The organism is Microbacterium sp. KNMS, assembly GCF_053851835.1.
On the sequence record NZ_JBSQBP010000003.1, the window covers coordinates 1 to 114366 of the forward strand.

Genomic DNA, 114366 nt, shown 5'->3' on the forward strand with positions numbered 1-114366 from the left:
CGTCCGTGATGACATCTCGCGACACGACTCAAGAATCACCCAAAGGCTCCACACCCACATTCAGCAACACGGCCTAGCGGGTCTCACCTTTCGGCTCGTCTCAGCACGGGAGGCGATCTTCGCCTCCGAACGTGCCCGCGTTGTGAGAGATCTCGAGACGCTGGCGCGGGAGGAGCAGGAGCGGATCGCCGATGAGCTGCACGACGGGATCGCGCACGATCTCACGCTCGTGCTGTTCCACGCCCGCGCACTGCCGCGCCAGCCAGACGAGGCAGCACGGCAGGTGTCCCTCTCGACGATCGAAGACTCCGCCGAGAAGGCGCTTGAGAGAATCCAGTCCCTGCTGTCTCTGATCCGCGACACCAGTGCTGGCGGCGCGGGTTCATGCCCGACACGGTATGAGGGCGACGTCGTCGACGTCGTGACATCCCTCGGAGCCTTGTTGAAAGATGCCCACATCCCCACGCGTGTCTCCACGCCTCGCACTCCGCTCGGTGCGACGCCGGCTGCGGATCGGGCGCTCACGGAGACCGCGATAGAGGCCGTCACCAACATCCTCAAGCACGCCCCGAACCCACGCTCCGCGAGCGTGGAGATCCTTCGTCAGCCCGAAACCGTCGAGCTCGTCGTGAAGAACGTCTCGACGCCGTTGGCGAGCGGAGCGGTCTGCGGCAGCGGGGGAGGCCGTGGCCTCGTGCGCGCCCGCCAGCGCCTCATCCACCACGGAGGGCAGCTGCAATCAGAAGCTACCGCGGATGGGTGGGTCCTCCGTGCCACCGTTCCTGCCTCTGGTGCGGAGTCGGAGCGAATAGTCGCGACGGAGAGCCGCGCAGCACACTAACTCGGGGTGCTGGCTTCCTCGGAGAACTCGATCGCACCGAGAAAGTTGTTGCTAGGGTCATAGAACTTCACGAACCGGGCGAAACCGAGATCCTCGATGCTGGCGATTCGTGCCTGCTTCTGCTCCTATTACCGCACTGCGGAAGTGGACGCGCGTGCCGTTCGTCGAATCGCCGACGACCCGATCCGCACGCCGGTGCTCGCGCTCGGCGGGGAGTTCGGCATGGACAGCGCCGTCGAGGAGGGGATGAGGGACCTCGCGAACGACGTCACCGGCCGTGTCCTCCCGGGAGCGGGCCACTATCCGGCCGAGCAGAATCCCGCCGCCGTCATCGACGCGGTCATCCCGTTCCTGAGCGCCCACGCGGACTGATCTGCGGGGCACGCGCCCAGCGAGACTCACACCAGCAGCAGGCGCCTCCAGCTATCCGCGAGCCAGGCGCGGAAGCGCTCGGGGGGCCATCCGCGTGCCCCCACCAGCAGATTCCAGTACTCGGGGGCGTTCATGCTCCAGACGACATCCGCTACCGCCTCGTCGTCGAGGTCGTCCCGCAGTTCGCCCGTCGCGCGCAGGTCGGCGGCGAAGTCGCGCATGTTCCGCGCGCGGCGCTCCGAGATCTCATCCCACAGCCGCCGACACGAGTCGTCGGTGCGAGCGGCGTCGCTGAGCGCAGCGAAGACGGGTGCGAGTCGCTTCTGGATGGCGGTGACGGCTCCGGCGTAGAGGTCGAGCTTCTCGCCCGCCGTCGCCGCGGCCCTGATCCGCAGGACGTAGTCGCGCTCATGAGCCGGCACCGCCTCCGCCGTGCCGGACAGGGCGGACTCCACGACGGCGCGGATCACGTCGGGCTTCCGTCCTACCGCCCGATACATCGTGTCGACGTTCACGCCGGCGCGCGCGGCGATCTTGTGCACCGTCGTTCGGTCGAATCCCTCGGTCACGAGGAGATGGCGTGCCGCCTCGATCACCGCCGCGCGGGTGCGGCCGGCGCGCTCGGCCCGGACGGGGGAGCGGTATGCACGCGGCGTCACGTCGTGCTCATCCCGCCGGTCATCCCGCGATCTCCGCGGCGACGTGCGCGGCGTCCCGAGCGGCTCCGCCGATGAGCGTCGACGTGAGCCCGAACTGGAAGGGCAGCCCGAGGAACGCGAGGCCGGGGATGACCGTCGAGATGCCCCGACGATGCTCCGGCAGCCCGAGCTCGTCGAGGGGCAGGCCCTCGATCCAGTCCAGTGCCGGGCGGTATCCGGTCGCCCAGAGCACCGTGTCCACCGCGACGACGCGTCCGTCGGCGAGCGCCGGCTGACCGTCCACCGCGGCGACGAACCGCGGCGCTCGAGTGGCGCCGGCCTCATCAAGCGCCCGCGCGCTGAGGCCGATGAGCGGCGCGCCCGCCCGGAGCGCACGCGGCGCCGCCTTGCGCCCGATCGGCGTCGCACGCGTCAGGAGGTGGTGAAGGAACGCGAACCAGAGCGCGCCCGCGACCTTGAGCAGAGGCTTCGGGATGGCGGGGGTCGGGCGCCCGGCGACCGTCACCTCACGCCCGCTGCGCGCGAGCTCGATGCCGAGCTGCACGCCCGACGCTCCGCACCCCACGACAAGCACGCGCTCGCCGGGCAGATCCTCTGGGCGGCGGTAGTCACCGGAATGCACCTGCACGATCCCGGCGTCGAGGTCGGCCGCCTCGGCGGGAACCCGAGGCTCGGCATGACCGCCGGTCGCGATCACGACGCGCCGCGCGCCGATCTCCGCCGCGCCGCGAGCGGTCTCGAGGCCCACGATGAATCCGCCGGCCGGCGCGGCGACGACGCGCGTCGCGCGCACGCCCATCCGCAGGGGAGAGCGGATGGCCTCGGCATAGTCGTCGAGGTAGTCGGCGAACTCGCGTCCGCGAGGGCAGTACCATGCCGAGTCGGCCGGGAACGGGCGGTCGGGAAGGGCATCGAATCGCGCGGGAGTGAACAGCCGCAGGGAGTCCCAGCGGTCGCGCCACACGTCGCCGGGTGCCTCGCGGGCATCGACGACCTCGTGAGCCACATGTCGTCGCGTCAACTCGCGACTGAGGGCGAGGCCGCACTGCCCCGCGCCGATGATGAGGACGTCGGTGTCCATGGCGCGCTCCCTATTCGTACGAACATGCTTCGTATGAATTCGACGCTACGCCGCGAGAGGTCCGGCGTCAACGGGGCTCTCCTGACCGCCATCGGCGCCCGGCCCGGATAGGGTGACCACGTGCCAGCCCCCGTCTCGCCGACTCCCGCTGCGGCGCCGGTTCCGCGCCCCGGCGCCGTGTACTTCATCGGCCGCGTCATCCTTCGTCCCCTGTTCTGGCTGCTCTACCGCCCGCGCGTCGTCGGCCGAGAGAATGTGCCCGCGAGCGGCCCCGTGCTCCTCGCGAGCAACCACCTCGCGTCGCTCGACACGGTCATCATCCCGACCTCCGCGACGCGGCCCGTGCAGTTCCTCATCAAGTCGGCGTACTTCACCGGCCCCGGTGCTCTCGGCCGCGCCAAGCGCTGGTTCTTCACCTCGATCGGCGGGGTTCCCGTCCAGCGCGCCACCGGACGCGACGCCCGCGCCGCGCTCGACGCGGGAAGCAGCATCCTCCGGGCAGGCAGCGTCTTCGCCGTCTTCCCCGAGGGCAGCCGCTCGCGAGACGGCAAGCTGCACGACGGCCACGGCGGAGCGGCATGGATGGCCCGCGACACCGGCGCCGCCGTCGTGCCCGTCGGCCTCATCGGAACCGGGACCGTCGCGCCGTTCAGCCATCTCCTCCCCGGGAGGCCGCGACTCGAGGTGCGCTTCGGCGAGCCGCTTGACCTCACCGACCTCGAAGGCATGCCTGACGGCAAGGCGCGCCGTGAGATCACCGAGCGCATGATGGCTGCCATCGCCGCACTCAGCGGACAGGAGCGCTCGGGAAGCGTCAACGCGTCGTCGCGGGACTGACGCGCGCCGCGAGGCGGCGTGCGCAGCGACCTCGAGGCCGCAGCGCGGCTCAGCTCACGAGCTCCAGGAGCGAAGAGATCGTGTAGTCGTACGCGTCCGACGCCGCGGGCGCGTCGGCACGCGGGCGTGGGTAGTACGCGGTCTGGAACCCGAACCCCTTCGCTGCGTCGAGATCCCACGGATGCGCAGCCACGAAGACGCACTCCTCGGGGATGAGCCCGAGGGCGTCGATCGCGAAGCGATACGCCTCGGGCTGCGGCTTGAACGCCCGGACGAGGTCGGCCGAGAGCAGAGCGTGCCACCGCAGCCCTGCCGCTGCCGAGAACGCGGATGCCGCCGGGAGCGTGCTGTTCGTCAGCCCGACGACGCGTGCGGACTCCGCGAGCGCGGTGAGCTCGTCGGCGGCACCCGGGAAAGCGGCCAGAGAGCATCCGACCCGCCTCAGCGCCTTGAGCTGTGCGCGCCCCGGCCGATACCGCCGCTCCTGCAGCACGCCGCTCAGGGCCTCCGACCTCAGCGACTCGTAGTCGGCCCAGTCGCGCTCGCCGCGAACTACGGCGTCGACCTCGGACTCGAGCCCCGCCTGCCATTCACGTGCGAAGGCGAGCGACTCGGCGTCGGAGAGGCGGAGCACCTCCGCGACGACCCTCTGCACCGTGCCCACTTCGTCGGTCAGCGTCCCGACGATGTCGAACACGAAGGTGCGGGGGCGTGCGGACGGGCCGTCAGGGATCCTCTGCGCACGCTCCACACCGCCACGCTAACGGCGCACGCGACAGCGCATCCGGCTCGCCGGGATTCGCGCAGGGTCTTCGGAGCTTCACGAGCCCGACGGGGGAACGAGCGCTCGGGGATGCGCGTCTGCGTCGATGACCTCGCCGTTCGCGGGGAGCATGCCGTTGAAGGTGATGCCGACGGCACCGGCTCGCTCGATGTCGCGGCTGTCGAGCGCCTGCACATGGACGTGGGGCTCGGTGCTGTTTCCCGAGTTCCCGCATTCGCCGAGCACGTCACCGATCCGCAGCTCCTGCCGCGGGCGCACGGCGACACTGCCCTGACGCAGGTGGCACAGCGCGACGATGACGCCGCGCTTCTCGATCAGGACGTGGTTTCCGGCCAAGGCGATCCAGCCGGCCCTGGCGCGACGCCGCTGGGTCAGCGCGTAGCGGAGCGAGGGCAGCCCGCGATAGGCAGGGTGATCCGGCTCGCCGTCGTGCACCGCCACGACGACGCCATCGACAGGCGCCAGGATGGGGCGCCCGAATCCGGGGAACCTGTCGACGGGTTCCGGCTTCACGAGAGAGCCGAGGGTGATCGGGGCGGTGCGCCCGGTCTCGTCGACGGGAACGAAGTCGATGGCGTAGTCCGTCGCGAACAGCCGCGTCCCGTGGCTGGGAACCCGGTTCGCCGGACTGTTCCGCACGAGCCAACGACCTGCGAAGGGATATCTCAGGTCGATCGAAGTGCTCATGTCGCTGTCACCTCACGTCCGCGATGACCCCGGGGAACCGTGGCGCGAGCTCTCCGGCGAGGAAGCCCACGCCATCCGTGCCGCGTGCGAGCTCGTCGCCCGCGGTCGCGTGCACGTACGTGGCCCACACGGCGGCGCGAGCGGGGGAGACCCCGCGGGCGGCGAACCCCGCGACGGCGCCCGCGAGGACGTCGCCGCTTCCCGAGGTGCCCAGGCCCGCTCCGCCCGCGCGGATGGCCCAGGCGCTGCCATCCGCATCGGCCACGAGCGACTGCGTCGCGACCGCCGCTCCGTATCGGCGGGCCGCCTCGCGGGCCGCTCGCCGGATCTCGCGCGCATCCCCGGCATCCACCTCGTCTTCGTCGAGCAGCACGCCGAGCTCGGTCGGGCTCGGCGTGAGGATGAGGCGCCCGCGAACGGCGGAGGCGAGGTCGGGATCGGCCGCGAGCGCACCGAGAGCGAACGCGTCGACGACGAACACGACCGACTCCGGCGCCTCGGCCGCGAGCGACGCGAGCAGGCGCCCCGCGACCTCGATGTCGTCGAGTCCCGACCCGACGAGCACGGCCTGCACGCGGTCGAGCTCCGGAACGAGAACGGCGCTCGCCTCCGCGCGGACGGAACCCCGATCGGTCTCCGGCAGCGCGACGATGCCCGACTCGGGAACCGCTGCGCCCACGGACGGTGCGACGGAGCGCGCCACGGCGAGCGTGATCCGACCGGCGCCGACCCGGAGGGCGGCCGTTCCGGCCAGGATGGCGGCGCCTGGGCTGCGCAGCGCCCCGCCGACCACGAGCACGGTGCCGCGCGAGTACTTCGAGTCGCCAGGGTCGGGAAGCCGCCAGCCGCGCAGCAGCCGGGGCGTGACCCGCTCACTCCGCAGAGACACGCGATTCCTCCTCCGCGTCGTCGGGATGCCCGGGGTCGATCTCGCCCCCGCTGGGCAGCGCGTCCCGGCGCCCGGTGTGGAGCGTCGCCTCGACGCCCGCCTCGATCAGGTGGCCGACGTCGCCGATGCGTGCAGCGCGCCAGCGTCCGTCCGCCCGCTCGAGCACCGTCGCCGATGCGTTCGGCACGGGCTCCTCGACCGCCGCGGCGAGGACGCGGCGCTCATCCCACCCCTCGAGCACGTACCGGATCAGGTGGACGACCGCCTCGTGCACGAACACGACGCCGGTCGCGGCTGCCGCCCCGGTTGCGTCGGAGAGGAACGAGCGTAGTCGCAGTGCGACGTCCGCCCACGACTCGCCGCCCGGCGGACGATAGAAGAACTTTCCCAGATGGTCGCGTCGCTCGGCCTCCGACGGATACCGCGCGACGACGCCGTGCGAGGTCAGGTGATCGAGCACGCCCAGCTCGCGGTCGCGGAGGCGCTCGTCGGCGACCGCGGGCGTGCCGAGCTCCGCGAGAGCGCGCTCGGCCGTCTGCGCTGCGCGTCGATACGGAGACGTCCAGGCGATCGCATCCCCCGCGCCGAGCGCGCGCAGCGCCGAGCGGAGCGCGGCCGCCTGCGCCTCGCCGGTCGGGGAGAGCGGTGTGTCTGCGTCGCGGTACGGAAGGTCGATGACCTCCTCGCCCGCACGCTCGGCGGCGCTCGCCGCCTCGTTGCCGACGCTCTCGCCGTGGCGGATGAGGATGAGCCGCTGGAGTGCCATCGTCCGAGGCTAGCGAGCGGCCCCCGCCGGTCGGCAACCCCTTGCGCGCCTACGCGCTGCGGGTGTGATCCTCGACGTCGGGCTCGGCCCGCAGCACGTCGGCGATCTCCTCCTCGGGCCGGGGCGCGACGGTCTCGTCGTCCTCCAGCTCGGGCACGCTCGGCTCGCCCGGCGCGGGGACGTGATGCTCTTCCTGTCGAGACATGGCGGCTCCTTCGCTCGCGTCGTGCACAGCGTAACGCGGTCGTCCGCGACACTGGGGGCATGGCACTTCTCGACCATCTCGGAATCACCGTGGAAGACCTCGCGCGGGCCAAGGAGCAGTACCACCCCATCCTCGAGGCGCTCGGCTACACGTGCGGATTCGACGACGGCAGCTCCGTCTCCTGGCAGCGCGGCGACGACACGGAGTTCATCATCTATCCGCCCCGCGAGCCCGACAGCGGGCCCCACCGTCACGGGCGGGTCGGATGGCAGCACCTCGCGTTCGCGGTCGACTCGCGCGAGGAGGTGGACCGGATGCACGCGATCGCGCTCGCCGCGGGGTGGACCCCCGTGCGGGACCCCAAGGAGTACCCGCGCTACACCGACCGGTACTACGCGTCGTTCGTCGAGGATGACAGCGGCATCCGTCTCGAGTTCATGCACAATCCGCCGGCCGACGCGTCCTGACGAGGGCACGGCCCCCGCGATCCGGTGGATCAGCGCCGCCGCTGCGCGCGGGCTGCGCACACGACGCACGTGCGTGAAGCGGGCCGGGCGAGCAGTCGTTCGCGGGCGATCGGCTGACCGCAGCTCTCGCAGACGCCGTACGCTCCTTCGTCGATGCGCGTGAGGGCGAGGTCGACGTCGGCGAGGTGAGCGCGCGTCGAGACGAGCAGGGCGCTCGTCTGCGAGCGCTCGAGTGCGATCGTCGATCCCTCGGGGTCGTGCTCGTCGTCGGTCGCCGTGTGGTCGGCGGCGCCCACGATGTCGTCGAACGCGCCCGTGAGGGACGCGATCTGCGCGCGTGCGCGCCGGCTCTCGGCGACGAGCAGCTCGCGGAGCTCCGCGAGGTCGCCCGGCGTGAGCGCCGCCGCCTCCTCTGGACCTGCCATGCCCTCTCCTCCCGTCGTTCTCGCCAGCCTTCCACGCAGCACCGACATCGAGCATCCGCGGCCGCATGCCGACATCGGCGAGAACGCGCAACCCCGTGACATGCCGGGGCCGACGCGCTATACCGAAGTGACCCGCAACGAGAAGGAGCGTGTCATGACCCATCGGATCGGCTACCTCGTCGGCAGCCTCTCGCAGGACTCCATCAACCGCGTGCTCGCGAAGGCGCTCATCCGCCTCGCGCCCGACAGCCTCGAGCTCACCGAGATCCCCATCCGAGACCTCCCGCTGTACAACCGCGACGACGAGATGGACCCGGTGCCCGCGGTGACCGAGTTCAAGGCCGCCGTCGAGGGGTCGGATGGGCTGCTGTTCGTGTCGCCCGAGTACAACCGCTCGATCCCCGCGCCGCTGAAGAACGCGATCGACTGGGGATCGCGGCCGTGGGGTCAGAACTCCTTCGCCCGCAAGCCCACCGGCATCATCGGCGCATCGGTCGGAGCGATCGGCACCGCCGTCATGCAGTCGTCGATGCGCAGCGTGCTGAGCTTCCTCGACGCACCGCAGCTGAACGCGCCCGAGGCCTACATCACGTTCAAGCCCGAGGTCTACGGCGACGACGGCGAGGTCGCCGACGAGGGCACGGAGAAGTTCCTCCGCCACTACATGGACGAGTACGCGGCGTTCGTCGAGCGCGTGCTCTCGGTGACGCTGCCGGGCCACATGGGCGACTCCGACCCCGACACGATGCACTGACGCGCGAGACGAAGGAGGGAACGACATGCAGGCACCCAAGATCGTGAACGACCTCGTCGAGCGCATCGGGAAGGCGAAGGAGCTCGACGGCATCGTCGAGAAGGTGAGCGGATGGGTCGCGGCCGTCACGAAGGCCGCTCCCGTCAAGAACGCGCTGTCGGGCTCGTGGCTCGGCCACCAGCTGCATCCCGTCCTGACAGACCTGCCGATCGGCGCATGGGGCGCGGCGACGGCCCTCGACCTCCTCGGGGGCGAGGACAGCGCGGAGGCCTCGCGCAAGCTCGTCGGACTCGGCCTCGTCGCCTCGGCGCCGACGGCGCTCGCCGGCGCTGCGGACTGGTCCGACACGTACGGACCCGACAAGCGGGTCGGCCTCGTGCACGCGGCCACGAACGGCACGGCCTCCGTGCTGCAGGCGGCATCGTGGTTGGCGCGCCGACGCGGCCACCGGGGGGTCGGCGTCGCGCTGAGTCTCGTCGCGGTGAGCGTCACGCTGGCGTCGGCCTACCTCGGTGGGCACCTGTCCTACGTCAAGGGCATCGGCGTCAACCACACCGCGTTCCAGAAGACGACCCGGAAGTGGAACGACGTCGCGGCCGACGACGAGATCCGCGAGGGTGAGCTCAACAGGGTGACGGTCGGCGACACGCCGCTTCTGCTCGTGCGCCAGCGCGGTGAGCTCCACGCGCTCTCGGCCACGTGCACGCACGCGGGCGGGCCCCTCGACGAGGGCGAGCTCGACCCGAGCGGCTGCGTCACGTGCCCCTGGCACGGAAGCCGCTTCCGCCTCGACGACGGCAGCGTCGATCGCGGCCCCGCGAGCGTGCCGCAGCCGCGCTGGGAGGTGAGGGTCGACGACGACCGCGTGCTCGTGCGCGCGGCCTGATCGGACGGATGGCGATGGCCGACATCGATCGCCCGGGCGCCGGGGAGTGGGTTCCCGAGGGGGCAGATCTGGACGGCCTTCGGCAGGCTGCCGAGACGTGCCGCGGCTGCGAGCTGTGGGAGGACGCGACGCAGGTCGTGTTCTCGCGCGGCTCGTCCGCGGCGCGTCTCATGCTCGTGGGGGAGCAGCCGGGTGACCGCGAGGACCTCGAGGGGGAGCCCTTCGTCGGCCCGGCGGGCCGCGTCCTCGCGGACGCCCTCGACGCCGCGAGCGTGCCGGATGAGGATGTCTACCGCACGAACGCGGTCAAGCACTTCCGCTTCGAGCGACGCGGCAAGCGGCGCATCCACGAGAAGCCCGCCGTCGGCCATCTCACCGCCTGCCGACCGTGGCTCGAGGCCGAGATCGCCCTCGTGCGGCCATCCGCCATCGTGGCGCTCGGCGCAACCGCCGCGCGGTCGGTTCTCGGCGCCCCCGTGAAGATCGGCGAGGCGCGCGGCACGGTGCTCGAGTCGGCGGACGCCTCGGCGACGCCGACGATCGTGACCGCGCACCCGTCGAGCCTGCTGCGCATCCGCGAGGCGACGGATCGGCAGACGGCCTTCGACCGCCTCGTCGACGATCTGCGGACCGCTGCCCGGATCGCTCACGGATGACCCTTCCCCGATCGCTCTCGACGACATATCGTTGAGTATCGTTCGAGATGAAGGAGACGATCATGAGCGGTTCGTTCCCGGCCGGCGGCTTCGGCGGCGGCAACCCCCTCGAGGGCATGTGGCAGATGATGGAGCAGCTGCGCTCGTCGTTCGACAAGCGCGGCGGCACGCGGATGGGGCGCGGCGACGTGCGCGCGGCCGTGCTCGTGCTCCTCGCCGAGCAGCCGATGCACGGCTACCAGATCATCCGCGAGATCGAGGAGCGCACGGGCGGCAGCTGGAAGCCCAGCGCCGGCTCGGTGTATCCCACCCTGCAGCTCCTCGCCGACGAGGGACTCGTGCGCGCCGAGGAGTCGGGCGGCCGCAAGACGTACGTGATGACCGACGCCGGCCGCGAGGAGGCCGCGCGCGCCTCCGTCCCGTGGGGGTCGCCGTCCGAGGGCGCTGAGCGCCCGGCGTTCACGGCGCTGCCGAAGGCGGGTCTCGAGCTCGCGCAGGCAGCGGCCCAGGTCGGCCGCACCGGCACGCCTGAACAGGTGCAGCAGGCGGTGGACGTGCTCGACGAGGCACGGCGCCGGCTGTACGCGATCCTGGCGCAGGACTGAGCGGGGTGGCGGCCGCCGGCGCGTCGGGCGCGCCCGTCGACGACGTCTCCCGCGCGCGCTACCGTCGCATCCTCCGCTTCGCGGCGCGGAACCTCGCGATCGAGTGGTGGTACGAGCTCGTGCTGCCGCGCATCGGCCTCGCGGGCGTTGCCGAGCGCACGAGGACGCAGCGACTCACGCGCTTCGCGCGGCGCTTCCACGCGCTCGCCGTCGAGCTCGGCGGGCTCATGATCAAGGTGGGGCAGTTCATGTCGTCGCGCCTCGATGTGCTCCCGCCCGAGATCACCTCCGAGCTCGAGGGCCTGCAGGACGAGGTGCCGCCCGTGGCCTTCGCCGACGTCCGCGCGCTCGCGGAAGCCGAGCTGGGCATCCCGCTCGACCGTGCGTTCGCGGCTGTCGACGAGGCCCCGATCGCGGCCGCGTCGCTCGGACAGGCGCACCGCGCGCGCCCCGCCGCGGCCGACGCGGCCGAGACGGGCATCCACGGCGTCGTCCTGAAGGTGCAGCGCCCCGGCATCGATGCGGTCGTCGACACCGACCTCGCGGCGCTCCGGCGGGTCGCGGGATGGCTGCGCCGCGTCCGCGTCGTCCGCGAGCGGGTCGACATGCCCGCGCTCATCGAGGAATTCGCCCAGACATGCCGCGAGGAGATCGACTATCTCCACGAGGCCGCCGCCTCCGAGCGCTTCGCCGAGGACTTCGCGGGCGACGCCCGCGTCGCGGTGCCGGCCGTGCTCTGGGAGCGCACGACGCGCCGCGTCCTCGCCCTGGAGGACGTCACCGCGATCAAGATCACCGACGCCGACGGGCTGCGCGCGGCGGGCATCGACCCGGCCGAGGTCGCGCCCGTGTTCGCCTCGGTCATGTTCGACCAGCTCTTCGTGCACGGGTACTTCCACGCCGATCCGCACCCCGGCAACATCTTCGTGACCCCGACGGGCGGCGGCTCGTGGCGGCTCACCTTCATCGACTTCGGGATGATGGGCGAGGTCCCGCCGAGCACCCGCGCGGGGCTGCGCAAGGCGCTCATCGCCGCGGCGGCCCGCGACGGCCGGGGTCTCGTCGACGCGATCCGGTCGGTCGGCGCCCTCCTGCCCTCCGCGGATGTCGCCGAGCTCGAGCGCGCGCTCGCTGCGCTCTTCGCCCGCTTCGGCGGGATGGGGTTCGCCGAGCTCCGCGAGGTGGATCCGCGTGAGTTCCGCGACTTCGCGGCGGAGTTCGGCGATCTCGCCCGTGCGATTCCGTTCCAGCTGCCAGAGAACTTCCTGCTCGTCGTGCGCGCCATGTCGCTGACCTCCGGGGTGTGCAGCGCGCTCGACCCGCGCTTCAACCTGTGGGACTCGGTCGAGCCGTACGCCGCGCAGCTGCTGCGCGACGAGGGCGGCAACGTCGTGCAGGATGTCGCCAAGGAGGCGCTCGACGCCGCAGGCCTCGCGCTGCGCCTGCCGAAGCGGCTCGACGGCCTCATCGGGAGGATCGAGGACGGCTCCGTCGAGGTGTCGACCCCGCGGCTGGATCGGCGCCTGTCGCGGCTCGAGAACCTCGCGCGGCGGCTGGGCTCCGCGATCGTGTTCAGCGCGCTTCTCATCGCCGGGGCGATCCTGCACGCGGGCGACGCGGCGTTCGGCGGCTGGCTCATGGCGGCCTCCGCGCTCCCGCTCCTGCACGCCGTGTTCGCGCGCGGGCGCTGAGTCGGCATCCAGACGGGTTCCTAGACTGGGTCCGTGCCGATCACCTCGACGATCCTCGATGTCGCGTCGCGGCATCCCGACCGGACGGCGATCGCGGGGGAGGGCGAGCGGCTCTCGTACGCCGAGCTCGTCGAGGACTCGCGGCGCGTGTTCGCGGTCGTCGACGCGCTCCACGGCGCCCAGGACCATCCGCCCGCCCCGGCGCGCGCGACGGAGGGCATCCCGATCACGGCCGTCAGCGTCACCTCGGCCTTCCACACGGCGCGCCTCGTCGCGGGGCTCGCGGGGCACCGATCCGTCTCCGCCGTCATCGACCCGCGCTGGCCGCTCGCGCATCGCGTGCGCGTCGTCGTCGCGACCGGGATCGGCGTCGTCGTGAGCGACGATCCCGCGCTCGCCGCCGCGCTCGCGGAGGCCGGCTGGAGAGGCGTCGTCCTCTCGCTCGAGGATGTCCGGCGCCGGGAGGCCGAGACGCGGCCGGCCGCGCCGCCCGCCGTGCGCGACGGCGACGAGCCGTTCCTCATGCTCTTCTCCTCGGGGACGACGAGCGACCCGAAGGCCTTCCTCAAGACCCGGCGGCAGTATCGCGAGAACGTCGCCGTGTCGGGCGCCCATCTCGAGCCGCTGCCCGGCGTCGCGACGCTCGCGCCGGGCCCCGTCTCGTACAGCCTCACGCTCTACGCCGTGATCGAGTGCCTGGCGACGGGCGGCAGCGTGCACCTCGCCGACGTGTTCGACCCCCTCGACGCGACCCGGCGCATCCGCGACGAGCACATCACGCGCGTCGTCGCGGTCCCTGCGGTCGTCGAGGCGCTCACCGCCGCGGCTCGGCGGGATCCCGACCGGCTCGCGTCGCTCGACCTCGTCGTGACCGGGGGCGCGAACCTGCCGGCGCGCATCCGCGCGGGCCTCGCCTCGGCGCTCCCGCACGTGCGCCTGATCAGCTACTACGGCGCGGCGGAGATCGGCTTCATCGGCGACAGCCGCGGCGGCGACGGCACGCTCATCGACGTCTACGACGGGATCGCCGTGCGTGTCCGCGACGCCGACGGCGTCGACCTGCCCGACGGCGAGCCCGGCACCCTGTGGGTGCGCGCCGCCGCATGCTCCGACGGCTACGTCTCGGGCACGACCGTCGCCGTGCTGCGCGATGCGTCGGGGTGGGCCACGGTCCACGATCAGGCGCGGATCATCGGCGGCCGTCTCGAGCTCATCGGGCGCGCCGGGGACATCGCGGTGACCGGGGGCCACAAGGTCGCGCTGCCCGACGTCGAGCGGGCGTTCGACGGGATGGCCGGGGTCGGGGCGACCTGTGCGGTCGCCCTGCCCGACGGGCGCCTCGGGACGGCCGTCGCCCTCATCCTCGAGGGCGACGCACCCGACAAGGCGGCGCTCCTGGCGCACGCGCGCTCGCACCTCGCCCCCCAGTTCGTGCCGCGCCGCTGGTACCGGGTCGCTCGCCTGCCGCGGACCGTCGGCGGCAAGATCCGGCGTGCCGAGGCGACGGAGCTCGTCGTGCGCGGAGAGGCGGAGCGCCTGTGAGCCGCCGCGTCGTGATCACGGGAGCCGGCGCGGTCACGCCGAGCGGCATCGGCGTCCCCGCGATGTGGCGCGCCGTAGCCGACGGCCGCAGCGCCATCCGCGTGCTGGACGGGCCGGAGTTCGCCGAGCTCCCCGTCCGCATCGGGGGCCAGGTGCGCGACTTCGATGCATCCGACCTCCTCGAGCCCGGCCTCGCGCGGCGCCTCAGCGCCGTGCTCCAGTGGGCTGTCGCCGCAGGAGACGAGGCGATCGACGACGCGAATGCGCGCGGCATCCTCGGCGGCCGCGTCGGTGTCATCGCCGCGACCGGCTCGGGGCCGGTCGACGCCATGCAGCGCGCGACGAGAGCGCTGGATGCCCGCGGGCCGCGGGCAGTCCCGCTCGCTCTCGCGATGCACGGCGCGCCCGACGCGGCGGCCGCTCTGCTCAGCCAGAGGCACGGCCTCACCGGAGCCGCCTCGGGGGTCTCGGCCACGTGCGCGAGCGGCGCCGTCGCGATCGGCGAGGGCATGCGCCGCATCCGGCACGGGTACGCCGACGCCGTGCTCGTCGTGGGGATGGAGGACTGCCTCGGACCCGTGAACCTCGCCTCCAACGCCAACCTGCGCGCGCTCGCGACGGGATACGAAGACGACCCGTCGGCGGCATCGCGGCCGTTCGACCGCGGGCGAACGGGCTTCGTCATGTCGCAGGGTGCCGCGGCCGTGCTGCTCGAGTCGGTCGACGGCGCGCGGGCTCGCGGTGCCCGTGCGATCGCCGAGGTCGCGGGATTCGGCGCATCGAGCGATGCGCACCATCCCACCGCCCCGCGCCCCGACGGCGCGGGCGCGGCGGCCGCGATCCGCGCCTGCCTCGATGACGCAGGCGTGACGGCCGAGCGGGTGCAGCACGTGAACGCGCACGGCACGGGCACGCCCGCGGGCGACGCGGCCGAGCTCGCGGCGCTCGAGGCCGCCCTCGGCGATCGCGCCCGCGCCATCCCCCTCAGCGCGACGAAGTCGTCGACCGGCCATCTGCTCGGCGCGTCGGGCGTCGTGGAGGCGATCATCGCGGCGCTGAGCATCCGCGACGGCATCCTGCCGCCCACGCTCAATCTCGACGACCCCGAGCCCGGATGGGACGTGGTCGCCGGCGCGGCGCGGCGCGCTGACGTCGCCGCCGTGCTGTCGACGTCGTTCGGCTTCGGCGGGCACAACGGCGCGCTGCTCATCGCGCGCGGAGAGGAGACACATGGACCGGGAACGCAGGCATGCTGAGCTCGCCGAGCGGTACCTCCCCGACGATCTGCTCGAGCGGTTCCGGGAGCGCGCCGCCGTGTACGACCGGGAGAACCGCTTCTTCGACGAGGACCTCGAGGAGCTGCGCGCAGTCGGCTATCTGACGCTGTTCGTCCCCGAGGAGCTCGGCGGGGCCGGCCTCGGCCTCGGCGACGTCTCCCGGCTGCAGCAGCGTCTTGCCGGGGCGGCTCCGGCCACGGCGCTCGCGATCAACATGCACCTCATGTGCACGGGCGTCGTCCAGGCGATGCTCGCGCGCGGCGACCGGTCGCTGGCGTGGGTGCTCGAGGAGGCCATGGCGGGCGAGATCTTCGCGTTCGGCATCAGCGAGCCGTCGAACGACTGGGTGCTTCAGGGGTCGAACACCGTCGCGGAGCCCGATGGCGACGGCGGGTACCGCCTCACGGGCGTCAAGATCTTCACGTCGCTCTCGCCCGTGTGGACGCGTCTCATCGTGCACGGACGCGACGGCTCCGTTCCCGACGACCCCGTGCTCGTGTACGGCTTCGTCGACCGGGACGCGCCCGGCATCACGGTCTCCGACCAGTGGGACGTGCTCGGCATGCGCGCGTCGCAGAGCCGTGCGACGATCCTCGACGGCGTGCCGCTCCGCGCCGACCGGGTCGCTCGCCGGATCCCGGCGGGACGCCATCCCGACCTCCTCGTGTTCGCGATCACGAGCACGTTCCAGCTGCTCGTCGGGTCGGTCTACGCGGGCATCGCACGCCGCGCGCTCGATCTGGGGGCCGAAGCGCTGAAGCGGCGGCGGTCGGCGAAGACCGGCACGACGTTCGCCGAGGTGCCCGAGGCGCGGGTGCGCCTCGCCGATGCGCACCTGGCGTACCTCGCGGTGCCCGCGCAGCTCGAGGCCTACACGCGCGACTTCGACGAGCTCGTCGAGCACGGCGCCGGATGGCCGCTGCGGCTCGTGAGCGCGCGGCTCAACGCGTCGCACGCGGCGCGCAGGGCCGCGGAGACCGCCCTCCTGTGCGCGGGCGGCAGCGGCTTCGACAACGGCAGCGAGCTCAGCCGCCTGTACCGCGACGCGACGGCGGGCCTCTTCCATCCGCCGAGCGCGGATGCCGCGCGGCCCATGTACGCGGCCGCCCTCCTCGACGACGACTGAGCATCACGCGCGCCTATGATCGGCAGAGGAACGGCATCGAGCGCGGGGGAGACAGCCATGCGGCGGACGACGGTCGAGAGCGAGCCCCGTGGGCCGATCGAGGCGAGGCTCGTGGGCTGGCGCATCCGCCCGTTCACCTTCGGCCTCTTCGGGGCGCTCGGCGTGCTCGTCGCGCTGCTCATCGGGTCGCTCGTGGGCAAGCTCGCCACGGTCCTCGTGTACATCGGGATCGCGCTGTTCCTCGCGCTCGGTCTCGATCCGGTCGTCCGCGCGATCGAGCGGCGGCTCCCGCGCCCTGCCGCGGTCGCGATCGTCGTGGCCGGCGTGCTTCTCGCGTTCGCCGGCATCGTGCTCGCGATCGTCCCCGTGCTCGTGCAGCAGGTGACGAACCTCATCGACAACGGGCCGCAGATGGTGAGCGAGGTCATGGCCAGCGACTGGTATCGGCAGCTGAGCGCGCAGTTCGGGTCGTCGTTCGAGGACGCGGCAGGGCAGGCGCTGAGCTTCCTCCAGGATCCGGCCAACCTCACCCAGATCGGCGGAGGCATCGTCGCGGTCGGAGCCGGCATCGCGGGCGGCGTCACGGGCATGACGATCGTGCTCATCCTCACGCTCTACTTCATGGCATCGCTGCGCGGCATGAAGCGCCTTGCGGCGCGCTTCGTTCCCGCCTACCAGCGGGCGCGCTTCACCGAGGTGCTCGAGGAGATCTCGAGTGCGGTCGGCCGCTACGTGATCGGCCAGGCGAGCCTCGCGCTCATCAACGGCGTGCTCAGCCTCATCGTGCTGAGCATCATCGGGGCGCCCATGCCGGCGCTCCTCGCGCTCATCGCGTTCATCGGCTCGCTCATCCCGCTCGTCGGAACGCTCAGCGCGTCGATCATCAACTCGCTCATCTGCCTGATCGCCTCGCCGGTGACGGCGCTCATCGCGTTCGGGTACTACCTCGTCTACATGCAGATCGAGGCGTACGTGCTGAGTCCGCGCATCATGAGCAAGGCTGTCGCCGTGCCGGGCGCGATCGTCGTCATCGCCGCCGTCGCGGGCGGTGCCCTCGGCGGCGTGCTGGGCGCGCTCGTCGCGATCCCGGTGGCGGCGAGCATCATCATCATCGTGCAGAAGGTGATCTTCCCGTCGCAGGACGCCAAGCGGCTCCCGCCGGCGAAGGTCTGACGAGGGCCGGCGATAACGCGCGCGGTCGCGGATCAAGCCCCTCGGCGCGGACCGCGCCGTCGCGCAGAGTGGACGGGTACCGACACCCGGCTCCGACAGGAGGACCCCATGGACGCGAACGACAGCCGCCTGACCGACGACCCCGACGCCATCCGCCCTGTCCGGGATGCGGAGGCGACCGCGTACGCGGACCCGTCCGCAGATCCTGCGCAGGCGGAGTGGGAGCAGACCGAGGCGCGCGATGCGGGGGAGGGGGCGAGCGAGGAGACGGCGACCGGCCGTGACCCCGACGAGATCCCGGCGGACGACGACGAGATCCCGGCGGCCGACCTCCCCGTGAGCGACGTGCAGCCCGAGACGCAGGACGAGGATCCGGTCGTCGCCGAGCTCGGCGAGGACGGGGAGGGCGACCTCGCCCCCGAAGACCTCTGAATCGGCGCGCCGTCTCCGCTCCCGAGAATCGGGGGAATGGCGATCGGCGGGTGCAGAACTCCAGCGTCCCGTGCGCTGAACATGACACTCGTGCGGATATCGCCGGAGCTGCCCGAGATTCCTTCTCCTGAGGCCCGCAAGTGCTGGATTTCCGCGCTTGCGGGCCCCTCCTCTGCGTGCGTAGGATCCAGGCGATCCCGCACAGGAGGACCCGCCATGACCGAACCCATCGGACCCGTCGACGCATCCGTCGTCCCCCGCTTCGCGGGCATCGCGACCTTCGCGCGCCTCCCGCGCATCGACGAGGTGGACCGAGCCGACATCGCCGTCGTGGGCGTTCCGTTCGACAGCGGTGTGAGCTACCGCCCCGGCGCCCGGTTCGGTCCCGCTCACGTCCGCGAGGCGTCCCGTCTGCTGCGGCCGTTCAATCCCGCGCAGGGCGTCTCGCCGTTCGCCGCTCAGCAGGTCGCCGACGCGGGCGACATCGCGGCGAACCCGTTCGACATCGACGACGCGGTCCGCGCGATCGACGAAGCAGCGACGGCGCTGCGCGCAGGAGGAACGCGCCTCGTGACGATCGGCGGCGACCACACGATCGCGCTTCCGCTTCTGCGTTCCGTCGCGCGCGACCACGGACCGGTCGCGGTGCTGCACTTCGACGCCCACCTCGACACGTGGGACACCTACTTCGGCGCGCCCGTCACGCACGGCACGCCCTTCCGTCGCGCGAGCGAGGAGGGGCTCATCGACCAGACCGCGAGCATGCACGTCGGAACGCGCGGCCCCCTGTACGGGCAGTCCGACCTCGTCGACGACGAGCGCCTCGGCTTCGCGATCGTGACGAGCGAGCAGATCGAGGAGGACGGCGTCGAGCGCGCGATCGAGCGGATCCGCACCCGGATCGGCGACGCGCCGCTCTACATCTCGATCGACATCGACGTGCTCGATCCCGCGCATGCCCCGGGCACGGGGACGCCCGAGGCGGGCGGCCTCACCTCGCGCGAGCTCCTGCGCATCCTGCGCGCCCTCGCCGACAAGCGCATCGTCGGAGCCGACGTCGTCGAGGTCGCGCCGGCCTACGACCACGCGCAGCTCACGGCCGTCGCGGCGTCGCACGTCGCGTACGAGCTCATCAGCGCGATGGCGCCCCGGGTCGAGCGATGAGCGTCCGCACGCCCGGCGAGGACGAGGTCGCGGCGGCGGCCGCCGCCATCGTCGACGCGTTCGCCGCGACCGACACCCGGCGCTACTTCGCGCGCTTCGCACCCGACGCCTCGTTCGTGTTCCACACCGAGGCCGCGCGGCTCGACGACCGGGCGTCGTACGAGATCCTGTGGAGGTCGTGGACCGAATCGGGATGGCGCGTGCTGTCCTGCACGTCGTCGGACGCGCTCGTGCAGACCTACCCCGGCGGTGCGGTCTTCAGCCACACGGTGGCGACCCGGGTCGACACCGGCGTCGGCGAGGAGGCGTACCGCGAGCGCGAGAGCATCGTCTTCCGCGTCGACGGCGATCGCCTCGTCGCGATCCACGAGCACCTGTCACCCCTTCCTCCCGGCCACTGAGCCGCACCCCGAGGAGACGCCGATGTCATCCGAACGCCGTCGAGAGACCCCCGCCGACGCGACCGGCCCCGTCACGGGCACCCTCGCGGTCCGGCGTGTCGGGATGATCTGGCTCGCCGCCAACCTCGTCGTGACGACTCTTCTGACAGGCACGCTGTTCGTGCCAGGGATCGACTACGGCGGCGCGCTTCTCATGATCGTGATCGGCACGCTCTCGGGCGTGGCCGTGCTCGCGGCCGTCGGCAACATCGGCACACGCACCGGCCTGCCCACGATGGCGCTGACACGCGGCGCGTTCGGCACCCGCGGCAGCCTGCTGCCGCTCGCGGCGAACGTGTTCGTGCTCATGGGATGGAGCTGGGTGCAGGCCATGCTCGCGGGGGTGACGGTCGACGCGCTCGTCGCGCAGCTCACGGGCTTCTCGAACCCGGTCCTGTTCTCGGTGCTGTGCCAGGCGATCGTGGTCGTCCTCGCGATCTTCGGCCACGAGGGCATCGCCCGGGTCGAGCCGTGGCTCGCGGTGCTCATGCTCATCGTCATCGGGTGGATGTTCGCGCAGGCGTTCACGGCGTTCCCTCCGGCGGACTACTTCGCGCTCGAGCCGACCGGTGAGCTCACGCACGTGTTCGTGCTCGACATGGTCATCGCGACGGCGATCTCGTGGACCGTGCTGTCGGCCGATGTGAACCGGCTCGCGCGGACCTCGCGCGCGGGCGTCGTCGGCTCGGTCGCGGGCTACGCGACCTCGACGATCGTTTCGATGTCGCTCGGAGCGACCGCATTCGCGTACATCCTGCTGTCGGGTGCCGACGGGGCGCCGTTCGACCCGACCGCGCTCGTGACGGCGTTCGGCGCGCCGATCGCGGTGGTGATCTTCGTCTCGGTCATGGCGACGAACACGATGGTCGTGTACGGGATGACGACGTCGGTCATGAACTCCCTGCCCGGCTGGCGGCCGCGCTTCCTCCCCACCGCGCTCATCCTCGGCGCGATCTCGATCGCGGGCTCGACGTGGCTCGCGCTGCTCGACCGGTTCACGACGTTCCTCACGGTCATCGGCGCGTTCTTCGTGCCGGTGTTCGCGATCATGATCGTGGACTACTACGTCATCCGGCGCGGGTCGTACAACGCCGACATCCTCCGCAGCTCGGGGGGCCGCTACTGGTTCGCGAAGGGGGTGAACCCGATCGCGATCATCGCCTGGGTCGTCGGCGCGCTCGTGTCCTATCTCCTCACCTATGTCTGGCCGAGTCCGATCGGCGCGACCGCCGCCGCGTTCGCCGTGACATTCGCGGTGTACCTCGTCCCGATGCTCCCCGTCCGGCGTCGCGCGCGCGCCGAGCGCAGCGTGCACCTCGCCGAGCAGCCGCTGGAGGGCTGAGGCCTCAGCGCGCGGCGGGCCGCAGCGTCCGCGCGTAGTCCTCCTTGAGCACCGCGAGGTGCAGCCACGACTCCATCCGCGCGACGCCAGGGAGCGTGCGGAGCCGTTCGAGGCTCGCGTACAGCGCGCCCGCCGTCGGCTCCACGAGCGTCGCGACCGCGTCGAAGCGGCCCAGCGTGCGAGCGGCGAAGTCGACGCCGCGCCACTCGCGCAGCGCGTCGATCACGGCGTCGTCCTCCCCGGAGAGGTTGAGCCCGACCCCCATCGACAGCTGCCGGTGCGCAAGGCCCCGCGCCTCGACGGCGCTGATCTTGATGACACCGCCCGCGATGAGGCGCTGCACGCGCGTCGTGACTGCGGAGGGGGAGAGGCGGACCGCCTCGCCGAGTGCGCGGTAGCTCATGCGGCCGTCGCGCTGCAGCATCTCGATCAGCGACATGTCGATGTCGTCGATCACGAGGTCGCCCTGATAGTCCGAGACGAAGAAGCCCTTCACGACCGTCGAGTAGATCAGGGTGCTGATGTCCACGACGCCGCTGAGCCCGCGGATGCGCGCGAGCAGCTCGTGGAGGGTCGCCATGGAGCCGACCCGCACCTCGGTGACGAGATCGTGCGAGCCGCCCACGGCTGAGACGAGCACGGTCTCGGGGAGCCCGCGCAGATGCTCCGCGATGGGCTGCACGGAGCCATCGGCCCGCACCGAGACGTGCGCGAGCACGTGCTGACCGAGGAAGGCGGGATCGACCGCGGCGACGACGCGCACGGTGCCGTCGGCGAGCATCGCGCGGAGCCGTGTCGAGACGGCCGCGCGGGACTGCCCGAGCCTCAGCGCGAGGGAGTGGATGCTCGCACGCCCGTCCTCCTGCAGTGCCCGAACGAGGTCGGCTTCGAAGTCCATCCCGTCTCCGATCCGCGAGATTCCGTGGAACGCGCGTCGACGCGCGCAGAAGTGAAGTCTACTCGCGATTCAAGGAGACACCGCGAGCGGATCTGCGCGTTCTTCGAATCGGAACATCGGCGACAGCGAGATTCTCCTGGAGTTCTGGCCTTGCTCCGCCTTCCGGCCGCTCGTAGCATCCGATGCAACCCGATACCCCCGCAAAGGAGCGGCCACCATGACTTCCACGCACAGCAGAGCGCGGCGCGCCGGCTTCGCCGCGTTCGTCGGCACCACGATCGAGTGGTACGACTTCTACGTCTACGCGACCGCCGCCGCCCTCGTCTTCGGACCGCTGTTCTTCCCGAGCGACGACCCGCTTGCCGAGACAGCGGCCGCCTTCGCGACGTTCGCCGTCGCCTTCCTCGTCCGTCCGCTGGGCGGCATCGTCTTCGGCCACATCGGAGACAAGCTGGGCCGCCGTGTCTCCCTCGTGATCACCCTCCTCCTCATGGGCGTCGCGACCGTGCTCGTCGGCTGCCTGCCGACGTACGCCGACATCGGCATCGCCGCGCCGATCCTCCTCATCGCCCTGCGCGCGCTGCAGGGGCTGGCCGTCGGCGGCGAGTGGGGCGGCGCCGTCCTGATGAGCGTCGAGCACGCGCCCGAGAAGTCGAAGACCTTCTACGGGGGCTTCACGCAGCTCGGCAACCCCGCCGGTGCGCTGCTCGCGTCCGGCGTCTTCGCGATCATGTCGCGCGGCGGCGAGACCTTCATCATCGACGGCGGATGGCGCATCCCGTTCATCGCGTCGATCGTGCTCATCGGGGTGGGGCTGTGGGTCCGCTACCGCGTCGAGGAGTCGCCGGTCTTCGCCTCGAAGGTCGAGGGGCGCAAGCAGTCCATGCCGCTCGCGTTCGCGCTGCGTGCCAACTGGCTGCCGATCCTCCTCGGCATCGGCCTGCTGCCGATCTCGACCGGCGGCTACTACCTCGCGACGACGTTCGCCACGGCATACGCGACCGGCGAGACGGTCGCGCTCAGCGAGCAGCTGATCCTCGACGCGATGACCGTGGCGTCGTTCGTCGAGTTCCTCGTGACGCTCCCCATCGCGTGGCTGGGCGACCGCTGGGGGCGCAAGAACATCATGTACATCGGCCTGGTCACCTCCGTGCTCACGTTCGCGCCCTTCCTGCTCGTCATGCCGGGGCGGATCGAGCCGGCCGTCTTCCTCCTGGCCTCGCTCGTGCGCGTCGCGATGAGCGCGACGTACGCTCCGATCGCCGCGATCCTCGCGCAGATGTTCCGCCCTCAGGCGCGCTACACGTCGATCGCGCTCGCCTATGGCGTGGGCGCGGCGGTCTGGGCAGGGTTCTCGCCCTGGTTCGCGACGCAGCTCATCGCGTGGACCGGCAGCGTCTGGTCGGTGATCGCGATGTTCACTGGGATGGCCGTGCTCGCGGGCATCTGCACGCGGCTCGCTCCCCAGCACTCCGACGAGGCGCCGGTCACGGCGTCCTTCACGCCCCGCACCGACACGAGGACGAACCGACTCCCATGAGGAAGCTGACCCCCTTCGACCGACCCGCTCAGACCGCGCCGCGGATGATCGTCGCGCGTGCGATCCACACGGTCGACGCCCGCGACACGACCGCGACGGCGATGCTCATCGATCGCGGCCGGATCCTCGCCGTCGGCGACCGCGAGACTTGCGCGGCGGCCGCGCACGCGCTCGGCCTCGATCCGGAGACCGTCGACCTCGGCGACGGCGTCGTCGTGCCGGGCTTCGTCGACGCGCACGCGCATCCGCTCATGTACGGGCAGATGATGACGTGGGTGGACTGCGGGCCCGAGAAGGCGGGCAGCATCCCCGAGATCGTCGCGCTGCTCCGCGCCGCGGCGGAGGGCCTCCCCGAGGGGCGTCCCGTCCGCGGCTACGGGTACGAGCACCGCAACCTCGCCGAGCGCCGTCACCCGACCCGCTTCGAGCTCGACGAGGTGTCGACCGAGCGCGAGGTCTACCTCATGAACGCCTCGGGCCACGGCGGCGTCGTCAACAGCGTGACGCTCGAGCGCGCGGGCGTCGACCGCGGCACGCCCGACCCCGAGGGCGGCGTGTTCTTCCGCGACGCAGACGGCGAGCTCACGGGCGAGCTGTCCGACGCGGCCTGCAACATCCTCACCGGGGTGCACGGCGTGAAGATCGGCCATCACGGACCGAACTTCCACCTCGCCGACGAGCCGGAGGAGCACCTGCGCCAGCTCGATGTCGCGACCCGCCGGTTCCTCGAGGGCGGTGTGACCGCGATCGGCGACGCCCAGGTCTCGCGTCGCGAGTTCGACATGTACCTGCGCCTCGCCGAGGCCGGGCGGCTCGAGCTGCGCGTGTCGATGTACCTGCTCTCGCACCTCCTCGACGAGGCACTCGAGATGGGGCTCGTCGGCGCGTTCGGCAACGCGCACCTGAGCTTCGCCGGCATCAAGCTCTACGCCGACGGCACGCTCGGCGGATGGACGGCGTACTTCCCCGACGGGTACGTGGGCGACCCGTGCCGCACGGGCCAGCTCTACCACGAGCCCGCCGAGTACGCAGAGCTCATCCGCCGCGCACACGCCGCGGGCCTGCAGACCGCCACGCATGCGCAGTCGCCGACCGCGATCGAGATGGTCGTGTCGGCGATCGAGGCGGCGCTCGCCGAGCGCCCCGATCCCGACGCCCGCCATCGGATCGAGCACTGCGGCCTGCCGACGGCCGACCAGATCCGCCGGATGGCTGCAGCGGGCATCCGGCCGGTGAACCAGACGCAGCACTACTATAACTGGGGCGAGGGCGTCGAGGAGGCCATCGGAACCCCGGGGGAGCGGTTCAACCCGCTGGGCGAGTTCGAGGCCGCCGGCGTGCCGATCACGATCTCGTCGGATGCGCCGGTCGCCGAGCCGATCCCGCTCGAGGCGATCCAGACGGCCGTGACGCGGGTGACGCGGCGCGGGCGCCGTCTCGGCCCCGACGACCTGTGCGTGTCCGCGCGCGCGGCGCTGCGCGCCCACACCTACGAAGGTGCGGTGTCGCTCGGGCGGGAGGACGATCTCGGCTCGCTCGAGGTCGGGAAGTGCGCGGACTTCGCCGTGCTGAGCGACGACCCGCTCGCGGTCGAGCCCGAGCGCATCGCCGCCATCCGGGTCAGGGAGACGTGGATCGGCGGCGAGCGCCGTCACCGCGCGGAGGTCGGCTCGTGACCGGGGCGCACGGCGCGGACACCGCGGGGCGTGCGGTGCTCGAGACGATCCGCGCCTACGGCGTCACGGCCGTCTTCGGCATCCCCGGCACGCACAACCTCGAGCTCTACCGGCCGCTGGCCGATCTCGGCATCCGCGCAGTCACGAATCGCCATGAGCAGGGCTCGGGCTACGGGGCGGACGGCTGGACGCAGCTGACGGGGACGCCGGGTGTCGTCATCACGACCTCGGGGCCGGGTCTGCAGAACGCCATGAGCGCGATCGGCACGGCGTTCTGCGAGTCCCGCCCGCTGCTCGTGCTGTCGCCCGGGGTCGCGCGCGGAGACGAGTTCCGCGACGTCGGCACGCTCCACGAGACCAAGGATGCGAGCGCCATGGTCGGTGCGATCGCGGAGTGGTCGCGCCGCGTCGAGAGCGCGGCTGAGGCCGTGGACGCCGTGCACGACGCCTTCGCGCTCTTCCGCACGGGGCGGCCGCGCCCCGTGCACATCGAGATCCCGCTCGACGTGCTCGAGGCGCCGGCCGAGGTGCCGGTCGCCGCACGGGCGCCGCGCGAGCTCCGCCCGGCGGCAGGGCCGGACGCGACCGCCGTCGCCCGTGCTGTCGCGCTTCTCGAGGGCGCCCGGCGCCCCGTGATCGTCGCCGGCGGGGGCGCCACGCGCGCCGCGACGCAGGTGACGGCGCTCGCCGAGCGCCTCGGCGCTCCGGTGCTGACGACCCTCAACGGCAAGGGGACGGTCGACGAACACCACCCCCTGTCGCTCGGCTCGAACCTGCGACTCGCGTCGGCGCGCGGGGTCGCGGAGGACGCAGACGTGCTCGTCGTGCTCGGCTCGAAGCTCGGCGAGGCCGAGCTGTGGGCTCCCGCACTCGCCGCACGCGGCCGGGTCATCCGCATCGACATCTCGGCCGCGCAGGTGCACAAGAACCTCGAGGCGACGGTCGGGATCGTGGGCGACTGCCGGGCCGTCCTCGACGCGCTGCTCGCCGAGCTCGCGATCCGGACGCGCCCCGCGCCGGACCTCGCCGACGCGCGCGCGGCCATCCTCGCGGAGACCCGTGAGGCCCTCCCGGAGACCGTCGCGCTCGCCGAGGCCATCGCGCGAGCCCTGCCCCACGACGCGGTCGTCGCAGGCGACTCGTCGCAGATCGTCTACATGGCGCTCGCGAACGTGCTCCGCCAGGCGCGCCCGCATTCGCTGCTCTACACGCCGACCTACGCGACGCTCGGATACGGACTACCCGCCGCGATCGGCGCCCGGGTCGCCCAGACCGAGCGGCCCGTCGTCGCCGTCCTGGGCGACGGCGCGCTCATGTTCTGCGTCAACGAGCTCATGACCGCGGTCGAGCAGCGGCTCGACCTCGTCGTCGTGTGCGTCGACAACGGCGGCTACGCGGAGATCCGGCAGAACGAGATCGACCGGGGCATCGCGCCGATCGGCGTCGATCTCGTCCAGCCGGACTGGGCTGCGCTCGCGGATGCCTTCGGCGCGCGGGGCGTGCGCGTCGAGCGACGGGGCGACATCGGCACCGCGATCGGCGAGGCGGTCGAGGCCGGAGGCGTCCGGCTCGTCCACATCCCGCAGGGCGCACTCGCGGACGGGTGACCGCGTGTACCGTCGGCGCATGCGCGATCTCAGCCGTCCCATCCGCACCGGCATGACCGTGTACCCCGGCGACCCCGCGGTGCGCATCGAGTCGGCTCTCGAGATCGCGCGCGACGGCGTCGAGGTCGCCGCCCTGCACCTCGGCTCGCACACGGGAACGCACCTCGACGCGCCGTCCCACGTCATCGCGGGCGGGCGCACGACCGGCGCGATCCCGCTCGACGAGCTCGTGGGCGAGGCAATCGTCCTGCACCTCGGCGAGGTCGCCGCCGGCGCGGTCATCACGCTCGACGACCTGCGTCGGGCGTCGGCCGACCTCGAAGCCGATCTACGGCCGATCGTCGTGCTGGACACCGGATGGGCGGAGCGCTTCGGGTCGGCGGACGCGACCGCGCATCCGCACCTCGACCCGGTGGCGGCCGCCTGGCTCGTCGCGCACGGGATGCGCGTGCTCGCGGTCGACCTGCTGAGCCCCGACCCGACGGGCGGGGAGGGCTTCCCCGTGCACGAGATCGTGCTCGGCGCCGACGCGCTCATCGTCGAGAACCTGCGCGGCCTGGCGGGCCTCGAGCGGCATCCGCGGATCGGCGTCTTCCCGCTCGCGATCGATGCGGATGGAGCGCCGGCGCGCGTCGTCGCCCTCTGATCTCCCCGCGGTTCCAGTGTACGGCCGGGGTGGGGGCTTGCCGCAAGGCCCCCGGTACGGGGCAGAATCGTCTCCTTCCCTCCGGCCGGCACCCGCGCGCAGCGGGTGTCCGCCGTGCTGTCGCGATCGTCGGAGCCGCCCGCATGACCACCACCCTCAGCCCGTTCGCCCTTCCCGACAGCCGCGCCGCCAAGGCCGACGCCGCGCTCATCGCACGCGACGAGGCGCAGTTCGCCGCGATCGCCGCGAGCCTCGCTCGCCAGATCGCCGACGCATCCGACCGCCTCGAGGCGCAGCGCCGCGCGCCGGCCGGCCAGGGGCAGAAGGCCCTCGACCGCGACCTCGAGATCCACCGCCTGACGGCCCGCCTGCGCCTGCTGCGGCGCTTCGGCCTCGATCTCTGCCTCGGCCGCATGGTGCCCGCCGAGGGCGGCGACCCCGTCTACATCGGCCGCATCGGCCTCTCCGATGCCGATGGCGAGCCGCTCCTCGTCGACTGGAGGGCGCGCGCGGCCGAGCCCTTCTTCGGCGCGACGCACGCCGATCCGATGGGGCTGAGCAGCCGACGGCGCTACCGGTGGAGCGGCGGCCGCATCGTGGACTACTGGGACGAGGTGTTCACGGCCGACGCCCTCGAGAGCGGCGCGGCGCTCGACGACCAGTCCGCCTTCATCGCGAGTCTCGGCGCGAGCCGCTCTCCGCACATGCGCGATGTGCTCGCGACCATCCAGGCCGATCAGGACGCGATCATCCGCGCGCCCTCGGCCGGCGCGCTCGTCGTCGACGGCGGCCCGGGAACGGGCAAGACGGTCGTCGCGCTCCATCGCGCGGCGTACCTGCTGCACGCCGAGCCGCGGATGGCACGCGGTGGCGGCGGCGTGCTCGTCGTCGGGCCGTCGCGCGCGTATCTCGACCACGTGTCGGACGTGCTGCCGAGTCTTGGAGAGGAGGGCGTGCGCGTGTGCACGGTCGACGACCTCGTGGTCGAGGGCGCCATCGCCCGCGCGGAACCCGACCCCCGGGTCGCGTCTCTCAAGGCGGACGGGCGGATGGTGCAGGCGATCGAACCGGCCGTGCGCCTCTACGAGGAGCCGCCCGTCGACGAGGTGCTCGTCGAGACGCCATGGACGGCCGTCGTCGTGACGGCGGATGACTGGGCCGACGCGTTCGCGTCTCCCGAGCCGGGGACGCCGCACAACGAGGCGCGCGACCAGGTCTGGGAGACGCTGCTCGAGCTCATCGCCGACCGGCACGACGATGAGGAGGTGCCGGCGGACCTCCTGCGCCGCGCGCTCGCGCAGGACAGGGACCTCGCGACGGCCTTCACGCGCGCGTGGCCGCGGCTCGAGGCAGCGGATCTCGTGAGCGACCTGTGGACCGTGCCGGCGTACCTGCGGCGCTGCGCGCCATGGCTCGCGGACGACGAGGTGCGGCTGCTGACGCGGGCGGATGGCGCGGCCTGGACGAGCGCGGATCTCCCGCTTCTCGATGCAGCCCGGATGCGACTGGGCGATCCCGGGACGGCGCGCCGCGCGCGGGAGCGCGAGGCGGCGCTGTCCGCGCAGCGGGCCTACCGGGAGGACATCGCCGACTACCTCATCGCGAACGACGACAGCGAGATGGGCGTCGCGATGATCCTGCGCGGGGACGACGCGCGGGAGAGCCTCGTCGACGAAGCGGACGTGCCGGCGCCCGAACCCGACGCGCTGATCGGACCGTTCGCCCACATCGTCGTCGACGAGGCGCAGGAGCTCACCGACGCGCAGTGGCAGATGCTGCTGCGCCGCTGTCCCTCCCGCAGCCTGACGGTCGTCGGCGACCGAGCGCAGGCACGGCACGGCTTCCTCGGCTCGTGGGAGGAGCGGCTCGCGCGCGCGGGTCTGCGCGACGTGCGCGTCGCCTCGCTCGCGGTCAACTACCGGACGCCGTCGGAGATCATGGCGGTCGCCGAGCCGGTCATCCGCGCCGCCCTGCCCGATGCGAACGTCCCGGTGTCCGTACGCAGCTCCGGCATCCCCGTGCGGCGCGCCCGAGCAGGCGAGCGCGACGCGATTCTCGAGCGGTGGCTCGACGAGCACGGCGAGGGCACGGCATGCGTGATCGGAGACCCCGGCTTCCGCCCGCACGGGCGCGTCCGCTCGGCGACGCCGGAGGACGCGAAGGGGCTCGAGTTCGACCTCGTGCTCCTCGCCGACGCAGACGCGCCGGGCGGCGGGATCGAGGCCGCGGTCGACCGCTACGTCGCGATGACGCGTGCGACGCGCGAGCTCATCCTCCTCGATGCGGGGCCGGGGGAGACGGATGTCCGACGACCTCGCTAGCGTGTGGGTCATGTCCGCTCTCGATGCGCTCCGAGGCCGCCTCTCCGGCCCCCTCCGCCTGCCCGACGATGCCGCCTTCGACGAGGCGCGCCGACCGTGGAACCTCTCCGTCGAGCAGCGGCCCGCGGCGGTCGCTGAGCCGGCCGGTGTCGACGACCTCGTCGCCCTCGTCGCCTTCGCGCGCGAGGAGGGCGTCATGCTCGCTGTCCAGCCGTGCGGGCACGGCGCGGCCTCGGCTCTCGAGGGCGCCGTGCTCGTTCGGCCCCGCGCCTTCGATGCGCTCGAGATCGACCAGGAGGCCCGCATCGCGCGCATCGGCGCCGGCGTCGCCTGGGGCGCGGTCATCGACGCCCTCGACGGCACGGGACTGGTCGCGCCCGCCGGCACGAGCCGCGTCGTGAGCGCGACGGGCTACACCCTCGGCGGGGGACACTCGTGGTTCAGCCGATCGGCGGGCCTCGGGTCCGACGCGCTGCGCGCGGCCTGGATCGTCCGGCCCGACGGGACGCACGAGCGTGTGGATGACGCGAGCGACCCCGAGACCATGTGGGCGCTGCGCGGCGCGGGCGGCATCGCGGGGATCGTGACCGAGATCGAGATCGACCTCGTCGCGGCCCCCGTGCTCGTGGGCGGCAGCATCGTCTTCGGCTCGGCGCACTCGGCCGACGCGCTGCGGGCCGTGCGCGACCTCGCCGCTGTCGCCCCGCCGTCGCTCAATCTCTTCGCGACGTCGATGCGCATGCCCGACGTCCCTCAGCTGCCCGAGGCGATCAGGGCGCGCAGCTTCCTCACGGTCGATGTGCTCGCGATCGACGAGGCCGCGGCGGAGTTCCTCGAGCCGATTCGCGCGGCGGCCCCCGTCGAGCGCGAGGACTTCGGTCACACGACACCGGCGCTCATGGCCTCCCGATCGGCGGAGCCCACCGATCCCACGCCCACACGCGGTGTGTCCTCCGCACTGCGGTCTCTCGACGACGCCCTGCTCGACGACCTCCTCACGTTCCGCGCGCTTCCCGAGCAGGCGCCCCTCGTCGGACTCGGGCTCCGCATGCTCGGCGGCGCACTCGACTCGCCACGCCGCGAGGGGTTCGCGTCCCTGTCCGACGCCGCATGGCTCGTGCACGGGCTCGCCCCGATCACGCCCGGTGCGCCGCGCGAGCCGGGTGACGCGAGCCTCGCTGGCCTGCGCGAGATCCTCGGTCGCGCGGACGAGGCGCCGCTCGTGCCGACGTTCCTCGCGCCCGAGGAGACGCTCGAGCGCGCGGGGACCCGCGCCGATCTCGATCGACTCCGCGCCATCCGCGAGCGGGTCGATCCCGACGCCGTCCTGCACGAGGGGCGCCTGCCGCGATGACGGCCGCGCGGCGGACCGAGGAGCGCGCCGGGTGACGACGCGCCTGGTTCTGCTCGCCGACACCCATGTGCCCGCGCGCGCCCGGCGGCTGCCGGATGACGCGTGGCGCGCGATCGACGCCGCCGACGTGGTCGTGCACGCGGGCGACTGGGTCGACGTCGAGACGCTCGACGCTCTCGAGACGCGCTCCCGGCGCCTCATCGGCGTGCACGGCAACAACGACGGGCCCGCGCTGCGTGCGCGTCTGCCCGAGCTCGCACGGGTGCGCATCGAGGGCATCGACCTCGCCGTGATCCACGAGACAGGGGCGGCCCGAGGTCGCGAGGAGCGTGTCGACGGTCTGCTGGCCGAGGAGCGGCCCGACGTGCTCGTCTTCGGGCACAGCCACATCCCCTGGGACTCGACGACGCCCGCGGGCACCCGGCTGCTGAACCCGGGCTCGCCCACCGACCGTCGACGCCAGCCCGCGTGCACGCTCATGACGTGTTCCATCGACGGCGACGTGCTCCGCGACGTCGCGCTCGTGCCGGTCGTCCGCAGCTGACGACGCCGAACGGCCCGGCCGCGCGAACGCAGCCGGGCCGTCGGGGATCTCGCGTCAGCTCGAGCGGTGCGCGCGGTAGTACGCGAGCAGCGCCTTCGTCGACGGGTCCTGGGCCTCGAGTGCGGCCTCGTCGCCCTCGATGGCGGGCGCGATCTGGAGGGCGAGCTGCTTGCCGAGCTCGACGCCCCACTGGTCGAAGGAGTTGATGCCCCACACGACGCCCTGCGTGAAGACGATGTGCTCGTACAGCGCGATCAGCTGGCCGAGCACCGCCGGCGTGAGGGCGGGAGCGAAGATCGACGTCGTCGGGCGGTTGCCCGCGAACGTGCGCGCCGCGACGAGCGGACCCGTCGTGCCCTCGGCCTCCACCTCATCCGCGGTCTTGCCGAACGCGAGCGCCTTCGTCTGCGCGAGGAAGTTCGCGAGGAACAGCCCGTGCACGTCCCGGCCGCCGTCCTGGAGCGGGTATGCGGGGTTCGCGAACGCGATGAAGTCGGCGGGGATGAGCCGCGTGCCCTGGTGGATCAGCTGGTAGAACGCGTGCTGGCCGTTCGTGCCCGGCTCGCCCCAGAACACCTCGCCCGTGTCGGTCGTCACGGGCGTGCCGTCCCAGCGCACCGACTTGCCGTTGGACTCCATGGTGAGCTGCTGGAGGTAGGCCGCGAAGCGGTGCAGCTGCTGCGCGTAGGGGAGCACCGCGTGCGACTGGGCGCCGAGGAAGTTCGTGTACCAGACGTTGAGGAGCCCCATGAGCACGGGCACGTTGCGCGCGAGCGGCGTCGTGCGCACGTGCTCGTCCACCGCGTGGAATCCCTCGAGCAGCTCGCGGAAGACCGCCGGTCCGAGCACGATCGCGAGCGACGTGCCGATCGCCGAGTCCACCGAGTAGCGGCCGCCGACCCAGTCCCAGAACCCGAAGGCGTTCTCGGGGTCGATGCCGAAGTCGGCGACCTTGTCGAGAGCCGTCGACACGGCGACGAAGTGGTGCGCGACGGCGTCGGTGCGCGCCGCGTCGTCGTCAGCGATCGCGCCCTTGCCGGCGAGCTGCGACCACAGCCAGTCGCGTGCGAGGCGCGCGTTCGTGAGCGTCTCGAGCGTCGTGAACGTCTTCGACGCGACGATGAAAAGGGTCGTCTCGGCATCGAGGTCGGCGACCTTCTGCGCGAGGTCCGTGGGGTCGATGTTCGAGATGAAGCGCGCCTCGATGCCCGCGTCCGCGTAGGGCTTGAGCGCCTCGTACACCATCACCGGCCCGAGGTCGGATCCGCCGATGCCGATGTTCACGACGTGCGTCACGCGCTTGCCGGTGACGCCCCGCCAGTCGCCGCCGCGCACGCGCTCCGCGAAGGCGGAGACCTTGGCCAGCACGGCGTGCACGTCGACGTCGACATCCTGCCCGTCGACCGCGAGCGCGGGCGTCGCGCCGGCCGGGCGACGCAGCGCGGTGTGCAGGACCGCGCGGTCCTCGGTCGTGTTGATGTGCGTGCCCTCGAGCATCGCCGCGAAGCGCTCGGCGACGCCGGTCTGCTCGGCGAGTCGCACGAGCGAGGCGAGGATGTCGTCGGTCACGAGGTTCTTCGAGAGGTCCACGTGGAGGTCGGCGAGCGGAAGGCTGAGACGCTCGGCCCGATCGGGGTCGGCGGCGAACCAGCCGCGCAGGTCGGGGGAGAAGCTCGCGCGGTGCGCCTCGAGCTCCGCCCAGGCCGAGGTGGACGTGGGGTCGACGGGAGCGGTCATGCTGCAACCGTACCGAGTGCCGCCCTCACGCGCCCACCGGGCGTCATGTGAGGGCAGGCTCCGCGTGTCAAGCCCGTGCCGCGGTCAGGGGCTGCGTCTAGCGTGAGCACCAGGCACCGAGAGCCGGAGGCGACCATGTCGATCAACGTCCGCGAGATCCGCTGCACCCCCGAGGAGATCTTCCGCGTCCTCGGCGACGGATGGCTCTACCCGGTCTGGGTCGTGGGGGCGTCGCGCATGCGCGAGGTCGACGACGACTGGCCGCGCCCCGGCGCCGAGCTCCACCACTCGGTGGGCAGCTGGCCGCTGCTCCTCGACGACACGACCGAGTGCGTCGAATGGGATCCGCCGCGCCGGATGGTGCTGCAGGCGCGCGGATGGCCGATCGGCGAGGCGCGCGTGACGATCGAGGTCAAGCCGCGCGGCGCCGGATCGCTCGTGAGGATCTCGGAGGCGGCCGTCGAGGGTCCCGGGTCGCTCGTTCCCCGGTTCCTCGTCGATCCGCCGCTGCATGCGCGCAACGCCGAGACGCTGCGGCGTCTGGCGTTCCTCGCCGAGGGACACGCGGCCCGCGACCGCGCGGCGGGCTCCTGAGCGTCAGTCCGTCGGCTCGCCCGATGCGACGCGCTCTCGCGGCATCGCGATCGCGGCCACGAGCATGAGCGCCGCCGTGACGGCGACGCCGACGAAGACCCAGGTGGAGGCCGCGACGATCGTGTCGTAGTCGTGCTCGCCCTCGCCTGCGGCGATGATGCCGTTCGCGACGGCGCCGAAGATCGCGACGCCGACGGCGGATCCCACCGAGCGCGAGAAGGCGTTGAGTCCCGTGACGACCCCGCGCTCGCCCCACCCGACCGACGCCTGCGCGGCGATCAGGGTCGGCGCGGCCGTCCAGCCGAGGCCGAAGCCGACGACGAACGCGGTGAGGGCGACGAGGAACGGGTTGGGCCAGGGCGCGACGGCCACGAGCCCAGCAGCGCCCGCGAGCGAGATCGCCGCGCCGATCACGGTCGTCGTGCGGAAGCCCCAGCGCAGATACAGGCGCCCCGAGTTCGACGCCGCGAGCGGCCATCCGAGCGTGAGCGCGGCCACCGCGAGCCCCGAGAGGAGCGGCACGGTGCCGATCGAGTTCTCGAGGTAGGTGGGCGCGAAGCTCGTGATGCCCGTCAGCAGCGCACCGACTGCGAGCGCCACGAGGGTGGTCGTGAGGATGAGCCGGCGCCCGAGCAGCGACAGGTCGATGATCGGCTCGGCTGCGCGCCGCTCGACGAGGGCGAACGCGACGAGGGCGACCCCGGCGATCGAGAAGGCCGCGATGCTCGGCGGAGCCGTCCATGCCCAGGCGCTCCCGCCCTCGAGGACCGCGAGGATGAGGGCCGACATCCCGACCGTCAGGAGCGCGGCTCCCGCGTAGTCGATGCGGTGACGGCGCCGCTCGACCTGCTCGTGATACGCGCGCACGAGCATCCAGCCCGCGGCGATGCAGAGCGGGATGTTGATGAGGAAGATGCCGCGCCACGACGCGAACTGAGAGAAGACCCCGCCGAGGGCAGGGCCGAGGACCGATGAGACCGCCCAGACGCTCGCGATGTAGCCCTGCACCTTCGCGCGCTCCTCGACCGTGTAGATGTCGCCGACGATCGTCATGGCCATGGGCGTCGCCGCGCCGGCGCCGAGACCCTGGACGAGGCGGAAGAGGATGAGCGACGTCATGCTCCAGGCGACGCCGCACAGAAGGGAGCCGAGGAGGAACAGCCCGATGCCGATGAGGATGATGGGCTTGCGCCCGATCGTGTCCGAGAGCTTCGAGTAGATCGGGACGCTCACGGCCTGCGCGAGCAGGTAGACCGAGAACAGCCACGGGAACTGGTCGAACTGCCCGAGATCGGCCACGACGCTCGGGACGGCCGTCGCGAGGATGGTCGCGTCGATCGCGATGAGCCCGGTCGCCAGCATGAGCGCTCCGAGCACAGGCCCGCGCTCGGATCGAAGGCCGACGGTCCTGCTGCGACTGCTCGTGGTGCTCACCTCACAACCCAAGTCGCGGGGCGCCCCGGGCATTCCCGATCAGGCGAGACGACGGACGAGGGTCCAGACGTTCCCGTGGTCGACATGGTGATCGAGCACGTCGAGCGCTTCTCGGGCGAGCGCGAGACCGCGCCCCGATTCCGCGTCTGGGCCGGGCATCGACACGTCCGCCCACGCGATGTCGACCGGCCACGCGGTGTCGCGGATGATCGCCGTGAGGGCGGTCCGCCCCACCTCGAGCTCGGCTGTGACACGGACCTCCGCGTCGCCGGGGGAATGCGTCACCACGTTCGTGGCGATCTCGGACACGGCGAGCCCGAAGAGCATCCGGTCCGCGTCGGCGACTTCGGCCCGCGACCAGATCCTCTCCAGCGCGTCGAGCACGGCGTCGACGAAGGCGACCTCCGCGCGTCCCTCGACACGGGCACGCAGGACGGGCTCGTCACCGTTCATCGAACGCGGTCTCCGGCGACGCGTGCTCGCGCAGCACGCGATCGAGGTTCGTCAGGCGCATCACCGTCCGCACGGCATCCGGGACGGCGGCGATGCGCAGGTCCCCGCCAGCCACGCGCGCGGCCTTGAGGCCGCCGATGAGGGCGCCGAGGCCCGACGAGTCCACGAACTCGGTGCCGCCGAGGTCCACGACGATCCGCGTGCGGCCGGCCTCGACGAGATCCTTCACCGCGTCGCGCAGGCGCGGTGCGCCCGAGGCGGTCAGGCGTCCGTCGATCGTGATGACGGAGAACCCGTCGCGGTGAGTGCTCGTGAGGTTCATGCGGTTGCCTCTCTGTCTGCGGCCGCCGGCCCTCGATAGAGGGCGGCCTGGATGATCACGCTGAGGACGACGATGTCGTAGGCGACCCAGAGGGTGTTCACGAGGGTCCCCGTGCCGTCCGCCGTTCCGACCGCGACGCGGACGACGCCGATCGCGAGCGACGCGACGAGCACCGCCATCGCGGTGAGCTGCGGCCAGATCTCGCGCCAGGGCACTCCTCCGGGTGCTCGCCCGTCCTTCCTGGTCACCGCGAAGCCGAGGGGGCGGCCCAGCACCACATTGGCGAAGGCCGTCCAGCACGCCCGGATCCAGACCGGGAAGAGCGCGAGCGAGTACTGCTGCCCGCGCCACGTGCGCACGCCCTTGGCGACGACGAGGAAGAGCAGCTGGTTCACCGCGAAGGCGGGGAGGAAGCGCGCGAAGAAGTCCACGGACCACGCTGTGACCGGCATGACGCCGAAGACGAGGTAGAACACGGGAGCGGCGAGGTACACGATCGCGGCGAAGCCCGACAGGTACGTCCACATCGTCGCGAAGTACATGAGCCGCTGGCCGGCGGAGAGCCCGCGCTTCACGAGCGGGTTGTCGCGCAGCATGACCTGCAGCGTGCCCTGCGCCCACCGCAGGCGCTGCGTGAGCATCGTGCGGAGATCCTCCGGGGCGAGTCCGCGGGCGAGGATCTCGTGGTGGTAGACGCTGCGCCACCCGAGGGCGTGCAGCTGCATCGCGGTGGCCATGTCCTCGGTGACCGAGATCGTCGCGAGCGGCAGGAGCGGCTGGGCCTCACCCGGCCGGTCCACGCGCAGCGCGTCGAGCAGCGATCGGACGGCCTCGATCGCGCCGAGCGGGGAGAGGTCGCGGGTCGCCAGCTCGTCGAGCGCGACCTCGTCGACGACCATGACGTCGAGCTGCGCGTCGTGCGCGATGGGCAGCTCGCCGATCTCCTCGAGGTCGGCGCGGATGGCGGCGAGGTCGTTCTCGACGAGACGCCGCCCTGCGTCGTCGACCAGCGCACGCACGCGGTACGTCGTCTCGGCCACCGGCTCGCCCGCGGCGATCTCGACGCGCGCGGCGGCGACCTCGGCGCGCAGGGCCATCAGCTCCTCGCGGAGCGCTCCGTCGGCGCGCTTCGCCTCGCGCGCGAGCAGCGACTCCGACGCGCGGAGCGCGCGCTGCGTCGATTCGGCGAGGTCGCGCACGTAGCCGACGATGCCGAGCTGCATGAGTGCCTCGCGGCGCAGCACCGCGTTCGACCCGCAGAAGAACGCGGCGTTCCAGCCGTCCTTGCCCTGCTGGATCGGGCCGTAGAACAGCGGCGCCTGGCTCCCGAGCGGGTCGGCCTCGTCGACGTTCGAGAACCACTGCGGCGTCTGGACGAGCGCGACCTGCGGGTCGTCGGCGAAGTAGCCGAGCGTGCGGTGGAGGATCAGGGGATCCGGCACCTGGTCGGCGTCGAGGATCAGCAGGAACTCGCCGTCGGTCTGGAACAGGGCGTTGTTGAGGTTCCCCGCCTTGGCGTGGCGCGGTTTGCCGTCCCAGTCGTCCGAGCGCCGGATGTAGCCGATCCCGGCCTCGGCGGCGGCGAGCTCGAGATCCGCGCGTGCACCGTCGTCGAGGATCCAGGTCGAGTGCGGATAGGCGATCCGCTTCGCGGCCAGTGCGGTGCCCATCACGAGGTCGAGCGGCTCGTCGTACGCCGTGATGAGCACGTCGACCGTGCCCTGCGGCTCCGAGCGCGGGCCGGGGCGGTCTCGTGCGCGCCACATCGTGAGGCAGAAGAGGATCGTGTCGATGAGGCTGTACGTCTCGGCGAGCACGAGCGGCACCGCGATCCACCACGCCGACCAGTTGACGGACTCGAGCCAGCGCCAGGCGACGTAGTTCACGCCGAGGATCACCGACAGGACGGCGAGGATGCGGATCGCCGCGAAGCGCGCGCTCATGTGCGGACCATCCCGTCGTCGCTCCTGCCCATCCGCGCCATCCTATGGCCGCGTCGGATCTGCGCGGTCGGCGTTGACATCGGCCCTGCCGGCCGGTACGCCGATCAGGCGCGTGGGCGCGACAGGAGAACGTTCGCGACCGCCGCGATGAGGACGAGGGCGGCCGCCGCGATCGGCAGCAGGAGCGCAGCCGGCGTGCCGAACGTCTCGGACACGGACCCGGTGAGGGCCGAGGCCATCGCCTGCCCGACGACGACGGCCGAGCCGACCATCGTCATGACTGTGGCAGAGCGGCCCTCGGGGCTGCGGGCCGCGGCGAGGCTGTACTGCGTCACGAGGGTCGGCCCGATGCCGATGCCGATGACCGCGAGCGAGCACGCCATGGCGGCAGGGCTGGCGGCGAGCAGGAGCGAGAGGGAGCCCGCGAGGAGCACCGAGGCGAACGCGATCCATCGTGCGGCGAGCGAGAACCGGGCCGGAAGATATGCGATGCCGAGCGCGAACAGGGCCGAGCCGATGCCCATCACGCCGTACATGAGCCCCGCCTCGTCGGCGCGGCCGCGGTCGGCCATGAACGAGGTCAGGGAGGTGAGCATCGAGCCGAAGAAGAGGCCCACGCCGAGCGTGCCTCCCACGACCACGAGGACGCGCGGCCGGAAGAGATCGCGCATGTCGGAGGAGGGCGCCGCTCCGTCCTCGCGACCGGGTGCGACCAGGCGCCCCGTGGGATGCAGTGCGAAGGCGCCGACGAAGACCGCGGTCAGCACGGCGGCGCCGACGAGCGGCGCCCACGGCGCGATCGCCGCAGCGAGCAGCCCCACGATGAAGGGGCCGATCACGAAGACGGTCTCGTCGGCCGCGGACTCGTACGCCATCGTCGACGAGAGGGTGCGCGGTGCGCGCTCGGGGGCGATCCGGTGTCGGATGAGCGTCACGAGCCGGGCGCGCGAGAGCGGCGCGACCTGGGGAGCCGTCGCGCCGATCCCGAAGGCCGCCGCGAGCACGAGTCCGTCGGGGGTGTCGCCGTAGACGACCGCGGCGAACAGCGCGAGCGCCACCGCGTTCGCCGCCGCGAGCACGAGGAGCACGCGGCGCTGCCCGAACGCATCGGCGGCGGCGCCGAGCAGCGCGCCGAAGCACGCCGTGCCGAGTCCGACGGCCGCGGACGTGAGCCCGCCGAGCGCGAGCGAGCCCCGGACGGACACGACCGCCGTGAGCACGCCGACCACCATCATGGCGAACGGCAGCCGCGCCACGAGCGCGATGAGGAAGTAGGGGAGTCCTGCGATGCGCAGCAGGCTGCGGCTCTCTCGGACGTCGCTGATCGTCATGGGCACCTCCGGTTCGCGGGGTTCGGGTGCCGCCGCTGTCCGCCGGAGTCTCCGGCGGCCGGTAGATGCACTGCTCTCGGACGACGAGCGTCCGACAGAGGAGACTCTACCCGGCCGACCTCGGCGTCAGCTGACCACGTCGTCGGAGGCGATCTCGCTCCACACCGTCATCATGTGCGACCGCGAGTGCCGTTCGGCGGCGTCCCGGTCGCCCTCGGCGATCGCGCGGGCGGTGAGCAGATGATCCTCGAGCGTGCCCTCGGCGGGGATGCTCGGAGTGAGGCCGAGCTTCGCGCGTCCGCTCAGGACCTCGTGGACGGGCGTCTCGAGCGCCGTGAGGAGCGGGTTCCCGGAGGCCGCGAGGAGCGTGCCGTGGAAGGCGAGGTCGGCCGCGAGGTACTCCTCCGAGTCGCCCTTGCCGGTCTGCCCGAGCGTGTTGAGCCGCTCGGCGAGCCGCAGGAGCTCGGCGCGCTGAGCCGAGGTCGCCCGGGCGGCGGCGAGGCGCGCGGCCATGGGCTCGACCGTGACGCGCAGCTCCATGAGGGCCTCGAGCTGCTGCTGGCGGAAGCGGCCGCGCAGGTTCCACTGGATGAGGTGCGGATCGAAGGCGTCCCACTGCTCGCGGGGGAGGACCGTGATGCCGACCTTGCGGCGGGACGCGACCATTCGGATGCTCTCGAGCACGCGCACCGCCTCGCGGACGACCGTGCGGGAGGCGCCGTAGTCGCGCTCCAGCTGGGCGAGCGTGAAGACGGCTCCCGGCTGGGGGTCGCCCGACGCGATCCGGCTCCCGAGATCGTCGAGCACATCGCCGTGGACTCCGATGGCCATGTCGCTCCCTTGCTCGCGGTTACGTAGTATCTTATCCGTTGTTTAAGTAGTACCTTTGATGCACGGCACGCGACAGTGCGCGCCCTCGATTTCAATGGAGAAACCATGGAAGACTGGACCCAGACGATGGGCACCGGGCCTCTGCTCGGCATCGCGGCCGTCGCCGTCGCGCTCATCCTCTTCCTCGTGATCAAGGTGAGGCTGCACGCCTTCCTCGTCCTCATCGTCGTCTCGCTGCTCACCGCGATCGCGACCGGCCTGCCGCTGAACGCGCTCGTCAACGAGGTGCTCGTGTCGAGCTTCGGCGGGACGCTCGGCTCCGTCGCCCTGCTCATCGGGCTCGGCGCGATCATCGGCCGCCTCATCGAGTCGTCGGGCGGAGCCCGCGTCATCGCGGAGAAGATGGTCGCCATCTTCGGCGAGAAGCGCGCCGCCTTCGCACTCGGCCTCACCTCGCTCATCCTCGGCTTCCCGATCTTCTTCGACGCGGGCCTCATTGTCATGCTGCCGATCATCTTCGCGGTCGCGCGCCGCATCGGCGGCCGGAACCTCCTGCTCTACGGCTTCAGCGGAGCCGCGGCCTTCTCGGTCATGCACGTCTTCCTGCCCCCGCACCCGGGGCCTGTCGCCGCATCGGACTTCTTCGGCGCGAACCTCGGCGTGGTCATGCTGCTCGGCCTCGTCATCGCGTTCCCGGCCTGGTACCTCTCGGGCTACCTGTGGGGCAAGTTCGTCAACTCGCGCTACCCGATGATCGTGCCCGATCTCTTCGGCGCGCAGGACGACGACCAGCCGGCCAACCCGCCGAAGGCGAGCACGGTCATCATGATCCTCCTGCTCCCGCTCGTGCTCATCTTCCTCAACACCGGCCTCAGCACCCTGTCGACCGCGGGCGTCGTCGACGGCGACGCCGTGTGGGTCCAGGCGCTCATCCTCATCGGCACGTCGCCGGTCGCCCTCCTTATCACGGCGCTCGTCGCCCTGCTCGTCCTCGGCAAGTTCCGCGGCGAGAACGGGTCGGCGCTCGAGAAGCTCGTCGAGGGCACGCTCGGCACGGTGGCCTCCGTGATCCTCATCACGGGCGCCGGCGGCATGTTCGGCGGCGTCCTGCGCGCATCCGGCATCGGCGACGCCCTCTCCGGCACCCTCGCCGACCTCGGCATGCCCGTGATCTTCGCCGCGTACGTCATCGCCGTCGCGCTGCGCGTCGCGCAGGGCTCGGCGACGGTCGCCCTCGTCACGACCGCGGGCCTTCTCGCGCCGGCCGTCACATCGGGCGGCTACAGCGTCATCGACACGGCCGCCATCACGCTCGCCGCGGCGGCGGGCTCGGTGTTCGCCAGCCACGTGAACGACTCGGGCTTCTGGCTGGTCGGCCGGCTCATGGGCATGGACGTCAAGACCACCCTCAAGACCTGGACCGTGCAACAGGCGATCGAGTCGGTCGTCGGCTTCGCGATCGTGCTCATCGTCTTCGCGATCTTCTGAGCATGGCGGGGATCTTCGACATCACGGGCCGGCTCGCGCTCGTCACCGGCTCGTCTCGCGGTCTCGGCGCGTCTCTCGCCCTCGCGCTCGCGGAGGCGGGGGCCGAGGTCGTCCTGCACGGACGCGACGCCGCGGCGCTCGCGTCCGCGCAGGACGCGATCGCCGAAGCGACGGGCCGCCGACCGCACGCGGCGACGTTCGACGTCACCGACGCCGAGGCCGTCGAGCACGGCGTGGCCGACATCGTCGCCGCGCACGGCGTGCCCGACATCCTCGTGAACAACGCGGGCGTGCAGCGGCGCGCTCCGTTCACCGAGTTCCCGGTCGCGGACTGGGATGCCGTCGTGAGCGCGAACCTCTCGAGCGTGTTCTACGTGTCGCGGTTCGTCACCCCCGGGATGGCCGAGCGCCGCTCCGGCAAGGTGATCAACATCGGATCGGTGCAGTCGCAGCTGGCCCGGCAGACGATCGCGCCCTACTCGGCGTCGAAGGGCGGCGTCGCGATGCTCACGAAGGGGATGGCCGCCGACCTCGCGCGCTACGACGTGCAGGTCAACGCGATCTCGCCCGGGTACTTCGCGACCGAGATGAACCGGGCCCTCGTCGAGGACGAGGCGTTCAACTCCTGGCTCGTGAACCGGACGCCCGCGCGGCGCTGGGGGGACTTCCGCGAGCTGTGGGGCACGTTGCTCTACCTCGCGTCCGATGCGTCGAGCTTCGTCTCGGGGCAGAACATCTTCGTCGACGGCGGCATGACCGCCGTCGTGTGAGCGAGAGGGAGAAGAGCATGCGCGCCGCATTCATCGACGGCAAGGAGCGGATCGAGGTCCGCGAGGCCCCGACGCCCGAGCCGGGGGAGGGCGAGGTGCGGATCCGCGTCGACAGCGTCGGCATCTGCGGCTCCGACCTGCACTACTACTTCGAGGGTGCGAACGGCGAGTACGTGGTGCGGGAGCCCCTCGTCCCGGGGCACGAGCTGTCCGGACGGGTCGATCTCGACCCGTCGGGCCGGCTCGCCCCCGGGACGCCGGTGACGGTCCATCCCGCGCGCTTCGGGACCCCGGAGCGCGGCATCGAGGACGACCCGCACCTGTGGCCGGGCGGGTCGTACCTCGGCAGCGCGTCCACGTGGCCGCACACCCAGGGCGGCATGAGCGAGCAGCTCGTCGTGCGGGCCGACATGATCCGCGTCCTGCCCGACGCGCTGCCTGTTCGTCGCGCCGTGCTCGCGGAGCCGCTGGGCGTCGCCCTGCACGCCGCCACGCGGGCCGGCGACCTCGCCGGCGCCCGGGTGCTCGTGTCGGGTGCCGGGCCGATCGGCCTGCTCGCGGTCGCCGCGGCCCGCGCACGGGGTGCCGCGCACATCACCGTCAGCGACGTGCTCGAGGCCCCGCTCGCGCGGGCCGAGGAACTCGGGGCCGACGCGCTCGTTCGCGTGGGCACCGAGGAGCTCCCGCAGAGCGCGTTCGACGTCGTCTTCGAGTGCTCGGGGGCGCCCGTCGCGATCTCGTCGGCCGGCACGGCGGTGCGCCGCAAGGGCGTCGTCGTGCAGGTCGGGATGGTCCCGAACGAGCCGCGTCCGGTGAACCTCGCGCCGTACATCTCGAAGGAGGTGCACCTCGTGGGCACCTTCCGGTTCCATGACGAGATCGACGAGGCCGTCGCGCTGCTGGCGGCCGACCCCGGCATCGAGAGGGTCGTCACGCACGCGCTTCCCCTCGCCGAGGTCGCCGAGGCCTTCCGGATCGCGCGCGATGCGCAGGTTTCCGGCAAGGTGGTCGTGACGCTGCAGAGCGACGCTGGCTGACGAGGAGGTCGGAGCATGACGAACCCGCGCGACATCGTGATCGGCGTCGACATGGGGACGACCGCCACGAAGGCGGTCGCCTACACGGTCGACGGCGAGCTCGTCGCCTCGGCCTCGCAGGGCTACCCGCTCGAGGAGCCGCATCCCGGTCACGCCGTCCAGGATCCCGAGCTCATCCTGGGCGCGGTCTACGCATCGGTGCGCGAGGTCGTCGCCGAGGTCGGCGCGGAGCGCGTCGCGGGGCTGTCGTTCTCGTCGGCGATGCACTCGCTGCTGGCGCTCGACGCGCAGCTGCAGCCGATCACGCCCGTCGTCACGTGGGCCGACACGCGCGCGGCGGTGCAGGCGGAGCGGCTGCGCGCGTCCGCGAGCGGGCTCGCGCTCCATCGGCGCACGGGAACGCCCATCCACCCCATGTCGCCGCTCACCAAGCTCATCTGGTTCCGCGAGCAGGAGCCGCGGATCCGCCAGCAGGCGGCCATCTGGGCGGGGATCAAGGACTGGGTGCTGCTGCGGATGTGCGGCGCGCTCGTCATCGACCACTCGCTCGCGTCGTGCTCGGGGCTCATGGACATCCACCGCCTCGACTGGGACGAGGAGGCGCTCTCGCTCGCGGGCATCCGCGCCGAGCAGCTCCCCGAGCTCGTCCCGACGACCACGGTGCTCGACGCGCTCACGGAGGAGGGGGCGTCCGCCACGGGCCTCCCGCTCGCGACCCCCGTGGTCGTCGGCGCAGGAGACGGCCCCCTCGCCAATCTCGGCGTGGGCGCCGTGCGGCCCGGGGTCGCCGCCTGCTCGATCGGCACGAGCGGGGCGCTGCGCGTCGCCGTCCGCCGTCCCGCGGTCGATCCTCGCGGCGGCGTCTTCTGCTACGCCCTCACGGAGGACCGCTGGGTCATCGGCGGGGCGATCAACAACGGCGGCGTGACCCTCGAGTGGGTGCGGTCCGAGATCGCCGGCGGTCACGAGTTGTCGACCGCCGAGCTGCTCGATGCGGCGGCGACCGTGCCGGCCGGCTCGGGCGGCCTGATCATGCTGCCCTACCTCCTCAGCGAGCGCGCACCGCACTGGAGCAGCATCGCGCGCGGCGCCTACATCGGGCTCACCCGCGCACATCGCACGGAGCACCTCGTGCGCGCGGCGGTCGAGGGCGTCGCCCTGCAGCTGGCCCTCGTCCTGCAGTCGATGCGCGCGGCCGACCTCGAGGTCGAGGAGATCCGCGCGACGGGCGGCGTCATGAAGCACCCGCTGTGGCAGCAGACCCTCGCGGATGCGTTCGGCGCTCCGGTCGGCCTGCTCGAGGGGCAGGAGGGCTCCAGCTACGGCGCGGCCCTCCTCGGCATGCAGGCGCTCGGGCTCATCGAGTCGATCGACGTCGCGGCCGAGCGCCTGCCCGTGCACGAGACCATCCGCCCGCATCCCGGCGACGCCGCCGTCTACGGAGCGCTCCTGCCCGTCTTCGACGAGCTGTACGACGCCCTCCTGCCGACGTACACGCGGCTTCGGCGGCTCGCGCCCTCGCTTCCGATCGCGTTCTGAGGCGGATGGCCGGGGAGCGTCCCCGGGTGCTTCCGGCCGTTCACCTCGGCGTCGCCGCGCAGCCGCATGCGCGACACCGTCGTGCTCGCGCGGTTCGGTTCGCTGGCGGCATGAAGCGAATCCTCTCCCGGAGGCCCCAGCGCCTGGCCGCGGCCGCCGCGGCGGCCGCCGTGGCCGTCTCCCTCGTCCCCGCTCCGGCCCTGGCCGCGAACGAGAAGGGCGGCGCGCCCGTCGACGAGCCCACGCTCGTCGCGCGCGCGACCCTCTCCGCCGACCACCTCGAGGAGGGGCCGCCGTCGGGCGCCCTCGCGACCCCCGCGAACGGCCGCACGGGCCCGTGGGAGGGCCAGGTCATCCCCGGGTTCTCCGCCATGATCGACAACGGCGACGGGACGTTCTGGGCTCAGCCCGACAACGGGTTCGGCTCCAAGGCGAACTCCGCCGACTTCCTCCTGCGCAGCTACCTCGTCCGTCCCGACTGGCAGACGGCGGAGGGCGGCTCCGGCGAGATCGCGGTCGAGCGGTTCATCTCGTACAACGACCGCGACAACCTCCTGGACTTCCCGATCGTGAACGAGGGCACGGCGGAGCGGCTGCTCACGGGCGCCGACTTCGACATCGAGTCGGTCGTGCGCGCGAAGGACGGCACGTTCTGGGTCGGCGAGGAGTTCGGGCCGTTCCTGCTCCACTTCGACGCGGAGGGCACGCTCCTCGAGAAGCCCTACGCGCTCGAGGGCGCGAAGTCGCCGCAGAACCCCTACCTCTCGGCCGGAGAGACGCCGCGCGTGCGCTCGAGCCGCGGCTTCGAGGCGCTCGCGATCTCGACGAACGGCCACTACCTGTACCCGGTGGTCGAGGGCGCGTACGCCGACGACGCCGACCAGCGTCGCCGGGAGATCCTGGAGTTCGACATCCGCGCCGGCGCGTACACGGGGCGCACCTGGAGCTACCAGGCCGACCAAGAGGCCAACGTCATCGGCGACGCCTTCGCCGTCCGCGGCGGCGATCTGCTGCTCGTCGAGCGCGACGACTTCGAGGGCGAGCAGGCCGTGACCAAGCGCGTGTACCGCGTCGCCCTGGACAGCGTGGACGACGACGGGTACGTCGAGAAGACCCTCGCGCTCGACGCGCTGCGCATCGCGAACCCGAGCGGGATCGGCGCGGGCGACGGCTACGGGACGGGCGAGGTCTTCTCCCTCCCCGTGCAGTCGTTCGAGACGGTCGTGCAGCTGCGCGGCGGCGACCTTCTCATCGGCAACGACAACAACTACCCCGGCAACGACGCGCGCGTGCCGGGCACGCCCGACGACACCGAGTTCGCGGTCGTGTCGTTCGAGAAGACGCGCCCGCAGGTCTCGGCGGTCGACGTCATCGGCCACCGCGGCGCGAGCGGGTACCGTCCCGAGCACACGCTCGCGGCGTACGAGACGGCCATCCTGCAGTGCGCCGACTACATCGAGCCGGATGTCGTGTCGACGAAGGACGGCGTCCTCGTGGCCCGGCACGAGAACGAGATCGGCGGGACGACCGATGTCGCCGCCCATCCGGAGTTCGCCGATCGCCGGACGACGAAGGTCATCGACGGCGCGAGCGTGACGGGCTGGTTCACGGAGGACTTCACGCTCGCCGAGCTGCGCACGCTGCGCGCCAAGGAGCGCGTCCCGCACGTCCGCCCTGGCAGCGCGGCCTATGACGGGCTGTACCTGATCCCCACCCTCGACGAGGTGATCGACCTCGCCCGCCACTCCACGACGTGCGACGGGGAGCCCGTCGGGATCGCGCCCGAGACGAAGCACCCCACCTACTTCGACGGGATCGGCCTCTCGCTCGAGGAGCCGCTCGTCGCGGCGCTCGAGGCCGACGGGATGAATCGCGCGGACGCGCCCGTCGTCATCCAGAGCTTCGAGACCGGCAACCTGCGCGATCTCGACGCGATGACGGATGTCCGGATCGCCCAGCTCGCGAACTCGTCGGGCGCACCGTTCGACCTGCGCGCCGCGGGCGACCCGCGCACGTACGCCGACCTCGTCACGCCCGAGGGGCTCGCGGAGATCGCGACGTACGCCGACATCCTCGGCGCCGAGAAGTCGGTCGTCATCCCGCGCGCGGCCGATGGCACGCTCGCCGAGCCGACCGCGGTCGTCGCCGACGCGCACGCCGCCGGACTCGAGGTGCACGGGTGGACGTTCCGGCTCGAGAACCAGTTCCTGCCCGCCGAGTTCCGGTCGAGCGCCGACCCGAATGCGGCCGGCGATCTCGCCGGGGAGCTGCGCGCGTTCGTCGATGCTGGCCTCGACGGCGTCTTCAGCGACCATCCCGACGTCGCCGTCGCGGCCGTGGCCGACGCGCGCTGACCGGCCGGCGCCATCCGCTCGGCCGCCGCGTGACACGCGGTGTCATCCGCCCGGCTCCCCTCTTCGCGCGGGGAGCCGGGCGGCTTACCATGTCGGGATGTCCTCCGGGAAGAAGAAGAGCAAGCGGGTCAAGCCGAAGAAGACCTGCTGCAAGTCGAAGCCACGCTGCAAGCGGTGCCCCATCCGCCTGCTCGCCGAGGGCAGACTGGACCCAGCGGACGCGAAGAAGATCTTCGCGAAGGACCGCAACCGCAAGCAGGCGAAGAAGGCCAAGCTCGCACTCCCCGAGGGCTGAGGAGGCGAGTCGGCCGCAGGACACAGGGGGAAGCATGGCACTCGAGCGGATCGCGATCGTCTGGAACCCGTCGAAGACCGAGCGCGAGGTGCTCGAGACCGGGCTCGCCGCCGCGCTCGGCGACGACGAGCGGGAGATCTCGTGGTGGGAGACCACTGTCGAGGATCCCGGTCAGAAGGCGACGGAGGATGCGCTCGAGTGGGGCGCCGACGTGATCGTCGCGGCGGGTGGCGACGGCACGGTGCGCGCGGTCGCGGAGCGCCTCGCGGAGCCGGGCGCGGGCGCGGAGCTCGCGATCGTGCCGCTGGGAACCGGCAACCTGCTCGCGCGCAACCTCGACATCCCGCTCAACAACCCGCAGGCGGCGTTCGCCCGCGCGCTCGCCGACGAAGCGCGCGTGATCGACATCGGATGGATCGAGACGGCCGTCGACGGGGCGCCCACTCGACAGGCCTTCGCCGTCATGGCCGGCTTCGGCATCGACGCCCACATGATCGTGGAGACCGACGACGACCTCAAGAGCAAGGTCGGATGGCTCGCCTACGTGGAGTCCCTCGGGCGCGCGGTCAACGCGAGCGAGGTCATCGAGCTGCGGATCGCGGTCGACGGGGGAGAGGCCGTGACGGCGCCGGGCCACACCCTGATGGTCGGCAACTGCGGCATGCTGCAGGGCGGCATCACGCTTCTGCCCGACGCGGACCCGTCGGACGGCGAGCTCGACCTGCTGCTGCTGAGCGCGGAGGGCATCGCCGGCTGGCTGGACACCCTGCGCTCGTTCGTGTGGGACAACGGCATCCGCCGTCTCATGGGTGCGACCGACCGCGCCGAGAGCGGCGAGACGGCGGCCCACGCGCGAGCGACGTCGGTCGCGGTCGAGCTGCCGCAGCCGCGTGTGCTCGAGGTCGACGGCGACGACCTCGGCGAGGTGACGCAGTTCGCGGTCGAGATCCAGCCCGGCGCGCTGCGCGTGCGCTGACGGCGGGCGGTGCGCGTCCTCTGCAGCTTGGTCGGCGGCTCGGCCTGCTCTGAGATCCGAGGCGGGCCCGCCGCGTCGGCGGCTATGCCTGCGGCAGGCGGATGGTCCCGGTCGCGGAGTGCTCGGTCGGCATGCGATCGCGCTGGTAGGTGATCGAGTCGTAGCCGTGCGGGGCGGGGTTGCCGTCCTCGCCGAGGTTCACGAAGACGATCTTCTCGATCGTGAGGATCGTCCGCCGCGTGATCATGTTGCGCACGACAGCGCGCATCGTGAGCGACGTGCGGCCGAAGTGCGTCGCGATGAGGCCCATCTCGATGAGATCGCCCTGCACAGCCGACGCCTCGAAGTTGATCTCCGAGATGAACTTCGTCACGACGCGGTAATTGCCGAGCTGGATGATCGCGTAGATCGCGGCTTCCTCGTCGATCCACTTGAGCAGGCTCCCGCCGAACAGGGTGCCGTTCGCGTTGAGGTCCTCGGGGCGGACCCACTTGCGCGTGTGGAAGTTCATGCGGCCGTCGTCTGCGGAAGTGCTCATCGCGGCCAGCCTACGCGCGGGGCCGCTCCGCGGCGACGGCTCCGCGCCGTGAAAGCATGGACCGGTGAACAGCGCCAACCTCAGCCGTGAAGCAGCGGCCGCGCGATCCGCGGCCATCACCGTCCACGCCATCCGCGTCGAGCTCGATCTCACGGGAGCACCCGATACGCAGCGCAGCGGATTCCCGACGACGAGCGTCCTCGAGTTCGACGCGACGGCCGAGGAGACGTGGATCGACTTCATCGGAGAGGCCGTCGAGTCCGTCGAGGTGAACGGCGTCGCGCACGATGTCGAGTGGGATGGCGCGCGCATCCGCGTCGCGGGCCTCGCCGACCGCAACACCGTGCGCATCGCGGCACGCGGCGCGTACAGCCGATCGGGCGAGGGCCTGCACCGGTTCGTCGACCCCGTCGACGGCGAGACCTATCTGTACACGCAGTACGAGCCCGCCGATTCCCGCCGGGTGATGGCCTGCTTCGAGCAGCCCGACATGAAGGCCCGGTACACGTTCCGCGTCTCCGCGCCGAGCGGATGGCACGTGCTCTCGAATCAGAGCGCGGTCGCGTCGGAGGAGGCGGATGGCGCGCAGCACATCGAGTTCGCGCCGACTCTGCCGATCTCGAGCTACATCACGTCGGTCGCCGCGGGCCCGTACCACCGCGTCGACGGCGTCTGGCGCCGCGACGAGCAGGAGGTCGCGCTCGGCGTCCTCTGCCGCGCGTCGCTCGCGGAGCACCTCGACGCGGACGAGGTGCTCGAGGTCACGCGCCAGGGCCTCGACTTCTTCACGGACGCGTTCGCGTTCCCGTACCCGTGGGGCAAGTACGACCAGGTGTTCGTTCCCGAGTACAACCTCGGGGCGATGGAGAATCCCGGTCTCGTGACCTTCACGGAGGCCTACGTGTACCGGGGCGCGTCGACGACGGCGCAGCACGAGGCGCGCGCCAACACGATCCTCCACGAGATGGCGCACATGTGGTTCGGCGATCTCGTCACGATGCGCTGGTGGGATGACCTCTGGCTCAAGGAGTCGTTCGCCGACTACATGGGCTCGCACGCGGCCGCCGCGGCGACCCGGTTCACAGACGCCTGGGTGACGTTCGCGAATCGACGCAAGGCGTGGGCGTATCAGCAGGACCAGCTGCCGACGACCCATCCGATCGTCGCCGACATCCCCGATCTCGAGGCAGCCAAGCTCAACTTCGACGGGATCACCTACGCGAAGGGCGCATCGGTCCTCAAGCAGCTCGTCGCGTTCGTCGGCGAGGAGGCGTTCTTCGAGGGGTCCCGACGCTACTTCGCCGCGCACGCGTACGGGAACACGACCCTCGAGGATCTGCTCGCGCAGCTCGAGGCCGTGTCCGGCCGCGACGTCCGCGCGTGGTCGCGCGCGTGGCTCGAGACGACCGGCATGTCGACGATCTCGGTCGAGCGCGGGCAGGGCCTCACCGTCGTGCAGACCGATCCGCGTCCGCACCGGCTCTCGCTCGGCCTGTACGCGCTCGACGCGGGCCGCCTCGTCCGCCGCGCATCGCTCGACCTCGACATCCGCGCGGAGCGCACGACCGTGGATCTCCCGGTCGCCCCCGACGTCGATCTGATCCTCCCGAACGACGGCGACCGCACATACGCCAAGGTCCGCCTCGACGCGCGCTCGCTCGACGCCGTGCACGAGGCGCTCTCGACCATCGACGATGCGCTCGCGCGGGGGCTCGTGTGGTCGGCGCTCTGGAACGCGGCCCGCGACGGGGAGCTCCCCACGGGGCGGTACCTCGAGATCGTCCGGCGTCACGCACCGGCCGAGTCGAACGTCGCGCTGCTCGGCGGCGTGCTCGCGAACTCCGCCTACGCGGTCGGGCACTACACGCCGGAGTCGTCGCGCGCGACCGAGCGTGCGGCATGGCTCGAGACGACGTGGCAGGGGATGACCGCGGCGGCACCGGGGTCGGACGGCCAGCTCGCCTGGGCGCGTGCGGTCGCGTCGGCGGCGGCCTTCCACGACGGGCGCGCCGCCGACCTCCGTGCGATCCTCGCGGGCGAGCGGCCAGCGCCGGATGGTCTCGCTCTCGACCCCGACCTCCGCTGGGCGTGGCTCGCGGCGCTCGCCGCAACCGGGCATGCGACGACTGCCGACGCCGACGCCGAGCTCGCGCGCGACGACACCGCGAGCGGCCGGACGGAGCACCTCCGGGTGCTCGCGTCGCGCCCTGACGCCGTGGTCCGCCGGGACGCGTGGAACGCCGCGTGGGAGGACCGGACGCTCACGAACGACCACCTCTCGGCGACCATCTCGGGCTTCCGCGCCGGCGGCCGGCGCGACCTCGTGGCCGAGTTCGACGACGCCTACTTCGCGCGGATCCGCGCCGCGTGGGAGGAGCGCAGCATCGAGATCGCGGGGCGCCTCGTGCGAGGGCTGTTCCCCGAGGCCGATTCGCTCGATCGCGTCGACGCGTGGCTCGCCGCGAACGGCGACGCCCCGGCCGCACTGCGCCGGATCGTCATCGAGGAGCGCGACCACCTCGCGCGCGCCCTGCGGGTCCGCGCGGCTCAGCCGGCCTGATCGCCGTCGTCCGCCTCGCGGCCGAGCATGCGCGCGTGCAGGGCGCGGATCTCGGCCGCGAGCTCGGGCGCGGGGCCGGCGACGCGGACGCCGGGCGCGACCGCCGTGATCGGCAGCGCGGCGACGGGGCCAGGGGCGACGCCCCACGCGCGATGCCACGCGCCCAGCTGCTCGGTGCTCGACGCGTACACGATGCGCCCGAGCCCGACCCAGGCGTGCGCAGCGGCGCACATCGGGCAGTGCTCGCCCGAGGTGTACACGGTGCACGTCCGCCGCTCGGCGGGCGACAGGTGCGCGGCTGCCCAGCGTGCGATCTCGAACTCCGGGTGGCGGGTGGCGTCGCCGTCCTTCACGCGGTTGCGGTCCTCGAAGCGCACGAGGCCCTCGGCGTCGACGAGGACGGAGCCGAACGGCTCATCCCCGTCGTCGAGGGCCTCGCGCGCGAGGTCGACGCAGCGGCGCAGGTGCGCCAGATCGGTGTCGCTCAGGGTGGTGCTCATGTCGCGACGATAGCGCGGCCCTGGCCTCAGATCCGGACGAGCATCTTCCCGGTGTTCGCGCCGCGCATCATGTCGAGGAACGCGTCGACCGCGTGGTCGATGCCGTCGACGATCGTCTCGTCGTAGGCGATGCGTCCCTCCGCGAGCCAGCCGCCCATCCGCTCCTGGAACTCCGGCGCCGCCGACAGATGCTTGCCGACCGTGAAGCCCTCGAGGCGCAGACCGCGCGTGACGAGGTTCGACAGGTTGTCGGGGCCCGGCACGGGGCCGTCGGCGTTGTACGTGGCGATCGCCCCGCACAGGGCCGCGCGGCCGCCGTCGTTGAAGGCGTCGAGGGCGGCCTCGAGGTGGTCGCCGCCCACGTTGTCGAAGTAGACGTCGATGCCCTCGGGCGCGACGTCGGCCAGCTGCTGACGGATGGGGGCGACCTTGTAGTCCACCGCCGCGTCGTAGCCGTACTTCTCGGTGATCAGGGCGACCTTCTCGGGCGAGCCCGCCGAGCCGATCACGCGCTTCGCGCCGAGGAGCCGCGCGATCTGGCCCGCGGCCGTGCCCACTGCTCCGGCCGCGCCCGAGATGAAGACCGTGTCGCCCTCCTTCATCTCCGCGATGCGAGTGAGCCCGACGTACGCCGTGAGCCCGGTCATCCCGAGGATGTGGAGCCGCAGCGAGAGGGGCACGCCGGGCAGGTCGGGGACGACTCGGAACGCCGACGCGTCAGCCTGCGCGATGTCGCGCCATCCGAGCTGGTGCACGACGACGCTGCCCACCGGCACGTCGTCCGACGCCGACGCCACGACCCGTCCGACCGCTCCGCCCTCCATGGTCTCGCCGAGCGCGTACGGCGCGACGTAGCTGCGCGCGTCGTTCATGCGCCCGCGCATGTACGGGTCCACGGAGACGAACGCGTTCTCCACACGGACCTCCCCGGGAGCGAGGTCGCCGTAGGTCACCTGGACCGTGCGGAAGTCCTCGTGGGTCGGCCAGCCCTGAGGGCGGGACACGAGCTGGATCTGAGTGCTGACGGCGGATGGCATGGACCGGGTTCTCTCCTTCGCTGCGGTTTCGCGGGGTGCGTCGATCACAGGGCGAGGCCGATCGCGAGCGCGATCACAGACAGGGCAGGGACCAGGCCCTGCTTCAGCGCGGCCGCGGCCTTGTCGGGGCTCGAGATCAGGAGCACGAGGCTCGCGGCCAGCATCGAGCCCACTCCGGTGAAGACGAGGGTCGCCCCGACGACGGCCGCGCCCGTGGCGAACAGCACGACGCCGAGTGCCGCGACGATCGCGAGGAACAGGTTGTAGAAGCCCTGGTTGAAGGCGAGCTCCTTCTGCGCCTCGGCCGCCTCGCGCGTCTGGCCGAACGTCCTGAGGGCGCGCGGGCTCGTCCAGGCGATCGACTCGAGGAAGAAGATGTAGACGTGGACGAGTGCCGCGACGGCGGCGAGCACGAGACCTGCGATGATCATGATCGACCTTTCTGTAATGACCGTTACAATATAGTCCGGGGAACGGGTGACGGGAGCGGACATGGGGCGGATTCCGAGCTTCGACCGCGCGGAGGTCGTGCGCGCGGCGCGCGGCGTGTTCTGGCACGAGGGCTATGAGGGCGCGTCGGTGCCGGCGCTCGAGGAGGCGACGGGGCTGCGGCGGTCGAGCCTCTATCACGCGTTCGGATCCAAGCGCGGTCTCTTCGACGCCGCCGTCGAGAGCTACCTCGACGAGGTCGTGCGCCCGCGCCTGCGGCCGCTGCAGGGCGCGGACGTGGCGGTGACCGCGGCACGCGACTACCTCGTGGGCCTGCGCGATGCGCTCGCGCGGGCGCGCACGCTCCCGGCCACGAGCGGGTGCCTCCTCATCAACGCCGCGTCGGCGCCGATCGGCGACGACCACGCGGTCGCCGAGACGGTCGCGGCCTACCGTGCCGAGCTGCGCGACGCGCTCGCCGCAGGCGTCGCGGCACGGCATCCGGAGCGGTCGGAGGGCGAGCGGCTGCGACTCGCGGAAGCGCTCACGGGGCTCGTCGTCGCGGCGCTCGCCACCGTGCGGGTCGACGCGCAGGCGGCGGCGCGCACGCTCGACACCGCGGTCGACCTGCTGGAGGGCTGAGCTCCGCGGGATCAGCGCGCGTCCGCGGCGTCGCGGTACGCGACGGCGTACCGGATGTGGGTCACGCCCGTGCCCTCGACGACCTGGAGCTGCGTGAGCTCGATGTCCCGGCGGGCGATCCCGTCGAGGTACCGCGTGCCGGCGTGCAGCAGCACGGGCGCGAGGTCGATGCGGATCTCCTCGAGGATGCCGCGGTCGAGGCACTGGCGCACGATGTCGGCGCGCGCGACGTTGATGTCGCCGTCGCCGGCGAGCTCGCGCGCGATCCGCAGTCCCTCGTCGAGGTCGCCGACGAAGGTGAAGGGCGCGTCCGGCACGGGCGGCCAGCCTTCCGGAGGCGGTCGATGCGTGACCACGACGGTCGGCGAGTCGCCGGGCGGCCTCCCGCCCCAGCCCCGCGCGTCGTCGAAGATCCCGCGTCCGGCCACGAACGCGCCCTCGGTGTCGTTCTGCCGCCAGTAGTCGGCGCTCGCCTGCGACATGTGGAACACCAGGCCGTAGCCGCGCAGCGGCACCTCGACGTCGCCGTTCTCGTACCAGTCGAAGAGCGCGCCGACCCGGCCGTGCTCGTCGGCGATGAATCCGTCGAGAGTCGTCGTGAAGCTCGAGAACACCACTCCCATGCGCCTGCCTCCTCGGGGCCGCCTGCGACTGACGCTAGGCACCCGCGGCGGCGCCGTCAACGCCGGTCGTCGCGTCAGCGCCGGTTCATGTCGCGTTCACGGCCGGGGAGAACGATCGAGCGTCACCGTTCCCCGAACCGAGGAGAGACCTTGCTGCCCCGACTGCTCACCGTCACCGCGATCGGCACGGCCGCCGTGCTCGTCGGCGCCTCCGCCGCGCAGGCGCGCCCTCACCACGACGAGCCCGATGAGCTCACGGCCGTGCTCGAGACCCCCGCGCTGTGGGACGAGGACGACGCCGACGCCGATGACCCCGCGATCTGGATCGACGAGGACGACCCAGAGGACAGCGTGGTCATCGCGACCGCGAAGGAGGCCGGCATCTACGTGTACGACCTCGACGGCGAGGAGCTCCAGCACATCGCCCCGAAGCCGGCACCCGGCGACGACCACGCGCCCGGCCGCTACAACAACGTCGACATCGTCGAGGACTTCGAGCTCGACGGCGACGAGGTCGACCTCGCGGTCGCGTCCGACAAGGGCATGGACGACTTGGGCATCTTCGTCATCGACGACGGCGAGCTGACCGAGGTCACCGACCCCGACGCCGGCTGGATCTTCAGCGCCTCTCAGGAGGAGATCGACGGCGAGCACACCGCGTACGGCCTCACGACGTGGCAGGACGACGACGGCGCGTACGCGCTCGTCAGCCGCAACTCCGAGACGGAGGTGGCCCTCCTCGAGCTGAAGGCGCGCGAGGACGGCACGGTCGGCTGGGAGCGCATCCGCGAGCTCGCCCTGCCGGCCGCGTTCACGCTGCCCGACGGCTCCACCTGGACGACGTGCGACGACCCCGGCGAGTACGCGCAGGTCGAGGGGATGGTCGTGGATGAGCGGACGGGGACGGCCTACCTCGGCCAGGAGCTCGTGGGCATCTGGAAGGTCGATGCCGACCTCACCGGAGAGCCCGAGCTCGTCGACACCGCGGTCGAGTTCGGCCAGCCCGCCGTGTACGACCCGGAGACCGACGAGTGCGTCGCGGGGGAGAACCCCGGCTTCGGCGGCGATGCGCTGCGCACCGACATCGAGGGGCTCACGATCTACCGCACGAAGGGGAAGAAGGGCTACCTCCTGGCCTCGAGCCAGGGCGACGACACCTTCGCCGTCTACGAGCTGCAGGGCGGGAACGACTACGTCGGCTCCTTCGCGATCGGCGACGGTGCGGTCGACGGCACGCAGCACAGCGACGGTGCGGACGCGGTGAGCGCGAGCCTGCCCGGGTTCGACGGGGGACTGCTCGTCGTGCAGGACGGCGACAACACGCCGGAGGGCTCCGACGAGGCGAGCACGAACTTCAAGTTCCTCGCCTGGGAGGACGTCGCGGAGCGCAGCGGCCTCGACCTCGACGCACGCCGGTGACGGGTCGGAGGGGAGCCGCCGGCGGGGCGGCTCCCCTCCGCGACCGAGACGGGATACATCGCGAGGATGACCGGATGGGGCCGCCCGGCGGACGACGCCGCGGGAGGCCATCCGATGTCATGGAGGCATGCACACTCCAGACCCTCGACCCGATGCCTCCGCCCATGCCCCGTCCGCCCCGCTGCTCAGCGGACGCGGCCTGACGAAGGCCTACGGGCCGACCTACGCGCTCGCGGGCGTCGACATCGACGTGCGCCCGGGCGAGGCCGTCGCGATCATGGGCGCCTCGGGGTCGGGCAAGACCACCCTGCTGCACGTGCTCGCGGGCATCATCACCCCCGATGCCGGGACGGTGACCCTCCAGACGCGCGCGGGCGCCAGGCTCGTGAACGACCTGCGCGAGTCCGAGCGCTCGAAGCTGCGTCGCGAGGAGCTCGGCTTCGTGTTCCAGCAGGGCCTCCTCCTGCCTGAGCTCACGGCCGTCGAGAACGTCGCGCTCCCGCTCATGCTCGCCGGCCATCCGCGGGAGGCGGCGCAGGCGCACGCCGGGCAGTGGCTCGCGGCGCTGGGCCTCGCCGGCATGGAGGACCGTCGCATCGGCCAGCTCTCCGGCGGTCAGGCGCAGCGCGTCGCGATCGCGCGCGCCCAGGCGACCGGAGCGCGCGTCGTGTTCGCCGACGAGCCGACCGGCGCGCTCGACTCGGCCACGTCGGCCGACGTGATGACCGCCCTGCTCGACGCGACCCTGCGTCAGGGGCACGCGCTCGTCGTGGTCACGCACGATCCGCAGGTCGCGGCGCGCTGCACGCGGACCATCCGCCTGAGCGACGGACGGATCGTCCAGGGCGAGCGGACGACGGCGGTGGCGCGATGACCGCGCTGGCGGCCGAGCGCACGGCGCCTCCCGCGCCGCTCGGGCAGGGGAGCGGCCGCGCCCCGGTGCTGCGCCTGACCTGGCACCTCTCGCGACCGAGCGCGCAGAGCGCGGCTGCGTTCGCGCTGCCCGCCGTCGCGTTCGCCGTGACGACCGCTCTCCTCCTCACCGTGCTCGGGGGCGTGCTCATGTTCTGGGCCTGGCCGGTCGACGACGCCGGCATCGTCCCGCTCTACCAGGTGCTGAGCATCGTGGCGCTCGCGATCCTCGCGGTGCCGCTCATGGCTCTCGGCGGCGCTGCGGCCCGGCTCTCGGCGCGCCGTCGTGACGACCGGCTCGCGACGCTCCGCCTCCTCGGGGCCACGCCCCGCCTCGTCACGATCATGACCGTGCTCGAGTCGACGGCGGTCGCCGTGGCCGGGGCGCTCGTCGGCATCGTGCTCTACCTCGGTCTCATGCCGTTCGTCGGCCTCATCCCGTTCCTCGGACGGCCGATCGGCGCGGCGTCGCTCTGGGTCGGAGTCGGGCCGCTTCTCGGCGTCGTCGCCGCGGTCGGCGCGGTCGCCGCCCTCAGCGCGGGGCTCGGACTGCGCCGCGTCAACATCTCTCCGCTGGGTGTGCGGACGAAGCAGGAGGCGCCGCGGCTGCACTGGCTGCGGGCGGTCATCGCCGTCGCGGTCGTCGCGGGTGCGTACGCGGTGCTCAGCGCCCTGGGAGCTCTGCCGGGATACGCCGCCGTCGTCATCGCGGTCGGCGGCTGCTTCGCCGCGGGCGTGGGCGTGCTCGGGCTCATCGGGCCGTGGGCGATCGGCGTGCACGCGCGGCTCCGCGTGAAGCGCGCGACGACCCCCGAGCGGCTCGTCGCGGCGCGCGCCGTCCTCGAATCCCCCAAGGCCGCATGGCGGCAGGTCGGCGGGATGGCCATGACGACGTTCGTCGCGGTGGTCGGCGGCTCGGGCATGGCCTTCGCCGAGGCGACCCCGGCCGGCGAGGGAGCGGAGGCCTACCTCATGGTCGACGTGCGCACGGGCATCCTCATCACGCTCGTCGTCTCGTTCCTCATGGTCGCGTGCTCGGTGGGCGTCAATCAGGCGGCGGCCATCCTCGACCGGCGCGGGCTCTACGTCGCGCTCGATCGCATCGGCATGCCGCGGGCGACGATGGAGGCCGCCCGCACGCGCGCGACGATGGGGCCGCTGCTCTTCACAGTCATCGTCTCGGCGCTCGCCGGGGGCGCGCTCGTCTTCCCGCTCCTCGGCATGTCGCTCATCCTCGCGCCCATCTCGATCGTCGTCATGGTCGCGTGCTTCGCGCTCGGCATCCTGCTCGTGTGGCTCGCCCTGCGGGCGACGCGCCCCGTGCTCACCCGCGTGCTGCGGGACCCCGAGCGGACCGAGTAGCCGTCAGCCGCGCGCCGCGATGAGCGCAGCCGCCTCGTCGACGTCGTCCACGAGGTGCACGTGCCCCGCCATGGACCGCCCCTCCGCGAGAGCGCGCAGGAGCGGCCAGGCGGGGTACGTCTCCGTCCAGTGCCGCCGGCCGACGAGCACCATCTCGCCCACGGCCTCCGGCGTCGCGTAGTAGTTCTCGCACGCGTCCTGGAAGATCTCCTGCACGGTTCCGCCGGCGCCGGGCAGGAAGACGATGCCGCGGTCGCAGAGCTGCAGGAGGATCGACTCTCGCAGCGCGTTCCGGAAGTACTTCGCGATGGCCGTCGCGAAGAGGTTCGGCGGCTCGTGCCCGTAGTGCCAGGTGGGCACGCCGAGCGTGTCGACAGGCGACGCGAGGTCGGCGAGGACGGCGCGCGCCGATGAGGCCCATCTGTCGACTGACGGATGGAAGGACGGATGCACGGCGAGGGTCGCGAGCGCCGCATCGAGCGCGTCCTCGGGGAGATCGGCGAAGCGCGCGCCCAGATTCGCGGCCTCCATCGCGCCGGGACCCCCTCCGGTCGCGACGACGAGGCGGCCGTCGGGGCGCTGCGCCGCGAGGAGGCGCCCCAGCCGCGCGGCTTCGCGGTAGTCGGGCTCGCCGCGCCGGAGGGCGTGGCCGCCCATCACGCCGACGAGGTGCCGCCCCGCGACCCAGCGCTCGAGCGCCGCGTCGACCCCTGCGTCATGCAGCACGCGGGCGAGGACGGCGTCGGGGTCGCGCGCTTCCTGCGACCAGGCGTACGCGCGTCCGTCGAGGGATGCGCCCCACACGGGCGCGTCGTAGAGCTCGTCGGCCGTGTAGAGCGCGTCGCGATGAGGGTCGACGGGGGCGAAGGCGACGTCGGGGAGCACGAGCGCGCCCCGACCGGCGTGGAGCTCGGCGTCCCCCGGGGCGAGCGCGCATCCTGCGAAGGTCGCGCGCGACGTGTCGCAGTCCGCGAGCTGCCCGGACCGCTCGCGGAGGTCGAGGCCGAGCAGGCGCCATCCGCGCAGGCTCCGCGCGCCCTGCGCGAGTCGGGCGTCGAACTCGGCGAGGGACTCCACCACGACGATCCGCCCGCGCCTGTGCCTCATCCGTCCGAGGTTAGCGCGGTGCCGCGCAGCGTCAGGCCGGGCGCGGCCACCATGCGGGAAGGTGCTGGAAGATCGCGCGCGTGTACGACTCCTCGTCGGCTTCGTCGCTCGTCGCCCAGCGCAGGGCGGCGCCCACGAACCCGCCCGCGACATACGCGGCAGCGACCGCGTCGTCGAAGACCACATCGAAGCCGCGTTCGCGGAACCGCGACAGCGCCGTGGCGCATCGCTCGTCGAAGAGGGCCTGCAGCCGTCGGCGGAAGTCGAGGGAGAACTCCGAAGCGAGGAGCGCGCGCAGGGCGGGGCGCTCCGCGGTGATGCCGCGCAGGACGGCCGTGGTCGCCTCCTCGTACCGCGCCGCGAGGTCGGCGAGCGAGTCTCCCGGCTGCACGGAGATCTCGGCGGCGGCGTCGAGCCAGCTCGCGTGCATGTCGGACGCGACGTCGCCCACGTTCGTGTAGTGCCCGTAGAACGTCGTCCGGTGCACACCGGCCGCACGACACAGCTCGGCGACGCCGATGTCGGTCAGCGCCTCGCGCGTGAGCAGGTCGTGCAGCGCCTCCTGCAGCCGCCTGCGGCTGCGCAGCGCTCGGGGGTCCTCCGCCATCCCTCCAGTGTGCCCGATCGCGGCATCCCGCACATCCCACCCTGCAAGCGCTTGCGCGGAAGGGGCCAAGTCGGCGGTGACGCTTCATGTTTCTGGCTGCAAGCGCTTGCAGAATCGCCGCCGAGGTTGCTATCTTCGGCGGGACGCCTGGCGTCATCACCCGAGCACCCCGGAGAAGACGTGTCGAAGACGACCGCTGCGCGACGTCGCGCGCTTGCCCTCATGACCATCCCCGCCCTCGCGCTCTCGGGCGCGGTCGGCTCCGCCGTGTCCGCGAGCGCCGCCGATCGGTCGCCTGCGCTGGTGGGCAGCCTGCAGAGCGAGCTCGGCTGCGCCGACGACTGGCTGCCGGACTGCTCGGAGACCGAGCTCGCGCCGACCGGCGTCGAGGGCGTGTACGCCGCCGAATTCGAGGTGCCGGCGGGCAGCTACCACTACAAGGTCGCGCTGAACGACACATGGGACGAGGCGTACGGGCTCGACGGGGGAGCCGACGACATCCCGCTCGCCGTCGCGGGGCCTGCGACGCTGCGGTTCGTCTTCGACGACAACCGCAAGCGCGTCGGCGTCGAGGTCGTGGATCTCACGGGCGGGTACACGGCGGAGGACGACGCGCTCGTCGCGGCGCCCGTGCGACAGCCCGGCTCCGACGAGCGGTTCTACTTCGTGATGACCGACCGGTTCGCCAACGGCGACCCCGCGAACGACACGGGCGGCATCGAGGGCGACCGGCTCGCGCACGGCTTCGATCCGACCGACCGCGGGTTCTACCAGGGCGGCGACATCGCGGGCCTGCGCGACAGCCTCGACTACATCGAGGGTCTGGGCACGACGGCGATCTGGCTGACGCCGAGCTTCGCCAACAAGCCCGTGCAGGGCGAGGGCGCGAATGCGAGCGCCGGGTACCACGGGTACTGGGTCACCGACTTCACCCGCATCGATCCGCACCTCGGCACGAACGCCGAGCTCGAGGCGCTCATCGCCGACGCCCACGCGCGCGGCATCAAGGTGTACTTCGACATCATCACGAACCACACCGCCGACGTCATCGACTACGCCGAGGGCCAGTACGGGTACATCGACCAGGCGACGAGCCCGTATCGCGACGCGGACGGCAGCGCCTTCGACCCGGCGGACTACTCCGGAACGGGATCGTTCCCGGCTCTCGACGCGGAGTCCTCGTTCCCGTACACGCCCGTGACGAGCGACCCCGAGGCCAAGACTCCCGCGTGGCTCAACGACCCGACGCTGTACCACAACCGCGGCAACTCGACCTGGTCGGGGGAGTCCGTGACCTACGGCGACTTCGACGGTCTCGACGACCTCATGACCGAGCACCCGACCGTCGTGAACGGCTTCGTCGAGGTGTACCGCGACTGGGTCGACCTCGGCATCGACGGCTTCCGCATCGACACCGTCAAGCACGTCGACTTCCCGTTCTGGGAGACCTGGACGAAGGAGGTCCTCGACTACGCGCACGCGCAGGGCAAGGACGACTTCTTCATGTTCGGCGAGGTCTACGACGCCGACCCGGTCAAGCTCGCGCCGTACGTGCGCGACACCGACATGAACTCGGTCCTCGACTTCGCCTTCCAGTCCTCGGCGGCGGGCTTCGCGGCGGGCAACTCCGCGAAGGGCCTCCAGGGCCTCTTCGACGGCGACGACCGCTACACGACGCCCGACTCGTCGGCGACGGCGCTGCCGACGTTCCTCGGGAACCACGACATGGGGCGCATCGGCTACCTCCTCCAGAACACGGGCGAGGCCCTCGAGCGGGATGAGCTCGCACACGAGCTGCTGTTCCTCACGCGCGGGCAGCCGGTCGTCTACTACGGCGACGAGCAGGGCTTCGCAGGCACGGGCGGCGACAAGGGCGCACGCCAGACGCTCTTCGCCTCGCAGGTCGCGGAGTACGTCGAGCAGCCCCTCGTGACGGGGGAGACCGCGGGATCGGTCGACCGCTACGACACGTCGGCGCCGCTCTACACGCACATCGCCGAGCTCGCCGCGCTGCGCGAGGCGCACCCCGCGCTGTCGACCGGCGCCCAGATCGAGCTCTACGCCGAGAACGGCGCGGGCGTGTACGCCTTCTCGCGCGTCGATCGCGATGAGAAGGTCGAGTACGTCGTCGCCCTCAACAACGCCGAGGAGGCGCGCACGGTCGAGCTCACCACGCTCACCTCGGATGCGTCCTACGCTCCCGTGTACGGCGCGGACGCGCCCATCGCGAGCGACGCGTCCGGCACCGCATCGGTCACCGTCCCCGCACTCGGCGCGGTCGTCTACCGCGCCGACGCCACGGTGTCGGCGGGCGACGCCGCGCCCGCCGTGCAGATCGCGGCCCCGACACCCGGCGCAGGCCTCGAGGGCCTCGCACCGGTCTCGGCGGAGGTCGAGGGCGACGGATGGATCGAGACGAGCTTCTCGTGGCGCACCGTCGGAGAGGATGCCTGGCACGCGCTCGGCACCGCCGAGGACACCGAGCCGCGCGTGTTCCACGACGTCTCGGAGCTGCCAGCGGGAACGCTCGTCGAGTACCGCGCCGTGGTGACCGATGCCGCGGGCAACCGCTCGGCGGCCTCGACCTACGCATCGGCCGGCAATGCGGTCGACCTCGTCGAGAGGGAGGAGCCGGAGACGCCGATCGAGCTCGTCACGGTGCCTGGAAGCCACAACTCCGAGCTCGGCTGCGCGGGGGACTGGGACCCGGCGTGCGAGGCGGCGAAGCTCGAGCTGCAGGCGGGCGGTGTCTACGCCGGCACGTTCGACCTGCCCGCGGGCGACTACGAGTACAAGGTGGCGCTGAACGGCAGCTGGACCGTGAACTACGGCCAGGGCGGCGTCCAGGACGGCGCGAACTTCTCGTTCTCGCACGACGGCGGCCCGATCACCTTCCTCTTCGACCCGCGCTCGAACGTGGTGCAGTCGACGGCGGAGGGCCCCATCGTCACGGTGTCCGGGAGCTTCCAGAGCGAGCTCGGGTGCGCGGGCGACTGGGCCCCCGACTGCCTCGGCTCACTTCTCTCCGACGGCGATCGCGACGGCGTGTACGAGCTCACGACCGACGCCATCCCCGACGGCGGCTACGAGGCCAAGGTCGCGCACGGGCGCAGCTGGGACGAGAACTACGGCGTCGACGGCGTGCGCGACGGGGCTAACTACTCCTTCAGCGTGGCCGACGGCACGCCCGTGACCTTCCGCTACTCGATCGCCGACCACCGGCTCGAGATCGCCGCGGCCGAGCCGCCGCTCGCCGGGACGGGGGAGCAGCGCGCGCACTGGATCGATGAGGAGACGCTCGTCTGGCCCGCCGACCTCGGGCAGCCCGACGGGGCGTCGTACGAGCTCTACGCCTCGCCGGACGCGAGCCTCGAGCTCGTCGACGGCGCCGTCGAAGGCGCCGACCCCATCGCCCTGACGGTCGTCGACGGGGGCCTCACCGAGGAGCAGCGCGAGCGCTTCCCGGCGCTCGCGGACGGGATCGCGCTGCGGGTCGAAGGGCAGGACGCCGCGGAGCTCGCTCGCGGCGAGCTGGCTGTCGCGCAGCGCGGCGGAGACGGCGTCATCACCGGCTACACCGGCGTCCAGATCCCCGGGCTGCTCGACGCGCTCTACGCTGACGCGCTCGAGCGGGTCGAGCTCGGCGTCACGTTCCAGGGGAGCAAGCCGACCTTCCGCCTGTGGGCCCCCACGGCGCAGTCGGCGACCCTGCTGACGTGGGACGAGGGCGCCGACGGCGATCCGCTCCGCCACGAGGCGCGCTACGACGAGGCCTCCGGAGTGTGGGAGGTCCGCGGGAAGAAGGATCTCAAGGGCGATGAGTTCGCCTGGGAGGTGACCGTCTTCGCGCCGACGACGGGCGCCATCGAGACGAACGTCGTCACGGACCCGTACTCCGTCGCGCTCACGCCGAACTCCGAGCGCTCGGTTGCGATCGATCTCGAAGACAGGGCCTGGCAGCCGAAGCAGTGGACGAAGGCGAAGGCGCCCGAGGTCGAGCAGGCCGTGGACCGTGCGATCTACGAGCTGCACATCCGCGACTTCTCGATCACGGATGAGTCCGTGCCCGCGGAGGAGCGGGGCACGTACCGCGCGTTCACGCGGGACAGCGACGGCACGCGGCAGCTGCGTCAGCTCGCCGACGCCGGCATCACGACCGTGCACCTCCTGCCGTCCTTCGACATCGCCACGATCGAGGAGGACCGGGCCGCGCAGCTCGAGCCCGACTGCGACCTCGCCTCCATGGGGCCGGCGTCGCCCGACCAGCAGGAGTGCGTGTCGGCGGTCGCCGCTCAGGACGGCTTCAACTGGGGGTACGACCCGTACCACTACTCGGTGCCCGAGGGCTCCTACGCGGTCGACGCCCACGGAGGGGCTCGCGTCGCGGAGTTCCGCTCGATGGTGGGAGCGCTGCACGGCATGGGGCTCGAGGTGGTGCTCGACGAGGTGTTCAACCACACCGCGGAGTCCGGTCAGGGGGAGCGCTCGGTGCTCGACCGCGTCGTGCCGGGCTACTACCACCGCCTCGACGCCGCGGGAGATGTGGAGACGTCGACGTGCTGCCAGAACGTCGCGACCGAGCACGCCGCGGCGCAGAAGCTCATGGTCGACTCGGTGGTGACCTGGGCGCGGGACTACCACGTCGATGGATTCCGCTTCGACCTCATGGGCCACCACTCCGTCGAGAACATGACCGCCATCCGCGCGGCGCTCGACGAGCTCACCCTGCGCCGCGACGGCGTCGACGGATCGTCCATCTACCTCTACGGCGAGGGCTGGGACTTCGGCGAGGTCGCGGGGAACCGGCTCTTCACCCAGGCGAAGCAGGGCCAGCTCGGCGGCACCGGGATCGGCACGTTCAACGACCGGCTCCGCGACGCCGTGCACGGCGGCAGCCCGGTCGACGGATCGTCGACGTTCCGCCAGGGCTTCGGCACGGGCCTCGGCACCGACCCGAACGGCGACCCGATCAACGGCACCAACGAGCAGGCGCTCGCAGACCTCGGCCACGAGACCGACCTCGTGAAGCTCGGCCTCGCGGGCAACCTCCGCGACTACGAGCTGCTCACGTCGGACGGCGAGATCCGCCGGGGCGATGAGATCGACTATCGCGGCGCGCCCGCCGGCTACGCCGACGAGCCATCCGAGGTCGTGAACTACGTCGATGCGCACGACAACGAGACGCTCTACGACCTCTCCGTGTTCAAGCTCCCGGCCGACACCCCGATGGCCGAGCGCGTGCGCATGAACACGCTTTCCCTCGCGACCGCCACGCTGTCGCAGTCGGTGTCGTTCTGGCACGCGGGCACCGAGCTGCTCCGCTCGAAGTCGCTCGACCGCAACAGCTACGACTCGGGCGACTGGTTCAACCGGATCGACTGGTCGGGGCAGGAGTCCACCTTCGGATCGGGTCTGCCTCCCGAGGCCGACAACGGCGGCAAGTGGAGCATCATGGCGCCCCTCCTCGAGGACCCTGCGCTGAAGCCGACGGCCGACGACATCGCGACGGCCGAGGCCGCGGCGCTCGACCTGCTCGAGGTGCGCTCGGAGGTGGGCCTGCTCACGCTCGGCTCGTCGGAGCTCATCCACGAGAAGGTGTCGTTCCCCGCGACCGACGCGCCGGGCACGATCGCGATGTGGATCGACGATCTGCGCGGCGCCGACGCCGACCCCGAGCTCGACGGCGCGCTCGTGTTCTTCAACGCCTCGGATGAGCCGGTCACGCAATCGCTCGCGGGGCTCGAGGGACGCGCCCTCGCGCTCACGCCCGCGCAGGCCGACGGCTCCGACCCGGTCGTCCAGGAGACCTCCTGGAGCGCGGACACGGCGACCATCGAGATCCCGGCGCGGACGGTCGCGGTGCTCGTCGACTGAGCTCGGACCACGCGGGAGAGGAGGGGCGCGATGCGCCCCTCCTCTCCCGCGTTTCCTAGGATGGATCGAGTCCCTCGACCCCGAAGGCCTCATCTCCCATGCGCACCACCCCTCGGCGCCCGCTCGGCGTGCTCGCGGACGTCCCGCCCGCCGGCTGGGCCGTGGTCGCGCTCGGGGTCCTGAGGGCGGTCGCCCTCACGGGGGCCGCGCTCGCCGCGGGCGCGGGCGTCGACGCGCTCCTCCAGGGCGCGAGCGCCGCCCCCGCACTCGGCATCGCGCTCGCCGCCACGGCGGCCGCGGCGCTTCTCGCAGGAGCCGAGGCGCTCCTTCCTCCGCTCGCGCAGGCCGGTGAGGAGCGCGCCTGGCGTCGCGCCGTCGTCGCGGCGCAGCTGACGGCGCCGCTCGATGACGGCACGCCGTCGGGCGACCGCGTCGCGCGCGCGACCGACGACGTCGAGCGGGCCGCGCACTACCGCAGCGTCTTCCTGGGGCCGCTCATCGCCGCGTTCACCGTGCCCGTGGTCGTGATCGTCGCGATCGCGGTGCTCGTCTCGACCGGCATCGCGCTGCCGATCGCGGTCTGCGCGGCGGCGATCCCGCCCGTGATCGCCTGGTTCCTGTCGCGCTTCCGCGCGGGGTCCGGCCGCTTCCGGATGATCTCCGCGCGTCTGGCCGCGTCCTTCCTCGAGACGCTGCGCGCTCTCGGCACGATCCGCCTGCTGGGTGCCGAGGGGCAGCGCCGCGCGCAGCTCGCCGTCCAGGCCGAGAGGATGCGCGTGGAGGCCATGCGCCTTCTCCGGCGCAATCAGGTCGTGCTGCTCGTCACCGATGCGATCTTCGGGGTCGTGATGCTGTCGCTCGTCGGCGCGCTCGCGGTGTCCGGCGTCGCGGACGGCTCCGTCTCGCCGGGGGCCGCATTCGCCCTGCTCCTCCTGACCGTGCCTCTGCGCGAGCCGGTCGACCGCCTCGGCCGCTCGTTCTACGTCGGGCTCGCCGGACGCGCCGCGGCCGAGCGCGTGCGCGCCGCCATCGCGTCCGCTCCGTCGCCCGCATCCGCAGCGCCGGCCGTCGCGCCGGGCGGCCGCATCCGCGGAGACGGCGTCCGCGTCGATCGAGGCGGCGTCCGTGTCGTCGACGAGGTCGATCTCGAGCTCGCCCCCGGGCTCACCGCGATCGTCGGACCCTCGGGATCCGGCAAGTCGTCGCTGGCGCTCGCGGTCGCCGGGCTCCTGCCCGCGACGGGTCTGCGCATCGACGGGCGCGAGGCGTCCCCCGAGGCCCTCCGCGCGGCGGTCGCCTACGTCCCGCAGCGCAGCGTGCTGCTGACCGGCACGGTGCGCGACAACCTCCTTCTGGCCGCGCCCGGCGCGTCCGACGACGACCTGGTTGCGGCGCTCCGCGCCGCAGGTCTCGCGACACCGGAGGCCGAGCTGCCGGCCGGACTCGAGACGAGGGTCGGCGAGGGCGCGCGAGGCGTCTCGGGCGGTCAGGCGCAGCGCATCGCGATCGCGCGTGCCCTGCTCGGCGGCCGGGGTGCGCTCGTCGCCGACGAGCCGACGGCGAGCCTCGACCGCGACACGGCCGACCGGGTCCTCGCGACGCTCCGAGACCTCGCGCGCACACGCGCCGTCCTCCTCGTCACACACCGTCTGCCCGAGGCGCACGCCGCCGATCGCGTCGTGGTGATCGAGGGCGGAAGAGTCACCGCCGCGGGCGCTCCTTCCGAGCTCGCGCTGTCGAGCGGCTACCTCGCGGCCGCCACCTCGGCGGAGGAGGCATCGTGATCGCACGGCTCGCTCGCATCGCCGCACCGGCCTGGCCCTGGCTGCTCGCGTCCCTGCTCGCGCGGCTCGCGGGGCTCGCCGCGGGCGTCGCGCTGCTCGCCGTGCCGGCAGGGGCCATCGTGTCCGTCGCCGCAGGCGCCTCCGTCGACATCCTGCCCCTGGTCGTCCTGCTCGTGGCCCTCGCCGTCGCGAAGGGCGGGCTGCGGTATCTCGAGCAGTTCCTCGGCCATCGTGCCGCGTTCGATCTCATCGCCGACATGCGGCTGCGGTTCTACGACGCGGTCGTCCCGCTCGCGCCCGCCGAGATCGCGGAGGGGTCAGGCGAGCTCACCTCGATCGCCGCACGCGACATCGACCGCGTCGAGGTCTTCTTCGCGCACACCCTCGTTCCGGCGCTCGCGGCGGTCATCGTGCCCGGCGGTCTGGTCGCGGCGGGCTTCGCGGTCGGACCGGCCGAGGGAGCTGTCGTCCTCACGGCCTTCATCATCGGGGGAGTGCTCGCGCCGCTCGTGGGCCGCGCGCGCGGAGCCTCCGCAGCGCGCGGGCTCCTCGTCGAACGCGCCGCGATCGCCCAGCACGTCGCGGAGGACGCGGCCGCCGCGGTCGAGATCCGGACCCTCGGCGCCGAGGAGCGGCGCCTCGCCGCTCTCGATGCGCTCGGGGCGCGAGTCGGGGCGCACCTGCGAGCGGAGGGGCGCGCGCTCGGCGCACGGACGGCGATCGGCGCCGCCTGGCCGTTCGCGGCCGTCATCGCCCTGCTCGCGCTCGCGGGCGGCGACCCGGCGGCGCACGTCGTGCTCGCGGCCGCGGTCGTGGGCGCAGCGCCCGCCGTCACCGCGGTCGAGGCGTTCGCGCGCAGCCTCCCGCTCGCGCTCGTGGCGGCCCGGCGCTACCTCGACGTGCTCGATCGCAGCCCGCGCGTCGCCGACCCCGAGCGACCCGTGAGGCTGTCGGACGGCCCGCTCGACGTCCGGGGCGAGAACGTGACCGCGGCGTATTCGGAGGCCGCTCTTCCGGTCCTCGATGCACTGTCGTTCGCGGTGCCGCCGGGCGGGAGCCTCGCCGTCGTGGGGCCGAGCGGAAGCGGCAAGTCGACGCTCGCGTCGCTCCTCGTCCGGGCACGGGATCCCCGTGCGGGGCGCATCCTGCTGGGCGGCGTGGATCTCCGCGACATCGCGCTCTCCGAGCTGCGTGCCGCGGTCGCGCTCGTCGAGCAGCGGGCCGTGCTCGTGAGCGGCACGGTCCTCGAGAACCTGCGCCTCGGACATCCGCGGCTCTCGGAGGATGACGCGTGGCGAGCGCTCGAGCAGGCGGCACTCGCCGACGACGTGCGCGCGCACCCCGACGGTCTCGCCGCGCGCGTCGGCGAGGACGGTCTCGCGCTCTCGGGCGGCCAGCGCCAGCGGCTGAGCCTCGCGCGCGCTCTCGCGCGGCGCCCGCGCCTCCTCATCCTCGACGAGGCGACATCCCATCAGGACCCGATCACCCAGGAGGCCATCCGCCGCAGCGTCGCGGCGCGTCCCGAGCTCACGACGATCGTCATCGCGCACCGTGCGGACGCCGTGGCCGGCATCTCCGAGATCCTCGCCCTCGAGGCCTCCGACGCGGGAGCCCTTGACACGGAGCGAGCACGCACGGGAGGCTCACGAGGCCTCGAACGTCCGCAGGCAGAACGAGGAGGACTCTGATGGAGAGACAGCACACGAGGACCAGCGCGCGGGTGATCGGCATCGCGATCGCCGCGGCGCTCGGGGGATTCCTCTTCGGATTCGACACCGCCGTCATCAACGGCGCCGTCGACGCGCTCGCGGCGGACTTCGAGCTCGAGGCCGCACTCAAGGGATTCGCGGTGTCGTCCGCGCTGCTCGGCTGCGTGGCCGGCGCGTGGTTCGCCGGATCGATCGCCAACCGCTGGGGCCGCGTCCCCGTCATGCTCGTCGCGGCCATCCTCTTCCTCGTCTCCGCGATCGGGTCGGGTCTCGCGTTCAGCGTGATCGACCTCATCGTGTGGCGTGTCGTGGGCGGTCTCGGCGTCGGCGCCGCCTCCGTCATCGCGCCCGCGTACATCGCGGAGGTGTCGCCCGCGCGGATCCGCGGCCGGCTCGGCTCGCTGCAGCAGCTCGCGATCGTCACCGGCATCTTCGCCGCTCTTCTGTCCAACGCGCTCCTTGCCGGCATCGCGGGCGGCTCGAACGCCGTGCTCTGGTGGGGCATCGACGCGTGGCGATGGATGTTCATGGCCGAGGCGATCCCGGCGATCGTGTACGGCGTCATGTCGCTGCGGCTGCCTGAGTCGCCGCGCTTCCTCGTCCGCAAGGGCGACTACGACCGCGCGTCGCAGGTGCTGCTCGACTTCACGGGCGAGCCCGACGTCAACCTCAAGATCCAGCAGATCCGGGACTCGCTCGAAAGCGAGAAGCGCGAGTCGCTCCGCGACCTCGCCGGGCCCGTGCTCGGCCTCAAGCCCATCGTGTGGGTGGGACTGCTCCTGTCGGTCTTCCAGCAGTTCGTCGGGATCAACGTCATCTTCTACTACTCGACGACGCTGTGGCGATCGGTCGGCTTCGACGAGTCGAGCGCCCTCACGACATCGGTCATCACCTCGATCACGAACATCGCGGTCACGATCGTCGCGATCATCCTCGTCGACCGCGTCGGCCGCCGCGCGCTTCTCCTGTCCGGCTCGGTGCTGATGACGCTCTCGCTCGGGACGATGGCCCTCGCGTTCTCGTTCGCCGAGCTCGTGACGGCGGCCGACGGCACGACGAGCGCCGAGCTCGCCGCACCGTGGTCGATCATCGCCCTCATCGCCGCGAACCTGTTCGTCGTCGGCTTCGGCGCGACCTGGGGCCCCGTCGTGTGGGTGCTCCTCGGGGAGATGTTCCCCAACCGGATCCGCGCGAGCGCGCTCGCGGTCGCCGCGGCCGCTCAGTGGCTCGCGAACTTCTTCATCTCGACGACCTTCCCGGTGTTCAGCGACATCAGCCTGACCTTCGCGTACGGGTTCTACGCGTTCTTCTCGCTGCTGTCGTTCTTCTTCGTGCTCTGGAAGGTGCGCGAGACGAAGGGCCGAGAGCTCGAGGACATGGAGGGCTGACCTCCGCTCAGCCCTGCTGCGCGGGCTCCGCGTCGAGGAGCCCGCGCAGCACGGCCACGACGCCCTCGTCCTCGCTCGAGGGCGCCGTGAAGCGGGCGCGCGCGAGGATGTCCGGGTGGGCATTCTCCATCGCGTACGACTGCCCAGACGCGTCGAGCATCTCGAGGTCGTTGAGGTAGTCGCCGAAGGCGACCGTCTCGTCCCGCGTCACCCCGAGCTCGCGCTGCAGGCTCTCGACCGCAGCGCCCTTGTTCGCGGCGGGCGGCATGACGTCGATCCAGTGCCGTCCCGAGACGACGACCTGGTGCGTCTCGCGCAGCCGGTCGAGTTCGGCGCCCGTCCCGGTGGCGGCGTCGACGAAGTCGTACACCGCGATCTTCAGGACGTCGTCATCGGCGGCGAGGATGTCGTCCATCCGCTCGAGCGCGGCGTAGTACCGGCTCGCCTCGGCGACGAAGGGCGCGTCGACGCGCTCGATGTACGCCGAGCGCTTGCCGCAGAGGACGACGCCGATGTCGCGCCCGGCGGCCGCGAGGGAGCGCAGGAGCCGGACCGCCTCGACGACGAACGCACGATCGAGGACGAGCGACGAGATCTCCACGCCGTCGCGCACGACATAGGCGCCGTTCTCGGCGATGAAGGGCATGCCGTCGGAGGCGCGCGCGAAGAGCCGGGCGAGCGTGGCGTACTGCCGCCCGCTCGCCGGCGCGAAGACGATGCCGCGCTCGCGCATGAGGTCGAGCAGCGGCCAGAACGCCGCGGGAACCTCGCCGGCCGCGTCGAGGAGCGTTCCGTCCATGTCGCTCACGACGAGTCGGGGAGCGGGCAGGTCCGTCGCCGCGGAGGCGGACGGCAGGGGAGAGGTGCGGGGCACGGCGAGGCCTTTCGTCGGAGAGCACCATGACACCACACGCGCCTCGGAGGGCCCTCACCTCCGAACCGCCTGGCAACGCGTCGGGCGGGGGTGTCGCTCGGGGTACCCGGGGCGTCGCGACTTAGGCTCGGTACGCCATGATCCGGTTCGAACACGTCACCAAGCGCTTCAAGGGCACGGCGAAGCCGGCCCTCAGCGACATCGACTTCGAGGTGCAGCGCGGCGAGTTCGTCTTCCTCGTCGGAGCCTCCGGCTCGGGGAAGTCGTCCTGCCTCCGCCTCATCCTCCGCGAGGACCTTCCGTCCTCGGGCCGCGTCGTCGCGCTCGGTCGCGACACGAAGACCCTCAGCTCACGGCGCACGCCGTACTTCCGCCGCAACATCGGGGCGGTGTTCCAGGACTTCCGTCTCCTGCAGTCGAAGACCGTCGCGCAGAACGTCGCGTTCACGCTCCAGGTGATCGGCCGGTCGCGCGCCTTCATCAAGGAGGCCGTGCCCGAGGCGCTCGAGCGCGTGGGCCTGGCCGACATGGGCCGTCGCATGCCGCACGAGCTGTCCGGCGGCGAGCAGCAGCGCGTCGCGATCGCCCGGGCGCTCGTCAACCGGCCGCAGCTGCTCCTCGCCGACGAGCCCACCGGCAACCTCGACCCGACGACGTCCGTCGACATCATGCGCATCCTCGCGCAGGTCAACGCGACCGGGACGACGGTCGTGATGGCGACCCACGAGGCGACCTTCGTCGACCAGATGCGGCGCCGCGTCATCGAGCTCCGCGAGGGCGAGCTCGTCCGCGACGACCGGCACGGCGGCTACGGCGACACCTCGGTCATCCGCACGCTGCAGCCGGAGACCGAGCGCGGTGCGGCCGCGATCGCGGCCCTGACCGCCGTCCTCGAGGTCCAGCGCGAGGTGTCCGAGACCCCGGGCGAGACGGCCGAGAGCGCCACGCAGCGCGCGGTCGACGCCGTCGAGGAGGTCGTGGAGACCGCCGCCGAGCCGACGCCGGCGCCCGCCGCCGAGCCGACGCCCGCGCCCGCCGCGCAGCCGTCCGAGCCCGCCGACGCGGCCATCCCGCCCGTCGAGCGCGCCGCCGAGACCGCCGCCGCGCCCGGCGTCGATCCGGAGTCGGAGGACGCCGCGAACCGCACCTCGTCCATCCCGCGCGTCGATGTCGACGTGGACGCGCTCGGCATGGCCGACCGCCTGGGGCTCACCTCCCGCGACGACGAAGTGGGGCCGACCTCATGAGATTCGGACTCGTCCTCGGCGAGGCCCTGCAGGGCCTGCGCCGCAATGCCTCGATGGTCGTCTCGGTCATCCTCGTGACCTTCGTCTCGCTCACCTTCGTGGGCGCGGCCGTGCTCATGCAGGCCCAGATCGCCAAGACCAACGCGTACTTCCAGGACCGCGCGCTCGTCGACATCTACATGTGCTCGCCCCTGTCGACCGGCGACACGTGCGTCGACGGCGCCGCGTCGGAGGAGCAGATCACCGCCGTGCAGGAGGAGCTCGAGGGCCCGACGCTGTCGCCGCTCATCCAGGACTACACCTACCTCAGCCCCGACGAGGCGTTCGACTCGATCGTCGAGAACCTCGGCGAGGACTACGCGAGCCTCCTCACCGCCGAGCAGACGAGCGCGGAGTTCCACGTCAACCTCGTCGACCCGAGCCAGTCCGACGTCATCGTCGAGGCGTTCACGGGCATCCAGGGCGTCGAGGAGATCACCGACCAGCTCGAGTACCTCGATCCGCTCTTCGCGACCCTCACGATCGCGACGTACATCGCGATCGGCATCGCCGCCCTCATGCTCGTGTCGGCCGTGCTCCTCATCGCCACGACCATCCGCCTCTCGGCCTATGCCCGCCGCCGCGAGGTCGGCATCATGCGCCTCGTGGGCGCGTCCAACCGGTTCATCCAGACGCCGTTCGTCCTCGAGGGCGTGTTCGCGGCGTTCATCGGCGCGGCCCTCGCCGGCGCGGCCGTGCTCGCGGGCGTGCACTTCGGCGTCGAGCGGTACCTCGTGAACGAGATGTACGCCATCCCATGGGTGGGGATGGCCGAGGCGTGGGCCGTCGTGCCGGTGCTCGTCGTGGTCGGCGTCGTGCTCGCGGCGCTGTCGGCGGGCTTCGCGATCCGGCGCTGGCTCCGGGCATAGCCCGACCCTTGCTAGGGTGGAAGGCTGCGCCGTGAGAGCGAGGAGGTGAGCGCATGCCCCGGGAACAGGGTGAGAAGGTGGTGGCGACGAATCGTCGCGCCCGCCACGAGTACACCATCGAGAAGACCTATGAGGCGGGCCTCGTGCTCACCGGAACCGAGGTGAAGTCGCTGCGCCAGGGGCGCGCGAACCTCAGCGACGGCTACGCGTACATCGATCGCGGCGAGGCATGGCTCGACGCCGTGCACATCCCGGAGTACTCGCAGGGCACCTGGACGAACCACGCGTCCAAGCGCACCCGCAAGCTGCTCCTGCACCGCGACGAGATCGTGAAGCTCAGCCACCAGGTCTCGGCGGGCGGGTACACGCTCGTGCCGCTGCGCCTCTACTTCCTCGACGGCCGCGCGAAGGTCGAGATCGGCGTCGCGAAGGGCAAGCGCGAGTTCGACAAGCGCCAGACCCTCCGCGAGCGGCAGGACAAGCGCGAGGCCGAGCGCGCGATGCGCATGCGCAACCGCATGGGGGAGTGACTCTCCACAGGCATCCGCGCCACCCCCGCAGGCGTCCCTAGCCTGACGGGATGCCGCTGCCCGAGGTTCTCGCCGCCGTCGCGTACGGCGGCTTCCTCGTCGTCGGCGTGGTCCTCATGCGCGTCGACATCCATGAGCATCGGCTCCCCGACCGGATCGTCCTGCCCTCGACGGCCGCTCTCCTCGCCGTCGTCGCCGCGCACGCCGTATCGCTCGGAGACGCGGCGCCCCTGGGCCGTGCCGTCCTCGGCGGACTCGCGCTCGGCGCCTTCTACCTCGCTCTGCGGGTCGCGAACCCCGAGGGGATGGGCGGCGGCGACGTCAAGCTCGCGGCGCTCGTGGGCGTCTTCCTCGCCTGGCACGGATGGGCCGTGCTCGCGGTCGGCGCGGCCGCGGCCTTCGTCGGCGGGGCCGCCTGGGCGCTCGCGCTCCTGGCCGCGCGGTGCGCCGACCGCGACGCGCGCATCCCGTTCGGCCCGTGGATGATCCTCGGCGCCTGGGCGGGGCTGCTCGTCGCCTGAGCGCGGCGGGGCGCTCGCGCTGGGCAGCGCTCGGTAACGTGGCAGGCATGTCGTCGATCGAGAGATGGGTGCGCTCGGCCATCGCCCGGATGCTGCGCGTGCGCATCGTGCGCGCCGTGCTCCTCTTCACCGAGCACCAGGGCGGGCTGCTCGCAGCGGCCGTGACCTTCCGGGCGCTGTTCTCGGTTTTCGCGGCCGTCGCGCTCGGCTTCGCGGTCGCGGCGCTCTGGCTCAACGCGCGCAGCGACCTCTGGCAGGCCCTCATCGACGCCGTGAGCGCGGCCATCCCGGGTCTCGTGCGCAACGGCAGCGGCGACGGCATCATCGACGCCGACAGCCTCGGCGCCGCGCTCGGCGGCAGCGTCTGGCTGAGTGTCGTCTCGGCGCTCGCCCTCGTCTGGGCGGCGATCGGCGCGATCGGCAACATGCGCACGGCCATCCGGATGATCGCGGGCACCGCCCACGAGGAGGTCCTCGTCGTGTGGCTGCTGCTGCGCGACCTGCTCTTCGCGGTGTCGGTGGGCGTGTTGTTCCTCGCGGCGGCCGTGCTCACGTTCCTCGGCTCGACGTTCATCGAGACGGTGCTCGGATGGCTGGGGCTCTCCGGCGGCGGATGGGCCGAGATCCTCACGCGCGTCGCGACGGTCGCCACGACGTTCGCCCTGGACGCGGTGATCATCGCCTGGCTCTTCCGCCTGCTGTCGGGCGTCCGCGCTCCGGCGCGTGCGCTGTGGACGGGCGCGCTCCTGGGCGGCGCGGGCCTCACCGTCCTGCAGCAGCTGTCCGGCCTGTTCGCCGGCGGGGCGGATCGCAATCCGTTCCTGGCGTCGTTCGGGTCTCTCATCGCCCTGCTGCTGTGGTTCAACCTCTCGGCGCAGGTGATCCTCATCGCGTGCACGTACATCGTCGTCCGCGTCGAGGAGCAGGAGGCGCGGGTGAGCGCCCGGTTCGGCGCCGAGACGTTCGCCCAGCGGCGCGTGCGGATGGCCGAGCGCGACGTCCGGCTCGCGGTAGACGCTCTCGAGCTCGCGCGCAAGGCCGAGCGCGAAGAGCGCGAGCACGTCGCGGCGCGGCTATCGTGAGGGCATGGCCATCGCACGACTGCACGGAGGACCCCTCGACGGACAGGTCCTGCCCCTGGACAGCCCCGATCTCGAGCAGCTGATCGTCCCGTATTCGGAGACGCAGGTCGTCTACCACCGCTCGGGCGCGGCTCAGCACACGGGGGAGGGCGACGGCCCGACCGAGGTCGCGTTCCTCTTCGTCGAGGAGGAGGACAGCCTCGTCCAGGACGGCGAGGACGACGAGGACGAGGGCGGTTCGCGCTGACATGACCGAGCCCACGCGCTTCGTCGAGGTCGAGCGGAAGTTCGACGTCGACCCCGGAACGCCCCTGCCCGACTGGTCGGCCGTCCCCGGCGTCGCCTCCGCCACGGAAGGCGAGGAGCGGCATCTCGACGCCCTCTACCTCGACACCGACGACCTCGCGCTCGCGCGCGCCGGCGTCGCGCTGCGGCGCCGCACGGGCGGCCCCGACGCGGGCTGGCACATCAAGGGCCCGCTCGTCGACGGCGCGCGCACGGAGCTCGGATGGCCGCTGGGCGACACCGAGGAGATCCCGGATGCGGTCGCCGCGGAGATCGCCGCCTGGACGACCGAGATCCTGCGCCCGCTCGCGCGCATCGTCAACGACCGCACGGCGTACGAGCTGCTCGACGCCGACGGCGGCGTCGTCGCGGAGTTCGTGGACGACCACGTGCGCACGGCGGACCTCCGCGCGGGGGTCGACCGCGAATGGCACGAGTGGGAGATCGAGCTCGGACCGGCCGCCCCGGCCGACCGCGACGCGTTCTTCGACGCGGTGGCACGCGCGGCGACCGCAGCGGGCGCGCGTTCGGCCTCGAGCGCGTCCAAGCTCGCTCGCGCCCTCGGGCACTGAGGGCGGCGCCACCCACCCCGGTCATTGAGCGAGCGGAGCGAGTCGAAATGACGTGAGCCGGCCCCGGGATCGTCCCGGGGCCGGCTCACGTTGTTTCGTCTCCTCGCTGGCGCTCGTCGCTCAACGACCGGAGGCGGCGCGCTGCGCGCGCTCAGTCCTACATGTTGATGAAGTGACCGAGGAGGCCGTGGAAGCCCTCCTGCAGCGTCTCCGAGAGGGTCGGGTGCGTGTGCACGTTGCGGGCCGCCTCGAGCGCCGTGATGTCCCACTTCTGCGCGAGCGTGAGCTCGGGGAGGAGCTCCGAGACGTCGGGGCCGATGAGGTGGGCGCCGATGAGCTCGAGGTGCTCGGCATCCGCGATGAGCTTGACGAAGCCGACGGGCTCGCCGAGGCCGTTCGCCTTGCCGTTCGCGCTGAACGGGAACTTCGCGACCTTGATCTCGCGGCCCTCGGCGCGCGCCTGCTCCTCCGTGAGGCCGAAGCTGGCGACCTGCGGCGAGCAGAAGGTGGCGCGCGGCATCATGCGGTAGTCGCCGAGCGGCATCGTCTCGGCCTTGCCGATCGTCTCGGCGGCGACGACGGCCTGAGCCTCGGCGACGTGCGCGAGCTGGAGCTTGGCGGTGACGTCGCCGATCGCGTAGATGCCCTCGACGTTCGTGCGCATGAACTCGTCGATCTCGATCGCGCCGCGGTCGGTGAGCTGGACGCCCGTGTTCTCGAGGCCGAAGCCCGAGACGTTCGGCGCGAAGCCGACCGACATGAGCACCTTGCCGGCCGTGATCTCGCCGGCCACGCCGTCACGCGACTCGTACGTGACGTGCACGGACGAGCCGTTGTCGGTGACGGTCTTGACGGCGGTCGAGGTGAGGATGTCGATGCCGTACTTCTTGTACTGCTTCTGGATCTCCTTCGAGACCTCCGCGTCCTCGTTCGGGAGCGCGCGGTCGAGGAACTCGATGATCGTGACCTTGACGCCGTAGTTCGACAGGACGTAGGCGAACTCCATGCCGATGGCGCCGGCGCCGACGATGACGATCGACTCGGGCAGCTCGCGCGTGAGGATCTGCTCCTCGTACGTCACGACGTTGTCGCTCAGCTGGACGCCGGGGAGGAGGCGCACGGTCGAGCCGGTGGCGATGATCACGTTGTCGAACGTGACCTCCTCGGTCGAGCCATCCGACTTGGCGACCGAGATCGCCTTGGGGCCCGTGAAGGTGCCGCGGCCCTCGTACTCGGTGACCTTGTTCTTCTTCATGAGGAAGTGGATGCCCTTGACGTGCGTCTCCGCGACCTTGCGGCTGCGGTCGAACGCCGCGCCGAAGTCGAAGTGCACGTCGCCCGAGATGCCGAACAGGTCGGCCTTGTGGGTGAAGGTGTGGGCGATCTCGGCGTTCTTCAGGAGCGCCTTCGAGGGGATGCAGCCGACGTTGAGGCAGACACCGCCCCAGTACTTCTCTTCGATGATGGCGGTCGTGAGACCGAGCTGGGCGCTGCGGACGGCGGCGACGTAGCCGCCGGGGCCCGCGCCGAGGATGACGACGTCGTAGTGAGCCATGGGATCAAGCCTATCTGTGCGGGAGGGGACCTGAGCGCGCGGGCGGGCGGATGCCCGGGGCGGCTCAGGAGGACCGGCGTGCGCGGCCGACGAGGACGGCGACGAGAGACAGGGCGACCACCGCGCCGATGCCCCCGAGGATCCAGGGGAGGGGAGACGCGGCATCCTCCGACGCCTCGGTCGGGGCGGCCGTGTCCTCCGCTGCGGGCGTCTCCGCCGGTTCGGCGCTCGGCGCCTCGGACGCCCCGCCCGGCGCGGCCTCGGTCGTCGTGAACCGGAAGATCTTGTCCTCGCTGTGCGAGTCGCCGTAGGTGACGCTCGCGATGACCGTGTACTCGCCGGCGGGTGCCCCGGCGACGTCGAGCTGCTGCGTGAGGAGCGGGCCGTCCGCCACGGCGTCGCCGGCCGCGTAGTCCCGGCACGACGCGCGGTCGATCGCGATGCTGCCCGGCTCGGCCTCGGCGATCCCGGGGCACGACGCGTCCGTGACGAACACCGCCTGCGGCGCGCCCTCGAGGAGAGCGCCACTGAAGGTGAGGGTGATCGCGTCGGGGAGGGTCTGCACGGTCTCGCCGTCGGCGGGCGACGTGCTGACAAGCGCGTCGTGCGCCGACGCGGCGGATGGCATCAGCTGCGGCGCGAGGATCGCGGCCGCGACGAGCGCTGCGGCGGCAAGACGGCGGGACGGACGGCGGGTGCGTGCGGAGGCGTGGAGAGCAGTCATGGCACGTCGACGCTATCGGCCGATTCTGAACGGATCTTCCGCTCGCGTCGTGCACAGGGCAGACTTTCGCGAGTGCCCTCACAGGCCCCTGGGAGGGGCCGATCCGATCGACGGCGATCGGATAGGGTGGAGCGAAAGGGAGGTCGAGCGTGACAGAAGCGCAGTACCGGCCGGCGGGCGGCCACGACGGAGCAGGTGACGTCACCCAGACGTTCGGGCATGACGCCGACCTGTCGTTCGTGCCGTTCGCGGGCGAGCTGTCGAACGCCGAGCTCGAGGCGGTGGGGGCGCTCCCGTCGGGAGCCGCGCTGCTCCTCGTGCGCTCCGGCCCGACCGCGGGCGCGCGCTACCTCCTCGACGCCGACGTGACGACCGCGGGTCGGCATCCCGAGGCCGACATCTTCCTCGACGACGTCACGGTCTCCCGTCGTCACGCCGAGATCACCCGCGACCGGACGGTGTTCGAGATCATCGACCAGCGCTCGCTCAACGGAACCTACGTCGACGGAGAGCGTGTCGACCGCGCGGTGCTCCGCAACGGCGCCGAGGTGCGCATCGGCAAGTTCCGCTTCAACTTCTTCGCCTCCCCCCGAGACATCGCGGGGGCCGGCGCCTGATGGCAGCCGCTGCCGCAGAGCGAAGCGCGTCAGCGGCGCTGCTGAGCATCGGACAGGTGCTCGCGAAGCTCACTCCCGAGTTCCCCAATCTCACCTCGAGCAAGCTCCGCTACCTCGAGGAGCAGGGGATCGTCTCGCCGCAGCGGACGCCGTCGGGGTACCGCAAGTTCTCGCCGCAGGATGTCGAACGGCTGCGTCTCGGCCTCGTGCTGCAGCGCGACCACTACCTGCCGCTCAGCGTGATCCGCGATCACCTCGACGAGGTCGATGCGAACGGAGGCGAGAGGCTCGCGCTGCCGACCTCGATCCATCCGACGACCCGCACCTACGCGCGCGCCGACCTGCTCGCCGAAGCGGGAGCAGCCCCGCAGCTGCTCAACGACGCGATCAGCATCGGGCTCATCCAGGCATCCGACGTCTACGACGAGCACGCGGTCGCGCTGCTGCGTGCATTCGTCGCGCTCGACCGACACGGCATCGAGCCGCGTCACCTCCGCGCCGTGAAGCAGAGCGCAGACAAGGACGCCGACCTCGTCGACCAGGCGCTCACCCCGCTCCTGCGGCGCACGGATGCGCGCTCGCGCGCGCGGGCTGGCGAGCTCGGCCCCGAGCTCGCGCGGCGCCTCGACGAGGTGCGCGGCATCTTCGTGCGGCAGGCGCTCGAGCGCGTCCTCCCGTGACCCGCGGCGTCGTTCTATAACGTTCATAACGCTTCGCTCGACACGCCGCCGCCTCGACGCGGATGTCGTTGCCGGGGCCCCATCCCTGCCATACGGTGGACAGGAATCGAACGTGAGGAGTAAGGATCACGATGGCTGAGGATCCCGCAGCGGACGGCTTCACCGCCGACCTTCTCTTCACCGACGGCCTGCCGCAGCTCGACCCCGAAGCCGGCTACCGCGGTGCGGTCGCGGCGCGCGCGGCGGGCATCACGTACCGGCAGCTCGACTACTGGGCGCGCACCGAGCTCGTCGTGCCGACCATCCGCAGCGCCTCGGGATCGGGGTCGCAGCGGCTGTACGGCTTCCGCGACATCCTCGTCCTCAAGCTCGTGAAGCGCCTGCTCGACACGGGCATCTCGCTTCAGCAGATCCGGGTCGCCGTCGACCAGCTGCGCGCGTCGGGCATTCGCGATCTCGCCGGGACCACGCTCATGAGCGATGGCGCCTCGGTCTACCTCTGCACCTCGAACGACGAGGTCATCGACCTCGTGAGCCGCGGCCAGGGCGTGTTCGGCATCGCCGTCGGGCGCGTGCTGCGCGAGGTCGAGTCGACGCTCGTCGACTTCGACCCGACGGCTCCGGACCCGGTCGACGAGCTGGCTGCACGCCGCTCGAAGCGCACCGCCTGACGCTCCTCCCCGATCGCGTCGACACATCCGTCGGCAGTGACGGGGCTTTCGCACGCCGTGTCTCGTTTCGGGCGGGTATGGCGGGTGCTTTCCCTCGCCGGATGAGACACGCGTCGGGGCGGGGCGGTGCGTGTCTCGTTTCGGGTGGGTATGGCGGGTGCTTTCCCGCGCCGGGTGAGACACGCGTCGAGTCAGCACGACGTACCTGCCTCACCAAGGTGAGTGCGTGTCTCACTGAAGGTGAGAATGGCGAGCGTCAACCCCACGCAGGTGAGACATGCGAATGGGGCCGGATGGTCCGGGCGGATGGTCCGGGGGCTCACTCCGCGGCGGTGGGGCCCGTCTCGGGGACGGGGATGCGGCCGGCGCGCACGATGCGGTCGAGCAGCTGGTCGAAGTCCTGCGCCAGCTCCTGCGCCGATTCGCCGGGCCACACATGCAGCGGCTTCGCGGCGCCCTGCGCCTGCTGGAGCGAGGTGCGCTCGGGCAGCTGCGGCGACAGCACGAGGGGGCCGAACATGTCGCGGAGCTCCTTGATGCGGAACTGGTGCTCGATCGACTGGGGGCGCACGCGGTTCACGACGATGCCGAGCGGCTGGAGACGCGGCGAGAGGCCACGGCGGATCTCCTCGATCGCACGCAGCGCGCGATCGGCGGCCGCGACGGAGAAGAGCCCCGGCTCGGTGATGACGGCGACGCGATCGCTCGCGGCCCACGCCGTGCGCGTGAGGGCGTTGAGCGACGGAGCGCAGTCGATGAGCACGAGGTCGTAGTCGGCCTCGACCGAGGCGAGCGCCTCCTCGAGCTTCCACACGTCGCGCACCGTCGGGTGCGGTCCGTCGTAGTTGATCGCCGACGGGCTCCCGATGAGCACGTCGATGACGCCGGGGTGCACCTTCGTCCATCCGCTCGCCGTGATGGCCTGGCGGACGACCTTCTCCTTCGGGTTCTCGAGAACATCGGCCACGTTCAGGTGGCCGGCGATCTGGATGTCGAGTCCCGTCGACACGTCGGACTGGGGGTCGAGGTCGACGACGAGCGTCCGGATGCCCCGCGAGAATGCCGCTGAGGCGAGCCCGAGGGTCACGGTCGTCTTGCCGACGCCTCCCTTGAGAGAGCTGACGCTGAGTACGTGCACGTGGTCTAACCTACCCTCCCCTAAGCTGGGGGCGAGCTCAGCGATGTCGGTGTGCCGGGCTCCGCCGTGCCAGCTGTCGCCGAGGAGGCGTATGTTCTCGAAGGTTCTCGTGGCCAACCGTGGCGAGATCGCCATCCGCGCGTTTCGCGCGGCGTACGAGCTGGGGGCGCGCACGGTCGCGGTCTTCCCGTACGAGGATCGCAACTCGCTCCATCGCCTGAAGGCGGATGAGGCGTACCAGATCGGCGTGGAGGGCCATCCGGTCCGCGCCTACCTCGACGTCGACGAGATCGTCCGCGTGGCGGTCGAGTCGGGCGCAGACGCGATCTATCCCGGCTACGGCTTCCTCTCCGAGAACCCCGACCTCGCGGCGAAGGCCGCCGCGCACGGCATCGCGTTCATCGGCCCGCCGGCCGAGGTGCTCGAGATGGCCGGCAACAAGGTCACCGCCAAGGAGCACGCGATCCGGGCGGGCGTTCCCGTGCTCCGGTCGACGCCTGCATCCGACGACGTGGACGAGCTCGTCGCCCAGTCCGACGAGATCGGATTCCCCCTCTTCGCGAAGGCCGTCGCGGGCGGCGGCGGCCGCGGCATGCGCCGCGTGGAGTCGAAGGAGGAGCTCGCCCCCGCGCTCGCCGAGGCGATGCGCGAGGCCGACAGCGCCTTCGGCGATCCGCGCATGTTCCTCGAGCAGGCCGTGCTCCGGCCGCGTCACGTCGAGGTGCAGGTCCTCGCTGACGCATCGGGGGAGACCGTCCACCTCTTCGAGCGGGACTGCTCGGTGCAGCGCCGCCATCAGAAGGTGATCGAGATCGCGCCAGCGCCGAACCTCGACGACGCCGTGCGCGCCGACCTCCACCGCCACGCGGTCGCGTTCGCGCGGTCGATCGGCTACGTCAACGCCGGCACCGTCGAGTTCCTCCTCGAGACCGCGGGCCCGCGCGCGGGCGAGGTCGTCTTCATCGAGATGAACCCGCGCATCCAGGTCGAGCACACCGTGACCGAGGAGGTGACGGATGTCGACCTCGTCCAGGCGCAGATGCGCATCGCGTCGGGCGAGACGCTCGCCGACATCGGGCTCCTGCAGGACGACATCCGCCTGCACGGGGCGGCTCTCCAGTGCCGCATCACGACCGAGGACCCGGCACAGGGATTCCGGCCCGACACCGGCAAGATCACGACCTACCGGTCGCCGGGCGGCGCGGGCATCCGCCTCGACGGCGGCACGACGGCCGCGGGCGCCCAGGTGAGCCCGCACTTCGACTCGATGCTCGCGAAGCTCACGTGCCGCGGACGCGACTACACCGCGGCCGTCCGCCGCGCGCGCCGCGCCCTCGCGGAGTTCCGCATCCGCGGCGTCTCGACGAACATCCCGTTCCTTCAGGCCGTCCTCGACGACCCGTCGTTCATCGAGGGCGACCTCTCGACGTCGTTCATCGACGAGCGCCCCGAGCTCGTCCGGGGGCGGCCCTCGAAGGACCGCGGCTCGAAGATCCTCAACTGGCTGGTCGACGTCACCGTCAACAAGCCCCACGGGGAGAACCCGCTCTCGATCGACCCGCGCTCGAAGCTGCCGGCCGTCGACCTGTCGGCCGCACCGGCCGCGGGCTCGCGCCAGCGGCTCCTCGAGCTCGGCCCTGCGGGCTTCGCCCAGGCGCTGCGCGAGCAGAAGGCCCTGGCCGTCACGGAGACGACCTTCCGCGACGCGCACCAGTCGCTGCTCGCGACGCGCGTCCGCACGAAGGACCTCCTCAACGTGGCGCCGCACGTCGCGCGTCTGACTCCGCAGCTGCTCTCCGTCGAGGCGTGGGGCGGTGCGACCTACGATGTCGCGCTGCGCTTCCTCGCCGAGGACCCGTGGGAGCGTCTCGCACGGCTGCGCGAGGCGCTGCCGAACGTCGCCATCCAGATGCTGCTGCGCGGTCGCAACACGGTCGGGTACACGCCGTACCCGACCGAGGTGACTGATGCCTTCGTGCGCGAGGCCGCGGCGACCGGGATCGACATCTTCCGCATCTTCGACGCGCTCAACGACGTGTCCCAGATGCGCCCCGCGATCGATGCGGTGCTCGAGACCGGCACGACGGTCGCCGAGGTCGCCGTTTGCTACACGGGCGACCTGCTGAGCCCCGCCGAGGATCTCTACACGCTCGACTACTACCTCCGCCTCGCCGAGCAGATCGCGGACGCGGGCGCGCATGTGCTCGCGATCAAGGACATGGCGGGCCTCCTGCGACCCGCCGCCGCGGCGAAGCTCGTCTCGGCGTTCCGCGAGCGCTTCGACCTGCCCGTGCACGTGCACACGCACGACACCCCCGGCGGCCAGCTCGCGACGCTGCTCGCGGCGAGTGCCGCGGGCGCCGATGCGGTCGACGCCGCGGCGGCGACCATGGCGGGCACGACGAGCCAGCCGTCGCTGTCGTCGCTTGTCGCCGCCCTCGCGCACACCGATCGCGACACGGGGCTCGACCTGCAGGCGGTGTCCGACCTCGAGCCGTACTGGGAGGCCGTCCGCCACCTGTACAAGCCGTTCGAGTCGGGCCTCGCCGGGCCGACCGGGCGCGTCTACGCGCACGAGATCCCGGGCGGACAGCTGTCGAACCTGCGTCAGCAGGCGATCGCGCTCGGTCTCGCCGACGACTTCGAGCTCATCGAGGACATGTACGCCGCGGCGAACGAGATCCTCGGGCGCGTTCCCAAGGTGACCCCGTCGTCGAAGGTCGTGGGCGACCTCGCGCTCCACCTCGCGGCGGTCCGTGCCGATCCCGCCGACTTCGCCGAGAACCCCGGCAAGTACGACGTGCCCGACTCGGTCGTCGGGTTCATGGCCGGTGAGCTCGGCGACCTGCCGGGCGGATGGCCCGAGCCGTTCCGCACGAAGGTGCTCGCCGGGCGCGAGGTGAAGACCGGCGTCACGCCGATCAGCGCCGATGACCAGGCGGCTCTGGACGGCGACTCGGCCACGCGACGCGCGACGCTGAACCGCCTGCTCTTCCCGCAGCCGACGAAGGTCTTCCAGGAGATGCGCGAGACCTACGGCGACCTGTCGGTCCTCGACACGGCCGACTACCTCTACGGGCTGACCCCGGGTCGCGAGCACGTCATCACGCTCGAGAAGGGCGTGCAGCTCTACGCGGGGCTCGAGTCGATCGGCGCGGCCGACGACAAGGGCATCCGGTCGGTCATGACGACCCTGAACGGCCAGCTCCGCCCGGTCTCGGCGCGCGACCGCAGCATCCAGGTCGAGGCGCACGAGGCCGAGAAGGCCGACACGAGCAGGCCGGGGCAGGTGGCCGCGCCGTTCTCCGGCGTGGTCACGGTCAAGGTGGAGCCGGGCGACCGCGTGGCCGCCGGGCAGCCGGTCGCCTCGATCGAGGCGATGAAGATGGAGGCCGCCATCACGGCGCCCGTCGACGGCGTCGTCGAGCGGATCGCGATCGCGGCCACCCAGCAGGTGGAGGCGGGCGACCTTTTGGTCGTCGTCACGCCCGCCCAGTAACCTTGAGCGGGGCGCGACGTGTGTCGCGCCCCGCTTGGGGAGACATGACAGTGAGTTCGGATCGCAGCGGACGGCCAGAGGAAGAGCCCGAGGACCACGGAGTCCTCGAGGACACCGGCATCGACACGACGGCGATCGGCATCCTCGGCACGCACACGGCACAGGTGCGCGTCGTGCTGCCGCAGACCGTCGAAGACCCGGATGACGACGTCGTCGACGACGACATCCCGGGCGGCGACGTGCGCCGCGGCGGGATCGTCATCGAGCTCCCGGCCGACGAGCCCGACGACGACCTCGAGGTCATCACGGGCGAACTCGACGAGGAGACCGTCGCCGCCGCCCGTGAATCCACGCCCGCAGAGACCGTCGAGGACGACGCCGAGGCGGATGGCGCGGAGCCGGACGGCGCGCACGCGGACGAGGCGGATGGCGCGGAGGAGCTCGACGCGGATGGCGCGGAGGAGCTCGATGCGGACGGTGCCGAAGCGGACGACGTCGAGGTGCTCGAGCCGGAGGCGGACGACGTCGAGGCGCTCGAGGCCGAGGTGCCTGAAGCCCAGGTGGAGGAGCTCGCGCCGGACGACGACCTCACCGCTCCCGCAGTCGCGGCGGAGGAAGCGGGCCTCGACGAGGAAGACGTCGAGCCGGACGACCAGCCCGCCGCGGCGGACGACATCGAGCCCGACGACCAGGCCGACGGGCCGACCGAGGTCGAGTCCGACATCGCCATCGAGGCGGACGAGACGGACGAAGCAGAGGCCGACATCGCCGCGGCGTCGGCCGACGCGCAGAGCGCCCCGGACACCGAGCCGCGCGAGCGCCGTCCCCTCGCGCGAGAGGAGACGCTCCCGCCGGGCTACGACTCGTTCCTGCGCCCCGCGGCCGCTTCCGCCCGAGACGAGGAAGAGCCGGCCGAGCACGTCGGAGAGACCGCGCCCGATGGCGCCGTCTCCGATGCGAGAGAAGAGGACATGTCCGAATCCACCGAGAACGCGAAGCCCGCGCCGCCGATCACGCGTCCGTCGTTCATCGAGCAGGCGAAGGCCGCGCCCGAGTCGTCGCCCGAGCCCGTCCGCAAGCCGCGTGAGACTTTCTCTCGTCGGGCGGGAGAGGTGAGCGAGAACGCCGCACGGGAGAGCGCGGATGTGCTCACGGCCGACCGGCTCCTCGATACGGGCGCCATCCACCGCCCCGAGCCCGAGGGGCCGTGGCGGCAGCTCGTCTACCGCCTGTCGGGACACCTCATCAACCTCGGCGACAGCAGGCGGACGCGCGAGCGCAAGGAGCTCTCGCGGCGCATCGCCGCTCCGCTGAGCGGCGCGGCGCGCTTCGTCCCCGTGCTCAGCCGGAAGGGCGGCGTCGGCAAGACGACCGTCACGGCACTCCTCGGCATGGCACTCGCCGATGCCCGTGACGACCGCGTGATCGCCGTCGACGCGAACCCCGACCGCGGCACGCTCGCCGAGCGCATTGCGCGGACGACCGGGAAGACCGTCCGCGACCTCGTCCGCAACCGCGACGCCGTGCACGGCTACGCCGACATGTCGAGTCACGTCGTCCGCGACGAGACCCGCCTCGACGTGCTCGCGTCGGACACCGATCCGCACGTGTCGGAGGCGTTCAGCGATCAGGACTACCGCGACGTCGCCGACGTCGCCGCGCACTACTACTCGATCGTGCTCACCGACACGGGCACGGGCATCGTGCACTCCGTCATGGGCGCGACGCTCGACCTCGCCGACCAGATCGTCGTGGTCGCGGGGCTCAGCGTCGACGAGGCGCGCCTCGCGAGCGAGACGCTCACGTGGCTCGAGTCGAACGGCTTCGCCGATCAGGTGCGCTCTGCGGTCGTCGTGCTGAACCAGTCGACTCCGGGTGCTCCGCTCGTGCGCCTCGACGAGCTCGACGCGCATTTCCGCAGCCGTGTGCGCGCCGTCGTCCGCATCCCGTACGACCCGCAGCTCGCGACGGGCAGCGCCATCGCGTACGGCGAGCTCGCCCCTGCCACGCGCGACGCCGCGCGCGAGCTCGCCGCGCGCGTCGTCGAGGGACTGCGGCAGCCGGCGCAGGAGGAGAAGTGACCGTCCGCGACATCCGGATCATCGGCGACCCCGTGCTCGCTCAGCGGTGCGCCGAGATCGAGCACATCGACGACGGCATCCGCGCGCTCGTCGACGACCTCATCGAGACGGTGAAGCTCCCGGGCAGGGCCGGTGTCGCGGCGCCGCAGATCGGCGTCGGACTCCGTGCGTTCAGCTACAACATCGACGGAGACATCGGGTACATCCTCAACCCGCGCATCGTCGAGGTGCGGGGCGAGCCCGTCCCGACCGGAGAGGGATGCCTGTCGGTGCCGGGCCTCTGGCACGACGCCCTGCGCCACCCGTACGCACGGGCGGAGGGCATCGACCTCGACGGCGCGCGGGTCGTGCTCGAGGGGGAGGGCCTCTTCGCGCAGATGCTGCAGCACGAAACCGATCACCTCGATGGCATGCTCTACCTCAAGCGCCTCTCGGCGGACGACCGCAAGGCCGCCATGCGCGAGGTGCGGGAGAAGATCTGGCTCACCTAGGCGGGGCATGAGTGAGGGGGACGGCCGCCGGCCGTCCCCCTCACTCATGCCTGCTCACCCCATCGGGATGTTCGTCGTCTGGATGGGCGTCTCGTAGATCGCCTCGATGTCCTTCGCGAAGTCGCGCAGGATCTCCGCGCGCTTGATCGACATCTTGGGCGTCAGGTGGCCGGTCGCCTCCGTCCACTCCGTGCCGAGCACGGTGAACTTGCGGATGGACTCGGCGCGAGAGACGCGCGTGTTCGCCTCGTCGATCGCCCGCTGGATCTCGGCGCGCACCGTCGCATTCTGCGCCGCCTGCTCGAGCGTGAGGTCGGACGACTCGCCGTGCGTCGCGAGCCAGGCCGGCAGCATCTCGGGGTCGAGCGTGACGAGCGCCGCGATGAACGGCTTCTGGTCGCCCACCACGACGACCTGGCTGACGATCGGGTTCGCGCGGATCGGGTCCTCGAGCGCGGCCGGGGCGACGTTCTTGCCGCCCGCGGTCACGATGATCTCCTTCTTGCGCCCCGTGATCGTGAGGTAGCCGTCGTCGTCGAGCGCGCCGATGTCGCCGGTCCGGAACCACTCGCCGTCGAAGGCGGCCTCGGTCGCCTCGGGGTTCCGCCAGTACTCGCGGAAGACGTTGATCCCGCGCACCTGCACCTCGCCGTCGTCCGCGATGCGCACGCCGACGCCGGGGAGCGCAGGGCCGACCGAGCCGATCTTCGACTTGGACGGGAGGTTCACAGTCGCCGGAGCGGTCGTCTCGGTGAGGCCGTACCCCTCGAGGATCGTGATGCCGAGGCTGTGGAAGAAGTGCCCGAGTCGGGCGCCGAGGGGCGCCGAGCCGGAGATCGCGTAGCGGACGTTCCCGCCCATGAGCGCGCGGAGCTTCGCGTAGACGAGACGGTCGAAGAGCGCGAACTGCACGCGCAGCCCGAGTCCGATCTTCTCGCCGTCCTGCACGCGACGGGAGTGCTCGACGGCCACCTTCGCCGCGGCGCGGAAGATCCGGCCCTTGCCCTCGGACTCGGTCTTCTGCTCGGCCGAGTTGTAGACCTTCTCGAAGACGCGGGGCACCGCGAGGAGGAACGTCGGCTTGAAGGAGCCGAGCGCCGCGACGAGCTGCTTCGTGTCGGGCTGGTGGCCGGTCTTGACGCCCGAGTGGACGCACAGCAGCGAGATGAACCGGGCGAACACGTGCGCGGTCGTGATGAAGAGCACCGTCGAGGCGCCGGGCTGGTGCACGATCTCGGTCATCGCCTTCGCCGAGTTGCGGCAGAGCTCGACGAAGTTCGCGTGCGTGATCACGCATCCCTTGGGGCGCCCGGTCGACCCGGACGTGTAGATGAGGGTGGCGATGTCGTCGCCGTTCGCGAGCTGACGTCGCCGCTCGATCTCGGCATCCTCGACCGACGCGCCCGCCGCCGTGAGCGTCGCGATGGCGTCCTGATCCATCCGCCACAGCTCGCGCACGAGCGGGAGCTCGCCGCGGACCTCCTCGAAGCGCGCTGCGTGGTCGGCGCTCTCGACCATGAGGGCGGTCGCACCCGAGTCGGAGAGGATCCACTGGATCTGGGCGGGCGAGCTCGTCTCGTAGACCGGCACCATGACGGCGCCCGCGAAGAAGAGAGCGAAGTCGACGACCGACCACTCGTAGGTCGTGCGCGCGAGGAAGGCGACCTTGTCGCCGGGCTGCACGCCCGCGGCGACGAAGCCCTTCGCGAGGGCGACCACCTGCTCGTGGAACGTGCGGGCCGAGACGTCGCGCCATCCGCCTGAGCCGTCAGGGACCGCGAACAGCGCCCGATCGGGAGTCTCCGACACCCGCTCGACGAGGAGGTCGGCGACGTTCGCCGACGGATCGGCGGGGACGATTGCGGGCGTCGATGTCTCGATCACGGCATCTCCTTCGGTACCGGCTGCGGATGCTGCGAGTATATGCCGGGGCATGCGCCCGGCCCTCGCGCGTGCACGGTTCCTACAAGGCTAGACTTCCAGGCGACCGATTCCGACAGTGGGAGCTGACCTTGTTCTACTGGCTCATGAAGTACGTCTTCGTCGGTCCGATCGTGAAGGCCATCTACCGCCCGTGGGTCACCGGACGCGAGAACGTTCCGGTGACGGGCGCGGCCATCCTCGCGAGCAACCACCTGTCGGTCATCGACTCGGTCTTCCTTCCGCTCATGCTCGACCGTCCCGTGTCCTTCCTCGCGAAGGCGGAGTACTTCACGGGGCGCGGTCTCAAGGGCTGGGCCACGAAGTGGTTCATGAAGGGCACAGGGCAGATCGCCCTCGACCGCTCGGGCGGGCCCGCCTCGGAAGCGGCGCTCAACACCGCGCTCCAGGTCATCGGGCGAGGCGACCTGCTGGGCATCTACCCCGAGGGCACGCGCAGCCCCGACGGCAAGCTCTACCGGGGTCGCACGGGCATCGCGCGGATGGCGCTCGAGGCGAAGGTGCCGGTCATCCCCGTCATCATGGTCGACACCGGCACGATGATGCCGATCGGCCAGACCCTGCCGCGCGTGATGCGCGTGGGCGTCGTGATCGGCGAGCCGCTCGACTTCTCGCGCTACGCGGGCATGGAGGGCGACCGCTACGTGCTGCGCTCCGTGACCGACGAGATCATGGTCGCGCTTCAGCGGCTCGGCGGCCAGGAGTACAGCGACGAGTACGCGTCGACGGTCAAGAACCGCCTCGCCGCCAGCTGACATCCGCCGGCCACCGGCCGTGAACGGAGGGGCCGCCGTCCCGCGATAACATCGGACAATGCCCCGAACGCTGGATGCACTCGACGCCTGGAAGTCCCTGCCGATCAAGCAGCAGCCGGTGTATCCCGACGCGGCGGCGGTCGCCGAGGTCGCCGCCGAGCTCAGCACCCTCCCGCCGCTCGTCTTCGCCGGCGAGGTCGACACTCTCAAGGCGCGTCTGGCTGACGCGGCCGCGGGCCGGGCGTTCCTCCTCCAGGGCGGCGACTGCGCCGAGACGTTCTCGGGCGCCACGGCCGACAAGATCCGCAACCGCGTCAAGACCGTGCTGCAGATGGCCGTCGTCCTCACGTACGGCGCCTCGATGCCCGTCGTCAAGATGGGGCGGATGGCCGGCCAGTTCGCCAAGCCCCGCTCGAGCGACACCGAGACGCGCGGCGACATCACCCTCCCCGCGTTCCGCGGCGAGATCGTCAACGGCTACGACTTCACCGCGGCGTCGCGTGAGGCGGACCCGCAGCGCCTCCTGCAGGCGTACCACACGTCGGCTTCGACGCTGAACCTCATCCGCGCGTTCACGCAGGGCGGCTTCGCCGACCTCCGCGAGGTGCACTCGTGGAACAAGGGCTTCGCGGAGAACCCCGCCAACAAGCGATACGAGCGCCTCGCCGCCGAGATCGACCGCGCCATCCGCTTCATGGACGCGTGCGGCGCGGACTTCGACGAGCTGCGCCGCGTCGAGTTCTACACGGGGCACGAGGGCCTGCTCATGGACTACGAGCGCCCGCTCACGCGCATCGACTCGCGCACGGGGGAGATCTACAACACGTCGAGCCACTTCCAGTGGATCGGCGAGCGCACGCGCGAGCTCGACGGCGCGCACGTCGAGTACTTCTCGCACATCCGCAACCCCATCGGCGTCAAGCTCGGTCCGACGACGTCGACCGACACCGCGCTCGCGCTCATCGACAAGCTCGACCCCGAGCGGGAGCCCGGTCGCCTCACCTTCATCACCCGGATGGGCGCCGGCAAGATCCGCGACGCGCTGCCCCCGCTGCTCGAGGCCGTCAAGGCCTCCGGCGCGCAGCCGCTCTGGGTCACCGACCCGATGCACGGCAACGGCATCACGACCCCGACCGGCTACAAGACGCGTCGCTTCGACGACGTCGTCGACGAGGTCCGCGGCTTCTTCGAGGCGCACCGCGCGGCGGGAACGTTCCCGGGCGGCATCCACGTCGAGCTCACGGGCGACGACGTCACCGAGTGCCTCGGCGGATCCGAGCAGATCGACGAGGCGACCCTCGCGACCCGCTACGAGTCCCTGTGCGACCCGCGCCTCAACCACATGCAGTCGCTCGAGCTCGCCTTCCTCGTGGCCGAGGAGCTCGAGAAGCGCTGACCTGCGCGGCACCCGCCCGATTCGAGTGACGGCGGATGGTGCCGCACCGGTTCCGGGAATCGGATCGGTGGGGCGGGTGTGTGCGGGTGGGGTCGACACGCGCACACCGGCCTCGTGCATCCGATTCGGGTGACGGCGGATGGCGCCGCATCGGTTCCGGGAATCGGATCGGTGGGGCGGGTGTGTGCGGGTGAGGTCGACACGCGCACACCGGACCCGGGCATCCGATTCGAGTGACGGCGGATGGTGCCGCACCGGTTCCGGGAATCGGATCGGTGGGGCGGGTGTGCGCCAGAGGGGTCGACACGCGCACACCGGACCCGGGCATCCGATTCCGGTGACGGCGGATGGCGCCGCGGAACGAACGCGCGCGGCTAGAACGAGCCGGTGATCGTCAGCGTGATCGTCGTGCCGGCACGCTGCTGCGAGCCGCCCTCGGGGCTCATCGACACGACCTCGGTGAACTCGTCGACCACGGCATCCCACAGTCCGTTGTACGAGTAGGCGAAGCCGGCGGCCTCGAGCTCGGCTTTCGCCTCGTCGCGCGTCATGCCGACGACGTCCGGAACCTCGAACAGCTGCGGGCCGAGCGAGGTGACGAGACGCACCGTGTCGCCGGGGCGCCAGCTGCCCGGCTCGGACCGCTCGAGGAAGTAGATCACGTGCCCTTCGGGCACCGTGTCGTGGTACTCCTGCGACACGACCTCGGTCTTCACGCCGACGGCGTCGAGGGTCGCCGCGGCCTCCTCGGAGCTCATCCCGACGACGTTGGGCAGCTCTCCGAGGGAGACGGTCAGCTGCGCCGCGTCGCCCTGGTGCACCGAGCAGCCGGCGGCGCAGTCGACCGGGTCGCCCCCGGCCGCCGGAGTGACGCTCACCCCGAGGACCGTCCCCTCCGCCTCCTCGGCGAAGAGCGGCACGTCGTCCTCGGCTACCGAGATCCGACTGTCCTCGAGCAGTCCGCGCACCTCGTCGGCGCTGAGACCCGCGAGCTGGCCGAGCTCGGCGCTGGCGGGACCTGCCGACGTCACCACCGTGACGACCGCGTCCCTGTCGACGCGCGCGCCCTCCGAGGGGTCGGTGCGGATGACCTCGCCGGCGGGCACGTCGAGCGTGTTCTCCGTGCGCTCCTGCGCGTCGAGCTCGAGCCCCGCGAGCGTGCGCTCCGCCTCGGCGTAGGTGAGCCCGTCGAGATCCGGAACGGCGACGTACGATCCCGGACCCGAGCCCCACCACCATCCGGCGCCCGCCGCGCCTCCCGCGAGCAGGAGCGTCAGCACGATCAGCCACACGCCGCGCGCGCGTCGGCGCTTCGCCCGTCGGCGGAGGACCGCGGCGTTGTCGGCGTCCTCCTGCGGGCCCGCGCTCGTCAGCGACGGCGGGAGCACCGAGGTCGCCGCCTCGGGCATGACCTTCGTCTGGCCGCCCGTCTGCTCGCCCTCGTCAGGAAGCTCCTCGGGGAACCTGCTGGCCGCGGCCGTGCGCGTCGGCAGGGGAGTGACGCCGAGCTCGCGCTCGATCTCGCGCAGCCGTTCGAGCATCTGCTGCGCGTCGGACGGACGCTCGTCCGGCTCCTTCTCGGTCGCCCACAGCACGAGCTCGTCGAGCTGCTCGGGCACGCCGGGGTTCTTCACGCTCGGTCGCGGCACCGACTCCGTCGCGTGCTGGTACGCGATCTGCATGGGCTGCTCGCCCTTGTACGGCTGCTCGCCCGCGAGCATCTCGTACAGCATGATGCCGAGGGCGTAGATGTCGCTGCGGGTGTCGGCGGTCCCGCGCGTCACGAGCTCGGGAGCGAGATAGGCGATCGTGCCCAGAAGCTGCTGGCCGGTCGCGGTGTTCGCGGACGTCGCGCGCGCCAGGCCGAAGTCGCCGATCTTGATGCGGCCGTCCTCCGCGAGGAGCACGTTCTCGGGCTTGACGTCGCGGTGGATGAGCCCCGCGCGATGCGCGGCGGACAGCCCGGCGAGCACGGCGTCCATGATCGTGATCGTCTGCGTCACCGTGAGCCGGCGCTGCTCCTTGAGCAGCTCGCGCAGCGTGATCCCCGGCAGGTACTCCATCACGAGGTACGCGAGCTCGCCGTCCTGGCCCTGGTCGAAGACGTTGACCACATGCGGGTCGGACAGGCGGGCCGCGGTGCGCGCCTCCTGGATGAAGCGGCTCTGGAAGACGCTGTCGTCGCTCAGATGGCTGTGCATCACCTTGAGCGCGACACGGCGCTCCAGGCGGAGGTCCGTGGCCACGTAGACGGTGGCCATCCCACCGCGCGCGATGCGGGCGCGGACCCGGTATCTGTCGTCGACAAGCCGCCCGATGAGGGGATCGACCTGCTGACTCATGGACACCGTTGAATTCTACGAAAGGGCCCCTGAGACGCCTGTGACCGGCGCGCCCGGCGCCGGTCACAGGTCGATGACGATCCCGCGCGCCTCCGCGCGGATCAGCCGAGCTGGGCCAGCCAGCTGTAGGCCTGCTGCTCCCAGCGGCGGTACCGGTCGGGGAACGCCGAGATCTGGACGGTCTGGGCCGCCTCGCCGAACTCCATGCTCTCCCAGCCGGGGATGTCGCGCAGGCCGCGCGTCGTGTGCCCGTTCGGGTCGCCCGCGCCGCCGTAGAAGACCCGGATGGAGTAGTCGCGGTCGAGGATCTGCTCCTCGGTGCCCCAGCCCGTGCTCGGGCGCTGCTGGAACAGGCCCAGCGAGTCGCGGTCGCCCCAGCTGACGTTGCGCAGCGAGGACTCGACCATCGCGGTCGCCAGCGCGATCGCGATGCCCTTGTCCGGGATGCCGAGCTCGCGTCCGATGCGGATGATCATCTGCGCGTTCTCGGTCTGCGGCGCGTTGAGCGACGAGGTGAGCTGATCCTGCGGCGAGTCGTAGATCGACGGGGGAGCGGACTCCTCCTTCTTCTCCTCGCCCTGCGGCGCCGGCTTCGCGTCGGCACGCGGGATGACGATCTTCTGCCCGGGGTAGATGATGCTCGACCCGTTGAGACCGTTCTCCGCGAGGAGCTCGCTCACGCTCACACCGTGCTCCTGCGCGATGCTCCAGAGGGTGTCGCCGGCCTGGACGATGTAGGTCTCGTCGGCAGGGGATTCGGGGACGGCGGGCGCCTGGGGTGCCTCGGGCGCCGACTCCTGCTGCTTCGCCTCGGCCTGGGGCGCGACGGCGTTGCTCGCGACGAGGAGCTTCTGCCCAGGGAAGATCATCGCGTCCGCGCCGAGCTTGTTGAGCGAGATGATGCGGTCGACCGACGTGCCGTGCTTCTGCGCGATCGACCAGACCGTATCGCCCGCCGCGACCGTGTGGCTCTTCGTCGTGGCGGACGCCTCGATCGAGGGCTTCGCCTCGGTCTGCGCAGGCGCCGCGGCGCGCGCGGCCAGCGTGAGCTTCTGTCCCGGGTAGATCGTGCTCGACCAGCTGAGGCCGTTCCACGTCAGCAGGTCGACGGTGCGCAGGCCGTGGCGGATGGCGATCCCGGTGATCGTGTCTCCCGACTCGACCGTGTAGCTCGTCGCGACAGCGGCGGCAGCGCGCACCGTGATCTGCGCGGCGGCGGCCATCGGCTGCTTCGGGGCCGTGCCGGCGGCGACCGCGAGGCTGCCCTGCACGTGACCGAACGCCGACGGCAGATGGCGCATGCCGTCCCGCGGCTTCGGCTCCGCGGCGACGGCAGCGGCAGGAGCTCCCAGGGTCACGGCGATGGCGCCGGTGACAGCCATGGGAACGGTGGTGAACAGGTCGCGCCTGCGGCGCGGAGTCGGTCGATGCACGTTGAACCCCCAACGATCGGACTCGAGAAACGTTGTCACGGAAGTGTTACGAAGTCAATTGGTGTCACCGGAAGTGATCCCTGGTGCCCGGGGTGTCAACGGGACGGATGTGACTGATGTGATTTGTGCCGCGGTGCCGCCCGAGCGGCGTCGCCCGTCGAGGAGATGAGAAACTGATGACGTGACTGCGGAGACCTCCTCGACCGTTCCCACCGACTGGCTGACCATTCCCGAGCTCGTCGAGATCCTCGGCGAGCCGCAGGGGCGCATCCGCCGGCTGCTCGATGAGCGCGCGCTCATCGGCTCGCGGCGCGAGGGGCCGCTCAAGGTGCCCTCCGTCTTCATCGTGGACGGTCATCCGCTGTCCTCGCTCCGGGGCACCGTGATCGTCCTCGCGGACGCCGGCTTCAGCGACGACGAGGCGATCGACTGGCTGCTCACGACGGATGACACGATCGGCGTCGCGCCGATCACGGCGCTGCTCGCGGGACGCAAGAGCGAGGTGCGCCGCGTCGCTCAGACGCTCGCGTGACTCACGCGGTGCGCTGGGTGGCCGCGTCGAGCAGCTGACGCAGCTCGACGACCGCATCGGCGTCGATGGGCGCGGATGCCAGGGCGGCGACGGCCTCGTCGGCGTACGCGGCGATGCGCTCCTCGACGCGCTCGAGGGCTCCGCTGTCGACGATCTGCTCGCGCAGGAAGGCGATCTCGGCGTCGCCGAGATCGGGGTCGCCGACGAGCGCGTCGATCCGCGCGCGGATGTCCGCGGTCGCGCGCTCGCGCGCGTACGCGATGAGCAGGGTGCGCTTCCCCTCGCGGAGGTCGTCGCCGGCGGGCTTGCCGGTCTCGTCCGCGTCGCCGAACACGCCGAGCACGTCATCGCGCAGCTGGAACGCGAGCCCGAGCGGATGGCCGAAGGCCGCGAGCGCCGCGAGCTGCGCGTCCGAGCCGCCCGCGAGGGCCGCTCCGATGACGAGGGGCTGCTGCACGCTGTATCGGGCCGACTTCAGCGACGCGATGCGGAGGGCGCGATCGGCGTGCTGCGCGTCGGGTGTGCGCGGCCAGGCCGACTCCTCGGCGACATCGAGGAACTGCCCGATCATCACCTCGCGGCGCATCCGCGCGTACTCGGACCGCGCGCGGCCTGGGGTCGTGTCGAGCCCCTCCAGCGCGGCGTCGAAGAGGTCGGCGCTCCATGACAGGAGCAGGTCTCCCAGCAGGACCGAGCCGGACCGCCCGAACGCGGCCGCATCGCCGGCCCAGCCGGCGTCGCGGTGCCACGCCTCGAGGGCGCGGTGGGCGGAGGGCCGCCCTCGGCGCGTGTCGGAGTTGTCGATGAGGTCGTCGTGCACGAGCGCGGCGGCCTGGAACACCTCGAGCGCCGCGCACGCGTCGACGACGCTGCTCGGGAGGGCTGCGTCCGCCCCGCGCACCGCGCGCCATCCCGTCGCGCAGAACCGCCCGCGGAGGCGCTTCCCGCCGACGAGCGCGGCCGTCGCGCTGGCGACGAATCCCTCGGCCTCGGGGCCGTGCTCGCGAGCGGCCTGGTGCTGCACTGTCGAGAAGCTCTCCAGTCGCTGGGAGATCGTCTCGATCAGGGGGAGAGGAGGCGCCACAGGCCTAGCCTAGTGAGGACACGCGGCGATAGAATGATCGTCAGTTTCACCCGAGGGGGACACCATGCCACTCTCCGAACAGGAGCAGCGCCTGCTGGACGAGATGGAACGCCATCTCATGCAGAACGACGCCGACGTCGTGAGCGCTTCGGCGAGCCGTGCGCTCAGCTATCGCAATCTCATCTACGGGGCCATCCTCGTGCTCGTCGGCCTCGCCGCCGTGATCGCGGGCATCGCCCTGTGGAACAGCATCCTGGCTCTCGGCATAGGACTCGGGGTCGCGGGCTTCGCCGCGATGGTCGGCGGGGTCGTGCTCGCCACGACGCCGGCCAAGGGCGACGACGCGCAGGGTCTCCCGCGCACGGGCACCGTGCCCGGCAAGCCGATGCAGGGTGCCTCCTTCATGGACCGCATGAACGATCGATGGGACCGCCGCCAGCAGGGCCGCTGAGCCCCACCGTCCTCCACACGAGAAGCGCCGACCTTCGGGTCGGCGCTTTTTCTGTGCCCGGCGATCGCCATCCGCTCCACCGGCCCTCCACTTGGCCTCCACTCTCCTCCACCGCGTTCTCCCTTGAGATCACGCGGCACTCCGACGCGCCGCATTCCTGAGAATGCGCAGATCTCCCTGGACAGTGGAGGGAAGTGGAGTAAAGTGGGGCGCACCTGAGTTGGCCGGAACGAAGGGGGGTGTGATGGCCGATGCTGTTGGGCACGCATACCCCCAAGCTCGACGACAAGGGCCGCGTCATCCTCCCCGCGAAGTTCCGCGAGGAGCTCGCCGGCGGGATCGTCGTGACGCGCGGACAGGAGCGCTGCCTGTACGTGTTCAGCACGGCGGAGTTCGAGCGGGTGCACGAGCGGATCCGCGAGGCTCCGCTCACGAACAAGCAGGCGCGCGATTTCATGCGCATGTTCCTGTCCGGTGCGAGTGCCGAGACCCCCGACGGTCAGAACCGGATCACCATCCCGTCCCACCTGCGCACCTACGCGGGCCTGGAGAAGGAGCTCGTCGTCACGGGTGTCGGGTCGCACGCCGAGATCTGGGACGCGGGCGCATGGAACGCGTACCTCGAGAGCAATGAAGAGAGCTACTCCGAACTGGAGGAGGAGGTGATCCCCGGACTGTTCTGACCCCGGTTGTGATCCCCACCCGCAGCCCTGAAGCCACTTCCCCGGCGGCAGGTCGAGCGGTTGGGAATCAGAGCCGGGGACGGATGAGGGAGACGACATGGGCATCCGCGACATCCACACCCCGGTGCTGCTGGAGCGCTGCGTCGAGCTGCTCGGCCCCGCGCTCGAGCGCGACGGCGCCGTGTACGTCGACGGCACGCTCGGCATGGGCGGCCACTCGGAGGCGTTCCTCGAGCGCTTCCCGGGGATCCGCCTCGTCGGCCTCGACCGCGACCCTGATGCGCTGCGCATCGCGGGGGAGCGGCTCGCGCGCTTCGCCGACCGGACGACGCTCGTCCACACGGTGTACGACGGCATCCGGGCGGCGCTCGACTCCGCCGGCTTCCCCCGCGCCGACGGCATCCTCTACGACCTCGGCGTCTCGTCGCTCCAGCTCGACGAGGCCGAGCGCGGCTTCGCCTACGCGCAGGACGCTCCGCTCGACATGCGGATGGATCCCACGGGCGGCATGACGGCAGCCGATGTCATCGCGACGTACGGCGAGGGCGACCTGCGCCGCATCTTCGAGCGGTACGGCGAGGAGAAGCTCGCCGGGCGCTACGCCCGCGCGATCATCGCCGCGCGGGCAGAGGCCCCCATCGAGCGCTCGGGACGGCTGGTCGACATCCTCCAGGACGCGACGCCGTCGGCGCTCAAGAACGCCGGGCACCCCGCGAAGCGCGTCTTCCAGGCGCTGCGGATCGAGGTCAACGGCGAGCTCGCCGCGCTCGAGCGGGCGATTCCGGCCGCGCTCGCGTCGCTCGCGGTGGGCGGACGGATGGTCGTGCTCTCGTACCAGTCGCTCGAGGACCGCTTCGTCAAGCGGCTGTTCGCGGAGGCCGTCAAGTCGAAGGCGCCGGCCGGCCTCCCGATGGAGATGCCCGAGCACGCCGCCGAGTTCCGCCTCCTCGTCCGCGGCGCCGAGCTCGCGAGCGACGCCGAGGCGGAGTCGAACCCCCGTGCCAAGCCGGTGCGCCTGCGCGCCATCGAACGAGTGAGGGATGTGCCATGAGCCTTGCCACCCAGAGCTCCGTGCTCGCGCCGCCCGCCCGGCGGCCTGTCGAGAAGCGCCGCCCCGACCTGCGCCCGGTCGAGGCCCCTGCCCGCCGCAGACGTCCGAAGCTGGCCTACGCCGTCGTCGCGGTGGTCGGCGCCGTGCTCATCGCGGTCGCGCAGATGGCGCTGTCGGTCATGACGACGCAGAGCACCTTCGAGATCGCGGCGCTCGACGCGCAGCAGCGCGAGCTGACGCTCGAGACGCAGGCGCTCTACGACGAGGTCGCGGGCCTCAGCTCGCCGCAGCACCTGGCCGAGCAGGCCGCGTCGCTCGGCATGGTCATCGACGCAGCTCCCAGCTACCTGCGTCTCAGCGACGGAGCCGTGATCGGCGGCGGCGCCGCGGCGGGCTCCGCCTCGGCCGTCGATGCGGCGGGCCGCGGAGCGGTCGGCAACGCGTTCCTCGCCGACACGCAGTCGGGCTCCGCCGAGGAGTCGGGGGATGAGGCACCCTCGAGCCAGACGGAGAAGAGCGACGAGAGGGCTCAGGAGGAGCAGCCGCAGCTGCCGCCCGCCGTGACTGACGGCCTGCCGAGCCCCACGACCCACTGATCCGACCCGCCGAAGCACGCGACACCAGGAGGCGAGATGCACGCGAAGGCCCGTCGAAGCGCGAGGCGCCGCACCGCCGTCGCCGGAGCCCTCGTCGCCGTCGTCGTGGCCGGCTTCGCCGTGCGCCTGGTCGACATCCAGGTGGTCAACGCGCAGGAGCACCTCGACAACCGCGCGGCCTACAGCGGCATCGCCTCGACGCAGACGCTGTACGGGACACGCGGCTCGATCGTCGACGCGAACGGAGCCGTGCTCGCGAGCAGCACGATGCAGTACGCCGCGCAGTTCAACCCGCAGAACGTGAAGGACCTCACGCGCGAGGACGAGGACGGCGAGGAGCACGTCGTCACGTGGGAGGAGAGCGCCGCCGCGATCGGCGAGATCGTCGGGATGAGCGGCGAGGACATCGAGAAGATCGTCTCGGACGCCCTCGCGGCGAACCCGGACTCGGAGTACGCGCCGCTCGGCAAGAAGCTGTCGACGGAGCAGTACCGGAAGATCCTCGCTCTCGGCCTGCCGTACATCCACTTCGAGCCGGTGCAGTCGCGTGCCTACCCGTACGGCGCCGTGGCCGGGAACCTCCTCGGGTTCGTCGGCACCGACGGCGAGCCCCTCGCGGGCTACGAGTCCGCGCAGAACGCGTGCCTCCAGGCCGAGAACGGCTCGCTGAGCTACCAGCAGGGATCGGACGGGCTCATCATCCCCGGCACGGAGACGACGAAGGCGCCCGTCGACGGCGGCACGCTGCAGCTCACGATCGACGCCGACCTCCAGTGGTACATGCAGCAGATGATCGCGGAGGAGACCCAGAACCAGGGTGCGCAGTCGGGCGCGGTCATGGTCGTCGAGGTGGCGACCGGCGCGGTCCGCGCGGCCGCGGAGTACCCCACGGTCGACCCCAACGACTTCGGCGCGAGCAAGGAGGACGACCGCTACTCGCGCATCTTCTCCCGCACGTTCGAGCCGGGTTCGACGTTCAAGGCCATCACCGCGGCGACGCTGCTCGACCAGGGCGCCGTGACCCCCTCCAGCTCCGTGACCGCCTCGGGGTTCGAGACCTTCCCGAACGGCGCGCGCGTCGGCGACTCGTTCTCGCACGGCACGTTCAACTACACCCTCACCGGCGCGCTCATCGACTCGTCGAACGTCGCGCTGTCGAAGTTCGGCGAGCTCGTCCCCGATGAGACGCGCTACGAGTACCTGCAGAAGTTCGGCGTCGGCACCCCCACCGACATCGGCTTCCCCGGGGAGGAATCCGGGCTGATCTACCCGCCCGATCAGTGGGGCCCGCAGGGCCACTACGCCACGACGTTCGGGCAGGCGTTCACGACGACGATGCCGCAGGTCGTCAACGCCTACCAGACCATCGCCAACGGCGGCGTGCGCGAGCCCCTCCACATCGTGGAGTCGTGCACGACGGCCGACGGCGAGGTCGAGAAGCCCGAGCTGAGCGACCCCGAGCGCGTGGTCAGCGAGGACGCGGCCGACACGACCATCCGCCTGCTCGAGAACGTCGCGACGCAGGGCACCCTCGCCGACCAGGTGGCCGTCGACGGCTACCGCATCGGCATCAAGACGGGCACCGCGCAGAAGAGCGACGGCAAGGGCGGATACAAGGCCGGCGTCTACTTCACGAGCATCGTCGGGGTGGTCCCCGCCGACGACCCCGAGTACATCGTGATGGTCACGCTCGACGAGCCGACGCGGGTAACATCGTCTGCGGCCACGGCTCCCGCCCTGCAGAAGGCGATGACGCAGGTCGTGAAGAACTACCGTGTGATGCCGTCTGAGACGACAGAAGAGCCGCTTCCCAAGTTCGCCGAATGACGCGCACCGCGCGGAGGATCTCCATTCCATGATCGCTTTGTCCCTTGCCGAGATCGCTGCCGCCGTCGGCGGAGAGCTGCGCCTGCACGGTGCCGACACTCCCGAGACGACGGTCGACGGGGTCGTCGACACCGACTCGCGGAACATCCGCGAGGGCGGCGTCTTCGTCGCCAAGCCCGGCGAGGCGACCGACGGGCACCTCTTCGTCGGGAAAGCGCTCGAGCAGGGCGCGGCACTCGCCCTCGTCGAGCGCGTCGTCGACGAGCCGATCACGCAGATCGTCGTGCCCGATGTCGTGGTCGCGATCGGCGAGCTCGCTCGCGAGGTCGTCGCCCGCGTGCGCGCCGCCGGCCGCCTCCAGGTCGTCGGGATCACCGGCTCGAACGGCAAGACGACGACCAAGAACATGCTCGCGACGATCCTGCGCGCAGAGGGCGAGACGGTCGCGCCCGTCGGCTCGTTCAACAACGCCGTCGGCGCCCCGCTCACGATGCTCCGCGTCACGCATGACACGCGCTTCCTCGTGTGCGAGTTCGGCGCCGACGCATCGGGGCAGATCGCGCGCCTCGCGGGGCTCGTGACGCCCGACGTGGGCGTCGTGCTCATGGTCGGGATGGCCCACGCGGGCGGATTCGGCGGAATCGAGGCGACGGTGAAGGCCAAGTCGGAGCTCGTCTCGGCCATCCGCGACGGCGGCACGGCCGTCCTGAACATCGACGACGCGCGAGTGGCGAGCATGGCCGGCATCGCGCGCGAGCGGGGCCTCGGCCTCCTCTGGTTCGGGGAGGGCGAGGGCGCCGACGTCCGCGCCTCCGACCTCCGTGTCACGGCGTCGGGCACGGATGCCGTGATCTCGGCGGGGGAGACCGCGCTTCCGCTCCACCTCCAGGTGCTCGGCAGCCACCACGTCAAGAACGCCCTCGCCGCGGCGACCGCGGCGACCGCGCTCGGGGTCTCGCTCGACGACGCGATCGCGCGCCTCGAGACCGTCGAGCTCGCCGAGCGCTGGCGCATGCAGGTCATGGGATCGGAGCGCGTGCGCATCATCAACGACGCCTACAACGCGAGTCCCGACTCGATGCAGGCCGCGCTGCGCACGCTCGCGCAGATCACGGGACCGGACGAGCGGATGGTCGCGGTGCTCGGCGCGATGAGCGAGCTGGGCGATTACGCCGTCGAGGAGCACAGCAAGATCGGCCTCCTCGCCGTGCGCCTGCGCATCCCGCGCATCGTCGTCGTCGGCCAGGACGCCCGGCCGCTCTATCTCGCGGCCGTGGCCGAGGGGTCGTGGAACGACGAGGCGGTCTTCTTCGAGGACGCCGAGGCGGCGTTCGCGTACCTCCAGGGCGAGCTGCGCGACGGCGACCGGGTGCTCGTGAAGTCGTCCAACTCGGCGGGACTCAGGTTCCTCGGCGATCGTCTGGGAGAATCGTTCTCGTGAGATCACTTCTGACGGCTGCGGCGATCTCACTGGCGTTCACGCTCTTCCTCACGCCCCTGTTCCTCCGCGCGTTCCGCCGCTGGGGCTGGGGACAGGTCATCCGCACCGACGGCGAGAACTTCAACGCGCCCAAGCACGAGCTGAAGCGCGGCACGCCCACGATGGGCGGCGTCGTCTTCATCGTCGGCACGATCGTCGGCTATCTCATCGGCGCGTACACGGGCTACAACCCGCCCACCGTCTCCGGCTGGCTCGTGCTCTGGATGATGGTCGGCTTCGGCGCCGTCGGGTTCATCGACGACTTCCTCAAGGTGCGCATGCAGCACTACGCGGGGCTGTCGGGCTGGAAGAAGATCGTCGGCCAGGTGCTCGTCGTCATCCCGTTCGGCATCGTGTCGCTGAACTTCGCCGACACCTACAACCTCACGCCGGGCAGCGCCTACGTGTCGTTCTTCCGCGACATCTCGGTGCTCTCCTTCATGGCGCTCGGCCCCGTACTCGGATGGATGCTCTACCTCGCCTGGCTCGCGCTGCTCGGCGTGGGCTTCTCGAACAGCGTGAACCTGACCGACGGCCTCGACGGGCTCGCGGCGGGGGCGGGCATCTTCGTCGTCGGGTCGTACAGCCTCATCGCGTTCTGGCAGTTCAATCAGTCGTGCTCGACGACCCAGCTGGCCGACGAGTACCTGCAGGCCTGCTACCAGGCGCGCGATCCGCTCGACCTCGCCATCGTCTCGGCCGCCTTCGTGGGCTCGCTCGTCGGATTCCTCTGGTGGAATGCGCCCAAGGCGAAGGTCTTCATGGGCGACGTCGGGTCGATGGCGATCGGCGGCGTCGTCGCGGCGCTCGCCATCCTCACCCGCACGGAGCTGCTGGGCGTGCTCATCGCCGGCCTCTTCGTGCTGTCGTCGGGCTCGGTCATCCTGCAGCGCCTGTACTTCAAGGCCACCAAGGGCAAGCGCCTCTTCCTCATGAGCCCGCTCCACCACCACTTCGAGCTGCGCGGATGGCCCGAGGTGACGATCGTGGTGCGGTTCTGGATCATCGCCGGCATGCTCGCTGTGAGCGGCGTCGGCCTCTTCTACGTCGAATGGCTCTCGAAGGTATGACGAACGAGCAGGACGCTCCGACCACCCGACTCGACGCTCTGACGAGCTGGCACGCGGACTGGAAGGGGCTGCGCGTCGCGGTGCTCGGCCTCTCGGTCACCGGCTTCTCCGTGGCCGACACCCTGGCCGAGCTGGGCGCCGAGGTGCTCGTCGTCACGGAGAGCGCGGCGGAGGAGTACGCGCGCCTGCTGCCGGTGATCGGCGCGCGCCTGTGGGAGGGTCCGCTCGACGTCGTCCCCGATGAGCTCGTCTCGTTCGCTCCCGAGGTCGTCGTCGCCTCACCCGGCTTCCCGCCGTCGCACCCCGTCATCCGGTGGGCCGACGAGGCGGGCGTCCCGCTCTGGGGCGACATCGAGCTCGCATGGCGCGTGCGCGACAAGGTCGTGCGGCCCGACGGCAGCCCCGCGGCCTGGGTCCTCATCACGGGCACGAACGGCAAGACGACGACCACGCGACTCGCGGCCACGATGATGGTCGAGGGCGGGCTGCGCGCCGCGCCCTGCGGCAACATCGGGGTGCCGGTGCTCGACGCCGTGCGCGACCCCGCGGGATTCGACGTGCTCGTCGTCGAGCTCTCGAGCCACCAGCTCTGGTACCTCGGCCGGAGCGCGGAGGCGGGCGCTCCCGTCCCGCACGCGTCGGTGTGCCTGAACCTCGCCGACGATCACCTCGAGTGGCACGGGTCGTTCGAGGCGTACCGTGACGCGAAGGCGGTCGTGTACCGCAACACGCGCGTCGCGTGCGTCTACAACAAGTCGGACGCGGCGACGCAGCGGATGGTCGAGGACGCGGATGTCGTGGAGGGAGCGCGCGCGATCGGCTTCGATCTCGGCGTCCCTGGCCCGAGCGACTTCGGCGTCGTGGACGGCATCCTCGTCGACCGCGCGTTCCTCGACGACCGGCGGACGTCGGCGCTCGAGCTCACGACCGTGGCCGACCTCGCGGAGGCCGGGCTCGCCGCGCCGCACGTCGTGGCGAACATCCTCGCCGCGTCGGCTCTCGCGCGCTCCCTGGATGTGCCGCCTGCGGCCATCCGCTCGTCGCTCGCGTCGTTCCGCCTCGACCCCCACCGGATCGAGGTCGTCGGCGTCGCCGACGGCGTGACGTGGGTGGACGACTCGAAGGCGACCAACCCGCACGCCGCCGCCTCGTCGCTCGCGGCCTACCCGGGAGCCGTGTGGGTCGTCGGCGGGCTCCTCAAGGGCGTCGACATCTCCGACCTCGTCGCCCAGCACGGCGCCCGCGTGCGCGCCGCGATCGTCATCGGCGTCGACCGCTCGGCGGTGCGCGACGCGTTCGAGCGACACGCGCCGGCGGTGCCGCTCTTGGAGGTCGACGACGCGGACACTGAAGACGTCATGGCGCGGGTCGTGGAGCTCGCCGCAGGGGTCGCCGTCGCAGGCGACACGGTGCTCCTGGCACCGGCGGCGGCGTCGTTCGACCAGTTCCGCAGCTATGGCGACCGCGGGGAGCGCTTCGCCGCCGCGGTGAGGGAGCGTCTGGGGAAGGGGACCGAGGATGGCCCGCACGACGACGATCCCGAAGGCCGCTGAGTCCGAGCGCCGCGCGCTCTCGGCACGGGTCTCGCTCGGCGCGGCCTTCAAGCCGGTTCCGCTCGAGTTCCTCCTCATCGCCTCCGCGGCGCTGCTGCTGACGATCTTCGGCATCCTCATGGTGTTCTCGGCCACGACCGTGACGTCGATGCAGGCGCAGAACAACCCGTACAACGACGGGGCGAAGCACGCGGTCTTCGCGGCGGTCGGCGTCCCGCTCATGTTCATCGTGAGCCGGTTCTCCATGGCATGGCTCAAGCGGCTGGCCTGGCCCGCGCTCATCGGGGCGATCCTCCTGCAGCTGCTCGTGTTCACGCCGCTCGGCATGGAGAACGGCGGAAACCGCAACTGGCTCAACTTCGGCTTCATGTCGGTGCAGCCGTCGGAGTTCATCAAGCTCGGCCTCGCGATCTGGTGCGCCTTCATGCTCGACCGGAAGAAGGCGGTCCTCGGGAAGTGGAAGCACGTCCTCATCCCGCTCGGCCCGGTCGCGGTGCTCGCGATGGGAACGGTCATGGCGGGCAAGGACCTCGGCACGGTCATGGTCATCGCGCTCGTCGTGCTCGGCGCGCTGTTCTTCTCGGGTGTGAAGCTCCGCTTCTTCATCGCCCCCGTGCTCGCCGCCGTGGCCGCGGTGGCGGCGTTCGCGATCGCGAGCCCCAACCGCATGCTGCGCATCATGAGCGTGCTCGACCAGAGCTGCCTCGACCGCTACCTCAACGAGTGCTATCAGCCGCTGCACGGCATCTGGGGACTCGCGAGCGGCGGCTTCCTCGGGCTCGGCCTCGGCAACTCCAAGGAGAAGTACGACTGGCTCCCCGCGGCCGCGGACGACTACATCTTCGCGATCGTCGGCGAGGAGCTCGGACTCCTCGGCTGCATCGCCGTTCTCGCGCTGTTCCTGGTGTTCGCGCTGGGCGCGTTCCGCATCGTGAGTCGCGCCGATGACCTGTTCGTGCGCGTCGTGGCGGGCGCACTCGGCGTCTGGATCATCGGCCAGGCGCTCATCAACATCGGCGTCGTGCTGAGGGTCTTCCCCGCGCTGGGCGTCCCATTGCCGTTCCTGTCATCGGGAGGCTCCTCGCTCATCGCGGTGCTCCTCGCGTCGGGTGTGCTCCTCGCGTGCGCGCGCACCCTGCCCGACCGGCCGGCGCGCCGCGCCTGACCCGCGCCATCCGGCCGGCGCCGTGACATGCCCGTCCGCGCGGTCGTGCCCGGGCGCGCGCTGCGCGCATGGGAGGATCGAGGGGTGACGACGTACCTCCTCGCCGGCGGCGGGACCGCCGGCCATGTGAACCCGCTTCTCGCTGTCGCCGACGGGCTCCGCGCCCGCAGCGCGTCCGACGAGGTCCTCGTCCTCGGCACGCGCGAGGGGCTCGAGTCGCGACTCGTGCCGGAGCGCGGCTACGAGCTGCTCGTCGTCGACAAGGTGCCCTTCCCGCGTCGGCCGAACGGGTACGCGCTCCGCTTCCCGGCGAAGTGGCGGAAGGCCGTCGCCGACGTGCGACGTCACATCCGCGAGCGCGGTGTCGACGTCGTCCTCGGCGTCGGGGGCTATGCGGCAGCGCCCGCGTACGTCGCCGCACGGAAGGAGGGCGTGCCCTACGTCGTCCACGAGGCCAACGCCCGCCCGGGTCTCGCGAACGTCCTCGGAGCCCGCGGCGCCGCGCACGTCGGCGTCGCATTCGAGGGCACGCCGCTCAAGCGCGGCGAGGTCGTGGGCATGCCGCTGCGCCCCGAGATCGTGAACCTCGACCGGGCTGCCGCGCGCGAGGAGGCCGCAGCGCACTTCGGCCTCGACCCCGACCGGCCCACCCTGCTCGTCTTCGGCGGGTCGCTCGGCGCGCGCCGCCTCAACGAGGCGATCGGCGCGTCGTGGCAGGAGATACTCGACACCGGATGGCAGCTGCTGCACGTCACGGGGGAGAAGTCCGACCTGGTCGACCCCGGCGTCGCCGGATACGCGGTCCGCCGCTACGTGGACCGGATGGACCTTGCGTTCGCCCTCGCCGACCTCATCGTGTCGCGCTCCGGCGCCTCGACGGTGAGCGAGGTCAGCGCGCTCGGCATCCCCGCGGTCTACGTGCCGTATGCCGTGGGCAACGGCGAGCAGCGGCTCAACGCGGCATCCGCGGTCGACGCGGGCGCCGCCATCCTCATCGACGACGCCGATTTCACTCCCGAGAAGGTGCGCACCGACATCCTGCCGCTCCTGCAGCGCTCGGACCTCCTCGAGCGGATGGCCGCGGCGGCCGACGGGGCCGGCACGCGTCGCGGGACCGAGAACGTCATCGCGCACCTCGACCGGGCCCTCGCGGAGCGGCCCCGGGCATGACAGCGCGCCGTGAGCCCGATGCCAGGCGCGCGGCTTAGACTCGACGGGCCATGATCAAGCCCGACCTCTCCGTCCCCATCCCCGAGCGCATCGGCGCCGTGCACTTCATCGGCATCGGCGGCTCGGGCATCTCGGGCCTCGCCCGCATGTTCCTCGCCGCCGGCATCCCCGTCTCGGGGTCCGACCGGTCGGAGAGCCAGAACACGCGCGATCTCGCCGAGCTCGGCGCCACGGTGCACATCGGCCACGACGCCGCCAACCTCGGCGACGTCGACACCGTGGTCTACACGGGCGCGATCTGGCCCGAGAACCCCGAGTTCCTCGCGGCGAAGGAGCGCGGCCTCGCCGTCATCCACCGCTCGCAGGCTCTGCACTACCTCATCGGCGGGCGCCGCCTCGTGTCCGTCGCCGGCGCACACGGCAAGACGACCTCGACGGGCATGATCGTGACCGCCCTGCGCGCGCTCGACGCCGACCCGAGCTACGTCAACGGCGGCGTCATCCAGCAGGTCGGCGCCTCGAGCGGCGTCGGCTCCGATGACCTCTTCGTGATCGAGGCCGACGAGTCGGACGGGACGTTCCTCCTCTACGACACCTCGGTCGCGCTCATCACCAACGTCGACGCCGACCACCTCGACCACTACGGCTCGCACGAGGCCTTCGACGACGCGTTCGTGCGCTTCGCGGACGAGGCGCGCGAGGCCGTCGTCATCTCGTCCGACGACCCCGGCGCCCAGCGCGTCGCGGCGCGACTGCGCCACGAGAACGTCGTGACGTTCGGCGAGGCCGAGTCGGCCAGCGTGCGCGTCGTCGACATCGAGACCGACGGGCCCGTCGGCTTCACGCTCGTCCACGGCGAGGAGCGCGTCTCGGGCCGCCTCGGCGTGCCCGGCCGCCACAACGCGATCAACGCGGCCGGAGCCGTCGCGGTCCTCCTCACGCTCGGATACGACCTCGAACCCGCGGTGCGCGCGGTCGAGACGTTCGGCGGCACCGTGCGCCGATTCGAGCTGCACGGCGTCGAGCGCGGGGTGAGCGTGTACGACGACTACGCGCATCACCCGACCGAGGTCGCCGCCGCGCTGTCGGCCGCGCGCACCGTGGTGGGCGAGGGGCGGATCATCGCGCTCCACCAGCCGCACACCTACTCGCGCACGAAGCTCATGGCGGGCGAGTTCGCCAGAGTCCTCGAGGAGCTCGCCGATCACACCGTCGTGCTCGACGTGTACGGCGCCCGCGAAGATCCGATCCCCGGCGTCACGGGCGAGCTCGTGAGCGGCGCGTTCGACGACCCGTCGCGCGTGCACTTCGTCGCGGACTGGCAGCAGGCGGCCGACTACACGGCGTCCGTGGCCCGCGAGGGCGACTACGTCATCACCCTCGGCTGCGGTGACGTGTACCGGATCATCCCGCAGGTGCTCGACTCCCTCGCGAGCTCGGACGCCCGCGCAGCAGGCTAGGCGCCATGCGGCGACCGGGACCCCTCCCACCCTCCTCCGGCACGGAGGAGGACGCGTCGGCTCACGACGAGGAGCGCCGGCTCGCCGAACGGCGTTCGGCGATGGAGCGGCTCGGCATCGGCGAGCCCGTCTCCGAGAACCGCGCTTCGAGCGCACCTGCCGGCGATCACGTCGACACGGCCCCGATCGTGCAGATCCGCTCGGGCGGTTCAGCCGAGCCGGGTGACGGCGGTCGTGCGGAGGAGCGGTCTCGGCCGGGCGCACGCGGCGCCGACGACGAGGCGAAGGGCAGTTCGTCGGGCCGCGCGGACGACGACCGGGTCGGATGGCGCGGCGTCTGGCGCGCTGCGCGCGCACGCCGGAAGGCCCTCCGCGCGGAGGTGCGCCGGTTCACGGTGCGCGCGCGGCGGCGCCGTCTCGCGTGGCTGATCGGGATCGGCTCGGTGCTGCTCCTCGTCGTCGGGAGCGTCGGAGCGGCGTACAGCCCGCTCTTCGCGGTCGAGGAGATCTCGATCGAGGGTGCCGAGCAGCTCGATGCCGCGGCGGTCGAGTCCGCGCTGGCCGACCAGCTCGGCGAGCCGCTGCCCCTCGTCGACGCGAGCGCGGTGAAAGCCGCGCTCGTGGCGTTCCCGCTCATCGAGACCTACACCCTCGAGGCGCACCCGCCGCACGATCTCGTCATCCGCGTCGTCGAGCGCACGCCGGTCGGCGTGGTCGAGTCGGAGGCCGGCTTCACGACGGTCGACGCTGCGGGCGTCGTGCTCGCCACGGCGGGGGAGCGACCGGCCGGGCTGCCCCTCATCCAGGTGGAGGGCGGGACAGGCGCCGACGCGTTCCGCGCGGTCGGCCAGGTGCTCCGCTCCCTGCCGGAGGACCTCCGCGCGCGCGTCACGGGAGCGGGAGCGACGTCGCCCGAGGACGTGACCCTCACGCTCGGCGATGGCGGCCCGCAGGTCATCTGGGGGAGCGTCGACGACACGTCCGAGAAGGTCTCGACACTCCAGGGAGCGCTCAAGGGCGCCCTGGCCGAGGGGGCGACCGTCTACGACGTCTCCGCACCCGGCACCATCATCGTGCGCTGACAACCTCGGACCGTGTCTCACGACGGCACGTTATGGGCGTCGAAATCCGTGCCGAAGTGAGACATGCGAGCAGGGGGCGGGGCATTCCGGGAATTTCTCCCGACACGCCCGCATCCATTGCGCGCGTGGCGCCCGCGCCGCACGTAGCGTCGAGCACGAAAGAAATACATACCGGGCAATACTTTAACCCTCTACTTGAACGTGAAGGTTGAGGCCCGGTGAAGCCTGGGGTCGATACGGAGGCCGGCATGAGCCAGAACCAGAACTACCTCGCCGTGATCAAGGTCGTCGGCGTCGGCGGCGGTGGCGTCAACGCGGTGAACCGCATGATCGAACTCGGGCTTCGCGGCGTCGAGTTCATCGCGGTCAACACGGATGCGCAGGCGCTGCTCATGAGCGACGCCGACGTCAAGCTCGACGTCGGCCGCGAGCTGACGCGAGGGCTCGGCGCGGGCGCCGACCCCGAGGTCGGGCGCCGCGCGGCGGAGGACCACGCGGAGGAGATCGAGCAGGCGCTCGCGGGCGCCGACATGGTGTTCGTCACGGCAGGCGAGGGCGGCGGCACCGGCACGGGCGGCGCGCCCGTCGTCGCGCGCATCGCGAAGTCGATCGGCGCGCTCACGATCGGCGTCGTCACGAAGCCCTTCTCCTTCGAGGGCCGCCGCCGGCAGAACCAGGCGGAGCTCGGCGTCGCGACCCTGAAGGAAGAGGTCGACACGCTCATCGTCGTGCCGAACGACCGTCTCCTCGAGATCAGCGACCGCGGCATCTCCATGGTCGAGGCGTTCGCGACGGCCGACCAGGTGCTCCTCGCGGGTGTTCAGGGCATCACCGACCTCATCACGACGCCGGGTCTCATCAACCTCGACTTCGCCGACGTCAAGTCGGTCATGCAGGGGGCCGGTTCCGCCCTCATGGGCATCGGCTCCGCGCGCGGAGCCGACCGGGCGATCAAGGCGGCGGAGCTCGCCGTCGAATCGCCCCTGCTCGAGGCGTCGATCGAGGGTGCGCACGGCGTGCTGCTGTCGATCCAGGGCGGGTCGAACCTCGGCATCTTCGAGATCAACGACGCCGCGCAGCTCGTCAAGGAGGCCGCGCACCCCGAGGCCAACATCATCTTCGGAACGGTCATCGACGACACCCTCGGCGACGAGGTGCGCGTCACGGTCATCGCGGCCGGGTTCGACAGCGGCGAGCCGCAGCCGCGCGTCGAGGTCCCCGCGTTCGGCGGGCGCGTCGAGCCGCAGAAGCCCGCGTCGCTCCCGACCGTCGTGAAGACCGAGGAGAAGCCCGCGGCCGAGACGTCGCGTGCCGAGCGCGAGCCCGTCAGCGTCGGCGCGACGAACCCGGTCCTGCCCGACTCGAGCGGGTTCGACTCGGCGTTCGGCGACGACGACCTCGACATCCCCGACTTCCTGAAGTAGGCCGTGTCGGGCCTCGCCGAGCGTCTGGCGGCCGTCGACGCTCAGATCGCTGATGCCGCACGCGCGGCGGGGCGCGACGCCGGGGAGATCACCCGGATCGTCGTGACGAAGTTCCATCCCGCCGCGCTCGTGCGCGAGCTGCACGGGCTCGGGGTCGTCGACGTCGGCGAGAACCGCCAGCAGGAGCTCGTCGCGAAGGCGGAGGAGCTCGCGCCCCTCGGCCTGCGCTGGCACTTCATCGGCCAGCTGCAGACGAAGAAGGCGCGAGCGGTTCGCCGGGTCGCCTCGGCCGTGCACTCGGTCGACCGTGATCGGCTCGTCGACGCGCTCGAGGCTGCGGCCGAGCCGGGGGAGAGCCCGCTCGACGTGCTCGTGCAGATCAACCTCACCGACGACCCCGCCCGCGGGGGCGTCGCGCCGGATGGCATCGAGGCGCTCGCCGAGCGGATCGCCGCGGCGCCGTCGCTCGCCCTCAGGGGCGTCATGGCCGTCGCGCCGCTCGGAGAGGCCCCTGCTGCCGCGTTCGAGCGACTCGCGGGCTACGCCGCGCGCGTGCGCTCGGTGGAGCCGCACGCGACCTGGATCTCCGCCGGCATGTCGGCGGATCTCGTCGAGGCGATCGCCTGCGGCGCGACACACCTGCGGATCGGATCCGCAATCACGGGCCCGCGCGACGCGCGGGGTTAGCCTCGGACAAGACGCGAACACAACGGAGGACGCCATGGCGAACCCGCTCAAGAAGACGATGGTCTACCTCGGCCTCGCCGACGAGGAAGAGTACGAGGAAGAGGCCGCGGCGCAGTCCCGCACGCCGCGCGAAGAGCGCATCGTGCGCGAAGAGCGTCCGCACCGAGAGGAGAAGCTCATCGAAGAGGCAGCTCCCGCGCCCGTCACGCCGCTGCGTCGCCCCGCCGTGGTGCGCCAGCCCGCGTCCGGCGCGGTCAACGAGATCGTCACGGTCCACCCCAAGCAGTACCGCGACGCTCAGACCATCGCCGAGCACTTCCGCGACGGCATCCCCGTGATCATCAACCTCTCGCAGATGAGCGACGCCGACGCGCGCCGCCTCATCGACTTCGCGAGCGGCCTCTCGCTCGGCCTGTACGGCCGCATC

103 protein-coding genes (1 of these 103 only partly in view) are annotated in these 114366 nt (G+C 71.8%); 72 read left to right on the forward strand and 31 right to left on the reverse strand.

Annotated features, from left to right (window positions below):
* A partial coding sequence (locus ACWXWW_RS02490) for a sensor histidine kinase (RefSeq protein WP_455968553.1) occupies positions 1–841 on the forward strand: 841 nt, incomplete at its 5' end.
* A gap of 144 nt (positions 842–985) precedes the next feature.
* On the forward strand, positions 986–1213 hold the full coding sequence (locus ACWXWW_RS02495) for an alpha/beta fold hydrolase (RefSeq protein ID WP_455968555.1): 228 nt from the start codon (positions 986–988) through the stop codon (positions 1211–1213).
* A gap of 26 nt (positions 1214–1239) precedes the next feature.
* Here the strand turns inward: ACWXWW_RS02495 and ACWXWW_RS02500 are convergent, their stop codons facing one another.
* Together ACWXWW_RS02500 and ACWXWW_RS02505 are read right to left on the reverse strand one after the other, a co-directional pair.
* Positions 1240–1872 carry a TetR/AcrR family transcriptional regulator gene (locus ACWXWW_RS02500; protein ID WP_455968556.1) on the reverse strand — a complete coding sequence of 211 codons (633 nt, stop codon included), beginning with the start codon at positions 1870–1872 and terminating at the stop codon, positions 1240–1242.
* Between the two features lie 19 nt (positions 1873–1891).
* Complete coding sequence (locus tag ACWXWW_RS02505) at positions 1892–2953, reverse strand: flavin-containing monooxygenase (RefSeq protein WP_455968557.1); 1062 nt, start codon at positions 2951–2953, stop codon at positions 1892–1894.
* 120 nt (positions 2954–3073) lie between these two features.
* Here ACWXWW_RS02505 and ACWXWW_RS02510 point away from each other — a divergent pair, with 120 nt between their 5' ends.
* Positions 3074–3790 carry a lysophospholipid acyltransferase family protein gene (locus ACWXWW_RS02510; protein WP_324011864.1) on the forward strand — a complete coding sequence of 239 codons (717 nt, stop codon included), beginning with the start codon at positions 3074–3076 and terminating at the stop codon, positions 3788–3790.
* A gap of 49 nt (positions 3791–3839) precedes the next feature.
* Here the strand turns inward: ACWXWW_RS02510 and ACWXWW_RS02515 are convergent, their stop codons facing one another.
* The 5 genes from ACWXWW_RS02515 to ACWXWW_RS02535 form a co-directional block, all read right to left on the reverse strand.
* A complete protein-coding gene (locus tag ACWXWW_RS02515) occupies positions 3840–4541 on the reverse strand; it encodes a haloacid dehalogenase type II (RefSeq protein ID WP_455968559.1) in 702 nt (233 codons plus the stop codon).
* A gap of 69 nt (positions 4542–4610) precedes the next feature.
* Positions 4611–5261 carry a M23 family metallopeptidase gene (locus tag ACWXWW_RS02520; protein ID WP_455968560.1) on the reverse strand — a complete coding sequence of 217 codons (651 nt, stop codon included), beginning with the start codon at positions 5259–5261 and terminating at the stop codon, positions 4611–4613.
* Between the two features lie 7 nt (positions 5262–5268).
* Positions 5269–6150 (reverse strand): ADP-dependent NAD(P)H-hydrate dehydratase, encoded by an 882-nt coding sequence (locus tag ACWXWW_RS02525; protein ID WP_455968561.1) that lies wholly within the window; start codon positions 6148–6150, stop codon positions 5269–5271.
* Positions 6134–6916 (reverse strand): histidine phosphatase family protein, encoded by a 783-nt coding sequence (locus tag ACWXWW_RS02530; protein ID WP_455968562.1) that lies wholly within the window; start codon positions 6914–6916, stop codon positions 6134–6136. Before ACWXWW_RS02530 ends, ACWXWW_RS02525 begins: the two co-directional genes overlap by 17 nt.
* Positions 6917–6965: 49 nt before the next feature.
* Positions 6966–7121: a hypothetical protein gene (locus ACWXWW_RS02535; RefSeq protein ID WP_271173353.1), complete on the reverse strand. Its 156-nt coding sequence runs from the start codon at positions 7119–7121 to the stop codon at positions 6966–6968.
* A gap of 59 nt (positions 7122–7180) precedes the next feature.
* On the opposite strand from ACWXWW_RS02535, the gene ACWXWW_RS02540 reads away from it, so the two are divergent.
* Positions 7181–7588, forward strand: coding sequence for a VOC family protein (locus tag ACWXWW_RS02540; RefSeq protein WP_324011859.1), 408 nt, complete (start codon positions 7181–7183; stop codon positions 7586–7588).
* Positions 7589–7617: 29 nt separating this feature from the next.
* On the opposite strand, the gene ACWXWW_RS02545 is transcribed toward ACWXWW_RS02540, so the two are convergent.
* Positions 7618–8013, reverse strand: a complete 396-nt coding sequence (locus ACWXWW_RS02545; RefSeq protein WP_455968563.1) for a TraR/DksA family transcriptional regulator — start codon at positions 8011–8013, stop codon at positions 7618–7620.
* Positions 8014–8167: 154 nt separating this feature from the next.
* On the opposite strand from ACWXWW_RS02545, the gene ACWXWW_RS02550 reads away from it, so the two are divergent.
* From ACWXWW_RS02550 to ACWXWW_RS02610, 13 genes are all read left to right on the forward strand, one after another.
* On the forward strand, positions 8168–8767 hold the full coding sequence (locus ACWXWW_RS02550; protein ID WP_455968565.1) for an NADPH-dependent FMN reductase: 600 nt from the start codon (positions 8168–8170) through the stop codon (positions 8765–8767).
* Positions 8768–8792: 25 nt separating this feature from the next.
* Positions 8793–9653, forward strand: a complete 861-nt coding sequence (locus ACWXWW_RS02555) for a Rieske 2Fe-2S domain-containing protein (protein WP_455968566.1) — start codon at positions 8793–8795, stop codon at positions 9651–9653.
* A gap of 14 nt (positions 9654–9667) precedes the next feature.
* On the forward strand, positions 9668–10309 hold the full coding sequence (locus tag ACWXWW_RS02560; RefSeq protein ID WP_455968567.1) for a UdgX family uracil-DNA binding protein: 642 nt from the start codon (positions 9668–9670) through the stop codon (positions 10307–10309).
* Positions 10310–10371: 62 nt separating this feature from the next.
* Entirely contained in the window at positions 10372–10914 is a 543-nt protein-coding gene (locus ACWXWW_RS02565; RefSeq protein WP_271173347.1) for a PadR family transcriptional regulator, read from the forward strand.
* 5 nt (positions 10915–10919) lie between these two features.
* On the forward strand, positions 10920–12605 hold the full coding sequence (locus ACWXWW_RS02570) for an ABC1 kinase family protein (protein WP_455968569.1): 1686 nt from the start codon (positions 10920–10922) through the stop codon (positions 12603–12605).
* A 33-nt stretch (positions 12606–12638) separates the two neighbouring features.
* A complete protein-coding gene (locus ACWXWW_RS02575) occupies positions 12639–14147 on the forward strand; it encodes a class I adenylate-forming enzyme family protein (protein WP_455968571.1) in 1509 nt (502 codons plus the stop codon).
* A complete protein-coding gene (locus ACWXWW_RS02580) occupies positions 14144–15403 on the forward strand; it encodes a beta-ketoacyl-[acyl-carrier-protein] synthase family protein (protein ID WP_455968572.1) in 1260 nt (419 codons plus the stop codon). Before ACWXWW_RS02575 ends, ACWXWW_RS02580 begins: the two co-directional genes overlap by 4 nt.
* Complete coding sequence (locus tag ACWXWW_RS02585) at positions 15378–16550, forward strand: acyl-CoA dehydrogenase family protein (RefSeq protein WP_455968573.1); 1173 nt, start codon at positions 15378–15380, stop codon at positions 16548–16550. Before ACWXWW_RS02580 ends, ACWXWW_RS02585 begins: the two co-directional genes overlap by 26 nt.
* A 57-nt stretch (positions 16551–16607) precedes the next feature.
* Positions 16608–17723: an AI-2E family transporter gene (locus tag ACWXWW_RS02590; RefSeq protein ID WP_455968574.1), complete on the forward strand. Its 1116-nt coding sequence runs from the start codon at positions 16608–16610 to the stop codon at positions 17721–17723.
* Between the two features lie 108 nt (positions 17724–17831).
* On the forward strand, positions 17832–18155 hold the full coding sequence (locus ACWXWW_RS02595) for a sugar ABC transporter ATPase (RefSeq protein ID WP_324011842.1): 324 nt from the start codon (positions 17832–17834) through the stop codon (positions 18153–18155).
* Positions 18156–18371: 216 nt separating this feature from the next.
* Positions 18372–19319 (forward strand): agmatinase, encoded by a 948-nt coding sequence (gene speB, locus ACWXWW_RS02600; protein WP_271173340.1) that lies wholly within the window; start codon positions 18372–18374, stop codon positions 19317–19319.
* Positions 19316–19720, forward strand: coding sequence for a nuclear transport factor 2 family protein (locus ACWXWW_RS02605; RefSeq protein WP_455968575.1), 405 nt, complete (start codon positions 19316–19318; stop codon positions 19718–19720). Before speB ends, ACWXWW_RS02605 begins: the two co-directional genes overlap by 4 nt.
* Before the next feature lie 22 nt (positions 19721–19742).
* Positions 19743–21101, forward strand: coding sequence for a purine-cytosine permease family protein (locus ACWXWW_RS02610; RefSeq protein ID WP_455968577.1), 1359 nt, complete (start codon positions 19743–19745; stop codon positions 21099–21101).
* A gap of 4 nt (positions 21102–21105) precedes the next feature.
* On the opposite strand, the gene ACWXWW_RS02615 is transcribed toward ACWXWW_RS02610, so the two are convergent.
* Positions 21106–21999, reverse strand: a complete 894-nt coding sequence (locus ACWXWW_RS02615) for an Lrp/AsnC family transcriptional regulator (protein WP_271173337.1) — start codon at positions 21997–21999, stop codon at positions 21106–21108.
* Between the two features lie 217 nt (positions 22000–22216).
* Here ACWXWW_RS02615 and ACWXWW_RS02620 point away from each other — a divergent pair, with 217 nt between their 5' ends.
* The 7 genes from ACWXWW_RS02620 (at position 22217) to ACWXWW_RS02650 (ending at position 31687) form a co-directional block, all read left to right on the forward strand.
* A complete protein-coding gene (locus tag ACWXWW_RS02620; protein WP_271173336.1) occupies positions 22217–23539 on the forward strand; it encodes an MFS transporter in 1323 nt (440 codons plus the stop codon).
* Positions 23536–25215 (forward strand): amidohydrolase, encoded by a 1680-nt coding sequence (locus tag ACWXWW_RS02625; RefSeq protein ID WP_455968579.1) that lies wholly within the window; start codon positions 23536–23538, stop codon positions 25213–25215. The genes ACWXWW_RS02620 and ACWXWW_RS02625 overlap by 4 nt, the downstream gene beginning before the upstream one ends.
* Complete coding sequence (locus tag ACWXWW_RS02630; protein WP_455968581.1) at positions 25212–26822, forward strand: thiamine pyrophosphate-binding protein; 1611 nt, start codon at positions 25212–25214, stop codon at positions 26820–26822. The genes ACWXWW_RS02625 and ACWXWW_RS02630 overlap by 4 nt, the downstream gene beginning before the upstream one ends.
* A 19-nt stretch (positions 26823–26841) precedes the next feature.
* Positions 26842–27468: a cyclase family protein gene (locus ACWXWW_RS02635; RefSeq protein WP_455968583.1), complete on the forward strand. Its 627-nt coding sequence runs from the start codon at positions 26842–26844 to the stop codon at positions 27466–27468.
* A gap of 143 nt (positions 27469–27611) precedes the next feature.
* Positions 27612–29789, forward strand: a complete 2178-nt coding sequence (gene helR / locus ACWXWW_RS02640) for an RNA polymerase recycling motor ATPase HelR (RefSeq protein ID WP_455968585.1) — start codon at positions 27612–27614, stop codon at positions 29787–29789.
* A 10-nt stretch (positions 29790–29799) separates the two neighbouring features.
* A complete protein-coding gene (locus ACWXWW_RS02645; protein ID WP_455968586.1) occupies positions 29800–31143 on the forward strand; it encodes an FAD-binding oxidoreductase in 1344 nt (447 codons plus the stop codon).
* A 31-nt stretch (positions 31144–31174) separates the two neighbouring features.
* Positions 31175–31687 (forward strand): metallophosphoesterase family protein, encoded by a 513-nt coding sequence (locus tag ACWXWW_RS02650; RefSeq protein WP_455968587.1) that lies wholly within the window; start codon positions 31175–31177, stop codon positions 31685–31687.
* 54 nt (positions 31688–31741) lie between these two features.
* Here the strand turns inward: ACWXWW_RS02650 and pgi are convergent, their stop codons facing one another.
* On the reverse strand, positions 31742–33424 hold the full coding sequence (gene pgi, locus ACWXWW_RS02655) for a glucose-6-phosphate isomerase (RefSeq protein WP_455968589.1): 1683 nt from the start codon (positions 33422–33424) through the stop codon (positions 31742–31744).
* Positions 33425–33559: 135 nt separating this feature from the next.
* On the opposite strand from pgi, the gene ACWXWW_RS02660 reads away from it, so the two are divergent.
* Positions 33560–34018, forward strand: coding sequence for an SRPBCC family protein (locus ACWXWW_RS02660; RefSeq protein ID WP_271173396.1), 459 nt, complete (start codon positions 33560–33562; stop codon positions 34016–34018).
* A 3-nt stretch (positions 34019–34021) separates the two neighbouring features.
* Here the strand turns inward: ACWXWW_RS02660 and ACWXWW_RS02665 are convergent, their stop codons facing one another.
* The 6 genes from ACWXWW_RS02665 to ACWXWW_RS02690 all read right to left on the reverse strand — a co-directional run bounded on the left by ACWXWW_RS02665 (position 34022) and on the right by ACWXWW_RS02690 (position 40332).
* Positions 34022–35380 (reverse strand): MFS transporter, encoded by a 1359-nt coding sequence (locus tag ACWXWW_RS02665; protein WP_455968591.1) that lies wholly within the window; start codon positions 35378–35380, stop codon positions 34022–34024.
* Between the two features lie 111 nt (positions 35381–35491).
* Positions 35492–35905, reverse strand: coding sequence for an ATP-binding protein (locus tag ACWXWW_RS02670; RefSeq protein ID WP_455968592.1), 414 nt, complete (start codon positions 35903–35905; stop codon positions 35492–35494).
* Positions 35895–36227, reverse strand: a complete 333-nt coding sequence (locus ACWXWW_RS02675) for an STAS domain-containing protein (protein WP_455968594.1) — start codon at positions 36225–36227, stop codon at positions 35895–35897. Before ACWXWW_RS02675 ends, ACWXWW_RS02670 begins: the two co-directional genes overlap by 11 nt.
* Complete coding sequence (locus tag ACWXWW_RS02680; RefSeq protein ID WP_455968595.1) at positions 36224–38170, reverse strand: glycosyltransferase family 2 protein; 1947 nt, start codon at positions 38168–38170, stop codon at positions 36224–36226. The genes ACWXWW_RS02675 and ACWXWW_RS02680 overlap by 4 nt, the downstream gene beginning before the upstream one ends.
* 104 nt (positions 38171–38274) lie before the next feature.
* Entirely contained in the window at positions 38275–39501 is a 1227-nt protein-coding gene (locus ACWXWW_RS02685) for an MFS transporter (RefSeq protein ID WP_455968596.1), read from the reverse strand.
* Between the two features lie 126 nt (positions 39502–39627).
* Entirely contained in the window at positions 39628–40332 is a 705-nt protein-coding gene (locus tag ACWXWW_RS02690; protein ID WP_455968598.1) for a FadR/GntR family transcriptional regulator, read from the reverse strand.
* Positions 40333–40437: 105 nt separating this feature from the next.
* Here ACWXWW_RS02690 and ACWXWW_RS02695 point away from each other — a divergent pair, with 105 nt between their 5' ends.
* The 7 genes from ACWXWW_RS02695 (at position 40438) to ACWXWW_RS02725 (ending at position 48791) form a co-directional block, all read left to right on the forward strand.
* The gene (locus ACWXWW_RS02695; RefSeq protein ID WP_455968600.1) at positions 40438–41820 is read left to right on the forward strand and encodes a GntP family permease; all 1383 of its coding nucleotides are present in this window, start codon (positions 40438–40440) and stop codon (positions 41818–41820) included.
* 2 nt (positions 41821–41822) lie between these two features.
* Positions 41823–42590 carry an SDR family oxidoreductase gene (locus ACWXWW_RS02700; RefSeq protein ID WP_455968601.1) on the forward strand — a complete coding sequence of 256 codons (768 nt, stop codon included), beginning with the start codon at positions 41823–41825 and terminating at the stop codon, positions 42588–42590.
* Between the two features lie 17 nt (positions 42591–42607).
* Positions 42608–43627 (forward strand): zinc-binding dehydrogenase, encoded by a 1020-nt coding sequence (locus tag ACWXWW_RS02705; protein WP_421075275.1) that lies wholly within the window; start codon positions 42608–42610, stop codon positions 43625–43627.
* Between the two features lie 15 nt (positions 43628–43642).
* Positions 43643–45166: a gluconokinase gene (locus ACWXWW_RS02710; RefSeq protein ID WP_324011817.1), complete on the forward strand. Its 1524-nt coding sequence runs from the start codon at positions 43643–43645 to the stop codon at positions 45164–45166.
* A 110-nt stretch (positions 45167–45276) separates the two neighbouring features.
* Positions 45277–47520, forward strand: a complete 2244-nt coding sequence (locus tag ACWXWW_RS02715) for an esterase-like activity of phytase family protein (RefSeq protein WP_455968603.1) — start codon at positions 45277–45279, stop codon at positions 47518–47520.
* Positions 47521–47617: 97 nt separating this feature from the next.
* Positions 47618–47815, forward strand: coding sequence for a hypothetical protein (locus tag ACWXWW_RS02720; RefSeq protein WP_455968605.1), 198 nt, complete (start codon positions 47618–47620; stop codon positions 47813–47815).
* Positions 47816–47849: 34 nt separating this feature from the next.
* On the forward strand, positions 47850–48791 hold the full coding sequence (locus ACWXWW_RS02725) for a diacylglycerol/lipid kinase family protein (RefSeq protein WP_455968606.1): 942 nt from the start codon (positions 47850–47852) through the stop codon (positions 48789–48791).
* A gap of 82 nt (positions 48792–48873) precedes the next feature.
* Here the strand turns inward: ACWXWW_RS02725 and ACWXWW_RS02730 are convergent, their stop codons facing one another.
* Positions 48874–49329, reverse strand: a complete 456-nt coding sequence (locus ACWXWW_RS02730) for an acyl-CoA thioesterase (RefSeq protein WP_271173313.1) — start codon at positions 49327–49329, stop codon at positions 48874–48876.
* Positions 49330–49393: 64 nt separating this feature from the next.
* Here ACWXWW_RS02730 and pepN point away from each other — a divergent pair, with 64 nt between their 5' ends.
* Positions 49394–51889: an aminopeptidase N gene (gene pepN, locus ACWXWW_RS02735; protein WP_455968608.1), complete on the forward strand. Its 2496-nt coding sequence runs from the start codon at positions 49394–49396 to the stop codon at positions 51887–51889.
* Here the strand turns inward: pepN and ACWXWW_RS02740 are convergent.
* The 3 genes from ACWXWW_RS02740 to ACWXWW_RS02750 are packed head-to-tail and all read right to left on the reverse strand — an operon-like array spanning position 51877 to position 53857.
* The gene (locus ACWXWW_RS02740; RefSeq protein ID WP_271173311.1) at positions 51877–52389 is read right to left on the reverse strand and encodes a nucleoside deaminase; all 513 of its coding nucleotides are present in this window, start codon (positions 52387–52389) and stop codon (positions 51877–51879) included. The genes pepN and ACWXWW_RS02740 overlap by 13 nt on opposite strands.
* A gap of 26 nt (positions 52390–52415) precedes the next feature.
* A complete protein-coding gene (locus tag ACWXWW_RS02745; RefSeq protein ID WP_421075281.1) occupies positions 52416–53426 on the reverse strand; it encodes an NADP-dependent oxidoreductase in 1011 nt (336 codons plus the stop codon).
* Positions 53427–53470: 44 nt separating this feature from the next.
* Positions 53471–53857: a DUF1304 domain-containing protein gene (locus tag ACWXWW_RS02750; RefSeq protein ID WP_455968610.1), complete on the reverse strand. Its 387-nt coding sequence runs from the start codon at positions 53855–53857 to the stop codon at positions 53471–53473.
* A gap of 61 nt (positions 53858–53918) precedes the next feature.
* On the opposite strand from ACWXWW_RS02750, the gene ACWXWW_RS02755 reads away from it, so the two are divergent.
* Positions 53919–54497 carry a TetR/AcrR family transcriptional regulator gene (locus ACWXWW_RS02755; RefSeq protein ID WP_282979160.1) on the forward strand — a complete coding sequence of 193 codons (579 nt, stop codon included), beginning with the start codon at positions 53919–53921 and terminating at the stop codon, positions 54495–54497.
* Between the two features lie 11 nt (positions 54498–54508).
* Here ACWXWW_RS02755 and ACWXWW_RS02760 read toward each other — a convergent pair whose 3' ends face one another.
* Complete coding sequence (locus tag ACWXWW_RS02760; RefSeq protein WP_455968612.1) at positions 54509–55120, reverse strand: dihydrofolate reductase family protein; 612 nt, start codon at positions 55118–55120, stop codon at positions 54509–54511.
* A gap of 150 nt (positions 55121–55270) precedes the next feature.
* Here ACWXWW_RS02760 and ACWXWW_RS02765 point away from each other — a divergent pair, with 150 nt between their 5' ends.
* From ACWXWW_RS02765 to ACWXWW_RS02775, 3 genes are all read left to right on the forward strand, one after another.
* The gene (locus ACWXWW_RS02765; RefSeq protein WP_455968613.1) at positions 55271–56539 is read left to right on the forward strand and encodes a phytase; all 1269 of its coding nucleotides are present in this window, start codon (positions 55271–55273) and stop codon (positions 56537–56539) included.
* A 127-nt stretch (positions 56540–56666) separates the two neighbouring features.
* Positions 56667–57413 (forward strand): ABC transporter ATP-binding protein, encoded by a 747-nt coding sequence (locus ACWXWW_RS02770; protein ID WP_455968614.1) that lies wholly within the window; start codon positions 56667–56669, stop codon positions 57411–57413.
* Positions 57410–58813 (forward strand): permease, encoded by a 1404-nt coding sequence (locus ACWXWW_RS02775; RefSeq protein WP_455968615.1) that lies wholly within the window; start codon positions 57410–57412, stop codon positions 58811–58813. Before ACWXWW_RS02770 ends, ACWXWW_RS02775 begins: the two co-directional genes overlap by 4 nt.
* 3 nt (positions 58814–58816) lie before the next feature.
* On the opposite strand, the gene ACWXWW_RS02780 is transcribed toward ACWXWW_RS02775, so the two are convergent.
* The gene (locus ACWXWW_RS02780; protein ID WP_455968616.1) at positions 58817–59920 is read right to left on the reverse strand and encodes an LOG family protein; all 1104 of its coding nucleotides are present in this window, start codon (positions 59918–59920) and stop codon (positions 58817–58819) included.
* Between the two features lie 31 nt (positions 59921–59951).
* On the reverse strand, positions 59952–60527 hold the full coding sequence (locus ACWXWW_RS02785) for a TetR/AcrR family transcriptional regulator (protein ID WP_455968617.1): 576 nt from the start codon (positions 60525–60527) through the stop codon (positions 59952–59954).
* Positions 60528–60749: 222 nt separating this feature from the next.
* On the opposite strand from ACWXWW_RS02785, the gene pulA reads away from it, so the two are divergent.
* The 4 genes from pulA (at position 60750) to ACWXWW_RS02805 (ending at position 71282) form a co-directional block, all read left to right on the forward strand.
* A complete protein-coding gene (pulA, locus tag ACWXWW_RS02790; protein WP_455968792.1) occupies positions 60750–66401 on the forward strand; it encodes a pullulanase-type alpha-1,6-glucosidase in 5652 nt (1883 codons plus the stop codon).
* A gap of 98 nt (positions 66402–66499) precedes the next feature.
* Positions 66500–68185: an ATP-binding cassette domain-containing protein gene (locus tag ACWXWW_RS02795; RefSeq protein ID WP_455968619.1), complete on the forward strand. Its 1686-nt coding sequence runs from the start codon at positions 66500–66502 to the stop codon at positions 68183–68185.
* A complete protein-coding gene (locus tag ACWXWW_RS02800; protein WP_455968620.1) occupies positions 68182–69873 on the forward strand; it encodes an amino acid ABC transporter ATP-binding/permease protein in 1692 nt (563 codons plus the stop codon). Before ACWXWW_RS02795 ends, ACWXWW_RS02800 begins: the two co-directional genes overlap by 4 nt.
* Positions 69873–71282 (forward strand): sugar porter family MFS transporter, encoded by a 1410-nt coding sequence (locus tag ACWXWW_RS02805; protein WP_455968622.1) that lies wholly within the window; start codon positions 69873–69875, stop codon positions 71280–71282. Before ACWXWW_RS02800 ends, ACWXWW_RS02805 begins: the two co-directional genes overlap by 1 nt.
* A gap of 7 nt (positions 71283–71289) precedes the next feature.
* Here the strand turns inward: ACWXWW_RS02805 and ACWXWW_RS02810 are convergent, their stop codons facing one another.
* The gene (locus tag ACWXWW_RS02810) at positions 71290–72156 is read right to left on the reverse strand and encodes a Cof-type HAD-IIB family hydrolase (RefSeq protein WP_455968623.1); all 867 of its coding nucleotides are present in this window, start codon (positions 72154–72156) and stop codon (positions 71290–71292) included.
* A 137-nt stretch (positions 72157–72293) separates the two neighbouring features.
* On the opposite strand from ACWXWW_RS02810, the gene ftsE reads away from it, so the two are divergent.
* The 7 genes from ftsE to ACWXWW_RS02845 are packed head-to-tail and all read left to right on the forward strand — an operon-like array spanning position 72294 to position 77301.
* On the forward strand, positions 72294–73403 hold the full coding sequence (ftsE, locus tag ACWXWW_RS02815; RefSeq protein WP_455968625.1) for a cell division ATP-binding protein FtsE: 1110 nt from the start codon (positions 72294–72296) through the stop codon (positions 73401–73403).
* Positions 73400–74311, forward strand: a complete 912-nt coding sequence (gene ftsX / locus ACWXWW_RS02820; protein WP_455968627.1) for a permease-like cell division protein FtsX — start codon at positions 73400–73402, stop codon at positions 74309–74311. Before ftsE ends, ftsX begins: the two co-directional genes overlap by 4 nt.
* Positions 74312–74364: 53 nt before the next feature.
* Positions 74365–74841, forward strand: coding sequence for an SsrA-binding protein SmpB (smpB, locus tag ACWXWW_RS02825; RefSeq protein ID WP_271173295.1), 477 nt, complete (start codon positions 74365–74367; stop codon positions 74839–74841).
* A 50-nt stretch (positions 74842–74891) separates the two neighbouring features.
* Positions 74892–75362 carry a prepilin peptidase gene (locus tag ACWXWW_RS02830; protein ID WP_455968628.1) on the forward strand — a complete coding sequence of 157 codons (471 nt, stop codon included), beginning with the start codon at positions 74892–74894 and terminating at the stop codon, positions 75360–75362.
* A gap of 47 nt (positions 75363–75409) precedes the next feature.
* A complete protein-coding gene (locus tag ACWXWW_RS02835) occupies positions 75410–76444 on the forward strand; it encodes a YihY/virulence factor BrkB family protein (protein WP_282979144.1) in 1035 nt (344 codons plus the stop codon).
* Positions 76445–76448: 4 nt separating this feature from the next.
* Entirely contained in the window at positions 76449–76691 is a 243-nt protein-coding gene (locus tag ACWXWW_RS02840) for a response regulator (RefSeq protein WP_282979143.1), read from the forward strand.
* A 1-nt stretch (position 76692) separates the two neighbouring features.
* Positions 76693–77301: a CYTH domain-containing protein gene (locus ACWXWW_RS02845; protein WP_455968630.1), complete on the forward strand. Its 609-nt coding sequence runs from the start codon at positions 76693–76695 to the stop codon at positions 77299–77301.
* 157 nt (positions 77302–77458) lie between these two features.
* On the opposite strand, the gene lpdA is transcribed toward ACWXWW_RS02845, so the two are convergent.
* Positions 77459–78856 (reverse strand): dihydrolipoyl dehydrogenase, encoded by a 1398-nt coding sequence (gene lpdA / locus ACWXWW_RS02850; RefSeq protein WP_282979141.1) that lies wholly within the window; start codon positions 78854–78856, stop codon positions 77459–77461.
* Positions 78857–78920: 64 nt separating this feature from the next.
* Entirely contained in the window at positions 78921–79580 is a 660-nt protein-coding gene (locus tag ACWXWW_RS02855) for a copper resistance CopC family protein (protein ID WP_282979140.1), read from the reverse strand.
* Positions 79581–79729: 149 nt separating this feature from the next.
* Between ACWXWW_RS02855 and ACWXWW_RS02860 the strand changes: the two genes are divergently transcribed.
* The 3 genes from ACWXWW_RS02860 (at position 79730) to ACWXWW_RS02870 (ending at position 81548) form a co-directional block, all read left to right on the forward strand.
* Complete coding sequence (locus ACWXWW_RS02860) at positions 79730–80197, forward strand: FHA domain-containing protein (protein WP_282979139.1); 468 nt, start codon at positions 79730–79732, stop codon at positions 80195–80197.
* On the forward strand, positions 80197–80877 hold the full coding sequence (gene ftsR, locus ACWXWW_RS02865; protein WP_455968632.1) for a transcriptional regulator FtsR: 681 nt from the start codon (positions 80197–80199) through the stop codon (positions 80875–80877). The genes ACWXWW_RS02860 and ftsR overlap by 1 nt, the downstream gene beginning before the upstream one ends.
* Before the next feature lie 131 nt (positions 80878–81008).
* Positions 81009–81548, forward strand: coding sequence for a MerR family transcriptional regulator (locus tag ACWXWW_RS02870; protein WP_271173286.1), 540 nt, complete (start codon positions 81009–81011; stop codon positions 81546–81548).
* Positions 81549–81867: 319 nt separating this feature from the next.
* Here ACWXWW_RS02870 and ACWXWW_RS02875 read toward each other — a convergent pair whose 3' ends face one another.
* Positions 81868–82686 carry a ParA family protein gene (locus tag ACWXWW_RS02875; RefSeq protein WP_271173285.1) on the reverse strand — a complete coding sequence of 273 codons (819 nt, stop codon included), beginning with the start codon at positions 82684–82686 and terminating at the stop codon, positions 81868–81870.
* A 91-nt stretch (positions 82687–82777) separates the two neighbouring features.
* Between ACWXWW_RS02875 and ACWXWW_RS02880 the strand changes: the two genes are divergently transcribed.
* The 3 genes from ACWXWW_RS02880 to ACWXWW_RS02890 are packed head-to-tail and all read left to right on the forward strand — an operon-like array spanning position 82778 to position 88757.
* On the forward strand, positions 82778–86185 hold the full coding sequence (locus ACWXWW_RS02880) for a pyruvate carboxylase (protein ID WP_455968634.1): 3408 nt from the start codon (positions 82778–82780) through the stop codon (positions 86183–86185).
* Positions 86186–86235: 50 nt separating this feature from the next.
* Entirely contained in the window at positions 86236–88266 is a 2031-nt protein-coding gene (locus ACWXWW_RS02885; RefSeq protein WP_455968635.1) for a nucleotide-binding protein, read from the forward strand.
* On the forward strand, positions 88263–88757 hold the full coding sequence (locus tag ACWXWW_RS02890) for a peptide deformylase (protein ID WP_271173282.1): 495 nt from the start codon (positions 88263–88265) through the stop codon (positions 88755–88757). The genes ACWXWW_RS02885 and ACWXWW_RS02890 overlap by 4 nt, the downstream gene beginning before the upstream one ends.
* Positions 88758–88811: 54 nt before the next feature.
* Here the strand turns inward: ACWXWW_RS02890 and ACWXWW_RS02895 are convergent, their stop codons facing one another.
* Positions 88812–90692: an AMP-dependent synthetase/ligase gene (locus ACWXWW_RS02895; RefSeq protein WP_455968637.1), complete on the reverse strand. Its 1881-nt coding sequence runs from the start codon at positions 90690–90692 to the stop codon at positions 88812–88814.
* 77 nt (positions 90693–90769) lie between these two features.
* On the opposite strand from ACWXWW_RS02895, the gene ACWXWW_RS02900 reads away from it, so the two are divergent.
* Together ACWXWW_RS02900 and ACWXWW_RS02905 are read left to right on the forward strand one after the other, a co-directional pair.
* The gene (locus tag ACWXWW_RS02900) at positions 90770–91453 is read left to right on the forward strand and encodes a lysophospholipid acyltransferase family protein (RefSeq protein ID WP_271173280.1); all 684 of its coding nucleotides are present in this window, start codon (positions 90770–90772) and stop codon (positions 91451–91453) included.
* Between the two features lie 58 nt (positions 91454–91511).
* Positions 91512–92849: a class II 3-deoxy-7-phosphoheptulonate synthase gene (locus ACWXWW_RS02905; RefSeq protein WP_455968639.1), complete on the forward strand. Its 1338-nt coding sequence runs from the start codon at positions 91512–91514 to the stop codon at positions 92847–92849.
* Positions 92850–93223: 374 nt separating this feature from the next.
* Here ACWXWW_RS02905 and pknB read toward each other — a convergent pair whose 3' ends face one another.
* Both pknB and ACWXWW_RS02915 read right to left on the reverse strand, forming a co-directional pair.
* A complete protein-coding gene (pknB, locus tag ACWXWW_RS02910; protein ID WP_455968641.1) occupies positions 93224–95197 on the reverse strand; it encodes a Stk1 family PASTA domain-containing Ser/Thr kinase in 1974 nt (657 codons plus the stop codon).
* 95 nt (positions 95198–95292) lie between these two features.
* Entirely contained in the window at positions 95293–96573 is a 1281-nt protein-coding gene (locus ACWXWW_RS02915) for a LysM peptidoglycan-binding domain-containing protein (protein WP_282979130.1), read from the reverse strand.
* A gap of 232 nt (positions 96574–96805) precedes the next feature.
* Here ACWXWW_RS02915 and ACWXWW_RS02920 point away from each other — a divergent pair, with 232 nt between their 5' ends.
* A complete protein-coding gene (locus tag ACWXWW_RS02920; protein WP_282979129.1) occupies positions 96806–97156 on the forward strand; it encodes an Rv2175c family DNA-binding protein in 351 nt (116 codons plus the stop codon).
* 1 nt (position 97157) lies between these two features.
* Here ACWXWW_RS02920 and ACWXWW_RS02925 read toward each other — a convergent pair whose 3' ends face one another.
* Positions 97158–98240: a polyprenyl synthetase family protein gene (locus tag ACWXWW_RS02925; RefSeq protein WP_455968642.1), complete on the reverse strand. Its 1083-nt coding sequence runs from the start codon at positions 98238–98240 to the stop codon at positions 97158–97160.
* A 64-nt stretch (positions 98241–98304) separates the two neighbouring features.
* On the opposite strand from ACWXWW_RS02925, the gene ACWXWW_RS02930 reads away from it, so the two are divergent.
* The 15 genes from ACWXWW_RS02930 to ACWXWW_RS03000 form a co-directional block, all read left to right on the forward strand.
* Positions 98305–98691, forward strand: a complete 387-nt coding sequence (locus ACWXWW_RS02930; protein ID WP_271173274.1) for a DUF3040 domain-containing protein — start codon at positions 98305–98307, stop codon at positions 98689–98691.
* A gap of 251 nt (positions 98692–98942) precedes the next feature.
* Entirely contained in the window at positions 98943–99374 is a 432-nt protein-coding gene (gene mraZ / locus ACWXWW_RS02935; protein ID WP_271173273.1) for a division/cell wall cluster transcriptional repressor MraZ, read from the forward strand.
* A gap of 97 nt (positions 99375–99471) precedes the next feature.
* A complete protein-coding gene (gene rsmH, locus ACWXWW_RS02940; protein WP_324011770.1) occupies positions 99472–100425 on the forward strand; it encodes a 16S rRNA (cytosine(1402)-N(4))-methyltransferase RsmH in 954 nt (317 codons plus the stop codon).
* Positions 100422–101021, forward strand: coding sequence for a hypothetical protein (locus tag ACWXWW_RS02945; protein ID WP_455968644.1), 600 nt, complete (start codon positions 100422–100424; stop codon positions 101019–101021). The genes rsmH and ACWXWW_RS02945 overlap by 4 nt, the downstream gene beginning before the upstream one ends.
* A gap of 36 nt (positions 101022–101057) precedes the next feature.
* A complete protein-coding gene (locus tag ACWXWW_RS02950) occupies positions 101058–102848 on the forward strand; it encodes a peptidoglycan D,D-transpeptidase FtsI family protein (protein ID WP_324011769.1) in 1791 nt (596 codons plus the stop codon).
* Positions 102849–102876: 28 nt separating this feature from the next.
* Positions 102877–104289, forward strand: a complete 1413-nt coding sequence (locus ACWXWW_RS02955) for a UDP-N-acetylmuramoyl-tripeptide--D-alanyl-D-alanine ligase (protein WP_455968646.1) — start codon at positions 102877–102879, stop codon at positions 104287–104289.
* Complete coding sequence (gene mraY / locus ACWXWW_RS02960; protein WP_271173268.1) at positions 104286–105398, forward strand: phospho-N-acetylmuramoyl-pentapeptide-transferase; 1113 nt, start codon at positions 104286–104288, stop codon at positions 105396–105398. Before ACWXWW_RS02955 ends, mraY begins: the two co-directional genes overlap by 4 nt.
* Complete coding sequence (gene murD / locus ACWXWW_RS02965; RefSeq protein WP_455968648.1) at positions 105380–106951, forward strand: UDP-N-acetylmuramoyl-L-alanine--D-glutamate ligase; 1572 nt, start codon at positions 105380–105382, stop codon at positions 106949–106951. The genes mraY and murD overlap by 19 nt, the downstream gene beginning before the upstream one ends.
* On the forward strand, positions 106917–108116 hold the full coding sequence (gene ftsW / locus ACWXWW_RS02970; protein WP_271173266.1) for a putative lipid II flippase FtsW: 1200 nt from the start codon (positions 106917–106919) through the stop codon (positions 108114–108116). The genes murD and ftsW overlap by 35 nt, the downstream gene beginning before the upstream one ends.
* Positions 108117–108200: 84 nt before the next feature.
* Complete coding sequence (locus ACWXWW_RS02975; RefSeq protein WP_282979236.1) at positions 108201–109286, forward strand: UDP-N-acetylglucosamine--N-acetylmuramyl-(pentapeptide) pyrophosphoryl-undecaprenol N-acetylglucosamine transferase; 1086 nt, start codon at positions 108201–108203, stop codon at positions 109284–109286.
* 50 nt (positions 109287–109336) lie between these two features.
* A complete protein-coding gene (gene murC / locus ACWXWW_RS02980) occupies positions 109337–110746 on the forward strand; it encodes a UDP-N-acetylmuramate--L-alanine ligase (protein WP_455968649.1) in 1410 nt (469 codons plus the stop codon).
* A gap of 5 nt (positions 110747–110751) precedes the next feature.
* Entirely contained in the window at positions 110752–111828 is a 1077-nt protein-coding gene (locus ACWXWW_RS02985; RefSeq protein ID WP_455968650.1) for an FtsQ-type POTRA domain-containing protein, read from the forward strand.
* 248 nt (positions 111829–112076) lie between these two features.
* Positions 112077–113252, forward strand: a complete 1176-nt coding sequence (ftsZ, locus tag ACWXWW_RS02990; protein WP_271173262.1) for a cell division protein FtsZ — start codon at positions 112077–112079, stop codon at positions 113250–113252.
* Between the two features lie 3 nt (positions 113253–113255).
* Entirely contained in the window at positions 113256–113939 is a 684-nt protein-coding gene (locus ACWXWW_RS02995) for a YggS family pyridoxal phosphate-dependent enzyme (protein WP_271173261.1), read from the forward strand.
* A gap of 34 nt (positions 113940–113973) precedes the next feature.
* Positions 113974–114366 carry the 5' portion of a cell division protein SepF gene (locus tag ACWXWW_RS03000; RefSeq protein WP_271173260.1) on the forward strand. It continues 111 nt past the right edge of the window, so the window shows 393 of its 504 coding nt (coding positions 1–393); its start codon is at positions 113974–113976; its stop codon lies beyond the right edge, outside the window.

Coding starts and splice junctions, on each gene's coding strand:
- ACWXWW_RS02505 (WP_455968557.1), bottom strand. CDS start 2,953: ATGGACACCGACGTCCTCATCATCGGCGCGGGGCAGTGCGGCCTCGCC.
- ACWXWW_RS02520 (WP_455968560.1), bottom strand. CDS start 5,261: ATGAGCACTTCGATCGACCTGAGATATCCCTTCGCAGGTCGTTGGCTC.
- ACWXWW_RS02530 (WP_455968562.1), bottom strand. CDS start 6,916: ATGGCACTCCAGCGGCTCATCCTCATCCGCCACGGCGAGAGCGTCGGC.
- ACWXWW_RS02535 (WP_271173353.1), bottom strand. CDS start 7,121: ATGTCTCGACAGGAAGAGCATCACGTCCCCGCGCCGGGCGAGCCGAGC.
- ACWXWW_RS02540 (WP_324011859.1), top strand. CDS start 7,181: ATGGCACTTCTCGACCATCTCGGAATCACCGTGGAAGACCTCGCGCGG.
- ACWXWW_RS02545 (WP_455968563.1), bottom strand. CDS start 8,013: ATGGCAGGTCCAGAGGAGGCGGCGGCGCTCACGCCGGGCGACCTCGCG.
- ACWXWW_RS02550 (WP_455968565.1), top strand. CDS start 8,168: ATGACCCATCGGATCGGCTACCTCGTCGGCAGCCTCTCGCAGGACTCC.
- ACWXWW_RS02555 (WP_455968566.1), top strand. CDS start 8,793: ATGCAGGCACCCAAGATCGTGAACGACCTCGTCGAGCGCATCGGGAAG.
- ACWXWW_RS02560 (WP_455968567.1), top strand. CDS start 9,668: ATGGCCGACATCGATCGCCCGGGCGCCGGGGAGTGGGTTCCCGAGGGG.
- ACWXWW_RS02565 (WP_271173347.1), top strand. CDS start 10,372: ATGAGCGGTTCGTTCCCGGCCGGCGGCTTCGGCGGCGGCAACCCCCTC.
- ACWXWW_RS02585 (WP_455968573.1), top strand. CDS start 15,378: ATGGACCGGGAACGCAGGCATGCTGAGCTCGCCGAGCGGTACCTCCCC.
- ACWXWW_RS02590 (WP_455968574.1), top strand. CDS start 16,608: ATGCGGCGGACGACGGTCGAGAGCGAGCCCCGTGGGCCGATCGAGGCG.
- ACWXWW_RS02595 (WP_324011842.1), top strand. CDS start 17,832: ATGGACGCGAACGACAGCCGCCTGACCGACGACCCCGACGCCATCCGC.
- speB (WP_271173340.1), top strand. CDS start 18,372: ATGACCGAACCCATCGGACCCGTCGACGCATCCGTCGTCCCCCGCTTC.
- ACWXWW_RS02605 (WP_455968575.1), top strand. CDS start 19,316: ATGAGCGTCCGCACGCCCGGCGAGGACGAGGTCGCGGCGGCGGCCGCC.
- ACWXWW_RS02610 (WP_455968577.1), top strand. CDS start 19,743: ATGTCATCCGAACGCCGTCGAGAGACCCCCGCCGACGCGACCGGCCCC.
- ACWXWW_RS02615 (WP_271173337.1), bottom strand. CDS start 21,999: ATGGACTTCGAAGCCGACCTCGTTCGGGCACTGCAGGAGGACGGGCGT.
- ACWXWW_RS02620 (WP_271173336.1), top strand. CDS start 22,217: ATGACTTCCACGCACAGCAGAGCGCGGCGCGCCGGCTTCGCCGCGTTC.
- ACWXWW_RS02625 (WP_455968579.1), top strand. CDS start 23,536: ATGAGGAAGCTGACCCCCTTCGACCGACCCGCTCAGACCGCGCCGCGG.
- ACWXWW_RS02635 (WP_455968583.1), top strand. CDS start 26,842: ATGCGCGATCTCAGCCGTCCCATCCGCACCGGCATGACCGTGTACCCC.
- helR (WP_455968585.1), top strand. CDS start 27,612: ATGACCACCACCCTCAGCCCGTTCGCCCTTCCCGACAGCCGCGCCGCC.
- ACWXWW_RS02645 (WP_455968586.1), top strand. CDS start 29,800: ATGTCCGCTCTCGATGCGCTCCGAGGCCGCCTCTCCGGCCCCCTCCGC.
- pgi (WP_455968589.1), bottom strand. CDS start 33,424: ATGACCGCTCCCGTCGACCCCACGTCCACCTCGGCCTGGGCGGAGCTC.
- ACWXWW_RS02660 (WP_271173396.1), top strand. CDS start 33,560: ATGTCGATCAACGTCCGCGAGATCCGCTGCACCCCCGAGGAGATCTTC.
- ACWXWW_RS02665 (WP_455968591.1), bottom strand. CDS start 35,380: ATGCTGGCGACCGGGCTCATCGCGATCGACGCGACCATCCTCGCGACG.
- ACWXWW_RS02670 (WP_455968592.1), bottom strand. CDS start 35,905: ATGAACGGTGACGAGCCCGTCCTGCGTGCCCGTGTCGAGGGACGCGCG.
- ACWXWW_RS02675 (WP_455968594.1), bottom strand. CDS start 36,227: ATGAACCTCACGAGCACTCACCGCGACGGGTTCTCCGTCATCACGATC.
- ACWXWW_RS02680 (WP_455968595.1), bottom strand. CDS start 38,170: ATGAGCGCGCGCTTCGCGGCGATCCGCATCCTCGCCGTCCTGTCGGTG.
- ACWXWW_RS02685 (WP_455968596.1), bottom strand. CDS start 39,501: ATGACGATCAGCGACGTCCGAGAGAGCCGCAGCCTGCTGCGCATCGCA.
- ACWXWW_RS02690 (WP_455968598.1), bottom strand. CDS start 40,332: ATGGCCATCGGAGTCCACGGCGATGTGCTCGACGATCTCGGGAGCCGG.
- ACWXWW_RS02695 (WP_455968600.1), top strand. CDS start 40,438: ATGGAAGACTGGACCCAGACGATGGGCACCGGGCCTCTGCTCGGCATC.
- ACWXWW_RS02700 (WP_455968601.1), top strand. CDS start 41,823: ATGGCGGGGATCTTCGACATCACGGGCCGGCTCGCGCTCGTCACCGGC.
- ACWXWW_RS02705 (WP_421075275.1), top strand. CDS start 42,608: ATGCGCGCCGCATTCATCGACGGCAAGGAGCGGATCGAGGTCCGCGAG.
- ACWXWW_RS02710 (WP_324011817.1), top strand. CDS start 43,643: ATGACGAACCCGCGCGACATCGTGATCGGCGTCGACATGGGGACGACC.
- ACWXWW_RS02715 (WP_455968603.1), top strand. CDS start 45,277: ATGAAGCGAATCCTCTCCCGGAGGCCCCAGCGCCTGGCCGCGGCCGCC.
- ACWXWW_RS02720 (WP_455968605.1), top strand. CDS start 47,618: ATGTCCTCCGGGAAGAAGAAGAGCAAGCGGGTCAAGCCGAAGAAGACC.
- ACWXWW_RS02725 (WP_455968606.1), top strand. CDS start 47,850: ATGGCACTCGAGCGGATCGCGATCGTCTGGAACCCGTCGAAGACCGAG.
- ACWXWW_RS02730 (WP_271173313.1), bottom strand. CDS start 49,329: ATGAGCACTTCCGCAGACGACGGCCGCATGAACTTCCACACGCGCAAG.
- ACWXWW_RS02740 (WP_271173311.1), bottom strand. CDS start 52,389: ATGAGCACCACCCTGAGCGACACCGATCTGGCGCACCTGCGCCGCTGC.
- ACWXWW_RS02745 (WP_421075281.1), bottom strand. CDS start 53,426: ATGCCATCCGCCGTCAGCACTCAGATCCAGCTCGTGTCCCGCCCTCAG.
- ACWXWW_RS02750 (WP_455968610.1), bottom strand. CDS start 53,857: ATGATCATCGCAGGTCTCGTGCTCGCCGCCGTCGCGGCACTCGTCCAC.
- ACWXWW_RS02755 (WP_282979160.1), top strand. CDS start 53,919: ATGGGGCGGATTCCGAGCTTCGACCGCGCGGAGGTCGTGCGCGCGGCG.
- ACWXWW_RS02760 (WP_455968612.1), bottom strand. CDS start 55,120: ATGGGAGTGGTGTTCTCGAGCTTCACGACGACTCTCGACGGATTCATC.
- ACWXWW_RS02770 (WP_455968614.1), top strand. CDS start 56,667: ATGCACACTCCAGACCCTCGACCCGATGCCTCCGCCCATGCCCCGTCC.
- ACWXWW_RS02775 (WP_455968615.1), top strand. CDS start 57,410: ATGACCGCGCTGGCGGCCGAGCGCACGGCGCCTCCCGCGCCGCTCGGG.
- ACWXWW_RS02780 (WP_455968616.1), bottom strand. CDS start 59,920: ATGAGGCACAGGCGCGGGCGGATCGTCGTGGTGGAGTCCCTCGCCGAG.
- ACWXWW_RS02785 (WP_455968617.1), bottom strand. CDS start 60,527: ATGGCGGAGGACCCCCGAGCGCTGCGCAGCCGCAGGCGGCTGCAGGAG.
- pulA (WP_455968792.1), top strand. CDS start 60,750: ATGACCATCCCCGCCCTCGCGCTCTCGGGCGCGGTCGGCTCCGCCGTG.
- ACWXWW_RS02795 (WP_455968619.1), top strand. CDS start 66,500: ATGCGCACCACCCCTCGGCGCCCGCTCGGCGTGCTCGCGGACGTCCCG.
- ACWXWW_RS02805 (WP_455968622.1), top strand. CDS start 69,873: ATGGAGAGACAGCACACGAGGACCAGCGCGCGGGTGATCGGCATCGCG.
- ftsE (WP_455968625.1), top strand. CDS start 72,294: ATGATCCGGTTCGAACACGTCACCAAGCGCTTCAAGGGCACGGCGAAG.
- ftsX (WP_455968627.1), top strand. CDS start 73,400: ATGAGATTCGGACTCGTCCTCGGCGAGGCCCTGCAGGGCCTGCGCCGC.
- smpB (WP_271173295.1), top strand. CDS start 74,365: ATGCCCCGGGAACAGGGTGAGAAGGTGGTGGCGACGAATCGTCGCGCC.
- ACWXWW_RS02830 (WP_455968628.1), top strand. CDS start 74,892: ATGCCGCTGCCCGAGGTTCTCGCCGCCGTCGCGTACGGCGGCTTCCTC.
- ACWXWW_RS02835 (WP_282979144.1), top strand. CDS start 75,410: ATGTCGTCGATCGAGAGATGGGTGCGCTCGGCCATCGCCCGGATGCTG.
- ACWXWW_RS02840 (WP_282979143.1), top strand. CDS start 76,449: ATGGCCATCGCACGACTGCACGGAGGACCCCTCGACGGACAGGTCCTG.
- ACWXWW_RS02845 (WP_455968630.1), top strand. CDS start 76,693: ATGACCGAGCCCACGCGCTTCGTCGAGGTCGAGCGGAAGTTCGACGTC.
- lpdA (WP_282979141.1), bottom strand. CDS start 78,856: ATGGCTCACTACGACGTCGTCATCCTCGGCGCGGGCCCCGGCGGCTAC.
- ACWXWW_RS02855 (WP_282979140.1), bottom strand. CDS start 79,580: ATGACTGCTCTCCACGCCTCCGCACGCACCCGCCGTCCGTCCCGCCGT.
- ftsR (WP_455968632.1), top strand. CDS start 80,197: ATGGCAGCCGCTGCCGCAGAGCGAAGCGCGTCAGCGGCGCTGCTGAGC.
- ACWXWW_RS02870 (WP_271173286.1), top strand. CDS start 81,009: ATGGCTGAGGATCCCGCAGCGGACGGCTTCACCGCCGACCTTCTCTTC.
- ACWXWW_RS02880 (WP_455968634.1), top strand. CDS start 82,778: ATGTTCTCGAAGGTTCTCGTGGCCAACCGTGGCGAGATCGCCATCCGC.
- ACWXWW_RS02895 (WP_455968637.1), bottom strand. CDS start 90,692: ATGCCCCGGCATATACTCGCAGCATCCGCAGCCGGTACCGAAGGAGAT.
- ACWXWW_RS02905 (WP_455968639.1), top strand. CDS start 91,512: ATGCCCCGAACGCTGGATGCACTCGACGCCTGGAAGTCCCTGCCGATC.
- ACWXWW_RS02915 (WP_282979130.1), bottom strand. CDS start 96,573: ATGGCTGTCACCGGCGCCATCGCCGTGACCCTGGGAGCTCCTGCCGCT.
- ACWXWW_RS02930 (WP_271173274.1), top strand. CDS start 98,305: ATGCCACTCTCCGAACAGGAGCAGCGCCTGCTGGACGAGATGGAACGC.
- mraZ (WP_271173273.1), top strand. CDS start 98,943: ATGCTGTTGGGCACGCATACCCCCAAGCTCGACGACAAGGGCCGCGTC.
- rsmH (WP_324011770.1), top strand. CDS start 99,472: ATGGGCATCCGCGACATCCACACCCCGGTGCTGCTGGAGCGCTGCGTC.
- ACWXWW_RS02945 (WP_455968644.1), top strand. CDS start 100,422: ATGAGCCTTGCCACCCAGAGCTCCGTGCTCGCGCCGCCCGCCCGGCGG.
- ACWXWW_RS02950 (WP_324011769.1), top strand. CDS start 101,058: ATGCACGCGAAGGCCCGTCGAAGCGCGAGGCGCCGCACCGCCGTCGCC.
- ACWXWW_RS02955 (WP_455968646.1), top strand. CDS start 102,877: ATGATCGCTTTGTCCCTTGCCGAGATCGCTGCCGCCGTCGGCGGAGAG.
- murD (WP_455968648.1), top strand. CDS start 105,380: ATGGCTCTCGAAGGTATGACGAACGAGCAGGACGCTCCGACCACCCGA.
- ftsW (WP_271173266.1), top strand. CDS start 106,917: ATGGCCCGCACGACGACGATCCCGAAGGCCGCTGAGTCCGAGCGCCGC.
- murC (WP_455968649.1), top strand. CDS start 109,337: ATGATCAAGCCCGACCTCTCCGTCCCCATCCCCGAGCGCATCGGCGCC.
- ACWXWW_RS02985 (WP_455968650.1), top strand. CDS start 110,752: ATGCGGCGACCGGGACCCCTCCCACCCTCCTCCGGCACGGAGGAGGAC.
- ftsZ (WP_271173262.1), top strand. CDS start 112,077: ATGAGCCAGAACCAGAACTACCTCGCCGTGATCAAGGTCGTCGGCGTC.